This is a genomic window from Streptomyces sp. NPDC057682 (assembly GCF_042799575.1).
Lineage (GTDB): Bacteria > Actinomycetota > Actinomycetes > Streptomycetales > Streptomycetaceae > Streptomyces.
Map to the genome: position 1 here is coordinate 228,666 of NZ_JBHVIN010000006.1, position 110,797 is coordinate 339,462.

At 72.2% G+C, this 110,797-nt stretch carries 106 protein-coding genes, 2 pseudogenes and 1 riboswitch (2 of these 109 only partly in view); of the genes and pseudogenes, 55 read left to right on the forward strand and 53 right to left on the reverse strand.

Features of this window, described 5'->3' with window-relative positions:
* From ACFVDM_RS13090 to ACFVDM_RS13105, 4 genes are all read right to left on the reverse strand, one after another.
* Positions 1 to 1,175 carry the 5' portion of an urease subunit alpha gene (locus ACFVDM_RS13090; protein WP_383637349.1) on the reverse strand. It extends 547 nt beyond the left edge of the window, so the window shows 1,175 of its 1,722 coding nt (coding positions 1-1,175); the start codon lies at positions 1,173 to 1,175; its stop codon lies beyond the left edge, outside the window.
* Positions 1,168 to 1,479: an urease subunit beta gene (locus ACFVDM_RS13095; RefSeq protein ID WP_383637352.1), complete on the reverse strand. Its 312-nt coding sequence runs from the start codon at positions 1,477 to 1,479 to the stop codon at positions 1,168 to 1,170. The genes ACFVDM_RS13090 and ACFVDM_RS13095 overlap by 8 nt, the downstream gene beginning before the upstream one ends.
* Before the next feature lie 13 nt (positions 1,480 to 1,492).
* Positions 1,493 to 1,795 carry an urease subunit gamma gene (locus tag ACFVDM_RS13100; protein WP_383637355.1) on the reverse strand — a complete coding sequence of 101 codons (303 nt, stop codon included), beginning with the start codon at positions 1,793 to 1,795 and terminating at the stop codon, positions 1,493 to 1,495.
* A gap of 137 nt (positions 1,796 to 1,932) precedes the next feature.
* The gene (locus tag ACFVDM_RS13105) at positions 1,933 to 2,565 is read right to left on the reverse strand and encodes a TetR/AcrR family transcriptional regulator (protein WP_383637358.1); all 633 of its coding nucleotides are present in this window, start codon (positions 2,563 to 2,565) and stop codon (positions 1,933 to 1,935) included.
* Positions 2,566 to 2,674: 109 nt separating this feature from the next.
* Between ACFVDM_RS13105 and ACFVDM_RS13110 the strand changes: the two genes are divergently transcribed.
* Positions 2,675 to 3,667, forward strand: a complete 993-nt coding sequence (locus ACFVDM_RS13110) for an ABC transporter permease (protein WP_383637361.1) — start codon at positions 2,675 to 2,677, stop codon at positions 3,665 to 3,667.
* A gap of 70 nt (positions 3,668 to 3,737) precedes the next feature.
* On the opposite strand, the gene ACFVDM_RS13115 is transcribed toward ACFVDM_RS13110, so the two are convergent.
* On the reverse strand, positions 3,738 to 4,022 hold the full coding sequence (locus ACFVDM_RS13115) for a type II toxin-antitoxin system Phd/YefM family antitoxin (RefSeq protein WP_383637365.1): 285 nt from the start codon (positions 4,020 to 4,022) through the stop codon (positions 3,738 to 3,740).
* A 96-nt stretch (positions 4,023 to 4,118) separates the two neighbouring features.
* Between ACFVDM_RS13115 and ACFVDM_RS13120 the strand changes: the two genes are divergently transcribed.
* The 3 genes from ACFVDM_RS13120 to ACFVDM_RS13130 all read left to right on the forward strand — a co-directional run bounded on the left by ACFVDM_RS13120 (position 4,119) and on the right by ACFVDM_RS13130 (position 6,049).
* The gene (locus tag ACFVDM_RS13120) at positions 4,119 to 4,754 is read left to right on the forward strand and encodes an ATP-dependent Clp protease proteolytic subunit (protein WP_383637368.1); all 636 of its coding nucleotides are present in this window, start codon (positions 4,119 to 4,121) and stop codon (positions 4,752 to 4,754) included.
* Positions 4,755 to 4,761: 7 nt separating this feature from the next.
* The gene (locus ACFVDM_RS13125) at positions 4,762 to 5,070 is read left to right on the forward strand and encodes a hypothetical protein (RefSeq protein ID WP_383637372.1); all 309 of its coding nucleotides are present in this window, start codon (positions 4,762 to 4,764) and stop codon (positions 5,068 to 5,070) included.
* A 305-nt stretch (positions 5,071 to 5,375) separates the two neighbouring features.
* Positions 5,376 to 5,572: riboswitch (cyclic di-AMP (ydaO/yuaA leader) on the forward strand.
* 3 nt (positions 5,573 to 5,575) lie between these two features.
* Positions 5,576 to 6,049 (forward strand): C40 family peptidase, encoded by a 474-nt coding sequence (locus ACFVDM_RS13130; protein ID WP_383637374.1) that lies wholly within the window; start codon positions 5,576 to 5,578, stop codon positions 6,047 to 6,049.
* 33 nt (positions 6,050 to 6,082) lie between these two features.
* Here ACFVDM_RS13130 and ACFVDM_RS13135 read toward each other — a convergent pair whose 3' ends face one another.
* Positions 6,083 to 6,718 carry a LysE family translocator gene (locus ACFVDM_RS13135; protein ID WP_383637377.1) on the reverse strand — a complete coding sequence of 212 codons (636 nt, stop codon included), beginning with the start codon at positions 6,716 to 6,718 and terminating at the stop codon, positions 6,083 to 6,085.
* Positions 6,719 to 6,791: 73 nt separating this feature from the next.
* On the opposite strand from ACFVDM_RS13135, the gene ACFVDM_RS13140 reads away from it, so the two are divergent.
* A complete protein-coding gene (locus ACFVDM_RS13140) occupies positions 6,792 to 7,712 on the forward strand; it encodes a LysR family transcriptional regulator (protein WP_383637380.1) in 921 nt (306 codons plus the stop codon).
* 24 nt (positions 7,713 to 7,736) lie between these two features.
* On the opposite strand, the gene ACFVDM_RS13145 is transcribed toward ACFVDM_RS13140, so the two are convergent.
* Positions 7,737 to 8,171: an ATP-binding protein gene (locus tag ACFVDM_RS13145; RefSeq protein WP_383637383.1), complete on the reverse strand. Its 435-nt coding sequence runs from the start codon at positions 8,169 to 8,171 to the stop codon at positions 7,737 to 7,739.
* A gap of 208 nt (positions 8,172 to 8,379) precedes the next feature.
* Here ACFVDM_RS13145 and ACFVDM_RS13150 point away from each other — a divergent pair, with 208 nt between their 5' ends.
* Together ACFVDM_RS13150 and ACFVDM_RS13155 are read left to right on the forward strand one after the other, a co-directional pair.
* A complete protein-coding gene (locus ACFVDM_RS13150) occupies positions 8,380 to 9,240 on the forward strand; it encodes a helix-turn-helix domain-containing protein (protein ID WP_383637386.1) in 861 nt (286 codons plus the stop codon).
* Between the two features lie 24 nt (positions 9,241 to 9,264).
* Complete coding sequence (locus ACFVDM_RS13155) at positions 9,265 to 9,480, forward strand: DUF397 domain-containing protein (RefSeq protein WP_383637389.1); 216 nt, start codon at positions 9,265 to 9,267, stop codon at positions 9,478 to 9,480.
* Positions 9,481 to 9,505: 25 nt separating this feature from the next.
* Here ACFVDM_RS13155 and ACFVDM_RS13160 read toward each other — a convergent pair whose 3' ends face one another.
* The gene (locus ACFVDM_RS13160) at positions 9,506 to 10,648 is read right to left on the reverse strand and encodes an 8-amino-7-oxononanoate synthase (RefSeq protein WP_383637392.1); all 1,143 of its coding nucleotides are present in this window, start codon (positions 10,646 to 10,648) and stop codon (positions 9,506 to 9,508) included.
* 143 nt (positions 10,649 to 10,791) lie between these two features.
* Between ACFVDM_RS13160 and bioB the strand changes: the two genes are divergently transcribed.
* The 4 genes from bioB (at position 10,792) to ACFVDM_RS13180 (ending at position 14,807) form a co-directional block, all read left to right on the forward strand.
* Positions 10,792 to 11,973 (forward strand): biotin synthase BioB, encoded by a 1,182-nt coding sequence (bioB, locus tag ACFVDM_RS13165; protein ID WP_383637395.1) that lies wholly within the window; start codon positions 10,792 to 10,794, stop codon positions 11,971 to 11,973.
* The gene (locus ACFVDM_RS13170) at positions 11,966 to 13,270 is read left to right on the forward strand and encodes an adenosylmethionine--8-amino-7-oxononanoate transaminase (RefSeq protein WP_383637398.1); all 1,305 of its coding nucleotides are present in this window, start codon (positions 11,966 to 11,968) and stop codon (positions 13,268 to 13,270) included. Before bioB ends, ACFVDM_RS13170 begins: the two co-directional genes overlap by 8 nt.
* 1 nt (position 13,271) lies before the next feature.
* Positions 13,272 to 13,961, forward strand: a complete 690-nt coding sequence (gene bioD, locus ACFVDM_RS13175) for a dethiobiotin synthase (protein ID WP_383637401.1) — start codon at positions 13,272 to 13,274, stop codon at positions 13,959 to 13,961.
* Between the two features lie 147 nt (positions 13,962 to 14,108).
* Positions 14,109 to 14,807 carry a class I SAM-dependent methyltransferase gene (locus tag ACFVDM_RS13180; protein WP_383637404.1) on the forward strand — a complete coding sequence of 233 codons (699 nt, stop codon included), beginning with the start codon at positions 14,109 to 14,111 and terminating at the stop codon, positions 14,805 to 14,807.
* 40 nt (positions 14,808 to 14,847) lie between these two features.
* Here the strand turns inward: ACFVDM_RS13180 and ACFVDM_RS13185 are convergent, their stop codons facing one another.
* Positions 14,848 to 15,219 (reverse strand): fic family toxin-antitoxin system, toxin component, encoded by a 372-nt coding sequence (locus ACFVDM_RS13185; protein WP_383637407.1) that lies wholly within the window; start codon positions 15,217 to 15,219, stop codon positions 14,848 to 14,850.
* Positions 15,216 to 15,443: an antitoxin gene (locus tag ACFVDM_RS13190; protein ID WP_383637410.1), complete on the reverse strand. Its 228-nt coding sequence runs from the start codon at positions 15,441 to 15,443 to the stop codon at positions 15,216 to 15,218. The genes ACFVDM_RS13185 and ACFVDM_RS13190 overlap by 4 nt, the downstream gene beginning before the upstream one ends.
* A gap of 186 nt (positions 15,444 to 15,629) precedes the next feature.
* On the opposite strand from ACFVDM_RS13190, the gene ACFVDM_RS13195 reads away from it, so the two are divergent.
* From ACFVDM_RS13195 to mug, 7 genes are all read left to right on the forward strand, one after another.
* On the forward strand, positions 15,630 to 16,958 hold the full coding sequence (locus ACFVDM_RS13195; protein WP_383637413.1) for a cytochrome P450: 1,329 nt from the start codon (positions 15,630 to 15,632) through the stop codon (positions 16,956 to 16,958).
* A 42-nt stretch (positions 16,959 to 17,000) separates the two neighbouring features.
* On the forward strand, positions 17,001 to 17,420 hold the full coding sequence (locus ACFVDM_RS13200; protein WP_383637416.1) for a GNAT family N-acetyltransferase: 420 nt from the start codon (positions 17,001 to 17,003) through the stop codon (positions 17,418 to 17,420).
* Between the two features lie 223 nt (positions 17,421 to 17,643).
* The gene (locus ACFVDM_RS13205; protein WP_383637419.1) at positions 17,644 to 18,981 is read left to right on the forward strand and encodes a hemolysin family protein; all 1,338 of its coding nucleotides are present in this window, start codon (positions 17,644 to 17,646) and stop codon (positions 18,979 to 18,981) included.
* Positions 18,978 to 19,997 (forward strand): hemolysin family protein, encoded by a 1,020-nt coding sequence (locus ACFVDM_RS13210; protein WP_383637422.1) that lies wholly within the window; start codon positions 18,978 to 18,980, stop codon positions 19,995 to 19,997. The genes ACFVDM_RS13205 and ACFVDM_RS13210 overlap by 4 nt, the downstream gene beginning before the upstream one ends.
* A 148-nt stretch (positions 19,998 to 20,145) precedes the next feature.
* Positions 20,146 to 20,988 carry a GDSL-type esterase/lipase family protein gene (locus ACFVDM_RS13215; RefSeq protein WP_383637425.1) on the forward strand — a complete coding sequence of 281 codons (843 nt, stop codon included), beginning with the start codon at positions 20,146 to 20,148 and terminating at the stop codon, positions 20,986 to 20,988.
* 250 nt (positions 20,989 to 21,238) lie between these two features.
* Entirely contained in the window at positions 21,239 to 22,681 is a 1,443-nt protein-coding gene (purB, locus tag ACFVDM_RS13220) for an adenylosuccinate lyase (protein ID WP_383637428.1), read from the forward strand.
* A 19-nt stretch (positions 22,682 to 22,700) separates the two neighbouring features.
* Positions 22,701 to 23,327: a G/U mismatch-specific DNA glycosylase gene (mug, locus tag ACFVDM_RS13225; RefSeq protein ID WP_383637431.1), complete on the forward strand. Its 627-nt coding sequence runs from the start codon at positions 22,701 to 22,703 to the stop codon at positions 23,325 to 23,327.
* A 276-nt stretch (positions 23,328 to 23,603) separates the two neighbouring features.
* On the opposite strand, the gene ACFVDM_RS13230 is transcribed toward mug, so the two are convergent.
* Positions 23,604 to 24,041, reverse strand: coding sequence for a hypothetical protein (locus ACFVDM_RS13230; RefSeq protein ID WP_383637434.1), 438 nt, complete (start codon positions 24,039 to 24,041; stop codon positions 23,604 to 23,606).
* Positions 24,042 to 24,476: 435 nt separating this feature from the next.
* Here ACFVDM_RS13230 and ACFVDM_RS13235 point away from each other — a divergent pair, with 435 nt between their 5' ends.
* The 3 genes from ACFVDM_RS13235 to ACFVDM_RS13245 all read left to right on the forward strand — a co-directional run bounded on the left by ACFVDM_RS13235 (position 24,477) and on the right by ACFVDM_RS13245 (position 27,474).
* A complete protein-coding gene (locus tag ACFVDM_RS13235; RefSeq protein ID WP_383637437.1) occupies positions 24,477 to 25,025 on the forward strand; it encodes a DUF1062 domain-containing protein in 549 nt (182 codons plus the stop codon).
* 361 nt (positions 25,026 to 25,386) lie between these two features.
* Entirely contained in the window at positions 25,387 to 26,544 is a 1,158-nt protein-coding gene (locus tag ACFVDM_RS13240) for a serine hydrolase domain-containing protein (protein ID WP_383637440.1), read from the forward strand.
* A gap of 234 nt (positions 26,545 to 26,778) precedes the next feature.
* Positions 26,779 to 27,474 (forward strand): hypothetical protein, encoded by a 696-nt coding sequence (locus ACFVDM_RS13245; RefSeq protein ID WP_383637442.1) that lies wholly within the window; start codon positions 26,779 to 26,781, stop codon positions 27,472 to 27,474.
* Here the strand turns inward: ACFVDM_RS13245 and ACFVDM_RS13250 are convergent.
* Positions 27,471 to 28,211 carry an ABC transporter permease gene (locus ACFVDM_RS13250; protein WP_383637445.1) on the reverse strand — a complete coding sequence of 247 codons (741 nt, stop codon included), beginning with the start codon at positions 28,209 to 28,211 and terminating at the stop codon, positions 27,471 to 27,473. The two genes, ACFVDM_RS13245 and ACFVDM_RS13250, sit on opposite strands and share 4 nt — an antisense overlap.
* Positions 28,212 to 28,213: 2 nt before the next feature.
* Positions 28,214 to 29,152, reverse strand: coding sequence for an ABC transporter ATP-binding protein (locus ACFVDM_RS13255; RefSeq protein WP_383637447.1), 939 nt, complete (start codon positions 29,150 to 29,152; stop codon positions 28,214 to 28,216).
* Between the two features lie 107 nt (positions 29,153 to 29,259).
* Here ACFVDM_RS13255 and ACFVDM_RS13260 point away from each other — a divergent pair, with 107 nt between their 5' ends.
* The 3 genes from ACFVDM_RS13260 (at position 29,260) to ACFVDM_RS13270 (ending at position 32,347) form a co-directional block, all read left to right on the forward strand.
* Entirely contained in the window at positions 29,260 to 30,435 is a 1,176-nt protein-coding gene (locus ACFVDM_RS13260; protein WP_383637450.1) for a sensor histidine kinase, read from the forward strand.
* A 4-nt stretch (positions 30,436 to 30,439) separates the two neighbouring features.
* Positions 30,440 to 31,090 (forward strand): response regulator, encoded by a 651-nt coding sequence (locus ACFVDM_RS13265; protein ID WP_383637452.1) that lies wholly within the window; start codon positions 30,440 to 30,442, stop codon positions 31,088 to 31,090.
* Between the two features lie 99 nt (positions 31,091 to 31,189).
* On the forward strand, positions 31,190 to 32,347 hold the full coding sequence (locus ACFVDM_RS13270) for an ROK family protein (protein ID WP_383637455.1): 1,158 nt from the start codon (positions 31,190 to 31,192) through the stop codon (positions 32,345 to 32,347).
* Between the two features lie 46 nt (positions 32,348 to 32,393).
* On the opposite strand, the gene ACFVDM_RS13275 is transcribed toward ACFVDM_RS13270, so the two are convergent.
* Together ACFVDM_RS13275 and ACFVDM_RS13280 are read right to left on the reverse strand one after the other, a co-directional pair.
* Positions 32,394 to 33,161 carry a GntR family transcriptional regulator gene (locus ACFVDM_RS13275; RefSeq protein WP_383637458.1) on the reverse strand — a complete coding sequence of 256 codons (768 nt, stop codon included), beginning with the start codon at positions 33,159 to 33,161 and terminating at the stop codon, positions 32,394 to 32,396.
* Positions 33,162 to 33,510: 349 nt separating this feature from the next.
* On the reverse strand, positions 33,511 to 34,395 hold the full coding sequence (locus ACFVDM_RS13280; protein ID WP_383637461.1) for an RNA polymerase sigma-70 factor: 885 nt from the start codon (positions 34,393 to 34,395) through the stop codon (positions 33,511 to 33,513).
* A gap of 151 nt (positions 34,396 to 34,546) precedes the next feature.
* Here ACFVDM_RS13280 and ACFVDM_RS13285 point away from each other — a divergent pair, with 151 nt between their 5' ends.
* Positions 34,547 to 35,374, forward strand: coding sequence for an alpha/beta fold hydrolase (locus ACFVDM_RS13285; RefSeq protein ID WP_383637464.1), 828 nt, complete (start codon positions 34,547 to 34,549; stop codon positions 35,372 to 35,374).
* 57 nt (positions 35,375 to 35,431) lie between these two features.
* On the opposite strand, the pseudogene ACFVDM_RS13290 reads toward ACFVDM_RS13285, so the two are convergent.
* Positions 35,432 to 36,325 (reverse strand): annotated as a pseudogene (locus ACFVDM_RS13290) (DMT family transporter); the annotation flags it as partial.
* 2 nt (positions 36,326 to 36,327) lie between these two features.
* On the opposite strand from ACFVDM_RS13290, the gene ACFVDM_RS13295 reads away from it, so the two are divergent.
* The 5 genes from ACFVDM_RS13295 to ACFVDM_RS13315 all read left to right on the forward strand — a co-directional run bounded on the left by ACFVDM_RS13295 (position 36,328) and on the right by ACFVDM_RS13315 (position 45,281).
* Entirely contained in the window at positions 36,328 to 37,782 is a 1,455-nt protein-coding gene (locus ACFVDM_RS13295) for a PLP-dependent aminotransferase family protein (protein WP_383637466.1), read from the forward strand.
* Between the two features lie 119 nt (positions 37,783 to 37,901).
* Positions 37,902 to 39,482, forward strand: coding sequence for an alkaline phosphatase D family protein (locus tag ACFVDM_RS13300; protein ID WP_383637469.1), 1,581 nt, complete (start codon positions 37,902 to 37,904; stop codon positions 39,480 to 39,482).
* A 103-nt stretch (positions 39,483 to 39,585) separates the two neighbouring features.
* On the forward strand, positions 39,586 to 40,959 hold the full coding sequence (locus ACFVDM_RS13305) for an SWIM zinc finger family protein (protein WP_383637473.1): 1,374 nt from the start codon (positions 39,586 to 39,588) through the stop codon (positions 40,957 to 40,959).
* Positions 40,956 to 43,634, forward strand: a complete 2,679-nt coding sequence (locus tag ACFVDM_RS13310; RefSeq protein WP_383637476.1) for a DUF6493 family protein — start codon at positions 40,956 to 40,958, stop codon at positions 43,632 to 43,634. Before ACFVDM_RS13305 ends, ACFVDM_RS13310 begins: the two co-directional genes overlap by 4 nt.
* Positions 43,635 to 43,856: 222 nt before the next feature.
* The gene (locus ACFVDM_RS13315) at positions 43,857 to 45,281 is read left to right on the forward strand and encodes a GNAT family N-acetyltransferase (RefSeq protein ID WP_383638022.1); all 1,425 of its coding nucleotides are present in this window, start codon (positions 43,857 to 43,859) and stop codon (positions 45,279 to 45,281) included.
* Between the two features lie 128 nt (positions 45,282 to 45,409).
* Here ACFVDM_RS13315 and ACFVDM_RS13320 read toward each other — a convergent pair whose 3' ends face one another.
* Positions 45,410 to 46,639, reverse strand: coding sequence for a trans-sulfuration enzyme family protein (locus ACFVDM_RS13320; protein ID WP_383637479.1), 1,230 nt, complete (start codon positions 46,637 to 46,639; stop codon positions 45,410 to 45,412).
* Positions 46,640 to 46,698: 59 nt separating this feature from the next.
* On the opposite strand from ACFVDM_RS13320, the gene ACFVDM_RS13325 reads away from it, so the two are divergent.
* Together ACFVDM_RS13325 and ACFVDM_RS13330 are read left to right on the forward strand one after the other, a co-directional pair.
* Positions 46,699 to 47,205: an Lrp/AsnC family transcriptional regulator gene (locus tag ACFVDM_RS13325; RefSeq protein WP_383637482.1), complete on the forward strand. Its 507-nt coding sequence runs from the start codon at positions 46,699 to 46,701 to the stop codon at positions 47,203 to 47,205.
* 72 nt (positions 47,206 to 47,277) lie between these two features.
* Complete coding sequence (locus tag ACFVDM_RS13330) at positions 47,278 to 48,963, forward strand: DUF885 domain-containing protein (protein WP_383637485.1); 1,686 nt, start codon at positions 47,278 to 47,280, stop codon at positions 48,961 to 48,963.
* A 217-nt stretch (positions 48,964 to 49,180) separates the two neighbouring features.
* Here ACFVDM_RS13330 and ACFVDM_RS13335 read toward each other — a convergent pair whose 3' ends face one another.
* A complete protein-coding gene (locus ACFVDM_RS13335; protein WP_383637488.1) occupies positions 49,181 to 49,669 on the reverse strand; it encodes a rhodanese-like domain-containing protein in 489 nt (162 codons plus the stop codon).
* Positions 49,670 to 49,762: 93 nt separating this feature from the next.
* Here ACFVDM_RS13335 and ACFVDM_RS13340 point away from each other — a divergent pair, with 93 nt between their 5' ends.
* Complete coding sequence (locus tag ACFVDM_RS13340; protein WP_383637491.1) at positions 49,763 to 50,209, forward strand: Lrp/AsnC family transcriptional regulator; 447 nt, start codon at positions 49,763 to 49,765, stop codon at positions 50,207 to 50,209.
* Here the strand turns inward: ACFVDM_RS13340 and ACFVDM_RS13345 are convergent.
* From ACFVDM_RS13345 to ACFVDM_RS13365, 5 genes are all read right to left on the reverse strand, one after another.
* Positions 50,199 to 53,375, reverse strand: a complete 3,177-nt coding sequence (locus ACFVDM_RS13345) for an AAA family ATPase (RefSeq protein WP_383637494.1) — start codon at positions 53,373 to 53,375, stop codon at positions 50,199 to 50,201. The two genes, ACFVDM_RS13340 and ACFVDM_RS13345, sit on opposite strands and share 11 nt — an antisense overlap.
* Positions 53,372 to 54,538 (reverse strand): exonuclease SbcCD subunit D, encoded by a 1,167-nt coding sequence (locus ACFVDM_RS13350; protein ID WP_383637497.1) that lies wholly within the window; start codon positions 54,536 to 54,538, stop codon positions 53,372 to 53,374. The genes ACFVDM_RS13345 and ACFVDM_RS13350 overlap by 4 nt, the downstream gene beginning before the upstream one ends.
* Positions 54,539 to 54,830: 292 nt before the next feature.
* Complete coding sequence (locus ACFVDM_RS13355; protein ID WP_383637500.1) at positions 54,831 to 56,507, reverse strand: sigma-70 family RNA polymerase sigma factor; 1,677 nt, start codon at positions 56,505 to 56,507, stop codon at positions 54,831 to 54,833.
* 201 nt (positions 56,508 to 56,708) lie between these two features.
* The gene (locus ACFVDM_RS13360) at positions 56,709 to 56,924 is read right to left on the reverse strand and encodes an e9imm peptide (RefSeq protein ID WP_383638025.1); all 216 of its coding nucleotides are present in this window, start codon (positions 56,922 to 56,924) and stop codon (positions 56,709 to 56,711) included.
* A gap of 68 nt (positions 56,925 to 56,992) precedes the next feature.
* Positions 56,993 to 57,619: a YigZ family protein gene (locus tag ACFVDM_RS13365; RefSeq protein WP_383637503.1), complete on the reverse strand. Its 627-nt coding sequence runs from the start codon at positions 57,617 to 57,619 to the stop codon at positions 56,993 to 56,995.
* 59 nt (positions 57,620 to 57,678) lie between these two features.
* On the opposite strand from ACFVDM_RS13365, the gene ACFVDM_RS13370 reads away from it, so the two are divergent.
* From ACFVDM_RS13370 to ACFVDM_RS13380, 3 genes are all read left to right on the forward strand, one after another.
* Positions 57,679 to 58,089 (forward strand): CoA-binding protein, encoded by a 411-nt coding sequence (locus ACFVDM_RS13370; RefSeq protein ID WP_383637505.1) that lies wholly within the window; start codon positions 57,679 to 57,681, stop codon positions 58,087 to 58,089.
* A 65-nt stretch (positions 58,090 to 58,154) separates the two neighbouring features.
* Positions 58,155 to 58,982 carry an aminoglycoside N(3)-acetyltransferase gene (locus ACFVDM_RS13375; RefSeq protein WP_383637508.1) on the forward strand — a complete coding sequence of 276 codons (828 nt, stop codon included), beginning with the start codon at positions 58,155 to 58,157 and terminating at the stop codon, positions 58,980 to 58,982.
* A 106-nt stretch (positions 58,983 to 59,088) separates the two neighbouring features.
* Complete coding sequence (locus ACFVDM_RS13380; RefSeq protein ID WP_383637511.1) at positions 59,089 to 59,952, forward strand: alpha/beta fold hydrolase; 864 nt, start codon at positions 59,089 to 59,091, stop codon at positions 59,950 to 59,952.
* Between the two features lie 56 nt (positions 59,953 to 60,008).
* Here ACFVDM_RS13380 and fxsT read toward each other — a convergent pair whose 3' ends face one another.
* The 5 genes from fxsT to ACFVDM_RS13405 form a co-directional block, all read right to left on the reverse strand.
* Positions 60,009 to 63,968, reverse strand: coding sequence for an FxSxx-COOH system tetratricopeptide repeat protein (gene fxsT / locus ACFVDM_RS13385; protein ID WP_383637513.1), 3,960 nt, complete (start codon positions 63,966 to 63,968; stop codon positions 60,009 to 60,011).
* Positions 63,965 to 65,323, reverse strand: a complete 1,359-nt coding sequence (locus tag ACFVDM_RS13390) for a TIR-like protein FxsC (RefSeq protein ID WP_383637516.1) — start codon at positions 65,321 to 65,323, stop codon at positions 63,965 to 63,967. Before ACFVDM_RS13390 ends, fxsT begins: the two co-directional genes overlap by 4 nt.
* A 127-nt stretch (positions 65,324 to 65,450) precedes the next feature.
* Positions 65,451 to 67,883: an FxsB family cyclophane-forming radical SAM/SPASM peptide maturase gene (locus tag ACFVDM_RS13395; protein ID WP_383637519.1), complete on the reverse strand. Its 2,433-nt coding sequence runs from the start codon at positions 67,881 to 67,883 to the stop codon at positions 65,451 to 65,453.
* Positions 67,884 to 68,395: 512 nt separating this feature from the next.
* Positions 68,396 to 68,950, reverse strand: a complete 555-nt coding sequence (locus ACFVDM_RS13400; RefSeq protein ID WP_383637522.1) for a YbaK/EbsC family protein — start codon at positions 68,948 to 68,950, stop codon at positions 68,396 to 68,398.
* Between the two features lie 74 nt (positions 68,951 to 69,024).
* On the reverse strand, positions 69,025 to 69,597 hold the full coding sequence (locus ACFVDM_RS13405) for a helix-turn-helix domain-containing protein (protein WP_383637525.1): 573 nt from the start codon (positions 69,595 to 69,597) through the stop codon (positions 69,025 to 69,027).
* Positions 69,598 to 69,721: 124 nt separating this feature from the next.
* Between ACFVDM_RS13405 and ACFVDM_RS13410 the strand changes: the two genes are divergently transcribed.
* Positions 69,722 to 70,588 carry an EamA family transporter gene (locus tag ACFVDM_RS13410; protein ID WP_383637527.1) on the forward strand — a complete coding sequence of 289 codons (867 nt, stop codon included), beginning with the start codon at positions 69,722 to 69,724 and terminating at the stop codon, positions 70,586 to 70,588.
* Positions 70,589 to 70,603: 15 nt separating this feature from the next.
* On the opposite strand, the gene ACFVDM_RS13415 is transcribed toward ACFVDM_RS13410, so the two are convergent.
* Positions 70,604 to 71,341: an acyltransferase gene (locus ACFVDM_RS13415; RefSeq protein ID WP_383637529.1), complete on the reverse strand. Its 738-nt coding sequence runs from the start codon at positions 71,339 to 71,341 to the stop codon at positions 70,604 to 70,606.
* Between the two features lie 169 nt (positions 71,342 to 71,510).
* Between ACFVDM_RS13415 and ACFVDM_RS13420 the strand changes: the two genes are divergently transcribed.
* Entirely contained in the window at positions 71,511 to 72,041 is a 531-nt protein-coding gene (locus ACFVDM_RS13420; RefSeq protein WP_383637531.1) for a gamma carbonic anhydrase family protein, read from the forward strand.
* Between the two features lie 53 nt (positions 72,042 to 72,094).
* Here ACFVDM_RS13420 and ACFVDM_RS13425 read toward each other — a convergent pair whose 3' ends face one another.
* Complete coding sequence (locus ACFVDM_RS13425) at positions 72,095 to 72,754, reverse strand: DedA family protein (protein ID WP_383637534.1); 660 nt, start codon at positions 72,752 to 72,754, stop codon at positions 72,095 to 72,097.
* A 153-nt stretch (positions 72,755 to 72,907) separates the two neighbouring features.
* Positions 72,908 to 73,345, reverse strand: coding sequence for a DUF4442 domain-containing protein (locus tag ACFVDM_RS13430; RefSeq protein WP_383638028.1), 438 nt, complete (start codon positions 73,343 to 73,345; stop codon positions 72,908 to 72,910).
* Between the two features lie 153 nt (positions 73,346 to 73,498).
* Between ACFVDM_RS13430 and ACFVDM_RS13435 the strand changes: the two genes are divergently transcribed.
* Positions 73,499 to 74,596 (forward strand): hypothetical protein, encoded by a 1,098-nt coding sequence (locus tag ACFVDM_RS13435; RefSeq protein WP_383637537.1) that lies wholly within the window; start codon positions 73,499 to 73,501, stop codon positions 74,594 to 74,596.
* Positions 74,597 to 74,666: 70 nt separating this feature from the next.
* On the forward strand, positions 74,667 to 75,974 hold the full coding sequence (locus ACFVDM_RS13440) for an MFS transporter (protein ID WP_383637540.1): 1,308 nt from the start codon (positions 74,667 to 74,669) through the stop codon (positions 75,972 to 75,974).
* Here ACFVDM_RS13440 and ACFVDM_RS13445 read toward each other — a convergent pair.
* The 3 genes from ACFVDM_RS13445 to ACFVDM_RS13455 all read right to left on the reverse strand — a co-directional run bounded on the left by ACFVDM_RS13445 (position 75,936) and on the right by ACFVDM_RS13455 (position 79,196).
* Positions 75,936 to 76,781, reverse strand: a complete 846-nt coding sequence (locus tag ACFVDM_RS13445) for a spermidine synthase (protein ID WP_383637543.1) — start codon at positions 76,779 to 76,781, stop codon at positions 75,936 to 75,938. The genes ACFVDM_RS13440 and ACFVDM_RS13445 overlap by 39 nt on opposite strands.
* A gap of 115 nt (positions 76,782 to 76,896) precedes the next feature.
* A complete protein-coding gene (gene tuf, locus ACFVDM_RS13450) occupies positions 76,897 to 78,066 on the reverse strand; it encodes an elongation factor Tu (protein ID WP_383637546.1) in 1,170 nt (389 codons plus the stop codon).
* Between the two features lie 338 nt (positions 78,067 to 78,404).
* Entirely contained in the window at positions 78,405 to 79,196 is a 792-nt protein-coding gene (locus ACFVDM_RS13455) for a DNA alkylation repair protein (RefSeq protein WP_383637549.1), read from the reverse strand.
* 49 nt (positions 79,197 to 79,245) lie between these two features.
* On the opposite strand from ACFVDM_RS13455, the gene ACFVDM_RS13460 reads away from it, so the two are divergent.
* The 4 genes from ACFVDM_RS13460 to ACFVDM_RS13475 all read left to right on the forward strand — a co-directional run bounded on the left by ACFVDM_RS13460 (position 79,246) and on the right by ACFVDM_RS13475 (position 82,488).
* Positions 79,246 to 79,959, forward strand: coding sequence for a TVP38/TMEM64 family protein (locus ACFVDM_RS13460; RefSeq protein WP_383637552.1), 714 nt, complete (start codon positions 79,246 to 79,248; stop codon positions 79,957 to 79,959).
* A gap of 196 nt (positions 79,960 to 80,155) precedes the next feature.
* Positions 80,156 to 81,028: an undecaprenyl-diphosphate phosphatase gene (locus ACFVDM_RS13465; RefSeq protein WP_383637555.1), complete on the forward strand. Its 873-nt coding sequence runs from the start codon at positions 80,156 to 80,158 to the stop codon at positions 81,026 to 81,028.
* 47 nt (positions 81,029 to 81,075) lie between these two features.
* On the forward strand, positions 81,076 to 81,942 hold the full coding sequence (locus ACFVDM_RS13470; protein WP_383637558.1) for a phosphotransferase family protein: 867 nt from the start codon (positions 81,076 to 81,078) through the stop codon (positions 81,940 to 81,942).
* A 42-nt stretch (positions 81,943 to 81,984) separates the two neighbouring features.
* Positions 81,985 to 82,488, forward strand: coding sequence for a DUF1877 domain-containing protein (locus ACFVDM_RS13475; protein ID WP_383637561.1), 504 nt, complete (start codon positions 81,985 to 81,987; stop codon positions 82,486 to 82,488).
* Between the two features lie 46 nt (positions 82,489 to 82,534).
* Here the strand turns inward: ACFVDM_RS13475 and ACFVDM_RS13480 are convergent, their stop codons facing one another.
* Together ACFVDM_RS13480 and ACFVDM_RS13485 are read right to left on the reverse strand one after the other, a co-directional pair.
* Positions 82,535 to 83,098: a nitroreductase family protein gene (locus tag ACFVDM_RS13480; protein ID WP_383637564.1), complete on the reverse strand. Its 564-nt coding sequence runs from the start codon at positions 83,096 to 83,098 to the stop codon at positions 82,535 to 82,537.
* Between the two features lie 67 nt (positions 83,099 to 83,165).
* Entirely contained in the window at positions 83,166 to 83,603 is a 438-nt protein-coding gene (locus ACFVDM_RS13485; RefSeq protein WP_383637567.1) for a glutaredoxin domain-containing protein, read from the reverse strand.
* Between the two features lie 151 nt (positions 83,604 to 83,754).
* Here ACFVDM_RS13485 and ACFVDM_RS13490 point away from each other — a divergent pair, with 151 nt between their 5' ends.
* Entirely contained in the window at positions 83,755 to 84,741 is a 987-nt protein-coding gene (locus tag ACFVDM_RS13490) for a phosphotransferase family protein (protein WP_383637570.1), read from the forward strand.
* Between the two features lie 231 nt (positions 84,742 to 84,972).
* On the opposite strand, the gene ACFVDM_RS13495 is transcribed toward ACFVDM_RS13490, so the two are convergent.
* Positions 84,973 to 85,344, reverse strand: coding sequence for a hypothetical protein (locus ACFVDM_RS13495; protein WP_383637573.1), 372 nt, complete (start codon positions 85,342 to 85,344; stop codon positions 84,973 to 84,975).
* Between the two features lie 171 nt (positions 85,345 to 85,515).
* Here ACFVDM_RS13495 and ACFVDM_RS13500 point away from each other — a divergent pair, with 171 nt between their 5' ends.
* The 3 genes from ACFVDM_RS13500 (at position 85,516) to lnt (ending at position 88,765) form a co-directional block, all read left to right on the forward strand.
* Positions 85,516 to 86,382, forward strand: a complete 867-nt coding sequence (locus ACFVDM_RS13500) for a universal stress protein (RefSeq protein ID WP_383637576.1) — start codon at positions 85,516 to 85,518, stop codon at positions 86,380 to 86,382.
* Positions 86,383 to 86,520: 138 nt separating this feature from the next.
* Entirely contained in the window at positions 86,521 to 87,024 is a 504-nt protein-coding gene (locus tag ACFVDM_RS13505; protein ID WP_383637579.1) for a nuclear transport factor 2 family protein, read from the forward strand.
* A 106-nt stretch (positions 87,025 to 87,130) separates the two neighbouring features.
* The gene (gene lnt / locus ACFVDM_RS13510) at positions 87,131 to 88,765 is read left to right on the forward strand and encodes an apolipoprotein N-acyltransferase (protein ID WP_383637582.1); all 1,635 of its coding nucleotides are present in this window, start codon (positions 87,131 to 87,133) and stop codon (positions 88,763 to 88,765) included.
* A gap of 51 nt (positions 88,766 to 88,816) precedes the next feature.
* Here the strand turns inward: lnt and ACFVDM_RS13515 are convergent, their stop codons facing one another.
* From ACFVDM_RS13515 to ACFVDM_RS13525, 3 genes are all read right to left on the reverse strand, one after another.
* Positions 88,817 to 89,170 carry a hypothetical protein gene (locus ACFVDM_RS13515; protein ID WP_383637585.1) on the reverse strand — a complete coding sequence of 118 codons (354 nt, stop codon included), beginning with the start codon at positions 89,168 to 89,170 and terminating at the stop codon, positions 88,817 to 88,819.
* Positions 89,171 to 89,264: 94 nt separating this feature from the next.
* Complete coding sequence (locus ACFVDM_RS13520; protein WP_383637588.1) at positions 89,265 to 90,164, reverse strand: Gfo/Idh/MocA family protein; 900 nt, start codon at positions 90,162 to 90,164, stop codon at positions 89,265 to 89,267.
* 19 nt (positions 90,165 to 90,183) lie between these two features.
* Positions 90,184 to 91,419, reverse strand: coding sequence for an FAD-dependent monooxygenase (locus ACFVDM_RS13525; protein ID WP_383637591.1), 1,236 nt, complete (start codon positions 91,417 to 91,419; stop codon positions 90,184 to 90,186).
* A gap of 83 nt (positions 91,420 to 91,502) precedes the next feature.
* On the opposite strand from ACFVDM_RS13525, the gene ACFVDM_RS13530 reads away from it, so the two are divergent.
* Positions 91,503 to 92,114, forward strand: coding sequence for a TetR/AcrR family transcriptional regulator (locus tag ACFVDM_RS13530; protein WP_383637594.1), 612 nt, complete (start codon positions 91,503 to 91,505; stop codon positions 92,112 to 92,114).
* Positions 92,115 to 92,217: 103 nt separating this feature from the next.
* Entirely contained in the window at positions 92,218 to 92,661 is a 444-nt protein-coding gene (locus tag ACFVDM_RS13535) for a hypothetical protein (RefSeq protein ID WP_383637597.1), read from the forward strand.
* Between the two features lie 44 nt (positions 92,662 to 92,705).
* Here ACFVDM_RS13535 and ACFVDM_RS13540 read toward each other — a convergent pair whose 3' ends face one another.
* From ACFVDM_RS13540 to ACFVDM_RS13575, 8 genes are all read right to left on the reverse strand, one after another.
* The gene (locus tag ACFVDM_RS13540) at positions 92,706 to 93,191 is read right to left on the reverse strand and encodes a hypothetical protein (RefSeq protein WP_383637600.1); all 486 of its coding nucleotides are present in this window, start codon (positions 93,189 to 93,191) and stop codon (positions 92,706 to 92,708) included.
* A 173-nt stretch (positions 93,192 to 93,364) separates the two neighbouring features.
* Positions 93,365 to 94,048 carry a uracil-DNA glycosylase gene (locus tag ACFVDM_RS13545; RefSeq protein WP_383637603.1) on the reverse strand — a complete coding sequence of 228 codons (684 nt, stop codon included), beginning with the start codon at positions 94,046 to 94,048 and terminating at the stop codon, positions 93,365 to 93,367.
* 101 nt (positions 94,049 to 94,149) lie between these two features.
* Positions 94,150 to 95,730, reverse strand: coding sequence for an ABC transporter substrate-binding protein (locus ACFVDM_RS13550; RefSeq protein WP_383637605.1), 1,581 nt, complete (start codon positions 95,728 to 95,730; stop codon positions 94,150 to 94,152).
* 118 nt (positions 95,731 to 95,848) lie between these two features.
* Complete coding sequence (locus ACFVDM_RS13555; protein ID WP_383637609.1) at positions 95,849 to 96,604, reverse strand: SDR family oxidoreductase; 756 nt, start codon at positions 96,602 to 96,604, stop codon at positions 95,849 to 95,851.
* Positions 96,605 to 96,624: 20 nt separating this feature from the next.
* Positions 96,625 to 97,386, reverse strand: coding sequence for a 3-oxoacyl-ACP reductase FabG (gene fabG, locus ACFVDM_RS13560; protein WP_383637613.1), 762 nt, complete (start codon positions 97,384 to 97,386; stop codon positions 96,625 to 96,627).
* A 215-nt stretch (positions 97,387 to 97,601) separates the two neighbouring features.
* Positions 97,602 to 97,985 carry a DUF3037 domain-containing protein gene (locus ACFVDM_RS13565; RefSeq protein WP_383637617.1) on the reverse strand — a complete coding sequence of 128 codons (384 nt, stop codon included), beginning with the start codon at positions 97,983 to 97,985 and terminating at the stop codon, positions 97,602 to 97,604.
* Positions 97,982 to 98,833: a HipA family kinase gene (locus tag ACFVDM_RS13570; protein WP_383637620.1), complete on the reverse strand. Its 852-nt coding sequence runs from the start codon at positions 98,831 to 98,833 to the stop codon at positions 97,982 to 97,984. The genes ACFVDM_RS13565 and ACFVDM_RS13570 overlap by 4 nt, the downstream gene beginning before the upstream one ends.
* Before the next feature lie 322 nt (positions 98,834 to 99,155).
* Positions 99,156 to 99,620, reverse strand: a complete 465-nt coding sequence (locus tag ACFVDM_RS13575) for a hypothetical protein (protein ID WP_383637623.1) — start codon at positions 99,618 to 99,620, stop codon at positions 99,156 to 99,158.
* Between the two features lie 86 nt (positions 99,621 to 99,706).
* Between ACFVDM_RS13575 and ACFVDM_RS13580 the strand changes: the two genes are divergently transcribed.
* Entirely contained in the window at positions 99,707 to 100,360 is a 654-nt protein-coding gene (locus tag ACFVDM_RS13580) for a response regulator transcription factor (protein ID WP_383637626.1), read from the forward strand.
* The gene (locus tag ACFVDM_RS13585; protein WP_383637629.1) at positions 100,357 to 101,601 is read left to right on the forward strand and encodes a sensor histidine kinase; all 1,245 of its coding nucleotides are present in this window, start codon (positions 100,357 to 100,359) and stop codon (positions 101,599 to 101,601) included. Before ACFVDM_RS13580 ends, ACFVDM_RS13585 begins: the two co-directional genes overlap by 4 nt.
* A gap of 308 nt (positions 101,602 to 101,909) precedes the next feature.
* On the opposite strand, the pseudogene ACFVDM_RS13590 reads toward ACFVDM_RS13585, so the two are convergent.
* The 4 genes and pseudogenes from ACFVDM_RS13590 to ACFVDM_RS13605 form a co-directional block, all read right to left on the reverse strand.
* Positions 101,910 to 103,102, reverse strand: a pseudogene (locus tag ACFVDM_RS13590) (ABC transporter permease).
* Complete coding sequence (locus ACFVDM_RS13595) at positions 103,099 to 103,809, reverse strand: ABC transporter ATP-binding protein (RefSeq protein ID WP_383637632.1); 711 nt, start codon at positions 103,807 to 103,809, stop codon at positions 103,099 to 103,101. Before ACFVDM_RS13595 ends, ACFVDM_RS13590 begins: the two are co-directional and overlap by 4 nt.
* Positions 103,806 to 104,855 (reverse strand): peptidoglycan-binding protein, encoded by a 1,050-nt coding sequence (locus ACFVDM_RS13600; RefSeq protein WP_383637635.1) that lies wholly within the window; start codon positions 104,853 to 104,855, stop codon positions 103,806 to 103,808. The genes ACFVDM_RS13595 and ACFVDM_RS13600 overlap by 4 nt, the downstream gene beginning before the upstream one ends.
* Before the next feature lie 243 nt (positions 104,856 to 105,098).
* A complete protein-coding gene (locus tag ACFVDM_RS13605) occupies positions 105,099 to 105,464 on the reverse strand; it encodes a VOC family protein (protein WP_383637638.1) in 366 nt (121 codons plus the stop codon).
* A 92-nt stretch (positions 105,465 to 105,556) separates the two neighbouring features.
* Between ACFVDM_RS13605 and ACFVDM_RS13610 the strand changes: the two genes are divergently transcribed.
* Positions 105,557 to 106,522, forward strand: coding sequence for a helix-turn-helix transcriptional regulator (locus tag ACFVDM_RS13610; RefSeq protein ID WP_383637641.1), 966 nt, complete (start codon positions 105,557 to 105,559; stop codon positions 106,520 to 106,522).
* Positions 106,523 to 106,561: 39 nt separating this feature from the next.
* On the opposite strand, the gene ACFVDM_RS13615 is transcribed toward ACFVDM_RS13610, so the two are convergent.
* Complete coding sequence (locus tag ACFVDM_RS13615) at positions 106,562 to 107,209, reverse strand: hypothetical protein (RefSeq protein ID WP_383637644.1); 648 nt, start codon at positions 107,207 to 107,209, stop codon at positions 106,562 to 106,564.
* 234 nt (positions 107,210 to 107,443) lie between these two features.
* Between ACFVDM_RS13615 and ACFVDM_RS13620 the strand changes: the two genes are divergently transcribed.
* The gene (locus tag ACFVDM_RS13620; protein ID WP_383637647.1) at positions 107,444 to 108,595 is read left to right on the forward strand and encodes a hypothetical protein; all 1,152 of its coding nucleotides are present in this window, start codon (positions 107,444 to 107,446) and stop codon (positions 108,593 to 108,595) included.
* Positions 108,592 to 110,797: the 5' portion of a hypothetical protein gene (locus tag ACFVDM_RS13625; protein ID WP_383637650.1), read on the forward strand. The gene runs 362 nt beyond the window's last position; only the first 2,206 of its 2,568 coding nucleotides appear in the window; its start codon is at positions 108,592 to 108,594; the stop codon falls past the right edge of the window. Before ACFVDM_RS13620 ends, ACFVDM_RS13625 begins: the two co-directional genes overlap by 4 nt.

Sequence of the window (110,797 nt, forward strand, 5' to 3'; positions counted from 1 at the left end):
CGGCGGCGCTTCATCACATGGGCGGTCTGCCAGGTCCGCAGCACGACCTCGCCGATCCGGCCCATGGCCTGCGAGTCCGAGGAGATGATCGAGATCGCGCCGAGGTCGTGCAGGATGTCCTCGGCCGCGATCGTCGAGGGCCGGATCCGCGATTCGGCGAACGCCAGATCCTCCGGTACGGCGGGGTTGAGGTGGTGACAGACCATCAGCATGTCGAGGTGTTCCTCGATGGTGTTGACGGTGTGCGGCCGGGTCGGGTTGGTGGAGCTGGGCAGGACGTGGGGCTCCGAGACGACGCGGATGATGTCGGGGGCGTGCCCGCCACCCGCACCCTCGGTGTGGTACGCGTGGACGGTCCGGCCCGCGATCGCGGCGAGGGTGTCCGAGACGAACCCCGCCTCGTTGAGGGTGTCGGTGTGCAGGGCGAGTTGGGCCCCGCTCTCCTCGCAGACACCGAGGCAGGCGTCGATCACGGCGGGCGTCGCGCCCCAGTCCTCATGAATCTTGAACCCGAGCGCTCCGGCGCGGAGTTGGGAGCACATCGCCTCCCGGGACATCGTGTTCCCCTTGCCGAGCAGACCGATGTTCACGGGGCAGCCGTCCAGCGCCTCGAACATCCGGGCGAGATGCCAGGGACCGGGAGTGATCGTGGTGGCCCTGGTCCCCTCGGCCGGGCCGGTCCCGCCACCGACGAGCGTGGTGATCCCACTGGCCAGCGCCTCGTCGACGAGGGTCGGGGAGATGAAGTGCACATGCGCGTCGATGGCCCCGGCGGTGAGCAGCTTGCCGTTGCCCGCGATGATCTCGGTCTCCGGTCCGATCACCAGGCCGGGGTGGACGCCGTCCATGGTGTCGGGGTTGCCGGCCTTGCCGAGGGCGGTGATCCGGCCGTCGCGTATGCCGATGTCGGCCTTGACCACGCCCCAGTGGTCGATGACGACGGCGCCGGTGACGACGGTGTCCGGGGCGCCCTCGGCGCGGGTGGTGCGGGCCTGTCCCATGGATTCGCGGATCACCTTGCCGCCGCCGAACACGGCCTCGTTCCCGGCGCGGCCGGGTCCGCCGCAGCGGTCCTCCTCGATCTCGACGAGCAGACAGGTGTCGGCCAGCCGGATGCGGTCGCCGGTGGTGGGGCCGTAGAGATCGGCGTACACGGGGCGCGGGAGCTCAGCCATCGAGGGGTCCTCCGGTCTCGCCGCGCAGGCCGGGGACGACGCGGCGTCCGGCCAGGGGGACGAGTTCGATGTCGACGGGGATGCCGGGCTCGAAGCGGACGGCGGTGCCGGCGGCGATGTCCAGCCGCAGTCCGCGGGCGGCCGCCCGGTCGAAGTCGAGGCCGGGGTTGGCCTCGGCGAAGTGGTAGTGCGAGCCGACCTGGACGGGCCGGTCGGCGGCGTTGAGAACGGTGAGCCGGGTGACCGGCAGTCCCTCGTTGAGGGGCACGTCGCCGTCCGCGTAAAGGATCTCTCCGGGGATCATCGGCCGCGCCCCGTCAGACGATGGGGTCGTGGACGGTGACGAGCTTGGTGCCGTCGGGGAAGGTCGCCTCGACCTGCACGTCGTGGATCATCTCGGCGATGCCGTCCATGACGTCGTCACGGGTGAGTACGGTGCGGCCGGACGCCATCAGTTCGGAGACCGTGCGCCCGTCGCGGGCGCCCTCCAGCAGATGCGCGGTGATGAGGGCGACGGCCTCGGGGTGGTTGAGCCGCAGTCCGCGCGCGCGGCGCCGGTCCGCCACGTCGGCGGCCACGTGGATGAGCAGTCGTTCCTGTTCGTGCGGGGTCAGTCGCATGCGTCCACCTCACAGTCGTCCGCCCGGTGCCGTCCCTGGGCACGGCGCGGCACCGGACGGCCCCGGCAGGTCGGTCGGGGCGTCCGGTCGCCGCGTGGCGAGGTAGTGCACGCTAGAGCCGAAGTTTTTCCGGCGCGTTAACGGGCGGGTGGGAGATCCATCGACATCAGTCCGCGCAGACCGTTCTCCAGGACCTCGGGGGCGGTGTCGCCGAACATCGCGAGCTGGGTGATGAATCCCTGGGCGGTGGCGATCAGCGTCCGGGCGATGTGCTCGTCGGGCACGTCGGCGCCGAGCATCCCGTTCGCCCGGTAGAGCGCGACCAGGTCCGCCCACGACGCCCGCAGTCCGTCGAATCCCTCGCGGAGCGTGGCCGCCAGCCGTTCGCTGCGCAGCACCTCGGACCACACCTGGACGATCAGCCCGGCGAACGCCCGGTGGTCCAGTCCGGCGCGCTCCTCCTCCGCCCCCTCGCCGAACAGGGTGCGGACCACGCGGCCGATCAGCACGTCGGGGGTGGGCGGCGGCGAGGCGTCCGCGGCCCGTTCGAAGGCGTCCCGGACACCGCTCAGCGCCTGCCCGGCGATGGCGGCGATCAGGTCCTCCTTGCCGGTGAAGTAGCGGTAGACGGCCCCGGCCGACAGCCCGACCTCCTTCAGGACGTCCTGCATGGAGGTCCCGTGGAACCCGTCCCGGGCGAAGCAGCGGGCGGCGCCTTCGAGGATCTGCCGGCGGCGGGCGTCGAGGTGCGCCTGGGATACACGAGCCATGCCCTCAATCTAAAACGAACATTCATTCTTGACAACCGGACGCACCGGCGGGACAGTGGCGTCACCCAGTAAAACGAATAATCATTCTCTTTGAATCGAGGCACCTGTCATGACCGCCTCCCCGAACCGCCGCCTGATCGCGGTCGTCCTCCTCGTCCCCGTGCTGGTGGCGCTCGCCCTCTGGGCGTTCACCTGGCCCGCGGCGCGGACGGCACCGAGGGACCTCCCGCTCGGCGTCGCCGGACCCGCCCCGGCCGCCGCACAGCTGGAGGCACGTCTCGCCCAGCACGACGGCGCCTTCGAGATCCACCGGTACGCCTCCGCGGACGAGGCCCGGGAGGCCGTCGAGCACCGGGCCGTATACGGCGCGGTGGTCGCCACGGAGCACGGCCCCGAGCTGCTGACCGCCTCCGCCGCGAGCCCCGTGGTGGCCCAGCTGTTGCGCGAGGCGGTGACCGCGTCCGCGCCCGGGGGCACCGAGGTGCCGGTCACCGATGTGGTCGCCGCCCCGGCGGCCGACCCGCGCGGCAGCGTACTCGGCTCCGGCATCCTCCCGCTGGCGATCGCCGGTGTGGCCGCGGGGGCCGTGGTGACCCTGCTGGGCCTGCGCGGCGGGCGGGCGGCCACCGCCCTGCTCGGTGTGGCCGCGCTCGTGGGCGTCGTGGCCGCCGCCGTCACCGACAGCTGGCTCGGGGCGCTGACCGGGAACTGGTGGGCCGAGGCCGGGGCACTCGGCCTGACCGTGCTCGCCATCGGAGCGGCAATCGCGGGGTTCGCCGCGCTGATCGGCCCGGCGGGCATCGGCATCGGGGCGCTGCTGATGGTGCTCCTGGGCAATCCGTTCTCGGGCGTGACGAGCGCTCCCGAACTGCTCCCCCGGCCGGTCGGCACGATCGGCCAGTGGCTGCCCCCGGGTGCGGGCGGTTCCCTGCTGCGCTCGGTCGCCTACTTCGACGGGCACGCCGCGTCGGGGGCGGTCCTGACCCTGGCCCTGTGGTCGGTGTGCGGACTGGCCGCGGTACTCATCGGCGGCCGGCTGCGCCGCCCGGCCGCGCCCGCGCCGGAAGCGGCCCCCGCGCGCGAGGCCGCGCTCGCCGGCTGACACCCGCACCACCCCCGGAGGCCGTGCCCCCGCCATGACGGCAGGGGCACGGCCTCCTCGGCGTTACGACTCACTCCCCGGGGTGCTGGTGCCCCCTGTGCTCCGCGGCGATCCCGAAGCGCCGCCGTTCGCCCGCAGCGGACGAGGCGGAGCCGATCGAGGAGACCGAGCTGATCACCTGCTCCCGCTCGGCCGCCTCCTCGTTCTCCAGTCGCTCCAGGTCAGCGGCCGACACCAGGGCCACGAGCGGCTTGCCGTGCCGGGTCACGACCACGCGCTCGCCGCCGTAGACGACTCGGTTGATCAGTTCGGCGAGTTCAGCCCGTGCTTGCGTCACCGGAATCTCGTAGGCCATGCTCCCATCATAACCTTCTGTACGTCCTGTACATTTTTTACGGAAGCGTGTGCGGGCTCCCTCCTGGGCGCCCGCGCACCGGAGGAGAGGCCCGCCATGCACCGCCCGACCGCCCGTTACGTCCTTCCCGAGTTCACCGAGCGCACCTCGCAGGGGACCCGCACCCTCGATCCGTACTCCAAGCTGCTGTCCGAACGGATCGTCTTCCTGGGCACCGCCGTCGACGACACGGCGGCCAACGACCTGGTGGCGCAGTTCATGTACCTGGAGCACGACGCGCCGGACCGGCCCATCTCGCTCTACATCAACTCCCCGGGCGGCTCGTTCTGGGCGATGACGGCCATCTACGACACGATGGCGTACCTAACCTGCGAGGTGGAGACCTACTGCCTCGGCCGGGCCGAGGCGGGTGCGGCGATACTGCTCGCGGCCGGGGCCCCGGGACGGCGGTTCGCGCTGCCGGGGGCGCGCGTGGTGGTGCGTCAGCCCGAACTGCCCGAGCCCTTGCGGGGACAGCCCTCGGACCTGGAGATCGAGGCACGCGAGCTGGACCGGATGCGCGGACTGACGACCGATCTGCTGGCCCGTCACACCGGGCGCGAGGCCGCACGGATCACCGAGGACACCGAGCGGGATCTCGTCCTGGACGCCGCGGCGGCGAGGGAGTACGGGATCGTCGACCACCTGGTGGAGAACCGCGGCCTGCCGGGGGCCCGGCGCACCGAGTGGTGAAGGGCCGATGCAGCCACCGGAGTTCACGCCGCTGCCCGCCCTGACCCGGGCCGAGGGCGAGTTCCTGGACCGCTATCTGCAGGTGCTCGACCAGGTCGGCCGGATCAACCCGGTCCACGGGCACGACACCTACGGGGCCCTGCGTGCCGCCCAGGCGCTCGCCTCCCACGCGGTCGCACTGCGGGACGCCCTGACGCTCATGCACGAGCGCGGTGAGACGCTGATCCACACCGGCACCCTCACCCGCGCCCTGCGCGTCCTGGACGGCGAGCGACGCGCCGCACGCGTCACCATGCCCCCGGCCCCGCCGAGTTGACCGGCCTTCCGATGGCGACACGCCCGACGGCGTGAGCGAATTTCCTCGCTCGTTCGGCGTAGGCGTTCCCTCGCGGGAGGGACAGGCCGATTTGCGCTTTCCCGACGACCCATGGGTGAGATACGCCCTTTTGTCGCTGGTGCGCCCTCGGTCGGTGACGGTCAGCGGTTCCCTGAATCACCCTCTGTCCACCCGAACGGGTCAGTGGTGATGAGCCTCACATATGACCGTTTCACCGCGGAAAACCGGCGCGAGGTGAGTCAAGATCCCTGGGACGACAAGCCCCCGCCACCGCGGCGGGGCGGTCCGGGCGGACGCCGAGTCCTGCCGCCGCCCGGATGCCTGGTCGACAGGAGTGGATCGGCAGGAGTGGAGGACCCGAGCACAACGGGTCGGCCGGGAGTCCCGGCCGACCCTCGGGGTGAAGCCGCAGCCGCGGCCGGGCAACTTCGCCAGCCCGAACCCGACAGGTCATCCTTCACAGGCGGCTGACGAAGGGTTGCGCATGACTGCGCAGGTTCATGTCCCGTCTCTGCTCGTCCGGGCCACCACGGCCTCGGCCCTCACTCTCGCCGCCGTGGGCGGCACCCTGATCGTTCCCGGCGCCGCGGGCGATGCCCAGGCCGCCACCCACTCGGTGAAGGCGCTGAACGTCGCCGCGTCGAAGAAGGGCGCCCCGTACCGCTGGGGCGCCACCGGACCGAGCCGCTTCGACTGCTCCGGGCTGACGCTCTACTCGTTCAAGAAGGCCGGCAAGAAGCTCCCGCGCACGGCCCAGCAGCAGTACAACTCGACCCGGCGCATCTCATTCTCCCAGCGGCAACGCGGTGACCTGGTCTTCTTCCACGCGGGCCGCAGCGTCTACCACGTGGGCATCTACGCGGGCAGCGGAAAGATCTGGCATTCGCCCAAGACCGGTGCCGTGGTCCGGCTGGAGAAGATCTGGACGAGGAACGTCTCCTACGGACGGGTCCGCTGAGCCCGGCCCGCCGCCCGGGACCGTCTCCCCGGGTCAGCGCAGCAACGGCCCGGTCACCAGGACCAGCCCGAGGGCGGTGAGTGCCGCCCCGCTGCCGCCCTCGATGGCACGGGCGGTGCGCGGCCGGCGCAGCCACCGCCCGAGTCGGTCGACGAGCAGCGCCACGGCCGGGAACCACACCAGCGCCAGCAGCACGACGATCGCGGCGAGGAGCAGCGTCCTGGGCAGGGGCGCGGCCCCCGCCGGGACGAACTGCGGCAGCAGGCTCAGGAAGAGCACGGGCGCCTTGGGATTGAGCGCGTTGGTGAGGAAGCCCTGCCGCAGGGCACGTCCGGTCCCCCGGGCCGGGGCCTCCTCCGGTGCCGTCGCCGCGTCCCGCACCGGGCGCCGCAGGATCGCGTACAGGGCGCTCACGCCCAGCCAGAGCACGTACGCGCCGCCGACGAGCTGGACGGTGCGGAACAGGACCGGCACCGCCACCAGCACGGCGGCCAGCCCGGCGACGGCCAGCGCGGTGTGGACGAGCAGGCCCCCCGCGACCCCGAGGGCGGAGGCCACCCCGGCCGTCCGGGAGGCGAGCGCGTTGCGCACGACGACGGTGAAGTCGGCGCCGGGGAGCGCGACCATGGCGGCGGCCACGCCGATGAAGGCGGTCAGTTGTGCGTCCATGACCCCCACCCTGGCCCCCGGGAGCCTTTAGCGTGTACTAGCAATCTTCTGGGTCTGCCATAAGGAACGCTTCATGTACGACCCGACGCGGCTCGCGGCGCTCGTGGCGGTGGCCGAGGCCGGTTCGATCACGCGCGCCGCCGCCCGGCTGGGGTACACCGCGCCCGCGCTCTCCCAGCAGCTGGCCAAGCTGGAGCGGGAGGCCGGGGCGGTTCTGCTGGTGCGCCACCACCGGGGTGCCCGGCTGACGGCGGCGGGCGAACTGCTGGCGGGGCGCGCACGCCGGGTCCTGGACGAGATGGACCAGGCCCGTCACGAACTGGCGCGGCTGGCCGGCCTCTCCGGCGGGCGGCTGCGGGTCGGGACCTTCACGACGGCGGGCATCCATCTGCTGCCACCGGTCCTGAGCGCCTTCCGCCGGGCCCATCCGGACGTCGAGCTGGTGGTGACCGACTACGAGCCGCCGGAGGGGGTGGCCGCGGTGGCGGCGGGCGAGGTGGACCTGGCGCTGACCCATGCGTACGAACCGGCCGCGGTGCCGGGACCGGCCCCGTCGGGGGTGCTGACGGAACCGCTGCTGGTCGAGGAGCTGGTCCTGGTCACGGCGGTCGGGCAGGCTCTGGCCGGCGGCAGCGGGCGGCTCCCGGTGACGGAGCTGGCGGGCCGGCCGCTGATCAGCAGCGCCCCGGCGCATCCGCCGCGCCGCGGGGTGGAGCGCGCACTCGCCGAGGCGGGGGCGCTGCCCGCGGTGGTCTGCGAGTCTCCGGGCTACGCCCTGGTCTGCGCCCTGGTCAGCGCGGGCATCGGCATGGCGGTCGTCCCCGAGATGGTCGCCGCGATGTCCCCGGCGCCGCTGTCCGTGCGGCGGCTGGAGCCGGCCGCGTACCGCAGAACGATCTCGGTGGCACACCGCGGCGAGCGTTCCAGCGCGGCCGCGGCGACGCTGCGGTCCCTGCTGCGCAGCGGCTTCGGGCGCGGGGCCCCCGCGCCCTGACGGCCGGACGCGGCCCGTCCGCTCTCACAGCCGGACGGCGGGAACCTCCCAGGGCAGCGCGACCCAGACGGTCTTGCCGCCCTCGGGGGTCGGGGTGACCGTCAGCCGGCCTCCGTACTCCTTGGCCAGCGCGCGGATGATCACCATGCCGCGGCCGTTGTCCTGGCGGACGGCGGCGGGAAGACGCTGGGGCCAGCGCGGGTGACTGTCCGTCACTCCGAGGCGGAGTTCCTCCTCGCGCTCCAGCCGGATGTCGACGGTGAACGTGGGCGACTGGCCGAAGGTGTGCTGGACGGCGTTGGTGGTGAGCTCCGAGACGATCAGCCGGACCGTCTCGGCCGTGTCGGTGCCGTCGGGCAGCCCCCATTCCGCCAGCACCCGGGCCACATACCTCCGGGCGGCCGAGACCGAGACCGGCTCGCTCGGGAGGGTGACGCTTGCTTCCTGATGATCTGCCATGGCGAGCCCGCCCCTTTCCACCCGGCAGCGACCCCGCGATCGATGAACCGGGTTGTGCTTCGCGCCAGAGTGCCACTGATGCTGCCCTCTGTAACGGCGATCCACCAAGATATGCATATATCTGTCGCTCGAAGCGGTGAAATCTGCCCCGGATGCCCCGAACCCGCGCCACACTGTCGGCTCGGCAGCCAGTGGGAGGGAGAGCCGGATGCAGCACGGCCCCGCGGTGCGACGCCGCAAACTCGGGGAGGAGTTGCGGAGTCTGCGCCATGCGTCGGGACTCACCAGCCGGGACGCGGCGCGGCTGCTCGGTTGGCACCAGTCGAAGATCAGCCGCATCGAGACGGGCGTCAGCGGGGTACGGCCCGCCGATGTGTCCCGGCTGCTGGACGCCTACGGCACGGACGACCCCAAGTTGCGGGAGGTGTTGAAGGCGCTCGCGGGATCGGCGGGGGGCGGGGGCGCCGGCTGGTGGCACGCGTACCGCGGGCTGATCCCGCCGCAGTACCGCGACTTCATCAGCCTGGAGTCGCAGGCCCGGACGGCGCGCACGTTGGAGACCTCCGTGGTGCCGGGGCTGCTGCAGACCGCCGACTACGCCCGCGCGGTCACCCGCGCCTCCCTCGACGGGATACCGCCCGGCCACGTCGACTCGCTGGTGGAGGTGCGGCTGGCCCGTCAGGGGGTACTGCGCAGCGATCCGCCGCTGCGGCTGAGCGCGGTGCTCGACGAGGCGGTGCTGCGGCGGGAGGTGGGCGGGCCCCGGGTGATGAGGGAGCAATTGCGCCATCTCGCGCGCGTCGCCCAACTCCCGCACGTACAGCTTCAATTGCTTCCGTTCGCGGTCGGAGGCTATGTGGGCATCACCGGGCCTTTCGTTATCTTCTCTTTTCCGAACAGTTCTGATCTAGATGTGGTCGTTCTTGACCATCTGACGAGTAGCCTCTATCTGGAGCGGAAAGAAGACCTTGAGGCGTACAGCTCGGCCTTCCGCACCCTGCAGGCGCACGCGCTGTCGCCGGAGCACTCGTTGGACCTGATCGCCTCCATCGACCGCGACGGTCGGTGACCCCCACAGCCCGAGAGGGACGACATGTCTGATTGCCCTGCACAGCACGCGTTGCGATGGCGCCGCAGCAGCCGCAGCACGGGAATGAACAACTGCGTGGAGACCGCCCCGTTCGGCCCGAGGCGCCTGGCCGTCCGCGACTCCAAGGACACCGGCGGGCCGCATCTGCGGTTCTCGGCGGAGGCCTGGACCACTTTCGTCACCGCGTTGGGCGGGGGGCCGCACACGACGGTCCGCTGACGCGGGACTGGTGACGGCGGTCCGCTCAGCCGGCCGGGGCCGTCCGGCGCACCGTCTCCACCGCACGCGCGATCTGCTCCCCCGTCAGATCGGCACGCGCGGTGAGGCGCAGCCGGGAGATCCCGTCGGGCACGGACGGCGGCCGGAAGCAGCCGACCGCCACACCGGCGGCACGGCAGTCGGCCGCCCACCGGACGGCCGAGTCCGCCGAGGGCGCGCGCACCGACACCACCGCCGCGTCCGGGCGGACCGCCGTGAGCCCGGCCGCCGTCAGCCCGTCGAACAGGGCGGCGGCGACCGCGCCGGCCCGCACGGCGCGTTCCGGTTCCCGGCGCAGCAGTCGCAGCGCGCCGAGCGCGGCTCCGGCGGCGGCGGGGGCGAGCCCGGTGTCGAAGATGAACGTCCGGGCGGTGTTGACCAGATGGGCGATGACCCGGGCCGGGCCGAGCACCGCACCGCCCTGGCTGCCCAGGGACTTGGACAGCGTGACGGTGGTGGCGACGTCCTCCCGGCCGGCCAGACCCGCGGCGGCGGGGGCGCCCCGTCCACCCGGGCCGAGTACTCCGAGGCCGTGGGCGTCGTCGACCATGAGGGCGGCGCCCTCCGCGCGGCAGACCCCGGCCAGCTCCGCCAGCGGCGCGGCGTCGCCGTCGACCGAGAACACCGAGTCGGTGACCACCAGCGCCCGTCCGCCGTGCGCCCGCAGCGTCTTGTGCACGGCCTCGGGATCGGCGTGCGGGACCACGGCCGTCTCGGCCCGCGCGAGCCGGCAGCCGTCGACGATCGAGGCGTGGTTGCCCGCGTCCGACACGATGAGGGAGTCGCGCCCGGTCAGCGCGGTGAGCGCGGCGAGGTTGGCCGCGTAGCCCGAGGACAGCACCAGGGCGGCCTCGAAACCGCAGAAGGCGGCCAGTTCCTCCTCCAGTGCGGCGTGCAGCGTCGTCGAGCCGGTGACCAGCCGCGAGCCGGTGGCGCCACCGCCCCAGCGCAGCGCCGCGTCGGCCGCCGCACCCGTCACCTCGGGATGACGGGTCAGTCCGAGGTAGTCGTTGCTCGCCAGGTCCAGCAGGTCCGTTTCGGCGGGGCGGGGCCGCAGCGTGCGGACGAGTCCGGCGTCCGCGCGGCGGCGCGCCGCCTCGTCGGTCCAGTCGAACGGGGTGGAGGACATGGGCGGGTCCCTTTTGTAGGCAGCTCACAGACCCTAACCGGGGACGTGCCCGGACATGGTGTGGCCATGCACACACCCGCATCGGGCTCTGTTGTCCGGTTCCTCCTTGGCTCCGGGCGGTGCCGTACGCCAGGATCGTCGCCATGGACCTCCTGAACACGCTGGTGGACAAGGGGCTGCGGCGCGAGCTGCCGACCCGTGAAGAAGCGCTCGCCGTACTGGCGACCCCGGACGACGAACTGCTCGATGTGGTGGCCGCGGCCGGAAAGGTGCGCCGCCAGTGGTTCGGGCGGCGGGTGAAGCTCAACTACCTGGTCAATCTGAAGTCCGGGCTCTGTCCCGAGGACTGCTCGTACTGCTCCCAGCGGCTGGGCTCGACGGCCGGGATCCTCAAGTACACCTGGCTGAAGCCGGACGAGGCGTCGAAGGCGGCCGCTGCGGGCGTCGCCGGCGGCGCCAAGCGCGTCTGCCTGGTCGCCAGCGGCCGGGGCCCGACCGACCGTGACGTCGACCGGGTCTCGGAGACCATCGGGGCCATCAAGGAGCAGAACGAGGGCGTCGAGGTGTGCGCCTGCCTCGGGCTGCTCTCCGACGGCCAGGCCGAGCGGCTGCGGTCGGCGGGCGCCGACGCGTACAACCACAACCTCAACACGTCCGAGGGGACGTACGGGGAGATCACGACGACGCACACCTACCAGGACCGGGTGGACACCGTCCACCAGGCGCAGGCCGCCGGGCTCTCGGCCTGCTCGGGGCTGATCGCCGGCATGGGCGAGAGCGACGCCGATCTCGTGGACGTCGTCTTCTCGCTGCGCGCGCTCGACCCCGACTCGGTGCCGGTCAACTTCCTGATCCCGTTCGAGGGCACGCCGCTCGCCAAGGAGTGGAACCTGACGCCGCAGCGCTGTCTGCGGATCCTCGCGATGGTGCGGTTCGTCTGCCCCGACGTGGAGGTGCGGCTGGCCGGGGGCCGCGAGGTGCATCTGCGCTCGATGCAGCCGCTCGCCCTGCATCTGGTCAACTCGATCTTCCTGGGCGACTACCTGACCAGTGAGGGCCAGGCGGGCCAGGCCGATCTCGACATGATCGCGGACGCCGGCTTCGAGGTGGAGGGGGCGGGCACCACGACGCTCCCCGCGCACCGCGCCGACGCGGCGGCGGGGTGCGGCGGGCACTCCGGCGGCGGCTGCGCGCCGTGCGGGGACGCGGCGCCGGCCGGCGAGGAGACCGCTGCCCCGGACCGGTCCGAGGTACCCGGGGCCCGCACCGATCTGGTGGCGGTCCGGCGCCGCGGCGCGGGTACGGACCTCGCTCCCAATGCCTGAGCCGCTCTCCCCCGCCGCGCTGCGGGAGCTGGACCGCTCCCATGTGTGGCATCCGTACGGTCCGATGCCCGGACGGCAGGAGCCGCTCGTCGTGGAGTCCGCGTCCGGGGTACGGCTCCGGCTCGCGGAGCCCGCGCACGGGCGGCACGACCTGATCGACGGCATGTCGTCCTGGTGGTCGGCCGTGCACGGCTACAACCATCCCGCGCTCAACGAGGCGGCACGCGGTCAGCTGGACCGGATGAGTCATGTGATGTTCGGCGGGCTCACCCACGAGCCCGCCGTGCGGCTGGCCGCCCAGCTCGTCGAGATCACCCCGGAGCCGCTGCGCCACGTCTTCCTCGCCGACTCCGGTTCGGTCTCCGTCGAGGTGGCCGTCAAGATGTGCCTCCAGTACTGGCGCTCGGCCGGCCGGCCGGCCAAGAGGCGGCTGCTGACCTGGCGCGGCGGCTACCACGGGGACACCTGGCAGCCGATGTCGGTGTGCGATCCCGAGGGCGGGATGCACGAGTTGTGGTCCGGGGCGCTGCCCCGGCAGATCTTCGCCGACGAGCCCCCGGCGGGCTTCGACGCGGAACCGGATCCCGCGTACGAGGCGCATCTGCGGGAGCTGATCGCGCGTCATGCCCATGAGGTGGCGGCGGTGATCGTGGAGCCGGTGGTCCAGGGCGCGGGCGGGATGCGGTTCCACTCCCCCGCCTATCTGAGGGTGCTGCGCGAGGCGTGCGACGCCCACGGGGTGCTGCTGGTGTTCGACGAGATCGCGACGGGCTTCGGGCGGACGGGCACGCTGTTCGCCGCCGGGCACGTCGGGGTCTCCCCCGATGTGATGTGTGTCGGCAAGGCGCTGACCGGCGGCTATCTGACGATGGCGGCGACCCTGTGCACGAGCGAGGTGGCCGAGGGCATCTCGCGCGGCGAGGTGCCGGTCCTGGCGCACGGTCCGACGTTCATGGGGAACCCGCTCGCGGCGGCGGTCGCCTGTGCGTCCATCGATCTGCTGCTCGGCCAGGACTGGGAGCGGGAGGTCAAGCGCATCGGTGCCGGTCTGCGCGACGGTCTGGCACCGGCGGCCGGGCTGCCCGGGGTGCGCGACGTCCGGGTGCTGGGCGCCATCGGCGTCGTCCAGCTCGACCACGAGGTGGACATGGAGGCCGCCACGCGGGCGGCGGTGCGGGAGGGCGTGTGGCTGCGGCCGTTCCGCGATCTCGTGTACACCATGCCGCCCTATGTGACGGGCGACGACGACCTCGCGACGATCGGCCGCGCCGTGTGCGCCGCGGCCCGGGAGGGCTGAGATGAACCTGCTCGTGGTGACGGGCACCGGCACCGAGATCGGCAAGACGATCGTGACGGCCGCCGTGGCGGCCGCCTCGGCGGGCCGCCGGGTGGCGGTGCTCAAACCGGCCCAGACAGGCCTGGCACCGGGTGAGCCAGGAGACGCGGCCGAGGTGGCGCGGCTGGCCGGTGCCCATGTCACGCCGGTCGAACTGGCCCGTTTCCCCGAGCCGTTGGCCCCCGCCACGGCGGCCCGGCGGGCCGCGATGCGTCCGGTCCGCCCGTACGAGGTGGCCGAGGCGGCCGGGAAACTGGCGACCGATCACGATCTGGTGCTGATCGAGGGGGCGGGCGGGCTGCTGGTGCGGTTCGACGACGAGGGCGCCACGCTCGCGGACGCCGCCCGGCTGCTGAAGGCGCCCGTGCTGGTGGTGGCCCCGGCCGGCCTCGGCACCCTCAACTCCACGGCGCTGACGGCGGAGGCGCTGCGGGCACGGGCGCTGGACTGCGCCGGTGTGGTCATCGGCAGCATGCCCGGGGCGCCCGGTCTGGCGGAGCGCTGCAATGTGGCCGACCTCCCGGTGGCCGCAGGAGCGCCGCTGCTGGGCGCGGTGCCGGCCGGTGCGGGCGCGCTGGCCCCGGCGGACTTCCGTGACCGGGCCCCGAGTTGGCTGGACGCGCGGCTGGGCGGGAGCCGCGTCCCGGGGTAGGACGGGAGCGGGGGGTGCGCGGCGCAGGACGCGGCCGTCCGGACGGGGCAGAATCGAGGTAGCCGAACCTTTCCGGCCGTACGGGGCGCGCGGCGCGCACCACGCCGCCCGGCCCGCGCCGACCGGTGCCCGTCGAGGAGGTCCGTCATGCGACTGCGCAGCACGAAGATTCCGAAGGACGCGGTGCACCATCCCGTGTTCGCCCGCTGCTACGCCCGGCTGAGCGTGGCGGCGGAGTCCGCCGCGGGCCTGGCCGCCCTCCGCTCCGAGCTGCTGAGCGGGCTGTCCGGGCGGGTGATCGAGATCGGGGCGGGCAACGGTCTGAACTTCGCGCACTACCCGCCGGCCGTCGCGGAGGTGGTGGCCATCGAACCGGAACGCACTCTGCGGCAGTTGGCGGTCCGGGCCGCGCTGCGCTCCGGTGTGCCGGTGGACGTGGTGCCGGGCACGGCGGAGGCGCTTCCGGTGAAGAGCGAGGCCTTCGACGGAGCGGTCGCGTCCCTGGTGCTGTGCACCGTGCGGCAGGTGCGGCAGTCGCTCGCGGAGATCCGGCGGGTGCTGCGGCCGGGTGGTGAACTGCGGTTCTTCGAGCACGTACGGGCCGAGGGCCGGGCCATGGCGGCGACGCAGCGGGCCCTGGACCGGACGGTATGGCCGCTCCTGGCAGGGGGCTGCCACACCTCACGGGACACGCTCGCCGCCATCGAGGAGGCGGGGTTCGAGATGGTGTCCTACCGGCGCGTCCGTCTCCCCGAGCACGGCGTGCGGCTCCCCACGTCCTCGTGCGTCCTGGGCGTGGCCCGGCGGTCGCCCGTGGTGGACCGGGGACGGACGGGTCTCGGCTGAACCGCGGTGCCGCGTACGGCCGGGTCCGCGCCGTTCCCGTTCACAGACTCCACTGGCGCAGTTCGTCGGCGATGGCCCGCACGTCCGCCTTGCCCTCCTTCACCAGCAGCGCCAGATCACGCACCTGTTCCGGGGAGGTGACGACCTTCAGTCCCGAGGCGACGAGATAGGCGTAGGCGACGGCGGAGGCGAACATCGCGTTCGAACGCTCCAGCGCGGGGACGTGCAGCAGCAGTTGCAGCAGGGAGGCGGCCCTGGAGTGCGGGTCGCTGTAGACCGGGCTGCCGAAGATCTCCGCCTCGTGGCGTGCGACCGCGGCGACCAGTGCGCCCCAGTCCGTCACCTGCGGATCGCCCGGCGTGTTGTGTTCGGCGACCATGAGCAGCCAGGAGAGGTGGATCCGCAGGTTCAACGGGTGCCTTTGCGCTCCGGGCCGAACTCCTCGGCGAACACCGATTCGTACTGCTTCATGAAGTCGGCCGCGGCCTCGACGAAGGTGTGGCCCACCTCGCCCGCGTCCCGCATGACCAGTTCCTCTATGTAGCGGTTCACGCTCATCCCCCTCTGGAGCGCGCGTTGCCGCGCGGCCTCGGCGGTGGCCTCGTCCACTCGAACGTTCAGCTGCGTCTTGGGCACCTCCTCACGCTAGCGCGCGTGCGCTAGCACCGGCAAGGGGAACCGGGTGCGCGCGACGGATCCCGGACCCGGTCCACCCGGGCGCCGGAAACCTGGTCATAATTCCTGGCCTGGCAGCCGAGGTGGGCGCGTCAGGCGATGTTCGGCGGCAGCGGTCCGCCATCCGACCCGTTCCCGCGACGACTCATGGGGTGCACATTGAGTACGACGTTCCGTTCCCGCATCACCGCCCGGCTCGGGCGCACCTATCTGGCCAGGATTCAGCGGCACGGGCTCGGCTCCTCCACGGTCAGGCTGCTGCCCGAGGACCTGCTCATGCTGCTGCGCCGGGACGGGCTCGATCCTGTGCGCCGGGTGGCCGCCACCCGGGCGAAGGCGCCGGTGAGCCGGGTCTCGCTGCCCTTCGGCATGGATGCCTGGGTGGTCACCGGGTACGAGGAGTCGAAGGCCGTGCTCGGCTCCGCCGACGGGTTCAGCACCGATTTCGCGCATCTCGCGGGCAACGCCGGGATAGGCGCCGAACAGAGCCCCGGCGGCCTCGGGTTCAGCGACCCGCCGGTGCACACCCGGCTGCGCCGCATCCTCACCCCGGAGTTCACGATGCGCCGGCTCCGCCGGCTGACGCCCCGGATCGAGGCGATCGTCGAGGAGCGGCTGGACGCGATGGCGGCGGCCCCGGGCCCGGTCGACCTGGTGCACGCGTTCGCGCTGCCCGTGCCCTCGCTGACCATCTGCGAGCTTCTCGGCGTGCCCTACGGGGACCGGGAGGACTTCCAGCGGCTGGCCATGGACCGCTTCGACCTGTTCGGCGGGACGAGCGCCCCGTTCGGCGCCATGTCGGCGTCGCTCGACTACTTCCGCGGGGTCGTGCGGGCCCAGCGGCGCAGCCCCGGCGACGGCCTGCTCGGCATGATCGTGCGGGAGCACGGGGACAGCGTCGACGACGAGGAGCTCGCGGGGCTGGCCGACGGGGTGCTCACCGGCGGTTTCGAGACGACGGCCAGCACGATCGCCCTGGGCTCCCTGGTCCTGCTGCGGAACCCGGAGGTCGCGGAGCGGCTGCGCTCGGACGAGACGGCCGCAGCGCCGTTCGTGGAGGAGGTCCTGCGCTACGTCTCGGCGGTCCAGACGGCCTTCCCCCGGTTCGCCCGGCGGGACATCGAGATAGCCGGGGTGACCATCCCGGCCGGTGACATGGTGCTCTGCTCGCTGAGCGGCGCCAACCGCGATCCCTCGTACGTCACGGACGACGGGGGTTTCGATCCGGGACGCACCACACCGGCCGGCCATCTCGCCTTCGGCCACGGCATCCACCGCTGCATCGGCGCCGAACTGGCCCGGATGGAGCTGCGCGTGGCCTTCCCCGCGCTGGCCCGGCGCTTTCCCGCGATGCGGCTCGCGGTCCGGCCGCAGGACCTGGCCTTCCGGAAGCTGTCGATCGTGTACGGCGTCGAGTCGCTGCCCGTCCTCCCGGGAAGGTCTGCGGGCGGTGTCCCGCGCGCGACCGCATCCTGAAATCCTTCGCCCCGCGCGGAGGGCGTCTGCTTGGCTCACCGTATGAACACTCTCCGCATCCGCCCCGCCGCCCCCTCCGACATCGACGCCGTCCTGCGCTTCTGGCGCGAGGCGGCGGAGGGCACGAGTGTCAGCGACGACCACGACGGGGTGTCCCGGCTGATCGACCGCGATCCCGAGGCACTGCTGCTGGCCGAGCGCGACGGTGTGCTCGTGGGCAGCGTCATAGCGGGCTTCGACGGGTGGCGCTGTTCGGTGTACCGCCTCGCCGTGCATCCGGGATTCCGGCGGCAGGGGATCGCCACCGCGCTGCTGGAGGCGGTGGAGAAGCGTTTCGCCGCGCTCGGCGGACGTCGGGTCGACGCCATGGTCCTGGAGGCCAACGAGCGGGCGCACCACACCTGGGCGGCGAGCGGCTACGAGCGCCAGGACCAGTGGCGGCGCTGGGTGAAGTCGCTCTAGACACGGCGGCCGCATCCCGGCCCGGCGCGGGCGTGGGGCGCACGCACTCGGCGTGCGCCCACGCCCACCAAGGGACTTTGCCGATCCTTTACTATGGATGCTCCACTGCCGATCCTTTCGAAAGGTGTGAGCGTCCGCCGATGGGCGAGCCTCCGAGTAGCCGATATCGCCGACACCGCGCGATCCTCCTGCCCCTGCCCGATCATGGGACGGAGGTGAACCGATGACCGAAGTGCTTCTGCTGCTCGTGGCGGTCCTGCTCTCCCTGGCCTGTGGCGCCTTCGTCGCGGCCGAGTTCTCGCTGACCACGGTCGAACGCGGACAGCTGGAGCGGGCCGTGGAGCGGGGGGAACGGGGCGCGGCCGGCGCCATGAAGGCCGTACGCAGCCTGACGTTCCAGCTCTCCGGCGCCCAGCTGGGCATCACCGTCACCAATCTGGTCGTCGGCATGCTCTCCGAGCCGTCGATCGCGAAGCTCATCCGGGGCCCCGTCGAGTCCGTCGGGTTCTCCCCGGGCGTGGCCTCCTCCCTGGCCCTGGTCATCGGGACGGCCCTGTCCACGGTCTTCCTGATGGTCGTCGGTGAGCTGGTCCCGAAGAACTGGGCGATCTCCTCGCCCCTCGCCGTCGCCAAGGCGGTGGCCACCCCCCAGCGGGCCTTCACCGCGGTGTTCCGGCCCTTCATCAGCCACCTCAACAACACGGCCAACCGGATCGTGCGCCGTTTCGGGCTGGAACCGGCCGAGGAGCTGGCCTCGGCCCGCAGCCCGCAGGAGCTGGTCGCCCTGGCCCGCCACTCCGCCAAGGAGGGCGCGCTGGAGGCCGACACCGCGGAGCTGTTCGTCCGCACCCTCAATCTGGCCGAGCTGACCGCGGAGAACGTGATGACCCCCCGCGTCCAGGTCACCGCCCTGGACGTCCGGGCCACCGCCGAGGACGTCGCCAACGCGACCCGCGCGACGGGGCTGTCCCGCTTCCCGGTGTACCGCGGCAGCCTGGACACCGTCGTCGGCGTCGCCCACATCAAGGACGTCCTGGCGATCCCCGCCGAGCGCCGTCCCCGCACCCGCGTCTCCGAGATGCTGCGCGAACCGCTGCTCGTTCCGGAGACCCTGACCGTCGACCGGCTGCTGGACCGGCTGTCCGGAAAGCTCGCGATGGCGGTCGTCATCGACGAGTACGGCGGCACGGCGGGCGTCGTGACCCTGGAGGACATCGTCGAGGAGGTCGTCGGCGAAGTGCGCGACGAACACGATCCGCACGAGACGCCGGATCTCGCCCCGGCGGGCGAGGACGCGGACGGCAGGACGCTGTGGTCGGCGGACGGCGCCGCCCGCACCGACCAGCTGGAGGCGATCGGACTGCGGGTGCCGGACGGCCCCTACGAGACCCTGGCCGGGCTGGTCGCCACGGCGGTGGGCCGCATTCCCGCCGTGGGCGACACCATCGAGCTGGCCGGCTGGCGCGTGGACGTGGTGGACGCCTCCGGGCGCCGCGCCGCACGCGCGCTGCTGCACGCCCCGCTGCCGGGCGACGACGAGGCCGCGGAGGACGAGCGATGACCGCCGTACAGCTGTTCATCGGCCTGCTGACCCTCGTCGTGAACGCCTTCTTCGTGGGTGCGGAGTTCGCGCTCATCTCGGTCCGGCGCAGCCAGATCGAACCGCAGGCCGAGGAGGGCAACCGTCGGGCCCGGAGCGTGATCTGGGGTCTGGAGCACGTGTCGGCCCTGCTCGCCGCGGCCCAGCTCGGAATCACCCTGTGCACCCTGGTGCTCGGTATCGTCGCCGAGCCCGCCATCGCGCATCTGCTGGAGCCGGTCTTCGACGCCGTGGGCGTGCCCCACGGACTGGTCCACCCGATCTCGTTCGTGATCGCCCTGACGGTGGCCACGTATCTGCACATGCTGCTGGGCGAGATGGTGCCGAAGAACATCGCACTGGCCGAGCCGGTGCGGACCGCGCTCGTCCTCGGGCCGCCCCTGGTCACGCTGGCCCGGACCCTGAAGCCGGTGATCTTCGCGATCAACGCCTTCGCCAACACCCTGCTGAAGCTGTTGCGCGTGGAGACCAAGGACGAGGTGTCGGCCACGTTCTCCGACGACGAGCTGGCCCGTCTGGTCAAGGACGCGGGCGACGCGGGCCTGGTCGACGACCGCGCCGCCGAGCGGCTGCACCACGCGCTGGAACTGGGCCGCAGGCCGGTGCGGGACGTGGTGCTGCCGGTGGACCGGGTCATGTACACCAGGGTGGGTACGACCCCCGAGGAGCTGGAGCGGCTGTCGTCGCAGACCGGCTTCTCCCGTTTCCCGGTGATGGACAGCGAGCAGCGCATCCTGGGCTACCTCCATGTGAAGGACGCCCTCGACGTCACCCCCCGGGACGAACCGTTCCCGGTGACGGCGATGCGGCCCATCGCCAGGGTCCGGGCGGCGACCCCGCTGGACGACGTCCTGACGGCCCTCCGGCGCAGCCGCACGCATCTGGCAGCGGTCCTGGACGAGGACGACCGGCTGGCCGGCATGGTGACCATGGAGGACGTCCTGAGGGAGCTGGTGGGACGGCCGCAGACGCGCTGACCGCCTCCGGATCCGGTGGGGAACCGTGTTCCCCACCGGATCCGTTCCGGGCGCCGGTCGGCGCCGGGCCCCACCGGCAGCGGTCCACCGACCGCCCGGTACGGGCCGCGACGCAGCCGGGCGCCCCCGCGATACGATCGGCGGCGCCATGGAATTGAATGCCGAATACACCAGTCTCGTCGCGGTCGGCGACTCGTTCACCGAGGGCATGTCGGACCTGCTGCCCGACGGTTCGTACCGGGGCTGGGCCGATGTCCTCGCCACCCGCCTCGCGGCCCGCACCCCCGGCTTCCGCTACGCGAATCTCGCGGTACGCGGCAAGCTCATCGGCCAGATCGTGGACGAGCAGGTCGACGCCGCGGCCGCGCTGCGCCCGGACGTGGTGACGCTGGTCGGCGGCCTCAACGACACCCTCCGCCCCAAGTGCGACATGGGCATGGTCCGGGGACGGCTGGAGGAGGCCGTGGAACGCCTGGCGCCCTCGTGCAAGAAGCTGGTGCTGATGCGCAGCCCGGGACGCAACGGTCCGGTGCTGGAACGGTTCCGGCCGCGCATGGAGGACCTGTTCTCCCTGGTGGACGATCTGGCGGCCCGGCACGGCGCGGAGGTCGTCGATCTCTACGGCGCTCCGGCGCTGGCCGACCCCAGGATGTGGGACGTCGACCGGCTCCACCTCACCGCCGAGGGCCACCGCCGGGTCGCCGAAGCCGTCTGGCAGCAGCTCGGGCTCCCGGAGGAGAGCGACTGGCGCACACCACTGCCTCCGTCGGCCCCGCCCCGCTGGACCGCCCGACGCGTGGAGGACGTGCGATTCGCCCGCCGCCACCTCTTCCCGTGGATCGGACGCCGTCTGACCGGCCGCTCCTCGGGCGACGGCCGCGCCGGTGCCCAGTTCAGCACCGAACTCGGACGCGCCTTCTGGGTGACACCGGCCGACGCGGGAAACCCGGGTCCCGTGTCCGGGTGGCGCCGGGCGGATGCGGACGCCTGAGGGCTGTCCCGTCGTCCCTGGAGGGCGTGCGACAACAGCCACGGCACCTCGCCGCGTCGTCGGGGCGCCCGAATACATCGGGACAGCCCTCGGGCCCGCGGTCCGGGCCGTCGAACCGCCCGCACGCGGACGCGCGCCCCGGCGTCCGCCGTCCAGCAGGTGAGACGCTTGCCCGCGCCGCTCTGACCTGGGCCTTACGGCCCCCGTCCGCGCCACGGAGCACCCGGGCCGCCAGGTAAGCTCTGGACACGTGACTGCTGTGTCTGCGAAGCCTCGCATCCCCAATGTTCTTGCCGGCCGCTACGCCTCCACGGAGCTGGCCGTCCTCTGGTCCCCCGAGCACAAGGTGAAGCTGGAACGCCGGCTCTGGCTGGCGGTGCTGCGCGCCCAGAAGGACCTCGGGATCGAGGTGCCGGACGCCGCCCTCGCCGACTACGAGCGCGTGCTCGACCAGGTCGACCTCGCCTCGATCGCCGAGCGCGAGAAGGTGACCCGGCACGACGTCAAGGCCCGCATCGAGGAGTTCAACGCCCTCGCCGGCCACGAGCAGGTCCACAAGGGCATGACGTCCCGCGACCTGACGGAGAACGTCGAGCAGCTCCAGATCCGGCTGTCCCTGGAACTCATGCGCGACCGCACCGTCGCCGTCCTGGCACGGCTGGGCCGGCTCGCGGGCGAGTACGGCGAGCTGGTCATGGCCGGCCGCTCCCACAACGTCGCCGCGCAGGCCACCACGCTGGGCAAGCGTTTCGCCACGGCGGCCGACGAGCTGCTGGTCGCCCACGGGCGGCTGGAGGACCTGCTGGACCGCTACCCGCTCCGCGGGATCAAGGGCCCGGTCGGCACGGCCCAGGACATGCTCGACCTGCTCGGCGGCGACGCCGCGAAGCTCGCGGAGCTGGAACAGCGCATCGCGCGGCACCTGGGCTTCGCCCACGCCTTCACCTCCGTCGGCCAGGTCTACCCGCGCTCCCTCGACTACGACGTGGTGACGGCCCTGGTGCAGCTGGCCGCCGCACCGTCCTCGGTCGCCAAGACCATCCGCCTGATGGCGGGCCACGAGCTGGTCACCGAAGGCTTCAAGCCGGGCCAGGTCGGCTCGTCCGCGATGCCGCACAAGATGAACACCCGCTCCTGCGAGCGCGTGAACGGCCTGATGGTCATCCTGCGGGGCTACGCCTCGATGACCGGCGAACTCGCGGGTGACCAGTGGAACGAGGGCGACGTGTCCTGCTCCGTGGTCCGCCGCGTCGCACTGCCCGACGCGTTCTTCGCCTTCGACGGCCTGCTGGAGACCTTCCTGACCGTCCTCGACGAGTTCGGCGCCTTCCCGGCCGTCGTCGCCCGCGAGCTGGACCGCTACCTGCCGTTCCTCGCCACCACCAAGGTGCTCATGGGCGCCGTCCGTGCGGGCGTCGGCCGCGAGGTCGCCCACGAGGCCATCAAGGAGAACGCCGTCGCCTCCGCGCTGGCCATGCGAGAGCAGGGCACGGAGCGCAACGAGCTGCTCGACAAGCTGGCCGCCGACGAGCGCATTCCGCTCGACCGCGCCCAGCTCGACGCGCTGATGGCGGACAAGCTCTCGTTCACCGGTGCGGCCGGCGACCAGGTCACCACCCTCGTCGCCCGCATCGAGGAGATCACCAAGCAGCACCCCGAGGCCGCCGGCTACACGCCGGGGTCGATCCTCTGATCCGCCGCGCCTCCGGCCGATGACACCCGAGGAACTCCGGGCCGCCCGTGACCGCATCGTCCCCGATGTGGTCACGGGCGGTCTGCGCGTCCTGTTCTGCGGCATCAACCCGAGCCTCACCACGGCTGTCACGGGTCACCACTTCGCCTTCCCCGGCAACCGGTTCTGGCCCGTCCTCCACCGGTCCGGCTTCACTCCGAGGCAGCTGAAACCCAGCGAGCAGTCGGAGCTCCTGCACTACGGTCTCGGCATCACCAACGTCGTCGCGCGTGCCACCGCCCGAGCCGACGAACTCTCCGCCGAGGAGTTCCGCACCGGTGGCCGCATCCTCACGGCGAAGGTGGAGAAGCTCCGCCCCCGCCTGCTGGCCGTCGTCGGAATCACGGCCTACCGGACGGCCTTCGGCGAACGAAAGGCGCGCGTCGGACCGCAGGATCGCACCATCGGCGACGCCCGGGTCTGGGTCCTGCCCAATCCCAGCGGCCTGAACGCCCACTGGACCGTTGACTCCATGGCCGAGGAGTACGCCCGCCTGCGCGCGACCCTCGCGGACCCCGATGCGGATGGCGCCGCCGAGGGCCACACCGAGGACACGCTCTCGGGCCACCCGGGAACCACGCACCGACCGTCCCCGGAACACGGCTGAGCGGCACACCGACCAGGTCGGCACGACCACTCGCAGGGCCACGCGGCCCGACGCCCGCTCGGCCTTCCAGAACTTGGCCCGCCAACACTTCGACCTGACGGCTCCTTCGACCGGCCGATCGCTTCGACCTGCCGTCCCGTGAGCCCGCCAACTTTCTGCCCGCCCGATCCGGCTGCGGCGTCGCCGGCCCACCGGACCGTTCCCCGAACCGTCAGCCACACCCCGCCGGGCTGCCACGGATCCTGCCGCGCACCGGCCCGGATTGCTCCGAGCGCCTCAGGGCGGGTCGATCTCGGTCACCACGACGCCCAACTCGCAACCGAGTCCGTCCTCCTCCAGGTACAGCGCGAGAGCGATCCAGCGGCTCTCCTGACGCCAGAGCCGCAGATACTCGCACCCCGCCACGGTCTCCGCCCATGGATCGGGGATCTCCTCACCTGCCATCATCCGTTCCTGCGCACTCCAGAGGCTGACCCTCTGCGGGTCGCCCCAGCGTGCCTCCAGCAACGTGATCAGTGCTCCGTGCTCGGCCAGGCACTGCGCACGATGGTCGAGCCGCGCGGCTTCGTCGTCGTCCCAGTGATCGACGTCGGCGTGCAGGAACGCCGTGTGGTAGCCGGGCCCGCTGACGCCCGAACCCGATCGAACGCGCTCCGCGGGGAACTCTCGGGTGCGCATCCCGTCGATGAGGCGGAGGTGATGTGCGGTCGTCATGCCGTCAGTAAACCGTCCCGCACTGACAATGGAGCACCCACCCTCCCCTTTTGATGCTCTATGCGCCTGTCTGCCACCACCCGGCACGACTCCTGAACACCTGACGGGTTCCACGACCGCGGACCGCCTGGGCACGCGACCGCAGGCGCACAGCAGGTTCGGCCGACGATCCGGGAGTTGACACCTGGAACCGGACAACGGGGACCTGGTGCCCCCATCGGATGGCGGGGCCCAGGCCACCAGGCCCCGGTGCCCCGAAATTACGGTGACTGCCCACCGTGCACGCCACTACATTGCTCCCGAACTCGTCGTCCAGCCAAAGGCGTGCCGTTGTACACCCTGTGAGACCTCCCAAGCGCTGACTCGTCGCGCGTCGCATCCGTGCGCCGTGCCCCTTTCTGCTGCGGATTTCTCACTGGAAACCGGTGTACCTCCATGCTCAACACCTGGGTCGTCATGCCCACCTGCCTCCCGCTCGTCGCCCGCCGCTGCCACACCTGCGGCTCCGACCGCTTCCGGCCCGACGGCAAGTTCCGCGTCAACGCGAACCACAAGCTCCTCGACGTCTGGATCCTCGTCCTCTGCACGCGATGCGGGGAGACCGCGAAGCTCACCGTCCTGGAGCGCACCCACATACGTTCCATACAGCCCGAGTTCCTGGACCGCCTCCACCACAACGACACAGCCCTGACCGGTGAACTCCTCCAGGTCCCCCTCATCCAGCACCGCAATCGCCTCACGCTCGACTGGGGCACCAACTGGCGGCTCGACACGGGCGCATCGGAGCACCTGAACCGCACCGTCATCGAAGTCGCCGTGCGCTTCACCGCACGGATCCCCGTCCGTCCGACCCGCCTCATCGCCCAGGGCTGCGCCCTTTCACGCGCAGAGGTCGAGCGCCTGATGGCCCGAGGACGCGTCGACTCGACCATCCGGCTGAACAGCAGAGCCGCCGACGACTTCACGTTCACCCTCAGGCGCTGAGCCCTTCCAGCGGGGCCGGCCCGTCCCGAGTGTTCCCCTCGCGTCCCCCGGGTCCGGCCCCGCTGCCTTCTCTCCCCCTCCCCACCCACCCCATCCCACTCATCACGCCCCTTTCCCACCGTTCCCCCCGCTCCTCCTCTGCGCGACAGCACTGGCGCCGCGCGCTTCGCCATCCGACAGAGCCGATCTCCGCGGTGGGGGTACCTCCACCGCCGCCCGGAGGACAACAGGGCGCCACAGCAGGGGGACACCCTGCTGGGCCCAGCCCCTCCCTCACTGCTGCCATGGACTCCATCGCCGAGCGAGCCCGCACATGGGCCCCGCACCAGCCACGCCTCTCCACAGGGAGAACGAGTCCACCATGCCCCGGTTAGCACGTGTCCGCCGAAATACCCTTGCCCTCACCGTCGTGGCCTCCGCCCTCTTCACGGCCTCTGCGGCTCCGCCCGTAGCCGCATCCCCCCGCCCGGCCGACCCGCTCCGGAACGAGGTGGACGCCGTCCACCGCACAGGGGTCGTCGGCGTGTCCGCCGAGGTCGCCTCCCGCGACGGGTGGCACATCGCACGAGCCGGCACCTCGGCGAAAGGAAGTAACTCCCCCATGCCCCGGAACGGCCGGTTCCGGGTCGGCAGCGTCACCAAGACCTTCACCGCCACGGTGATCCTGCAACTCGTCGGCGAAGGACGCATCGCCCTGGACGACACCGTCGAGCACTGGCTACCCGGCGCCGTTCACGGGAACGGCAACGACGGCCGCCTCATCACCGTGCGCCAACTCCTCCAGCACACCAGCGGCGTCCCCGACGCCCTGCCCGACATCCCCGCCCTCACCGATCCGGCCGGCTACCGCGCACAACGCTTCCGCACGTACACGCCTCCCGAGTTGGTGGCCCTGGCCATGCGACGCCCCCCTACGTTCCCGCCGGGCGAGGGCTGGGCGTACTCCAACACCAACTACGTCCTGGCGGCAATGATCATCGAGAGGGTCACCGGCCGGCCCTGGGACCACGAAGTAGCCGAACGAATCATTCGCCCCTTGGGCATGCACGGCACCAGCATCCCCGGCACCTCCGCCTCCGTATCGGGCCCTCATGCCCGCAGCTACTCCACCTTCGGCGACGCCACGGGCCCCACCATCGACGTGACCACGCTCAACACGACCATGGCCACCGGCTCGGGCTCGATCATCAGCACAACCCATGATCTCTCGCGCTTCTACTCCGCTCTTCTCAACGGCCGCTTGATGGCATCGGCCCAGTTCGACGACATGACGACCACCGTGCCCGCGCCGGCGCTCGGAGTTCGCTACGGACTCGGCATCGGTTCGATCCCGCTCTCGTGCGGCGGCGCCTACTTCGGCCATCCCGGCGAACTCCTCGGATACCGCACCTGGATCGGCATCACCCCCGACGGTTCCCGGACCGCCGTCGTGTACGCCACCAGCGAGGGCGGCAAGGACACCCAGGCCGCGATGAGCACCCTCGTTGACCGGGAGTTGTGCCGCGCCCCTGACATGTAAGGCTTCTCCGGACGAAGAACCGGCCGATTCGGTGCGGACCACTCAATGCGGTCCACGGTAGCTAGCGTGCGTCCGCATCCCCTCCGTCGTGGATGAAACGCGCGGGCTCCGCGCCGAACGACGCCGTTCTTGGAGCCCCCTGCCGACGGGCCGACCAGGCGTCCGTCACCGAACAGGACAGCACCGGATGTCGTCGGGGAGCGACCGGTCGAACGGATGGGGAACACTCGCCGCATGATCGTGATGCAACCAGTCGTGGAGGCCTACAGCCCCGAAGGCTTCGACCTGTGGCCCACAGCCGTGGCCGGTCCCTCCGGCTTTCTGCCACTCCACAGTGCGCTCTCGTCCGCCGAGGTCGGTTCCGCGGTGATGTGCATCGCCAAGTGCAACGACATCGACCCCGATGGTGACCGCCCCCCTCGCCCGGCCGACCCTCTCGGCTCCTTTCTCCACGGGCTCCTCACTTTCGACACCCCCTTCGCCTCCGGCGGCTTGGAAGTCACTGATCCGTCCTCGGGCCATGCCTTCCTGCCCGGCTGCTGCGACGGGCTGGAGGACTGGCGTGATTGGTACCGTCTCATCGAGGACGGCCACACGCTCACGTTCGGCCATGAACCCGTCTCACCCGTCGCCGAGCACGTCGGCGCCACCGTCCGGCTCACCGCCAACACCGACCAGCCCAACAGTCCCGTCATCGAACTGCTCGCCACCGACCTCCGCGCTCTGCTCGCCGGCGTCGAGCAGAGCCTTCTCGGCTTCCTCGACCGTGCGGCAGCTTGGGCCCTCGTCCACCTGCCCAACCTCGACGTCCCCGTCACGACCGCCCTGGCCCGCGCCATGGACGTTCCCTGGCCACCAGCACCACCGAGTATCCAGGCGGGAGCCCTCATCCGGGCGGAGCCCTCATCTGCTCAGCGCCATCGAAGCTAGACGTCCCTCCGTCGTATCGCCCACCACCCGCCGAGGAGAGCAGCGGCGGCCCACCCGGCCGTGACAGCCAGCCCCGTCCAAGGCCCCAGACTGCTGCTCCCCGCCTCCTGGTGGAGCACCAACTGGCCCGCGCGGTCCGGCAGATAGTCGGCCACCCCGCCCGCCACATCACCCACGACGAACGAGACGATCAGGACGAAGGGGATCAGCAGGCCGAGCACGGCGACGGCGCTCCGGAGAATGACGGTCAGGCCGGCGGCGAAGAGCGCCATCAGTGCCAGGTATATGCCGCTGCCGAAGGCCGCCCGCAGTACTCCGGGCTCTCCGAGACCGATGGCATGATCGCCCATGAACAGCTGGCCGACCAAAAAGCTACTGAAGCCGGTCAGGAGCCCCACGGCCAGCGCCGTACTCCCGATGAGGGACATCTTGATGGCGAAAAGCAGGGTACGGCGTGGGACAGCAGCCAGTGAGATCCGGATACCGTCGTTGACGTATTCCGTGGAGACCGCCGTCGCGCCGAAGCTGATGGCCGCAATCTGGGCGAAGTTCAACGCGTAGAAGGCACCGAACACGAGATCGGCACCGTCCTTCTCCGCCTCGGCCTTCCCGATGGTGGCGGCGGCCAGGATGGTGATGGCCAGGGTGGCGAGGAGTATCGCGGCCAGGGACCCGGTGACGGATCGTACCGATCTCATCTTGATCCACTCGGAACGCAGGATCGCGGTGGTGGTCATGATCAGACCTCCTGACTGTAAGGGATGGCGGACGGAGCCGAGGCGAACTCCGTGGTGTCAGAGGTGAGATCGAGATAGGCCTGCTCAAGCGTGGTCTGCTCGTCGACGAGCTGGAGCAAGGGGATTCCTTCCGATGCCGCAAGCGTCCCGATCTCCTCCGCCCTCGCCCCGTCGACGGTCCAGAGCTCGCCTTCACCCTGCTGGGCGCGGAATCCCCGGCGTGCGAGCGTTTCGCCGAACCGCACCGGTTCGGTCGTACTCACCCTCACCCGTGGCCGGCTGCGGGAGTCCAGGAATTCCTGCATCGGAAGGTCCACGAGGAGGCGCCCTCTGCCCAGAACGATCAAGTGGTCGGCGAACGAGGAGGTCTCGTTCATCAGATGACTGGATACGAGAACGGTCCGCCCCTGCCGCGCGAGTCGCCTCATCAACTCCCGGATCCAGATGATGCCTTCCGGGTCCAGACCGTTCGACGGCTCGTCGAGCATGACGACATCGGGGTCGCCGAGAAGAGCCGCGGCTATGCCCAGGCGCTGGCGCATGCCGAGTGAGAACGTCTTGATCCGTCGGTTCCCGACGTCACCGAGGCCCGCCTCCTCCAGCACGGTCTCGACGCGCGATTCCCCTATCCCGTTGCTCGTCGCCAGCGCCAGGAGGTGGTTGCGCGCGGTACGGGAGCCATGAGCGGCCTGAGCGTCGAGAAGTGCTCCGACTCGACGCAGCGGGTGGCCGAGGCCGGCGTACGGCTGCCCGCCGATCGTGGCCGTTCCCGCGGTGGGGCGAATCAGGCCGAGCACCAAGCGCATGGTGGTCGATTTCCCTGCCCCGTTCGGTCCCAGAAACCCGGTGACGCGTCCCGGCCGCACGCTGAACGTGAGTCGGTCCACGGCTCGGGTCCCGCCGTAGTCCTTGGTGAGTTCGTGGACTTCGATGCTGGTCATGTCCCCAGCCTCGCCGCCGCGCCCCGGGCCGGTCCTCCCCCATCGGGGTAGATCATCTCCCTCGCTCGGGGGAGTCGCCGGGTGGATCGCGCTGGCACGATGGCGGCATGCTCAGCTTCTTCCGCCGACTGGCATCGCCCGTCACCTACACCCGGTGGCTGCACCTGCTCCTGCCCGGGACCGTCGTCAGCGTGTGGCTGTACATCTCGACGGACATGCCATGGGTGCCCGTCGCACTGGCCGCGGGCGTCGGCCTGGTACCGGGCATGCGGCTCGCAGAGGGCGTCCAGGCACAGTTGCTGCTCACGCCTCGCGAGCGCGGTGATCCCGAGGCATCCATCTCCGTCGCCTCGTCGTCCTCCTGGTCCGAGCGCTGGCGCACCGCCCTCTGGCTGGAGGTGCGCCTGGTCTGTGCCGGGGTGGCCGGGATGAGCACCGTGTGGCTGCTGGCCACGACGGTCGACCTCATCAGGTCGTCGGCCGGATTCGCGACCAGTGACGCCTGGCTCGTACCCGGGCTCGGCGCGCAGTGGTGGTCGGCGGTCCTGGTGCCCGTTCCCCTCGTGGTGCTGCTCGCCGTGGTCGTGGTCTGCGGTGACGTGATCACGGCTGCCGCCCGATGGCTGCTCGGGCCTACGCCTGTGCAGCGGCTGACCGCGTTGGAGGCGCGGACGGAACAGCTTCTCGAGCGCAATCGGATCGCGCGCGAGTTGCACGACTCGATCGGACACGCCCTGACGGTCGCGGTGGTCCAGGCCGGAGCGGCGCGCGCCGCAAGCGACCCCGTCTTCACCGAGCGCGCGCTGGCGGCGATCGAGGAAACGGGGCGCAACGCGCTGGACGACCTGGAACGAGTACTGAGGGTATTGCGCGAAACGGACGCACCGCCGGGTCAGCGACCGTCGCTGAGCGAGGCCGATCGCCTGTTGGACTCGGCACGCGGCTCCGGCGCCGATGTGGACGCCCATGTGTCCGGTCCGCTGGACCAGGTGCCCGCACCGGTGTCCCGTGAGGGCTATCGCATTCTTCAGGAGGCGCTGACCAATGTGCTGCGGCATTCCGGATCGGTTCCGGTGAAGGTCCGTATCGCCGTGGCGGAGGGCAAACTCGACCTGAAGGTGACCAATCCTCTGATATCCGGCACCGTCGTCGTACCCGAGGGCGGGAGTGGCCTGCGCGGGATCAGAGAGCGGGCGTCTCTCCTGGGAGGCAGTGCCAGAACGGGGCCGTACAAGGGGGAATGGATGGTGCACGCGAGCCTTCCGCTCGACCGCATAGGGTGAGCCGATGCCGGTAACCGTACTTCTGGTCGACGACGAGCCATTGGTCCGCGCGGGGCTCCGCGCGGTGCTGGACGCCCAGCCCGACATCGAGGTCGTGGGCGAGGCGGGTGACGGCGCGGCGGTGGTGCCCCTCGTACGTCAGCTGCGCCCTGCCGTGGTGGCCATGGACGTCCGGATGCCGCTCATGGACGGCATAGAGGCGACGCGTGTCGTACTGCGCTCGGTGCCGGATCCGCCGAAGATCCTGGTGGTGACGACGTTCGAGAACGACGAGTACGTCTATGAGGCGCTGCGTGCGGGGGCGGACGGCTTTCTGCTCAAGCGGGCCCGGCCGGCCGAGATCGTGCATGCCGTGCGGCTGGTGGCGGAGGGGGAGTCACTGCTGTTCCCCGCGGCCGTCCGGCAGCTGGCTGCGGAGTACGGCACGAACAGGGCCAGGAAGGCCATGGAGCGGGCTTCACTGACCGATCGGGAGGCGGCTGTGTTGAGGCTCATGTCCCGCGGTCTGTCCAACGCGGAGATCGCCGCGCATCTGGTGGTGAGTGTGGAAACGGTGAAGACCCATGTCAGCGCGGTTCTCGCCAAGTTGGGGGCCAGGGATCGCACCCAGGCGGTGATCGCTGCCTTCGAGTCCGGATTCGTCTCGCCGAGCTGATACCGGGCGTTCCGGGGCGGCATCGGCGCCCGCGGTCGCCACGCCCCTGAGCAGCGAGTACCATCCGCCTGACATGCGCACGAGCTGGGAGGACACACCGTGGGCCGGCTGACCGGTGGGGACCCGTCGTTGCTGCGTCGGATCAATTCCGCGGTGGTGCTGCATGCCCTCCGAGGTGCGGGTTCTCCGACACTCACGGATCTGACGCGAATCACGGGCCTGTCCCGGCCGACGGTCGAAGGTGTCATGGAGGGTCTCTTCGAGGCCGGGCTCGTCGTCGAGTCGGCGCCCGACGGGGCGGAGGCGCGTCGGCAGGGACGGCCGGCCCGCCGGTTCCGGTTCCGGGCCGAGGCGGGGCATCTACTGGGGATCGAGATCGGTCCTCACCGGGTGTCGGCGCTGCTGTCGGGCCTGGACGGCCGGATCATCGGGGCCGGTTCGCGTGAGGTGTCGGAGACGGCGAGCGCGGACGACCGGCTCGACAAGGTACGGGCCGTCGTCGCGGACGTCCTGCGGCGGACGGGCGTGGCGCGCAGCAGCCTGCGAGCCGTCGGTGTGGGCAGTCCCGGCATCGTGGAGGCCGATGGCACGGTGCGGCTCGGCACAGCGCTGCCGGGCTGGACGGGGCTGGCGCTCGGTGAACGTCTCGGCCGCTCGTTCCGCTGTCCCGTCCTCGTCGAGAACGATGCGAACGCGGCGGCCGTGGCGGAGCACTGGAAGGGCGCGGGCAGGGAGTCCGACGACATCGTGTTCGTGCTGGCCGGCCTGAGCCCCGGAGCCGGTTCGCTGATCGGGGGGCGGTTGCACCGCGGGTTCGGTGGTGCGGCCGGTGAGATCGGTGCGCTGCACCTGCTGGGCCGTGAGGTGACGCCGGAGCGGTTGCTGTCCACGACGGACACCCCCCTGGATCCGCTGGACGAGCAGGCGGTCGCGGCGGTGTTCGCGAAGGCGCGGCACGGTGACGAGCGGGCGCAGGCCGCTGTCGAGCGTTTCATCCAGCGGCTGGTCCACGATGTGGCGGCACTGGCTCTGGCGCTCGATCCCGAGCTGGTGGTCGTGGGGGGCTGGGCAGCGGGCCTGGACGGCGTTCTGGACCCGCTGCGCAACGAGCTGGCGCGCTACTGCCTGCGCCCGCCGCGGGTGGCTCTGTCGCTCCTCGGGGAGGCCGCGGTGGCCACGGGCGCGCTGAGGCTGGCGCTCGACCACGTCGAGGAGGAGTTGTTCGCGGTGGAGGGAACGGTGACGGCCCGCCGCTGATGCGACGGGCCGCGGGATGCCCGCCCCGGCCGGGGCGGGCGGCGGGTCAGGACGCCTGGCGCGCGTCCTCGTGGTGGCTGATCTCCAGGGCACCGGAGTCGCCGAAGGTGAGGCGGCAGGTGTCGGCCCGGTAGGTGGCGACGGAGACGGCCGCCGTGCCGCCGGCGGCGAGGTAGCGGGTGGTGACGACGAGGACGGGGGCGCCGGGGAGCCGGTCGAGTTCCTTGGCGTCGTCGACACGAGCGGAGCCGAGTTCCACGGAACGGTCCTGGCCGTCGAGGCCCAGACGGTGCAGTTCGCGGACGACGTTGCGGGCACGGGCGGGGCCGGAGGGCGTCTCTATGGCCGAGAGCTCCGGAACGGAGGCGGAAGGCACGTACAGCAGCTCCGCCGCCACCGCCTGCCCCTGGGTGACACGGATGCGGCGCACGATGTGCACGGGCTCGTCGACACCGATGTCGAGCATGCCGGCCACGGCAGCCGGTGCCGCGGCGCTCTCGCAGTCGACTGCCTGCCAGGCCTCGCCGGCTCCGCCGCCGGTCCAGTCGTGCCGGGCCGTGGAGACCGCCACGCCCACGCGGGGCGGGGCGACCGTGGTGCCCACACCGCGGCGGCGCTGCAGTCTGCCCTCCAGTTCGAGCTGTTCCAGGGCCTGCCGGAGCGTAGCTCTGGCGACGCCGAACCGAGCGGCGAGCTCACGCTCGTTCGGGAGGATCTCCCCCACCGCAAAGTCCGAGTCGAGTGCCTCACTGAGCACGGTTTTGAGGTGCCAGTACTTCGGCTCCTGCACCGTTTCCAGCTGCGTGGTCCCCACCCTGTCCTCCGCAATCGCCCAGCGGCTTTTCCGCGACGTTATTTATTAAAGGTTCCTGTCTTAACGTTGAGACCATAGGACGACGCACCCCCTTGGTCAAGACCAATCCTCGGGCCGCGAAGCTGTGAATCGAAGGCCAGCCGCGCAGCGTTCACAGGACGTTCGCGGACCCGAGGTCCGTGCGCAGCACAAAGCCCCACGTCCGGGGCGGGTCGTGGTTGGCTACTGGGCACGCCTGGGGCGGGAGCGCGACAGGACTTCCGGAGGCCGCGTTCCTCGGCGGGAATCCGGCGGAGGGCGGGAAGGGGCCGGGCCGCCAGTGGCGGCCGGCGCCCCGCCGATACGTGGGCTAGTCGACGGCGAGCGTGGTCAGCTTGTCGGGGTTGCGGACGATATAGACGCACTGGACGACGCCGGCGCGCATCTCCACCTGGCACACGGAGTCCGGCCTTCCGCCGGAGAGGACCAGGGCGCCCGGCGCGCCGTTGAGTTCCACCAGGCGGATCTCCATGTCCGGGACCTGCCCGTGGGCGACCGCGAAGAGGAACCTGCCGACCTTGTCCGCGCTCTCCAGGACCCGGAGCGGCGCCTTGGACTTGCCGCCGCTGTCGCCGACGAGCCTCACGTCGGGTGCCAGCAGGGCCAGCAGCTCCTCGATGTCGCCTCCGGCCGCCGCGGCGAGGAAGCGCTCGGTGAGGTCGCGGCGCTGGACGGGATCGACGTCGTACCGGGGCTTGCGTTCCTCCACGTGACGCCGGGCGCGCCCCGCGAGCTGGCGCACGGCGGCCTCGCCCCGGTCGAGCGTGGCCGCGATCTCCGCGTACGGGAATCCGAAGGCCTCGCGCAGCACGAAGACGGCGCGTTCCAGCGGAGAGAGCGATTCGAGGACGACGAGCACGGCGACGGAGACGGACTCGGCCAGTACGGCCTGCTCCGCCGTGTCCGGAACGGTGGGTCCGAAGTCCGTGACCAGGGGTTCCGGGAGCCACGGCCCCACGTACGCCTCGCGCCGCGTGCCGATCTGGCGCAGCCGGTCGATGGCGAGACGAGTGACGATCCGGACGAGGAAGGCACGTGGTTCACGCACTTCCTCGCGGGAGGCGGCCGACCACCGGAGCCATGCCTCCTGGACCACGTCCTCGGCGTCGGCGATACGGCCGAGCATGCGATAGGCGACCCCGATCAGGACGGGCCGGTGCTCTTCGAAGACGTCGGTCACGGTTTCGGTCGTCACCGGACCATCCCAGCCGACGCGTCGCGCGGTGTCCAGTTCCCGTGACGCAGACCCCTTGAACTGCAAGCTACCTGGCGGTAATTGTTGTTGACAGTCCGTCTACCTCATCGGTCGGCGCATCGACGACGCGCCGCATTCCCCAGGAGTCCCCATGGCCACGGCCTCGTTCACCGTCGAGTCGCCCCGAGGACCGCGCACCGTGTCCGTGGCCTACGAGCGTGCGGGCTCCGGTGCACCTCTGCTCCTGCTGCACGGCATCGGCCACCACCTCCAGGCGTGGGACCCGGTCGTACCGGTCCTCGCCGTCGAGCGGGATGTCATAGCCGTCGACCTGCCCGGATTCGGGGCCTCGCCCGGCCTGCCCGACGACCTCCCGTACGATCTCGGCACCGTGGTCCCCGTCCTCGGCGCCTTCTGCGAGGCCATCGGGGTGCGCCGGCCGCATGTGGCGGGGAACTCGCTCGGCGGGCTGCTCGCCCTGGAACTGGGACGGGTCGGGCTCGCGCGTTCCGTGACGGCCCTGTCGCCCGCCGGCTTCTGGAACGAGAGCGAACGCCGGTACGCGTTCACCACACTGCGCGCCATGCGACGGGCCGCCTTGTCGATGCCGTTGCCCCTGATCGAGCGGCTGTCGCGCACCGCCGCCGGGCGTACCGTTCTCACCAGCACCATCTACGCCCGGCCCGGTCGCCGCTCCCCCGAGGCGGCGACGTCCGAGACCCTGGCCCTGCGCGGCGCGACCGGCTTCCACCGAACGCTCGCCGCCGGACGGAACACCCTGTTCCGCGACGACATACCGGGCCTACCGGTGACCATCGCCTGGGGCGGCCGCGACCGGCTGCTTCTGCGCCGCCAGGGCATCCGGGCCAAGCACACGCTTCCCGAGGCCCGCCTCGTCAGGCTTCCCGGCTGCGGCCACGTCCCGATGAACGACGACCCCGCCCTCGTCTCCCGGGTGATTCTCGACACGAGCCGCTGAATCCCCGGCCGGTCCGCCTCCGCGCCGCCGCAGCAGACCCGAGCCGATCGCCACTCCGAGCCCGACCAGACAGCTCCCGGCAGCCTGAGCGGGCCCGTACGTACCCGCTCCGACCAGGGGGGCCGTGACGGCGGCGGAGACGGGGATCAGCCCGGAGAAGAGCGTGGCCCGTTCGGCGCCGATCCGCTGGATCCCCCGGTACCAGCAGACGAAGCCGATGACCGTGACCACGGCGGCCTGCCACAGCAGCGCCACGGTCTCCTCGCCCGTGGGCACCCGCACGAACCCCGCCCCGTCGAGCACCACGCCGATGACGGCTGACTCCGCAGCGGCCAACGCGCACGCGGTGGCCGACAGGAGCCGGGGCCCCAGCGGGCGCAGCACGGGCACGGCGATCAGGGCGAACCCCACCTCACCGGCCAGCGCCCCGACGGACAGCAGAATGCCCGCGGTGTCCGTGCGCCCCCATCCCTGCACGGTGAAGGCACCGGCGGCGACCAGTGTGGCCGCGAGAAGGACGGTTCGCGTCGGCCGGCGCCCATCGCCGAGCGGCACGAGAACGGCCACGACGATCGGGGCGCAGCCGACGAATACTCCCGGAACTGCCGGCTCCGCCGAGCGTTCCGCGGTCAGGACGGCCAGGTTGAATCCGACCATTCCCACAGCGGCGAGCACGGCGAGCCGCGCCCACTGGCGGCCGGTGAGCGCGCGCAGCACCTGCATCGGCCCGGGTCCCTCGGGCGGCCTGAGCAGAGGGATGAGCAGGAGGGCGGCGAGGCCGTAGCGCAGGGTCTGTCCCCCGGCGTAGGGGTATGCGCCGAGCACGCTGTTGGCGGTGAAGGAGGCACCGACGAGGACGCAGGCGAAGGCGGCGAAGGCGGCGCCGCGCAGTGAGGTCGTATTCATGTGAATGACGCTAGGCATTCCGGCGGTCCGGATTAAGGTCCACATTCATGACGTCTTCGAGGACCAATTCAGAGCATGCCGGTGCCGCTGACGTGCACGAGTCCGTGTCGGCGGCCTGGGAGCTGCTGCTGCCGGCCGCGGCGGCACCGGCGCGTGGCCGGGGGCGCGCCCTGCAGTCCGCGCTGCGCGAGGCCGTACGTTCCGGCCGTCTGGTGCCGGGGACCCGGCTGCCGTCGAGCCGTGCGCTCGCCGCCGATCTGGGTGTGTCGCGCGGTCTGATCACGGAGGCCTACGAGCAGCTGACTGCGGAGAGCTATCTGCGCAGTGGCCGCGGGGCGGGCACCTGGGTGAGCGGGTCGGTGCGCGCGGCGGCGGACGGGGCCCGCGATCTCGCGCCTCGCGGACCGGGCACTCTCGTCGACTTCCGGCCGGGCACTCCGGATCTTTCGCTGTTTCCCCGCAGCGCCTGGGCCGCCACACACCGTTCGGTCATCAACCGGCTGCCGCACAGCGCCCTGGGATACCCGGACCCCCGCGGTCTGCCCGAGCTGCGCGTCGCGCTCGCCGCGCTGCTGACCCGACGCCGCGGGGTGGTGGCCGATCCGGAACGGCTGCTGGTCTGCTCGGGCGTCGCCCAGGCAACCACCCTGCTGGGGTTCGTGCTGCACGGGCGGGGACAGCGCACCGTCGGCGTCGAGGACCCCGGGAGCCCCGAGCACGCCGCGCTCTTCGCCTCCGCCGGGCTGGACACAGAACGGCTTCCCCTGGACGACGAAGGGCTGGAAATCGCATCGCTCGAAGCTTCGGGGGTGCGTGCCGTGGTGACGACGCAGGCCCATCAGTTCCCCACCGGAATCGCCTACTCCGCCGCCCGGCGCAGCCGGCTGCTCGACTGGGCCCGGGAGAACGACGCCGTGATCATGGAGGACGACTACGACGGGGACTTCCGCTACGACCGCGCCCCGGTCGGCGCGCTGCAGGGGCTCGATCCCGAGCATGTCGCGTACACGGGATCGGTGAGCAAGTCGCTCGCACCCGGACTGCGGCTGGGCTGGCTGCTGGCCCCGGCCTCGATGACGGACGAACTGGTGGACCGGAAGCGGACGATGGACCTCGGCAATCCGAGCCTGGACCAGGCGGTGCTCGCCGACTTCGTCGTCCGGGGCGACTACGACCGTCAGCTGCGGCGCTGCCAACGCGCCTACCGGGAACGTCGCGACGCCATGACGACGGCTCTGTCCACGTACTTCCCGGGCACCGCCGTCAGCGGAATCGCCGCCGGACTGCACATCATCGCGCGTCTTCCCGAGCGCTACGGGCCCGAGGCGGAGTTCCTGGCCCGCGCGGAGGGGGCCGGAATCGCCCTGCGTCCGCTGAGCGACTGCGGGACGGTGGCACCGGCGGACTGGTCGATCGCTCTGGTGCTGGGGTACGCGCATCTGGCGCCCGCCGAGATCGGACGCGGGCTACGGCTGCTGGCCAAGGCCCAGGACGGCTTCTGATATCGCTCCGGCGGTGCCGGGCCCGGGTGTTCACCTCGCGTTGGTGTGACGGTCTCCGGCGGGCGCGAGGGTGGGCCGGTCGGTCAGCAGATCCGTTCCGTCGCCCCGGAGGCCACTCGATGCCGTTCCGTCCGCGCGTTCCTTCCCCCGGCCGCCGCACCGTGCTGCGCGGCTCGCTGGCGGTCCCGGCCGCCCTCGCCGTCCCCGTCCTCGGTCCCGCGGCGCCCGCCTTCGCCCGGTCGGGCCGCCCGGACGCGGCGTGGGGCGTCCAGGTCGGCGATGTCACCTCGTCGACCGCCCTCGTGTGGGTGCGTTCCGACCGCCCGGCTCGGATGCTGGTGGAGACCTCCGCGACGGAGTCCTTCCGTCGTCCGCGCATCTGGCACGGTCCGCTGCTGGGCCCTGGCACGGACTTCACCGGGACGACCCCGCTGCACGGGCTGCCCGCGGGCGAGCAGGTCCACTACCGGGTGACCCTCGCCGATCCGGAGGACCCCCGGCGTACGGGCCGGCCCGTGTACGGCACGTTCCGGACGGCTCCGGCCCGGCGGCGGGACGGGGTGCGCTTCGTGTGGTCCGGTGACATCGCGGGGCAGGGCTGGGGCATCAACCCGGACATCGGCGGGTACCGGGTGTACGACGAGATGCGCCGTCTGGACCCGGACTTCTTCCTGTGCAGCGGCGACAACATCTACGCGGACGGGGTGATCGAGCCGAGTGTGACGCTTCCCGACGGGCGGGTCTGGCGGAACGTGACCACCGTGGAGAAGTCGAAGGTCGCCGAGACGCTGGCGGAGTACCGGGGGAACTTCCGGTACAACCTGCTCGACGACAACCTGCGCGCCTTCAACGCCCAGGTGCCGTCGGTGATCCAGTGGGACGACCACGAGGTGCGGAACAACTGGTATCCGGGCCAGATCCTCGATGACGTCCGGTACGCCGAGAAGAACGTGGACGTACTGGCGGCGCGTTCCATGCGGGCCTTCGGCGAGTACTTCCCCGTGTCGACCCTGCGCCGTTCGAACGGTGAGGGCCGTGTGCACCGAGTGGTTCCGCACGGTCCGCTGCTGGACCTGTTCGTGCTGGACATGCGTACGTTCCGCAACGCCAACTCACCCGGGCGGCAGGCCGACGACACCACCGGAATCCTCGGCGCGGAGCAGCTGAAGTGGCTGAAGCGTGCGCTGTCGAAGTCCCGTGCCGTCTGGAAGGTGATCGCCGCCGACATGCCGCTCGGGCTGGTCGTCGCCGACGGCGCGACGGACTTCGAGGCGGTGTCGCAGGGCGATCCCGGCGCTCCGCTCGGCCGCGAACTCCAGATCGCCGAACTGCTCCGCCACATCAAGCACCAGCGGATCACCGGAACGGTGTGGCTCACAGCCGATGTGCACTACACCTCCGCCCAGCACTACCGGCCGGAGCGGGCGGCCTTCCAGGACTTCGCCCCCTTCTGGGAGTTCGTCACGGGCCCACTGGCCGCGGGCCAGTTCCCGGCCAACGCGCTCGACCGGACCTTTGGCCCGGACCAGGTCTTCGTCAAATCACCTGATCGAGCGAACGTCTCCCCGATGGAGACTCCTTCGCTGTTCGGCGAGATCGACATCGACGGCGTCAGCGGCGAGTTGACGGTCCGCCTTCGTGAGCAGGGCGGATCCGTTCTGTTCACCAAGGTTCTCCAGCCCGGCCGGGTGGGTCAGTGACGCCGTCGGGAACCTGACGGACGAGAAGCGCGAGGTGTGCCGGTGCGCGTTTCGGCACACCTCGCCCGGCCCGATTGTCAGTGGCGGGTCCTACGGTTTTTTCATGACCCGATCCGTACAGGCGCTGGCCTACTCCCGTCCCTCCGCACTGCTGTCCTCGCAGGCGGGGCAGTCGCTCGGCCTGGAGACCGCGGGCGGCCTCACACCGCGCGGCGCCGAACCGCACCCCCGCTTCTTCGAAGGCTTTCTCGCCTCGCCGCACATCGCCGCGCGCGGTCTGCTGGCCGTGGCCGACGTGGCGTCCGCCCGGTACTACCAACGGAGTCTGCACGCGTCGTTGGACCCCGTGGTGACGGGCAACGGTGACCGGTTGCGCTTCGAGTCCTTCTCCGGCTGCTGCGGTGTCTACGCACGCCTCGACGTACTCAGCGAGGGCCTGGAGGGCGTCGAGACCGGGCACGGCACCACGAACGTGGATGTGAACAACCCCCTGCGGGAGGCGCTGTCCCGGACGGCCGGTGACGATCCGCTGCATCTGCGGGTGGGTCCGGAGGAACTGGCGGTCACGACGGCCCGTGAGCGGGTGGTGGAGAAGAAGATCCCGCTCCCCGACCGGTGGCTGCGGGGATTCGCGGAGGCCCAGGTGGCGTCCGCTGCGTTCGATCTGCGGGCTGAGCTCCCGGCGGCCGAAGCAGTCCGGTTCCTGCGCCCGCTCTCCCGCGCGTCCGGCGCCGCGTCGCGCGCTGTGCAGTGGGTGGTTCCGGCGGGCCGCGCGCTGCGGCCCACGTCGCGACCGGCGCCCGGGGCCGTCTGTCTCCCGGGACCGCAGCGCCTGGCAGCCCTGCAGCGCGTCCTTCGGTATGCGACGGCACTACGGGTGTACGGGCCTCCGGCCGACGGGGTCCCGGCCTCCAGCGCCTGGGAGGTGGTCCTGCCGGGCATGCGGCTGACGCTGACCCTGTCGCCCGAGGTGTCGCGCGGATTCTCCGGGGAGGGCGGTGTCCTGGAAGCTCTCGCCACGGACGACGCCGCAGCCGACGCCGAACTCGTCTCGGTGCTGCTGGCCTGGGAACCGCGTATCGAGCCGGCGGAGCTGGCGGAGCGGTCGGGCCTTCCGGTGGAGCGCGTACGGGCGGCGCTGACGCGGCTCGGGACCGCCGGCCGGGTCGGCTACGACCTCGCGGACGCGGCGTACTTCCACCGCGAGCTGCCGTACGACGCCGATCGCGCCGAGCGCCACAATCCGAGGCTGGTCGCCGCCCGTGTGCTGGCCCGGTCGGGCGCGGTCACGCTCGACGGCGATCTGGCCGCCGTGGCCTCCGCAGACCGCCGCTACCAGGTCCGTGAGCACAACGGCGCGCTGAGCTGCACCTGCCCGTGGTGGGCGGACTACCGGGGCCGGCGAGGTCCCTGCAAGCACGCCCTGGCCGTCCGCATGGTCCGCCGGGGCGCCGTTCCTGCGGGAGGCACACGATGAGCGAGCTGCTCACCGCGGTCCACGAGGGCCGCCTGGACGACATCCCCGCCCTCCTCGCCCCCCTGGGCAAGGCGGAACGCCGCGCGGTTCTGGACGAGTTGAAGGAGCTGCGCAAGGAGTCGCGCACCTGGCCGTGGGGCGAGCGCACGAGGACCCGGAAGGCGATCCTGATCGCCGGCGCCGGTTGTCACGGCGGGGCCGCGGGATGCGCCACGTGGATCGGAGCACGGGAGATGCGTGACTGGGTGCACTCCCCCTACCCGAGGCTGCTCGGCGTGCTGGCCGACCGCGATCCCGCATGGCTCGCGGATCTCGCCCGCCGTCTGAGTGCCCGCAGCATCGAGTCCGACGCGGAGTTCCGCCTGGTCGCCGAGCTGGTGCGGATGGCCGGCTGCCCCCTGCCCGTGTCGGACGGGCTGGTCCGGGGCTGGTCGGAGCGCGTCAACCAGACACGGTGGGGCCACCGCCGGTCGCGGCCCCTGGTGGACGTCCTGCGCGACGAGCCGCACCTCGCCGAGTTGGTGCCGCACCTGCTGGAGATGCCGGAGGTGCCCACCCAGGTGACGTGGACCAATACCCAGGACCCGACGGACGACTGGCCGACCTCACTGGCGGTGCTCACCAGGGAGGGCCTGCTCGACCGCGACCCGCTCGTGGACCGTTGCGTCACCCGTCTGCTCCGGGGCGGAAAGCCGTCGGACCTGCGGTTCTGTCTGCGTCTGTTGCAGGGGCTCGAACCCACGGCGGAGGAGGAGAGTGCCCGGATCACGGACTGGATGGCGATGGCGTCGGACGGCACGTCCGCCGTGGCGGGCCACGCCCTGTCCGTGCTCGCCCGGCTGGACGCCGAGGGCGGGGTCTCGGTGCGCCAGTGGGCCGAGGTCTCGGGTCCCGTCCTCTTCCGCTCCGAGAAAAAGCTGGTGCGGGCGCAGCTGGTCCTGCTGGGCAAGGTGCTGCGGCGCGCCCCGGAGGCGGCCGACGCACTGCTGCCGCTCGTCGCGGAGGTGTTCGGCCATCCGGACATCGCGGTCCAGGAGCAGGCCCTGAAGCTCGTGGCCCGCCATCTCTCCGCCACGGCACCCGCGGTGCGCGAGGAAGTCTCGGATCTGGCGGCGCAGTTGGGTCCGGTGCATCAGCCGGCGGCCCGCGCCGTCTTCGGTGAGACGCGGGACGGTGGTCCGCCGGTCGACGCCTACGAGGAGACCCTTCCGTCCGCACCGGTGGCGCGGCGCCTGGGGCCCGCCGTGTCCGGCGCGGCGGAGCTGGTGGAGGAGTACGTGTCCCTGGTCCGCACCCGTGCAGGGGAGGTGACCGCGTTCGAGCGGGTGCTGGACGGGCTGATCCGCTGTGCTCATGACGACCGGAAGGGTCTGACCGACGCACTGCCGACCGCCCTCGCGGGACAGTGGTGGGCGGATCCGGCGATCCAACTGTCCCAGGAGGAGATCGACCGCCGGTTCTCGCGGAACCACGACGGATTGCAGGTCGTCGTGGCCGCCTTCCTCGGAAGGGTCTCCGCCACCGCGATCGACGAGGGCCGCAGCCGGTGGACGGCCACGGGCAGTTGCTGCCACGCGGCCCTCGAAGGAGTGCTCTACGCCCGGCTGTGGGAGGCAGCCGCCGCGATTCGGAAGGGTGATCTGCCCTTCCTCCTCGCCACGCCCACGTGGCACACCGGCTCCCTCGACCCGGCGGAGCTGGTCGAGCGCCTAACCGTCTACCGCGACCGGGGACTCGCACCGGGCCCGGCCGACTTCGGACAGGCGCTGCTGAGGGTGCGCCGCACCGGCGAGGGGCGCGCGGCGGACGCGGCAGCCGCTCTCGGCACGCGGGAGGGGGACCGGCTGGCCGCCTGGATCCGTGCGGACGAGCCGGTGGCCCCCGTCCTGAGACGTCCTGTCGAAGTGGAGCCGCGGTCGGAGCGCGGCTGGCTCCAGCGGTCGGTGGTGAGCACGCGCCGCCTCCTCCTGGCCACGAAGGAGCGCCTGGTCATCCAGCAGGAGTTCCCGCGCACCTTCCACTGGCTCGGACGCCCGCACTCCCCGAGACAGCAGCGGTGCTACCACTGGGGCGACAGGTCGCCGCAGTGGATCGCGACCTTGCCCGAGGACGCCGACACGCTGGCGGCCTGGCTGCTCCCCTCGCTCACCGATGTCGAGGAACAGCGGGGCATGGCCTGGCCCCTGCCCGATCTCGCCGAGTCCGAGGGGCCGTCCGGGCACGCCGTCCATCTGGCGCTGGCCTACGGACTCGGGGCGCGATTCGCCGAGGACCGGCTGTCGGCGGTCGACGCGCTGCTGGTCATGGCTGCCCGGGGCAGGCTGGACGCGGAGTTGCTCTCCGGCCAGTTGGGGGACCTCATGGGGCGGGAGCTGGTGAAGCCGGCGAGGCTGGCGGACTCCGCCCGTACGGCGGCGTCGACGGGCGCCTGCCGGACGGTGCTCTCGGTGCTGGTCCCGGTGCTCCCCGCGCTGCTCGGACGGGAGAAGGCGCCGCGGGGGCTGAGCGATCTGCTCGCGGTGGCCGCCGAATGCGTGGAGCGGAGCGGGCCGCCGAAGGCCGGGCCGATACCCGGCCTCGCCGCCACGGCGGCGCGCGGCGGCTCGACCCAGCTGGTGCGGCAGGCGGCACGGCTGGAAGCGGCATGCGGGGAAGGACAGGACGCCACCCCGTAGGAAGGTCCCCACGTGGGGCAACGGAGCGGGTGTCCCGGCAGGGAACGATCCGGCCGGGACACCCGGGGACGAGCGCCTTCACTCGTCCGGAACGCCGGGAGAAGGCCACATGACAACCAACGGGAACCAGACGATAGGCCACCAGACCCACACTTAACCGATCGGTCACAGAGCGTTCGTGATCAGGCAACACCGTTCCCGCACAGTGAGGTCATGACTGATATGACACCCGCGCAGCATGCCCGCCGACCCCATCACTGGCGGCGGGACCTGATCGAGCTGGCCGCTCTGTTCACCGCCGTCGCCGTCGCCGACGCGATCGCGAACCTGATCGGGCACCAGCCGGACGGCCCGTATCTGCTGATCGCCTCGGCGGTGGCCCTGACGGCCACGGCCGCGTTCCACACCTGGTGGGCCCGGCGCCACAGTCACGCCCCTCCGCCGGACACCGGGGACGCAGCGGGTCGAAGCACGCCCCCCGGCGCGGTTGCGACCGGAGCGGTGCACGGCCAGGGGGTGAGCGGCACGGCGGAGGACACGGACCGCGAGCCGGGCGGGACCGTGCTGTGGCGGATGCGGACCACGGTCCGGGACGCGCCGGGCAGTCTGGCGGCGCTGTGCATGGAGTTGGCACGTCACCATGTCGACATTCTGACCCTCCAGACGCATCCGCTGGCGGAGGGCACTGTGGACGAGTTCCTGCTGCGAGCCCCCGTCGCCCTTCCTGCCGCACGACTGACCCGGGCCGTCTCCGAGGCCGGGGGCAGTTCGACCTGGATCGAGCGGGCCGATGCCCACGATCTGGTGGACGCCCCGACCCGGGTGCTCGGCCTGGCCACCCGGACGGCGCTGGACGCCGCGGAACTCCCCCTCGCGCTGAGGCAGTTGCTGGGCAGGTGCACCATCCACTCGCTGCCGGCGGTAACGATCGGCGGACGGGCCACCGGGGCGACGGCACCCGTCGAAGGTGTCCTGGAGGAGACGGTGATGCGGCTGCGCGATCCCTCGGGCGGCGTCATCACCGTGGAGCGCCCCTATCTCCCGTTCACTCCGACGGAGTTCGCGAGGGCGCGCGCCCTGGTCGAACTCGACGCCCGGCTCGGCCCGCGGGTCCCGCGCGGGAAGCACGTGCTCACCCTGCCCGAGGGCAACGCGATCACCGTCCGCCGCGCGGACCGGAGCGATCTCGAAGCGGCGCGGGCCATGCACGACCGCTGCTCCGAGCAGACCCTGCGCCTGAGGTACCACGGCCCCGTCGGCGACGCCGACCGCTACCTCGACCACCTGCTGAGCCCGCGCTTCGGCCGTACGCTCGCCGCGCAGACCGCGTCGGGTCGGACCGTGGCCCTCGGCCACCTTCTCTGGGACGGGGACGAGACCGAGGTCGCGCTGCTCGTCGAGGACGACTGGCAGCGGCGGGGCATCGGCTCCGAGCTGCTGGCCCGGCTGGTGGCGCTCGCCGCCGAAGCGGGCTGCGAGAGCGTCTACGCGGTCACACAGGCGTCGAACACGGGCATGGTCGCCGCGATGCGCGCGCTCTCGCTGCCCCTGGACTACCAGATAGAGGAGGGCACCCTGGTGATCACCGCCCGGCTCGGTGCGACGCCGGCGCACACGCTGACCCCGTACGAGCAGGCCGAGCGCTGACAGCGGCGGCATCGGCACCGGGTTCCCGGCCCGGCCGCCGATGCCGCCCACCGGTGCCGGGCCGCCGATGCCGCCCACCGATGCCGCCCAGCGGGGGCGGCATCGGCCGGTCGACCGGCAGCCCGGCGCTACCGCCCGGTCGCGCCACCCGCACCCGCCGGAACCGGTGCGGCGTCCTCGCTGCGGCGGGTGGGCGGCACCTCGCCGCCGAGGGCCTGGCAGAGGTCGCTCCACAGGTCCTCGACGTCTTCGAGGCCGACCGAGAGGCGAAGGAGCCGGTCGCCGACTCCGGCGGCGTGCCGGTCGCTCTCGTCCACGATGCGGTGGCTGATGGATGCGGGGTGCTGAATGAGGGTGTCCACGCTGCCGAGACTGACGGCGGGGGTGACGAGCCGCACCGCGGCGGTCACCCGGTGCGGGTCGCCGTACACCTCGAAGGACACCATGGCCCCACCGATCTCCGGATAGTGGACGCGGGCGACGCGCGGGTCGGCGGAGAGGCGCCGGGCGAGTTCGGCGGCGCTCGCCGAGGCGGCGCGGACCCGTACCGGGAGGGTGGAGAGACCGCGGAGCAGCAGGTATCCCGCCATGGGGTGGAGGACACCTCCGGTGGCGAAGCGCACCTGCCGGAGGCGGGCGGCGAACTCCTCGTCGCAGGCGACGACTCCGCCCATCACGTCGCCGTGGCCGCCGAGGTACTTCGTCGCGCTGTGCAGCACGATGCGCGCCCCGTGCTCGACGGGCCGCTGGAGGACGGGGGTCGCAAAGGTGTTGTCGACGAGCAGCGGGACCGAACCGCAGGAGTGGGCGACGGCGCGGATGTCGACTTCGGCGAGCGTCGGGTTGGCCGGCGTCTCGACGATGACCAGTCCGGTGTCGGGGCGCAGGGCATCGGTGATCCCGGCCGGGTCGGTCCAGGTGACCTCGGTGCCGAGCAGACCGGCGCCCAGCAGGTGGTCGCTGCAGCCGTACAGGGGTCGTACGGCCACGACATGGCGCAGCCCCTCGGCGGCACGGGCGAGGAGGACGGCGGTGAGCGCGGCCATTCCGCTGGCGAAGGCGACGGCGCTCTCGGTCCCTTCGAGGCGGGCGAGCGCCGTCTCGAAGCGGGCGTTCGTCGGATTGTCGAGGCGGGAGTAGACGGGCGGGCCGTCGGGGCGGGCGCCGGTGGCGGCGAAGGCGTCGATGCGTTCGGCCTCGCCCCGGGAGTCGTGGGAGGGGTAGGTGGTGGACAGATCGATGGGCGGGGCGTGCAGGCCGAGGGCCGCGAGGTCGTCGCGGCCGGCGTGCACGGCTTCGGTGGCCTGCGCCCTGAGCGGGGGTGTCGGCGAGGGCGCGAACGAGGCTTCGGTGTCCATGGCCCGAGCGTGAACACCGCACGGGATGTTCGGGAGAAACTCCGTGCTACGTTCGGCCGATGACCGATTCCGTCGCCCTGGACACGGTGGATCTGCATATTCTGCGGCTGCTGCAGAACGATGCCCGGACCACCTATCGCGAACTCGCGGCCGAGGTCGGGGTCGCTCCGTCGACCTGTCTGGACCGGGTGGCGCGGCTGCGCCGCTCGGGCGTCATCCTCGGCCATCAGCTGCGGCTCGACCCGTCCCGGCTCGGGCGCGGTCTGGAGGCGCTGCTGTCCGTCCAGGTGCGACCGCACCGGCGGGAGCTGATCGGGCCGTTCGTCGAACGGATCAGGGCGCTGCCCGAGTCACGGGCGCTGTTCCATCTGACCGGCCCCGACGACTATCTGGTCCATGTCGCGGTGACCGGGACCGCCGATCTCCAGCGTCTGGTGCTGGACGAGTTCACCTCGCGCCGGGAGGTGGCCCGGGTCGAGACACGGTTGATCTTCCAGCAGTGGGACTGCGGACCGCTGCTGCCGCCTGCGGCCGGAACGGCCGAGTCCCGGACGGGTTCGGGCTGAGTCCCGGCCGAGTCAGGCCCATGGGGCCGATTGATAGTGACTCGGGGGCCGTCCGTGTACGAGGATGTCCACATGTCAGACTCCTCCAGCAGCGCGCTGCCCCGCCAGGTCGCCGACGCCTACGTCGACGCGTTCATCGAACTCGACCCGATCTCCGGCACCTATCTGGGTGTCGCGGAGAGCTCGCGCCGCCTTCCCGACTTCTCCCCGGCCGGCCAGGAAGCCCTGGCCGAGCTGGCCCGTACCACGCTCGCACGGCTCGACCGGGCGGAGGAGCTGCCGGGTGCCGCCGATGACGCCGAGCGCCGTTGCGCCCGGCTGCTGCGTGAGCGGCTGACGGCGGAACTGGCCGTGCACGAGGCCGACGAGGCGCTGCGCGCCGTGTCGAACCTGCACTCCCCCGCGCATTCGGTGCGTGATGTCTTCACGGTGACGCCCACCGAGTCGGACGAGGACTGGGCGGCCGTGGAGGAACGGCTGCGCGCCGTGCCGGACGCTCTGGCGGGGTACCGCGCGTGCCTCGCGCTGGGTCTGGAGCGCAAGCTGCTCGGCGGTCCGCGTGCGACGGCCACGTTCATCGGTCAGCTCGACGAGTGGATCGGGGAGGGTGGGAACGGCTTCTTCCAGGAGTTCACGGCCCCGGGCCCGGAGGCGCTGCGCGCCGGTCTGGACGAGGGGGCCGCGCTGGCCACCGCCTCGCTGGTCGAGCTGCGCGACTGGATGCGCGACGTGTACGCGCCGGCCGTCGAGGGCGAGCCGGACACGGTGGGACGCGAGCGGTACGCGCGCTGGTCGCGGTATTTCAACGGTACGGATCTGGATCTGGACGAGGCGTACGCGTACGGCTGGTCGGAGTACCACCGGCTGCTGGCGGAGATGCGTGCCGAGGCGGAGAAGGTGCTGCCGGGTTCCGGTCCGTGGGAGGCGCTGGCCCATCTCGATGTGCACGGCAAGCACATCGAGGGCGTCGACGAGGTCCAGGTCTGGCTGCAGAACCTGATGGACGAGGCGATCGAGGCCCTGGACGGCACGCACTTCGAACTCGCCGAGCGGGTGCGCCGGGTGGAGTCCCGTATCGCGCCTCCCGGCGGCGCCGCGGCCCCGTACTACACGGGTCCGTCCGAGGACTTCTCGCGTCCGGGGCGTACCTGGCTGCCGACCATGGGCGAGACCCGGTTCCCGGTGTACGACCTGGTCTCGACCTGGTACCACGAGGGGGTTCCGGGTCATCATCTCCAGCTCGCGCAGTGGGTCCACGTCGCGGACAGCCTGTCGCGCTACCAGGCCTCGATCGGCATCGTCAGCGCCAACGCCGAGGGCTGGGCCCTGTACGCGGAGCGGCTGATGGACGAGCTGGGCTTCCTCCCGGACGCCGAGCGGCGTCTCGGTTATCTGGACGCGCAGATGATGCGCGCCTGCCGGGTGATCGTCGACATCGGCATGCACGCCGAACTGGAGATCCCGGCCGACTCGCCGTTCCACCCGGGCGAGCGGTGGACGCCGGCGCTGGCGCAGGAGTTCTTCGGCAACCACAGCGGCCGTCCGGCGGACTTCGTGGAGAGCGAGCTGACCCGCTATCTCTCGATGCCGGGTCAGGCCATCGGCTACAAGCTGGGTGAGCGGGCCTGGCTGCTGGGCCGGGAGAACGCCCGCGCCGCGCACGGGGACTCCTTCGACCTGAAGGCCTGGCACATGGCCGCGCTGTCCCAGGGGCCGCTGGGTCTGGACGATCTGGTCGACGAGCTGTCGAAGCTCTGACGACCGGCCGAGGCGGGTCCGGACAGCGTTCCGGGCCCGCTTCGGCATGTTGCGGGGCGTGTCCGCCCGGGGCGGGGACTGCCCGCCCGGAGCGGGGCGCCACGCCCGTCGCCGGCCCCGACCGGGCTGCGCGGGTCGGCACCCGAGCACCCGCCGCATCCGGCACGTCCGCCGCTTCCGGGCTCCGCACGGGCGGCGGGGCGCCCCGGTGGCCGTCTCAGCAGCCGCAGTCGGCGTCGGTGGCCGGGGCGGTCAGCGGGTCGGGGGTACGCCGTTCGGTCCCCTGCCAGGTCTCGTAGGCGAAGCCTTCGCGTGCCCAGTACTCGAAACCGCCGAGCATCTCCTTGACCTGGTAGCCGAGTTCGGCGAGGGCGAGCGCGGCGCGGGTGGCACCGTTGCATCCCGGGCCCCAGCAGTAGGTGACCACCGGCACGGCGGGGTCGAGCAGTCCCGGGGCCTGCTCGGCGATGAGCGCGGTCGGCAGGTGCAGGGCGCCGGGGACGTGACCCTGGTCCCAGGCCGCGGTCGAACGGGAGTCCAGGAGGACGAAGCCGGGGTCGCCGTCGGTCTCCATCGCGGCGGCGACGTCGGAAACATCGGCGTGGAAGGCGAGCGAGGCACCGAAGTAGGCGGCGGCCGCGGCGGGGGACGCGGGCGGGACACGGAGAACGGGGTTGCCGCCGAGGGCGGTGAGCTGCGAGGTCATGCAAGAAATCTACGAGCGGAGCACCGGTGCCGGGAAGCGGTGATCCACGGTGCCGGGCTTGATCCGCCGGGGATTTCCCTGTTTGCTCGCACCATGACCGACTATTCCCCGGACGCCACCGACTGGCGCATTCTGGACGTCCTGCAACGGGACGGGCGCGCCTCGTTCGCGGAACTGGCGCGGGCGGTGGCGATGTCGTCCAGCGCCGTGACCGAGCGGGTGCGCAGGCTGGAGGAGGCGGGGATCATCAGCGGCTACGCGGCCGTGGTCGACCCCGAACGGCTCGGGCTGCCGATCCTCGCTCTCGTACGCCTGCGATATCCCCACGGCAATTACAAGCCGTTCCACGATCTCATCGATACGACGCCGGAGATCGTGGAGGCCCATCACGTCACCGGCGACGACTGTTTCGTCCTCAAGGTGACGGCCCGCTCCATGAGCCATCTGGAGACGGTCTCCGGCAGGATCGCGTCGCTCGGTTCCGTCACGACCAGCGTCGTGTACTCCTCGCCCCTTCCGCGCCGGGCGATCAGTCGCTGACCACGTCCACGGCCCGGTGCCGTACGGAGGAGCCGTGCCGTTCCTTCACGACTTCGAGCTGGGCGGGGATGCGGCGGCGCAGATCGGCGACATGGCTGACGATGCCGACGCTGCGGTCGCGTTCGCGCAGGGAGTCCAGCACGTCGAGCACCTCGTCGAGCGTCTGCTCGTCGAGGCTGCCGAACCCCTCGTCGATGAAGAGGGTGTCCAGCCGTACGCCACCGGCCTCGTCGGTGACCACATCGGCGAGGCCGAGCGCCAGGGCGAGCGACGCGAAGAACGTCTCGCCGCCGGAGAGCGTGGCCGTGTCGCGTTCGCGTCCCGTCCAGGCGTCGATGACGTGCAGCCCCAGACCGGCCCTGCGGCCACCGGTGCGGGCGTCGGAGTGGACCAGCTGGTAGCGGCCGGACGACATCCGCCGGAGCCGCGCGGTGGCGGCCTCGGCGACCTGTTCGAGCCGGGCGGCCAGGACGTACGACTCCAGACGCATCTTGCGTTCGTTGTCCGCCGAGGTGCCCGCGGTGAGTCCGGCGAGCCGTGCGACGCGTTCGTACTCCTCGCGCACCGGGCCCAGGCCGCGCACCTCGTGCTCCGTCAGGGCGGACAGCCTGTCGAGTTCGGCGCAGCGTTCGCGGGCCGAGGCGAGGGCCGTCGAGGCCTCCCGCAACAGGCGTTCGGCCGTGTCGTGGGCGCGTTGCGCGGTATCGGGGTCGGCCGGTTCCCGTTCGGCGGCGGCCCGGGTCAGGGGCTCGGCGAGCCGGTCGGCGACGGCGGCGGCCTCGGCCTGCCAGGCGTCGATGCGGTGCTGCAGTTCGCGTTGCGCGGCATCGTCGAGAAGGGTCTCGGCGGCGGCCTGCGGCGTGTCGAAGCCCGCCCGGAACGCGGCGTCCGCGAGCCGGTCGTCGGCCTCCTTCAGCCGTGTGGCGGCGCCCTCCTCCTCGCGCACCGCCCCCGCCGCGTCGGCGAGCAGCGCGACGCGCCGCTGCACCAGTGCGGCGTGCTCGGCGACGGTGGCCGACGCTCCCCGCGCCTCGGCCAGCACCTCGGCCAGGGAGGCCTGTTCCCGGTCGAGCGCTTCGCGCCGTGACGTCCGGGCGGCGGCCCGGCGTTCCGCCTGCTGCCTTTCCTCGGCCCGCCGGGCCTGCTCGCGCTCGGCGGCCGCCAGCGCCTCCCGGGCGGCGTGGGTCCCGGCGGCGGTCCGGTGCGCCCGCGCGTGCTCGCGGGTGAGGGTGTCGACGAGCGCGGCGAGTTCGTCGACGGTGGGCTCCGGCGGAACGGCCGGAGTCGTCACGTCATGCCGCCCGGAGCCCGCCGGGGCACTGGAGTCGCGGCCGTCCGTCGCGCCGTCGGCCGTACTCTCCCCCTCGTCGGCGGACCGCGCCGCGACGCCCGGAACGTGTCCGTCCGCCTCCTCCTGGTCCGCCTCGGCACCCTCCAGGGCCTTGGCGCGTGCCGCCGCGTAGCGTTCGCGTACGGCGGAGAGGGCGTGTTCCGCGTCGGTGCGCTGCTGTTCGGCGCGGCGGTGGGCGGCCTCGGCGGCGTCCTCCGCCGCCTGGTCGACGTGTCCGTCCCCGGCACGGGCGGGCCGCGGATGGTCGGCGGAACCGCACACCGTGCAGGCCTCGCCCTCGACGAGATGCCGGGCGAGTTCCGCCGCGATGTCGCGCAGCCGTCGCTCGCGGAGGCCCAGCCACTCCTCACGGGCCTCCAGCGCGTGCTCGCGGGCGGCACCGAGCCGCTGCTCCGCCCCGGCGGTCTCGGTGGCGAGCGCGTCCCGATGACGGGCCGCGTCGAGGCGGCGGCGGGCCGGATCGAGACGGCCGGCCAGGAGTTCGGCGCGGGTGGCGGCCTCCTGGGCCTCCTCGATCCGGGCGTGGAGCGCGGTGCGGGTGGTCTCCCAGTCGGCGAGCCAGGTCCCGCTCTCGCGCAGCAGGTCGTCGTCCGCGCGGGCCTGGCGGTCCAGGGCGGCGCGTTCGTCGTCGATCTCGGTGCTCCGCCGTTCCGCGCGACGTGCCGCGTCGAGCCCGCCCAGTTCCTCGCGGAGCCGGCGTTCGAGCCCGGCCAGGTGGTCGGCGCCGGCGTCGGCCAGTCCTGCGGGCAGCATCCCGCGTGCGCGGTCGCGGGCGACGCTCGCGCGCCGGTACGCGCGGTCGGCCGCGTCCCGGAGTTCCAGGGCCGGCGCGACGAGGTCCGCCTTGCGGGCGCGGTCGAGCCGGGCACGGGCCTCGTCGTGCCGGGGCCGGCCGGCCTCCGAGGCGGCGGCGCGGCGGCCGGTCTCGGCGTGGCGGTCCTGGAGCGCGGCCAGTTCGCGTGCCTCGTCCAGCACGGCACGGGCGGCGGCCTGCCGGTGCTCGGTGGCCGTCAGGTGGGCGCGGGCCAGGTCGAGCCGTTCCCGGGCGGCGCTGCGGGCGGCCGCGGCCCAGCCGAGGACCGCGTCGGCGAGGCCGGGCTCGCCCGGCTGGACCTCGGGCACGGGGCACTCGCGTCCGGCCGGTCCGGCGGCCTGGGCAAGGCGCTGGGCGAGGGCGAGGATCTGTTCGTCCCCGGTCCTGACCCGTTGCTCGGCGGTCCGCCGGAGTTCGGCGAGCCGTTCCTCGACGGCCGCGAAGCGGCGGGTGTCGAAGAGCCGGCCGAGCAGTCTGCCGCGCGCCTCCGCGTCGGCCCGCAGAAAGCGGGCGAAGTCGCCCTGCGGCAGGAGCACCACCTGGCAGAACTGGTCCCTGCTCATCCCGATGAGCTGGGTGATCTCCTCGCCGATCTCCTGGTGGGAACGGCTGAGCGCCTGCCAGCCCCGCTCCGGGTCGTGGGCGCGCAGCCAGCTCTGGGCCTTCTCCGTGGTGTGGCCGCCGCCGCGCTTCTTGGGCCGGGGCTGGGCGGGCCTGCGGGTGACCTCCAGGCGCCGCCCGGCGACGGTGAGTTCGAGGCGTACCTCGGTGGGGAGACCGGCCGGGGCGTGGTCGCTGCGGAGCGTGGTGCCGGGGTTCTGGCGGGTGCCGGGCACCGCCCCGTACAGGGCGTAGCAGACGGCGTCGAGGACGGAGGTCTTCCCCGCGCCGGTGGGCCCGTGGAGCAGGAAGAGCCCGGCGGACGAGAGGGCGTCGAAGTCGATCTCCTGGGTGGCGCCGAAGGGGCCGAAGGCCGTGACGGTGAGCCGGTGCAGCCTCATCGGTTCACCTCGTTCACGGTGTCGTCGATGCGGACGTGGTCGAAGGCGCGGCGCAGGACGGTCCGCTCGTGCTCGTCGGTGCCGGATCCGCCACGGACATGGGCCACGAAGTCCTCCGCGATGCTCTGGTCGTCGCGTCCCCGAAGGCGCTGGGCGTACGAGGTGTGCGGGTCCTCCGGAGCGCGGTCCGGTTCCAGCACGAGGCTGAGGATGTGCGGGAACCGTTCGGTGAGGCGGGCCATCGGCTCGGCGGGGCGCACGGGATCGGTGAGGGTGGCCTCGACCCAGGACTGCTCGTGGCGGTCGAGGGCGGGGTCGTCGAGCAGGTCGTCGAGGCGGCCCCGGATCCGGGCGAGGCGGCGCGGGACGGGGCAGTCGACGCGCTCGGCGCCGATGCCGCCCGTGGCGTCGAGGTCGATCAGCCACATGGTCTTGCGGTGGTCGGCCTCGGAGAAGGAGTACGCGAGCGGCGAGCCGGAGTAGCGGACGCGCTCGGAGACGGTCTGGCTGCCGTGCAGATGGCCGAGGGCCGCGTAGTCGACCCCGGCGAAGACCCCGGCGGGGACGGCGGCCACGCCGCCGACGGTGATGTCGCGTTCGCTGTCGCTCGGTTCGCCGCCGGCGACGAAGGCATGGGCGAGGACGACGGACCGGGTGGTCGCGGGCCGACCGGCCAGGTCGGCGCGCACGCGGTCCATGGCCGCCGTCAGGACGGCTTCGTGCCCGCCCCGGTCCGTCCCGAAGACGTCCCTGACGAGGGCCGGCTCCAGATACGGCAGCCCGTAGAACGCCACGTCCCCGTGGGCGTCGGGGATGACGACCGGGGTGCCGCAGTGCTCGGGGTCGGTGCGCAGATGGATGCCGGCACGGCCGAGGAGCCCGGCGCCGACACCGAGTCGGCGCGCCGAGTCGTGGTTGCCGGAGATCATGACGGTGGGCACACCGGCGTCGGCCAGCCGGTGCAGGGCGTCGTCGAACAGTTCCACGGCGGACAGCGGCGGCACGGCCCTGTCGTACACATCACCCGCCACGAGCACCACGTCGACCCGGTGCTCCCGCACCGTCTCCACCAGGTGGTCGAGGTAGGTGGCCTGCGCCTCGTGCAGCGGGACGCGGTGGAACGACCGGCCCAGGTGCCAGTCGGACGTGTGCAAGATCCTCAAGAGCCGGCTCCGACCTGCGTGTTCCGCTTCCCCGTGCGCCGCGTGCGCGGCTGCGAGGGGCGCGCGGGCAGGGCGGTGGCGACGGTGCCCGTGCGGCCCGGGACGGTGTCCGCCCCGGGTGCGTGCTTCTGCCCCTGCTCCCTCACGCACCCCAGTGTCCCATCACCGTGGAGGCGTTCGACGCGAAGCGCGGAAGCCGACGAGACCCCGACACGCACATAAGGGGTCATACAGGGAATATCAACATGGAAGCGAAGAATGCGGCGCGAACTCCGGGGCCAGTGGTACGGATTCAGAACCCGGCGCCGAAGTCCTGGGTCCACCACGGGCCGCCGCTGCCCCGGTGGATCCCCACGCCGAGTTCCTTGAAGGAGCAGTTGAGGATGTTGGCGCGGTGGCCGGGACTGTTCATCCAGGAGTTCATCACGGCCTCGGGGGTCTGCTGTCCGGCGGCGATGTTCTCGCCGTACGTGGACCAGCGGTAGCCGGCCGCGGTGATGCGGTCGCCCGGGTCGGCGCCGTCGGGGTTGGTGTGCTCGAAGAAGCCGCGGGCCGCCATGTCGTCGGAGTGACGCTGGGCGGCGGTCGTGAGCTGGGCGTTCTCCGTGACGGGGCCGCATCCGGCTGCCGCGCGCTCCTTGTTGACGAGGGCCACGACCTGGGCCGCGGCGCCCGCCGGGGTGGGGCGCGGGGCGGGGGCGCTCGATGTGCGCGGGGCGGACGTCCGGGTCGGGGTGGCCGCCGGGCTGGACTTCTTCGCCTTGGGGCTCGGCGGCGGCGATGTGCGCTTCTTCGCGGACGGCGACGGTGAGGGGGAGGGCGAGGTGGTCGCCGAGGGGGACGCGGCGCCGGGGGTTCCGGAGGCCGCGAGGTCGGTGAGCGGGGCCGACGGCGTACCGGCCGCGCTCTCGACCTCGGTCGCGCCGTCGGAGCCGGGCACGAGGGAGGCGTACCAGAGGCCCCCGCCGGCTATGCAGACCACGGCGACCGCGCCACCGGCGGCGCGCCGCCTGAGCCGTCGCCGCCGGCGTATGTCGGCGCGGGAGGCCGCGCGCCCTCCCGGCCCGTGTGCGCCCCCGGAACGGTGCCGTCCGGGGGCGGCGGGTATCCCGGGCTCGCCGGCCCGCGCCCCGGGCACGGTGGCGTCGAAGGACTGCGCCACGGTGGCGGCCGCGGCGTCCGGGGCCGGCCACAGCGCGAGGAGGGCGGCGGGCAGGGGAACCAGAGCCAGCCCGGCCAGCAGGCCCTCGGCCGGCATCAGCCCGCTCCACAGCCCCGAGCACCGCAGGCACTCGCGGGCGTGCCGGGCTATGCGCTTGCGCCACAGGGCCGAGGGCCGCCCGTCCCACGACCCGAGGACGACGCGAAGTTCCTCGCAGCAGGGCCGGGCGTCGAGCGCCCTGACGACGACCCGGGCGGCCTCCAGCTGCGCCTTCATCCGCTGCACCCGCACGGCCGTGTGCTGCGGGGACAGCCGCATGGCCTCGGCGACCTCGGAGCGGTCGAGCCGGCCCGCGCACTCCAGCCACCACAGGGAGAGCAGCCCCTGGTCGTCCGGCTCCAGCCAGCGGGTCGCCCGCGCGGTCTCCTGGCGCTGCCACGACAACTGCAGACGCATCATCGTGAGATCGACGAAGTCGGCGCCGGGATCCGCGAACTCCCCGGCCTCCTCCAGCGCGCCCGGCGCGGACCGGCGGTCCTGCCAGTGCGAGCGGACCTGGTTCATCGCGATCGCCACCAGCCAGGAACGGAAGTTCTCCGGCGCCCTCAGCGTGTGCAGCCCGTCCAGCGCGCGCAGCATCGTCTCCTGCACCACGTCGTCCACGTCCGCCGAACCGTTCAGCGCCCGGCCCACGACGTTGTAGACCAGCGGAAGGTACGCCCCCGCCAGCGCGTCCTTCGCCCCCGGCTCCCCCCTGAGGGCGGCGGTCACCAGTGCCACCGGATCCACCGTGTGCTGCTGGGTCATATGAGAGGTTCCCTGTCGTGTACGCCGCTGATGATGCCCGATGACTGGGAGACCGGGGCGGGCGGCTGCGATAACAGTTCTTCCGTGACGGGTTTCCCAGAGGTGGGCGGGACGCTATCAAAAGGGCGCTCGGTTCAGCCGTGACCGATCAGTCACCTCCTCCGCATGGTCACGGAGAGGCACCATGCCCGACCGTGCGTGTCACAATGCGATCGCCCGGTAGGCCAGGGCCCGGTCGACGACCTCGTCGGCGGTGAGTTCGTGTTCCGGCGGCCAGTAGATGAGGTCGCTCACATATCCGGACGGACAGCCCAGCGCACGATCGAGCGCCTCCAGGCAGGCGTCCGCCTCGGCCTCGGTGGCGTGATCGACGTCCATGATCCGCCGCACGTGCGCGACCGCCTCCGCACGACTCATCCTCACGGCACTCACCAGCCCCTCCCCCGCCCTCACGCCAAGGAACGGCAACGCCCGGCGGGACGCACCTACGCGTCCCCGTACGCCTCCGCCCCCAGTTCCAGTTCCGCCTCGCCCGCCGTGACGTCCGCCAGCCAGCGGCGGAAGTCGTCGACGTCGCCGTCCGGGAGCCCGATCTCGATGGTCACGGCCTCGGCGTACCGGACGTCGCGGACGCTGCGGCCCGTCGCGCGCAGTTCGTTCTCCAGGCGGCCGGCGCGCTGGTGGCCGACGGTGACGGTCGCGATCCGGAACCGCCGGCGGGTGAGGGTGCCGATGACGTCCAGCGCCTCGCCGACCACTCCCCCGTACGCCCGGATCAGCCCGCCCGCACCGAGCTTCACGCCACCGTAGTAGCGGGTGACGACGGCGACGACGTAGCGCATCTCGCGTCGGGTGAGCATCTGGAGCATGGGCACCCCCGCGGTGCCCCCCGGCTCACCGTCGTCGCTCGCCTTCTGTACGGAGGCGTCGGCGCCGATCACGTACGCGAAGCAGTTGTGGGTGGCGGTCGGATGCTCCTTGCGGACGGCGGCGACGAAGTCCTGCGCCTCCTGCTCGGTGGCGGCGGGGGCAAGGGCGCAGAGGAAACGCGACCGGTTGATCTCGGTCTCGTGCACGCCCGCGCGGGCGACGGTGCGGTACTGGTCCTGCATCCGGCCAGCCTAAGCGCAGGCACGGGAATGGTCCGGAGCGGCCACCCGTTGTCCGGATCATGTACGCAGACAACGAGACGATCCGCAGGATTCTCCAGGAGACGGGCGACACCTGGGCCGTGGTGGGGCTCTCCGGCAACCGCTCGCGCGCGGCCTACGGCGTGGCCGAGGTGCTCCAGCGCTTCGGCAAGCGCGTCGTCCCCGTCCACCCGAAGGCCGAGCGGGTGCACGGCGAGGACGGCTACGCCTCCCTGGCCGACATCCCCTTCCCGGTCGACGTCGTGGACGTCTTCGTCAACAGCGAGCTGGCCGGCGCGGTGGCGGACGAAGCCGTGGCGATCGGGGCCTCGGCCGTCTGGTTCCAGCTCGGTGTGGTCGACGAGCAGGCGTACGAGCGGACGCGGGCCGCCGGACTCGACATGGTCATGGACCGGTGCCCTGCCATCGAGATCCCCGCCCTGAGCGGCTGACCGCCGCCCGGCGCGCACATGTGCGGACTGTCACACCGCCCTCGCGGCTGGGATGATGGCCCGCTGTGAGCACCCCCCGTACCGCGAACCCGCCGGCCGCGCCCCACCGCGCCGCCCCGCTGACCGCGCAGCTGACCGCGCTCGGTGTCGAGCGGGGCGGTGTGCTGATGGTGCACGCCTCGCTGCGCGCGGTGGGCCCGGTGGAGGGTGGGGCGGACACGGTCGTCCGCGCGGTGCGGGAGGCGCTGGGACCGGAGGGCACGCTGGTGGTCCCGTCCTTCACCCCGGAGAACTCCGACACCTCGCCGCACTTCCGCGCCCGCGTCCACGGCCTGGACGCCGAAGCGCGCGAGGCGGTGCGCGCGGCGATGCCCGCGTTCGACCCCGCGACGACACCGGCTCCCTCGATGGGCCGGCTCTCCGAGACGGTCCGCACCTCCCCCGGCGCCGCCCGCAGCGCCCACCCGCAGACCTCCTTCGCGGCCGTCGGCCCGCTGGCCCCCGCCGTACTCGACGGCCACCGCCCGGACTGCCACCTGGGCGAGGACTCCCCGCTCGCCCGCCTCGACGCCCTCCACGCCCAGGTCCTCCTCCTCGGCACCGGCTACGCCACCTGCACCGCCTTCCACCTCGCCGAGTACCGCACCCCGTCCCCGCCCCGCCGCACCTACCGCTGCGTCGTCCGCGACGGCGGCCGGCACCACTGGTGGACATACGAGGACGTGGCCCTGGACGACAGCGACTTCGCCGCCCTCGGGGCGGACTTCGAACGCTCCGGCGCAGACATCCGCACGGCCCCCGTCGGCTCCGCGACGGCCCGTCTGTTCCGTCTGCCGACGGCGGTGGCGTTCGCTAAGGGGTGGCTACCGGCGCACAGAGGGGCGCATTCCTGAGGACGGCGCGCGCCCGTCCGGCAACAGCCTGGACGGTGCACCTATGTCCAACTTCCCTTGTGGCACTCATACTTACCGCGTATCGGCCCCGAGGGGAAGGCACCGGATGGAACAGAGTATCCGCACCGAGGACGGCCGGAATCTGGCCGTCAAGCAATTCGGAGATCCACAGGGCAGGCCGGTCTTCCTGCTCCACGGCACCCCGGGCAGCAGGCTCGGACCGGCACCACGCGGATCCGTGCTCTACCGGCTGGGCATCCGTCTCATCGCCTACGACCGTCCCGGATACGGAGCGTCCGACCCGCTGCCCGGCCGGTCGGTGGCCCATGTCGCGTCGGACGTCGAGAGGATCGCCGACGCCCTGGGCATCGAGGCGTTCGCCGTGGTCGGGCGCTCGGGCGGTGCGCCGCACGCGCTCGCCTGCGCCGCGCTGCTGAAGGGGCGTGTGCTGCGCACGGCGGGCCTGGTGGGGCTCGCTCCCCGCGACGCCCAGGGACTCGACTGGTTCGAGGGCATGATCCAGTCCAACGTCCGCGAGTACAACAACGCCTCGGCCGGCCGCAGCAGGCTGACCGCGGCGCTCGAACGCAGATCGGCGTCGATCCGGGCCGACCCGATGGGCTCGGTGGTCGACATGCACCGGGGGCTCTCGGCCGACGACCGCGGCATCGTCTCCGACACCGGGATCCGCGCCATGCTGGTGAGCAACTTCGCCGAGGGGCTGCGCAGTTCCGCGGACGGGTGGATCGACGACGTGATGTCGTTCAACAGTTCCTGGGGGTTCAGCCCCCAGGAGATCGCCTCGCCCGTCTTCCTGTGGCACGGCGAGAACGATGTCTTCGCCCCCGCCCAGCACACCCGCTGGCTCGGAGCACAGATCCCCGGGGCCGAGACCGTGGTCGAGCGCGGCGCCGCCCACTTCGGCGCGCTGCGCGTCCTCACCCGGGTGCTGGGCTGGGTCACCCGCTGAGCCGCCCGCGGCGGCCGGTCCCCGGATGTCCGAACCGGTCCGCCGCAGAGGTGGCGTCACACGGGCTGCGGCTCCAGGTCCCTGTTGACGCGCCGGCCGGTCCGGGCCGCCACCGCGATCGGGTGGTCCATGCCCAGATGCTCCACCGCCAGGGGCACCACCTCGGCCCGCTGCCTCTCGGCCTCGGCCTCCCGGTCCATGGCCCTCAGGGTGACCGCCAGATTGGAGCGGCAGACCAGCACATCGGGGTGCGCGGGTCCGTAGCGCTCCAGGAGCCCTTCCAGCGCCACCCGTTCCCAGTGCTCGGCCAGTTCCGGCCGGTTCAGGTCTCCGTAGGCGTTGGCGAGGTTGATCGCGGCGCACAGGGTAAACGGGTGCCGCGCTCCCAGGCTGTCCTCCAGCGCGGTCCTCACGGCTTCACCGGCCTCCGCAGCCGACTGCGCCGCGCCCATGCCCCGTAAGTAGATCGCGACGTTGTTCCGGCAGGCCAGCGTGAAGGGGTGGTCGTCGCCGAGCGTGGCCCGGTAGCCGTCGAGGGCCTGCTCGGCCAGATCGAGGGCGGCCTGCCGGTCGCCCACCGCGGAGAAGTCCGCCGCCAGGTTGAGCCCGCAGGCCAGCGCGTCGGGCACCCTGGTCCCGTACCGCTCGCGGTACCGGTTGTACGTCTCCTCCGTCAGCGGCTTCGCCTCGTGCGGACGGCCCGCCTTGCGCAGCGAGACGGCGAGGCTCTTGGCCGTGCGCAGCGCCTCCGGCACATCGGCGTTGAGCACCCGCTCGAAGGCCGCCTTCACCTCGCGGAGGATCTCGACCGAGGACTCGTACTCCCCGGTCTCCCTCAGGTCGCGTCCCAGATGCCCCTTGGTCGTCAGGGTGTACGGATGGCTCTCGCCCAGCAGCGTGCTGCGCCGCTGCACGGTGAGGTCGTCGAGCCTGCGGGCCGCCTCGCTGTCGCCCGTGAGCCGGTAGTCGATGGCGAGGTTGTGCGCGGCCACGAGCGTGCGCGGGTGGTTGTCGCCGAACGTCTCCCGCATCACGTGGTGGATCTTCCGGTCCCGAGCCAGCGCCTCGTCGAAGCGGCCGAGGGCCCGGAGGTCGGCGGCGAGGCTTCCGGTGGTGATGAGGAGGCTCGGGTGGTCCTTGCGCAGCAGGCGGGTCTGGCGGGCGAGGGTGTCCTCGTCCATCCGGCGGGCCTCGACGTACCGCCCTTGGGAACGCAGGGCGTTGGCCAGTTCGAAACGCAGGTTGAGGGTCTGCAGATCGTCCTCCCCCAGCTCCCGGGTCCAGGTCTCGTTGAGCTGGGTTCCCAGGACACGGGCGCTCTCCAGTTCGCCGCGCTTGAGGAGGTAGCGGACCCGGTCGACCATGAGCTGCCTGGCCTCCGCCTCGTCGCAGTCGGCGATCCCGGACGGTCCCAGATGCGGCCAGATCAGCTCGAAGGCCGGCCAGCTCTTGGGGTCGTTCACGGGATTGTCCTGGTCCGCGCCCTGAGCGGGCCTCGCTTCGGCGAGGATGCGGTGCACCTCGTGGACGGCGGTGTCCCGCTCCTCGGCCGTCATCCCCGCCCGGACCGCCGCCTGGACGAGCCGGTGGATCTGGATGCTGCTGTCCGCCGGGTCCACCTTGGCCAGGGCGAAACGGTTGAGTGCCTGGATGACCCGTCCCAGCATGTACCGCTCGCGCAGGTCGGAGTCGTACGGCAGCAGCGACCGGAACATCGAGTCGCTGCCGATCAGGGTCATCGAGATCGGTTCGGCGGAGAAGAAGGAACACAGCTCCAGCAGACGGACGGCCGCTTTGGACTCCTCGCGCAGCCGGGCGACGGAGATGTTCCAGGTGGCGCCGATCTGCAGGGCGTAGTCCTCGGGGGTGCCGAGGGAGAGCACCTTGGTGCTCTGCTCCCTGAGCTGACCGACGTACTCGTCGACGGGTGTCGCGGTCTCGGCCAGCCAGGCCGCTGCGACCTCCACGGCCAGCGGCAGGTCGCCGACGGCCTCCGCGACCCGGTCCGCGTCCCGGGCGGGAAGCTTCCGCACCCGTCGGCACAGGTGCTCCACGCTCTCCGCCCGGGTGAACACCTCGACCTCGACGGGCTCCACCCGGCCGGAGATCGGCTTGTTGCGGCAGGTGACGAGGATGTGTCCGTACAGGCCCGCGGCGAGGGGGCCGGTCTCGTCGGGGAACAGCTCCAGCGTCTTGTCCAGGTCCTCGACATTGTCGAAGATGAGCAGCCAGCGGGAGTACGGGACTCCGCTGCGCAGTGCCTCCAGCGCGGCCCTCGCCGCCTCGGCGACCACGTCCCCGGCACGCAGTTCCATGTGCTCGGCGAGTTCCGCGAGCGACGACATCACCCGGTCGGGCTGTTCGGCCTCGACCCACCACACCAGGTCGTAGTCGGCGCGGAAGCGGTGCGCGTACTCGCGTGCCACCTGTGTCTTGCCCACGCCTCCGAGACCGTAGAGGACCTGGGGCAGATGCTGGGCGGAGCGCGCGGTGTCGCGCAACTGGTCGCGCAGCCGGACCAGTACGGAGCTGCGTCCGGTGAACTCGGCGTGCCGGGGGCGCACGTTCCACACCCTGGGCACCGCCCCGGGAAAGCGCGGGCCGTCCGGCGCGGCCTCGACGGCCTCGACGGCCTCGGGCCGGTCCAGGGCGGTCAGCACGGCGGTGACCGCCTCGCGTTCGTCGAGCCGCGCCACATCGACCACGCCTCGGCTGTTCAGCGGCAGGGTCAGCCGTACGTCTCCGATCCGCACCGGAACGAGCTGGCGCCGGCTGCCCGAGGGGTCGAGCCCCAGGGCCGCCTCCCACAGGCTCCGGGCGCGCCGCGACCCCTGGTAGGCGGGCGAGACCACGGGCACGACCCGGTAGGCCCCGGCCGTCGCCCACTCGGCGTCGTTCCACGCCGTGTGCGAACTGCGTACGTCCACGGGCATGACGTGGAAGCCGGCACGGGTGAGGACGGACTCCAGCCAGTCCGCCCACATCTGGTCCTCGGCCACATGGGTGAGGACGATGTTGGACGGCGGCACCGGCCTGCGGCGGGTGTAGGCGGCCACATAGGCGAGCCGCTCCGCCTCGTCCATCGCGGGCAGGGCGGCCACCCGGCCCTCGGTGAGCACCGAGGTCAGGCGTTCGCACGCGGTCAGCATGGAGCTCGAGATGTTCGGGGCGTCACCGAACGTGGCGAGGATCTCCTCGTAGGCGTAGAACGGCCGGTACGGGATCTCCACCGTGCCCCAGTAGTCGGAGAGCTCCTCGTTGCTCATCCCGCTGGGGAAGCCGGGGAAGCTCTCGCGCGCCAGGGCCCGTCCGGCGTCGGCCTTCTCCTTCTCGCCGTCGTCGATCCGCATGGGGACGGGCAGGATGCGGATGTGCTTGTCGTGGAACCGCTCCTCGATGTCACGGGCCACGGCCGAGGCGCCTTCGATGCTCTGGTCGCTGAGGGTGAAGCAGACCACCAGCACCTGCGGCATCTGCACCGTGCAGATGTCCGCGATGTCGCTGAGACCGGTACGGCTGTCGATCAAGGTGAAGTCATAGTGTTTCCGCATGTCGTCACGCATGGCGTCGAAGAACTGGCCGCCTCCGTAACGTTCGTAGAAGTCGTCCCAGTCCATCCGGCCCACGGTCGAGGAATAGTCGCGGTTCCGGCGTCCGGCGGAGAGAAAGTCCAGACTTCCGCCGCCCGGGAACGCCCAGTTCAGAGACGTGGCGTGGGGCCTCACGCGGGCGTAGTCACGATGCCATTCGGGATCACGGGCCGCGGGCCTGCGCGCCTCTTCCTGGTATTCGGTGATGAGATTGATCAGTCCCGGTGTGGCGGCCAGATCGGAAAGATCGAGAAAGGGATGGAAGAATCGGTGCAGGCCCGGGGCTTCCAGATCCCAGTCGACGGCGAGCACGCGACAGCCGTTGGCCGCGAGGATCCAGGCGGTATTGGCCAATGCCATCGTGCGGCCGGTGCCGCCTTTGTACGAGTAAAAGGTGACGACGGTTCCGTCACGGTTCTCGGTCATCTGATGGGTCCTCCCCCCTCGGGGGCGTCACCGTCTCCGGGATCGCCCGTGTCCGGCCGCGTATCGCGGCCCGGTGGAGCGGAATTACTTGTTCCGTAGCCGACTCCGTCGAGGAGCAATCTGGGCATCGCGCCGGACGGGCCCTCGGGAGGGAACGTCTCGGCATGCGCCGCGTAATGCCGCTCGGCCGCCTTCACCGCTCCGGGGAGTTCCTGGCTGAAAGCCTCCAGTGTGGGGACCCCGCCACTGTGCGACCGATGACCGGACTCGTTCTCCGGGCCGTTGCCGAGCAGTTCCTCGGCAACGGCCCGCAGTTCGGCCTCTCGGCTCCCGGAGTCGGGGTCGTCCCGGTTCCACGGGACCATGACGCTGATCCACGGGCGTCCGTTCTCGCTCAGCCGCCTCAGCAGCTCCTGGCGTCGGGGCGAGTCCAGCGCCCACCGGTCGAGCAGGAGCAGTCCGGGCGACTGGGGGCGTTCGGTGCCCAGCAGCCGTTCGGCCTCCGCCTCGAACTCCCCCACCCGCACCTGGTAGTCGAGGTTGCGCACCAGATCGACGGCGTGGTCGGCCAGCGGCCGGGCGGAGTTCGGATGGTACGGATTCCAGTCGCGCTGGGCGGGTCCGTAGCAGTCGGGAGCACGCCCCGCAGGCAGTTCGGAGCGCGAACAGGCGAGGACCGAGATCTCCATCTGCCGGGCCCTGCCGGGCGGCCCGAAGGCGCTCGGCACCGCCGCGTAATCCTGCTGCGGATCACCCTCGGGCATCCGGCTCTGCTCGGCGACCCGCACAATGCGCTTGGCCAGCAGGTACACGGCTCTCTCGTACTGGTCGCGCAGGTACCGCAGCTTGATCAGCCCGTAGAACCCCTCGTCGGCGTACTCCTCGCCGAAGGCGGCATGGTTGAACTGGAGCCGCTCGGCCGGCTGCGGAAGCTGCCGCAGCGGTACGGGAACCCAGAGCGCCGGCACAATGCCGGACATCTGGCCCCCGTCGCTGCGAGCCGCCTGATAATGGACGGCACGGCTGGAGAAGGCGTACCACTCCCGCCCGCACTGCTCGCTCAGGAAATACCGGGGCGAGTACAGCGGAACGAAGACCTTGCAGTACGCCAACGCCTCGGAGAGGCGCTCCTGCCAGCCGTCCCCGGGTTGCATCTGCTGATCCAGAAAGCCTGCCGGAACCCCGGCGGGCAACGATGTCAGCTGAAGAACATGGGCACAGAGATCCCGATAAAATCTCTCGACCCAGAGATTCGGATCCTTGTCCTTCGGATCATTCCTGGGCGTATGCGCATAGCTGAGGAAGAAGTAGGGCCTTGGCTCGTCTCCCTGTGCTCCGGCAGCTTCAAGATCCAACGTCTCCCCCGGTCCACGTGTGGGAGCTCAGTCTAGGAAGCGAGGAATCTTCAACGGAACGGCAGGAACGCGCCTATTTACAGATCCGGCCGATCAATTGACGGCACAACCGCCCTTTCGCGGGGGATCATGGCGCGAGCTGCACGGCATGGGACGGGTGACGGGCGGTCCACGCGGCACGATGGCGGTCGGCCGCGGACCGCGCCTCCGTGAGAGCGGCGGCGGAGACCTCTTCCGCCTCCCACGTCTCGGCGGTGCGCCGCATTCCGGCCACGAAGCGCTCGCCCAGTGGTGTCAGCAGCCCCGACCCGGCCAGTACCCGCACCGCGTGCGTCGTCTGCTCGCGCCACTGCGCGAACCGGGCCTCGGCGGCCGGTGCGGCGGCACCCTTCGCGGTCCGCCGGCGCACGCGCCAGAAGTCGGTGACGGCGAGGTGGGCGTACGTCCCCTGGAGCAGACCGTCCAGCGGGCGCGGATCGGGGCGCCAGGGGGCGTAGAACAGCCGCGTTCCGTCCAGGGGCCGGTGCAGGTCGAAGCTGTCCAGCACCGCGCCCAGTTTGACGTGCTGGAACTCGTGGACGATCAACAGGGCCAGGAGGTCCGGGGTTTCCGGCCTGGCCGCGCCGATGGCGCCGAAGGCGTCGCGGGAGGCCGCGCTGACATCGCTGCCACCGGGCGCGTGGAGGGGGGTGACCGTGCGGAGGCCGGCTGCCACCCCGGGTGCGTAGTCCGGGAGTTCGTCCTGGATCAGCGTCCAGGCCTCGGCCAGGTCCTGCGCCCAGAGTTTGGCCTCGTCGGCCGGGAGCCGGTCCGCGACGGGCCACTGATGGCAGTCGCGCAGCGGGTCGGTGTCCTCCAGGGCGACGGTCCAGCCGGGGAGTTCGACGAGGCGCACCGGACGCCAGTGCGGAGTGCGTCCGTCGACCCCCGCTTCCCAGTCGATCCGCACATGTCTGCCGGCGGCACGCACCGAGAACCCCTCGGCGTCCACGGCCACTTCGGCCAGCACGGCCTCCGGGGGCACCAGCACCGTACCGAGGCCGGGAAGCCGCAGCAGCCCGTCGTGGACGGGCACGGCGAGGGTGTCGTCGCGCCGGGCGCGGAGCGCGGCGGAGGCGGCGATCTGGGCCAGACCGGAGGCGGCGGCGCCCCAGGGCTCCGTCCCGTCGAGCACGCGCAGCGCCCAGGGCCGCGTGTAGGGGTGCGCCAGTACGGCATCCAGCGCCTGGGGTGCCGCGGCGTCCAGGTCGACCAGCAGGTCCCATGCCTGCATGGCCGTACGGTCGTTGCGCGGTGCCCGCTCACCGACCGCGGCGAGCAGTTCGTGGTTGATCTCGGCCTGTGCCGCCGAGAGCCGGGTCACGGTCCCGGCGCCGCCGAATCCCGAGGCGAGTTCGTCGAGTGCGGCGGCGTCGAGCGGTTCCGGCGTGATCGCCGCGGGGGCGGCGGCTTCCCTGTCACGAATATTCATGATCATTTTCATCAGGTCGGGGCAGAAGACCGACGGATTCCGGAATCCGCTGCCGGTCCGGTAGCGGTGCGCGTAGAGGCCACCACCGCAGGACTCGACCACGGGGCAGGCGCGGCACTCATCGCTCAGGTGCTCCAGCCCCTGCTGCCGGGCCAGCATGCCCGGATGGGCGAGCACGTCGTCGAGTGTGTGGTCGACGACGTTCATTCCCGTCGCCGGGGCTGAGTCGTAGGCCGTCTTGAGGCTGTCCGCCTGCTCGAACGTCCCGTCCGTCTCGATGACGACGAGGTCGGCCGGTGCCAGGCCCAGCGACTCGGTGAGACTGCTCTCGCCGCGCAGGGTCCGCAGGACGGAATCGAAGATCCGCACCGGAACCGGCCGGCCGGCCGCGTCCCAGCGCCGGTAGACCGCGTCCAGCCAGTCCGCGTACGGCGTCGCGGAACCGTGCGGGCGGGGCGGGGGCACGTCCCAGGTGGCGTGCGGGAGCAGGAAGTCGATGCGGGGCGGGTCGAGGGCGACCAGGGCGTCGTAGACGGCGACCGGGTCGTTCTCGACGTCGATGGTGCAGAGCAGCCCGGCGAACAGGCGCCGGTATCCGGGCCGGTTGAGCAGTGCGACGGCGCGCAGCACCTGGGGGTGACTGCTGCGTCCGTCGGCGTAGCGGCGGTGCCGGTCGTTCGACGCCTTGTCACCGTCCAGCGACACACCGACCTTGATACCCAGCTCGACGAAGAGGTCGCAGAACGTTTCGCTGAGCAGCACGCCATTGGTGTGGATACGCAGGTCGAGCACGCTGATCCCGGCCAGCGCGCCGGTCAGTTCCTCGGCCGCCCACCGGATCCGGTCGGGGCCGGCGAGGAGGGGCTCCCCGCCGTGCAGCACCACGCGGACGACGGGAAGTCCGTGGGCCAGGGCGTGCTCCGCGATACGGCGCGCCGCCCCGGCCAGGATCTCCCTCGTCACCGCCCGGGGCCGGCCCCGCCAACTCGTGTCCGCGTGCTCGTACACGTAGCAGTGATCGCAGGCTAGGTCACAGCGGCTGTGCATCTTCAGCACGAATTGGCTCAAAGAAGCCGGTGGCCGGTCCATGGAAGGGGGGTGTCTCCGACCGTTCAGACTGAGGACTGGAAGGCTGCGATCACCAATGGACTCGTCCCGGCGTCGGTCGGCAACAGCCGACTGATCGATGCGGGTAGACCCCCGGCGCCCTGCACGGCAGCTCGCTGGGCGAGCGACACCCGAGGCGCGGCCTGGCTACGGGGAGAGACCCCCGGCCGGACGGCCGCCGAGACGAGTTCAGTTTCCATTTATCGTCCTTCAGCCTTCTTGTCGAGGGCAGCCACGAACCACGCATCGCCGTACGGACACATGAGTGGATGTCCCTAGCTTCCCTTATAAATAGGACATATAGGTACATTTCGCCACTCGGACATGCGTCAAGGGGGCTCGCACCACATCGCGAACGAATGCGCGGCCCATGAGTTTCGGCTCTCCCCGCAAAGAGCGCCCGAATGGCTGAGCGCGCGCACCAGCCTGCCCTAAACCGCACCCCCGGGTCATGCTGATGCGATAAACACATCAGGTTGCGGATCGAGTTTCGGTCACATCCCCAGTCCCTCGACCACCACGGCCCCCGGCAGCGCCGCCAGTGCCTTGCCCGGGAGGATGAGCTTTCCGCGGCGGCTTCCGCTGCCGACGAGGATCCAGTCCTCGTCGGCGACGGCGGGATCGACGAGGAGGGGCCAGGCGGCGGGGAGTCCCACGGGGGTGACGCCGCCGTACTCCATGCCGGTTTCCGCGATGGCGGTGTCCATGGGGGCGAACTGGACCTTGCGGGCGCCGAGGTGCTTGCGGGCGGCGCCGTTGACGTCGACGCGGGAGCGGGAGAGGACGAGGCAGGCGGCGAGGGTGGTCTCGCCGCCGCGCTTGGCGCGGACGACGATGCAGTTGGCCGAGCGGTCCAGGAGGTCGGCACCGTGGTGTTCGACGAAGACGGCCGTGTCGGCGATGGCGGGGTCCGTGTCCACATGGATGATCTGGTCGGCGGGCACACCGCCCCAGCCCTCGCGTACGGCCGCGGCGACCGGGGCGGTGAGGAGTCCGAGACGGTCGACGGCGGGGCTGGCGTCCTCGAAGGAGCCGATGGGTGCGCGCATGCGGCCCACGCTAACAGCCGCCCCCGGGAGGCCGGTTGGGCGTCTCGGCATCCGGGTCGGGCGAGGCCCTGGGGCTATCTGACCGGGGGGATCGACACCGCCATGGTCGCCTCCATGGGTTCCGTGCCGTCGTTGCGGTAGGCGTGCGGGTGGTGGGCCTCGAAGGTGGCGGAGGTGCCTGCGGGCACCGCGAAGGCGGCGTCGCCCACGACGAGGGTGAGTTCGCCCGCGGTGACGTGGATCAGCTCGACCGTACCCTCGGGGTGGGGGTCGGAGCGGCTGCCGTCGCCCGGCGCGAGGCGCCAGAACCACAGTTCCAGCGGGCCCCGGGCCTCCGTTCCCACGAGGAGCGTGGTGGAGCTGCCGGCCTCCGTGGACCAGAGGCGGACGGCCTGGGCCTCGGGGACCAGGCGGACCGGGGAGCCCTGTTCGTAGTCGAGCAGGGTCGTGATGCTGACCCCGAGCGCGTCGGCGAGCTTGACCGTGGTGCCGACGCTGGGATTGGTGCGGGCCTGTTCGATCTGGATAATCATTCCGCGGCTGACCCCGGCACGGGCCGCCAGGGCATCCAGGGTGAAGCCCCGCTCGCCGCGCCAGCGCTTGAGGTTGCGCGCGAGGGACTGGGTCAGCTGGTCGAGATCAGTCACGTTCCGTCCAATATTCTGGATGACGCAGTCCAATGCAGTGCACTACGGTGATGTGCACCCCATCGTTCCCACCGTTCACCGCATCGTTCCCGTCGTTCACCGCACTGTACTGCGAGGCGCCCCCATGACCGCACTGTTCGCCCTGGCCACGAGCCTCCTGTGGGGCCTGGCCGACTTCGGGGGCGGGCTGCTGACGCGGCGCACGCCCGCGCTCACCGTGGTGGTGGTCTCGCAGATCATCGCGGCCGTCGTCCTCGGGACGGTCGTGGTCGCGACCGGTGGCTGGAGCGAGGCGGGCGGGCGGCTCTGGTTCGCCGTCGCGGCCGGCGCGGTCGGCCCCGTCGCGATGCTGAGCTTCTACAAGGCGCTGGCGCTCGGCCCGATGGGGGTGGTCTCCCCGCTCGGTTCGCTGGGGGTCGCGGTGCCGGTCGGCGTGGGGCTGGTGGTCGGAGAGCGGCCGGGGCTGTTCCAGTGCGCCGGGGTGGCCGTGGCGGTGGCGGGCATCGTGATGGCCGGCGGACCGCAGTGGCGCGGGGCGCCGGTACAGCGGCAGGCCGTGCTGCTGACGCTGCTGGCGGCGTTCGGGTTCGGAGCCGTGATGGCGCTGATCGCGGAGGCCTCCACCACGGTGACGGGGCTGTTCCTCGCCCTCTTCGTCCAGCGGGTCACCAATGTCGCGGTGGGCGGCGCGGCCCTGTACGCCTCGGTGCGGCGGGGCGCCCGCGCGCTGCCCGAGGAGGGCGGGGCACGGGCGGTGACCGCGGCCCTGCCGGCCCTGGCCTTCGTGGGGCTCGCCGATGTCGCGGCCAACGGCACCTACGCGATGGCCGCCCAGCACGGACCGGTCACCGTCGCCGCGGTGCTGGCCTCGCTCTATCCCGTCGTCACGGCCCTCGCCGCACGCGGTGTCCTCGGCGAACGGCTGCGCGGGGTCCAGGCCGCCGGCGCGGGACTCGCTCTCCTGGGCACCGTACTGCTCGCCACCGGGTGACGGCCCGGACACGGCTCAGTCCTCGTCCAGTTCCGCCACGGCCAGCAACTGCTCGGGCGTGATCCCCTCCGGGATCGGCACCGGGGCGGGGGTCCTCAGGGGCGGCTGCCAGCCCCGCTCCTCGTCCCACCTGCGTACGACACGGGCCGGGGCCCCGGCCACCACCGCGTGGTCGGGCACCTCGCCGCGTACCACCGCACCGGCGGCGACGACCACGTTCCGCCCGAGCCGCGCGCCCGGGAGGATCACCGCGCCGGTCCCGATCCAGCAGCCGGGCCCGATGGACACCGGGTCCATCCGCGGCCACTGCTTGCCGACGGGCTGCGCCGGATCGTCGTAACTGTGGTTGGTCGAGGTGATGTAGACGTACGGTCCGCAGTACGTGTCCGGGCCGATCGTCACCGTCGTGTCCGCGACGACATGGCTGCCGCGCCCCAGCACCACGCCGTCGCCCAGCGTGAGGATGGCCTCGGGTCCGAGGTCCAGGTCGGGCATGAGGCCCGCCGTGAGGGTGACCTGTTCGCCGATGACGCAGTGCGCGCCCAGCTCGATCCACGGCTCGCCGAAGACGGTTCCCTGGGGGAAGGCCAGGCGGGTCCCCTCGCCGATGCGGCGGAAGCGGAGCCCTCCGGGGTGTGCCGCCGTGACCGCACCCGTCTCGCGCACCCAGCGCCAGCAGCGCTGGACCGCCGCGGCCGCGGTACGCCGCCGCCAGGCGGTCAGGGAGGAGAACGTGTTTCTGTTCTTCGGCACCCGCTCACGGTAGACGGCGGGTCCGCGGCCCATCACCGCGCCCACCTGTGATCTTCACCCCACCGTCCACCGGCGGAGCCCCCGTGTCGCTTACGGTCGTGCGGGGCGGGACCGCTCCGCCGGGTCCGCCGCGGGGCGGTGCCGGCACCGCGACGAGGAGGAACGCGCGATGGCGGACAAGGCGTTGATCACGGCCATGGGCGGCAAGGAACCGGTGATCGATCCGGACGCCTTCACCGCACCGACCTCGGTCGCCATCGGCGACGTCACCATGGCCGCCGGTTCCAGCCTCTGGTACCAGGCGGTGCTGCGCGCGGACTGCGGCCCCATCGTGATCGGGGCGGACTCCAACATCCAGGACAACTGCAGCGTGCACGTCGACCCCGGTTTCACCGTCACCGTCGGCGAGCGCGTCTCCGTCGGGCACAACGCGGTCCTGCACGGCTGCACCATCGAGGACGACGTCCTGATCGGCATGGGCGCCACCGTGCTCAACGGCGCGCACATCGGCGCGGGTTCGCTGGTCGCGGCGCAGGCCCTCGTCCCGCAGGGGATGACCGTCCCGCCGGGCTCGCTGGTGGCGGGGGTCCCCGCCAAGGTCAAGCGGCAGCTGACCGAGGAGGAGCTGGAGGGCGTCCGGTTCAACGCCGTCGGATACGTCGAGCTGGCCAAGGCGCACCGCGCGGCTCACGAGGGCTGAGCCCCGTCGGGCCGGGGAAGCCGGGGGCCGATTGTCCGGCCCCCGTTCCTCCGTCAGTCGGCGACCGGCAGCACGCCCGGCTCGGGCACCGGTTCGGCCGCGGAGTGGGCGGCCGCCTTCTTGGCCCGGTTCTTGATGATCAGCATCGAGGCGAGGCCGATGAGGACGGCGAGGCCGAGGCCCAGGTACGAGAAGCGCTTGAGCCAGGCCTCGGCGACCACGCCCACGTAGTAGATGACCGCCGTCGTGCCGCCGGCCCAGGCGATACCGCCCAGCACGTTGGCGACGAGGAACTTCCAGTAGGGCATGTGCAGCACACCGGCGAGCGGTCCGGCGAAGATGCGCAGCAGGGCGACGAAGCGTCCGAAGAAGACGGCCCACATGCCCCACTTCTGGAAGGAGCGCTCCGCCAGGGCGATCTGGCTCTCGCCGAAGTGCCGGGGGAACTTGCCGCCGAGCCAGGCCAGCAGGGGCCGGCCGCCCTTGCGCCCGATCGCGTAGCCGATCGAGTCGCCGATCACCGCGCCCGCCGTGGCGCAGGCACCCAGGATCCACGGGTTGATGCCGTCGTGTCCCGAGGCCAGGAGCGCCGCGCTGACCAGCACGATCTCGCCCGGCAGCGGAATGCCGAGGCTCTCCAGTCCGATGACGACGCCCACCAGGAGGTAGACGCTGATCGCGGGGACGGTCTCCAGCCACTCCTGGATGTGCAACGCCGGTTCCTCCGTAGTGATGTCCTGGGCGCCCGCCGGACAACTCCTCGGCGCACGGCGGGAAGCCTACCCGCCGCCCGTCGGCCCCGGACAGCGCGAAGGGCCGCCCCGTGCCCGCGAGGGCACCGGGCGGCCCCGGTGGGGCGGGCCGGGTCAGGAGTTCGGGCGCAGCGTCCAGACCACGGTCATCTCGCCGGTCACCGCTCCGTCCGCGCGGCTTATCTCGATCTTCACCGGGAATTCGGGCCGGGTGCCCGCGTCGAGTTCGGCCACGACCTCGGCGGCGGGGCGGCCCAGTGTGGCGGTCGCCGTGACCTCGCCCATGGCGAGCTTCTTGTAGCCGATCTCGGCGCTGACGGCGAGCGGGACGGCCCGGCCCAGCTGGTCGCCGAACGCGGCGATGACGATGGCGCCGCTCGCCGACTCGGCCAGCGTGAACATGGCGCCGGCGTGCGGCCCTCCGAGGTGGTTGTGGAAGTCGCCCTGGTCGGGCATGCGGATCACCGCGCGTTCGGCGGTGGTCTCCAGGAACTCCAGATTGAGGGTCCGGACCATGGGCACGGTCGCGGCGAGCATCTCGCCGGCAGTCATCTGTTCAGCGCTCATGAGCCAGATGTTACTCACGAGTAGTACGTTTTGGCCATGGCTTCACGGTCGCGTTCCGCGCCCGGCTCCCGTCCTTCACGGACCGCACACGGGGGCGGGCGTAGCACCCCGGCCGACGCCCCTCTATCGTTACTGGCCATGTGGCCAGGACAGCAGCCGCCCGGGGGCGAGCAGAACCCGCAGGACCAGAGTCAGAATCCGTACCAGCAGCCGGGGTACCAGCAGCCGAACCCGTACCAGCAGCCCGGGTACGGCTATCCGCAGCAGGGGCAGCCGGGCCAGCCCGGACAGCCGGGGCAGCCGGGCGGGTACCCGCAGGCGGGGCAGCCGGGCCAGCCCGGTTACGCCCAGCCGAATCCGTACCAGCAGCCGACCGTCCCGCAGTACGCGGTGCCCGGTCCGCCCGGCGCTCCGCAGCCCGGCAACGACAAGAAGAAGACCACCGTCATCGCCATCGTCGCGGCGACCGCGGTCGTCGTGGCCGCGGCGGTCACGGGCGTCGTCGTGCTCGGCAAGGACGACGACAAGGACGGCAAGAACGTGGCGGACCCCTCGAAGTCCTCCGCGCCGGCCAAGCCCTCCGAGTCCGCGTCCCCGTCCGAGGCGAACCCGCGCGGTGACGACGCCGACCCCAAGCCGGTCATCCCCGGCTGGAAGGTCGTGACCAACCCCAAGTGGGGCACGCAGTTCGACGTGCCCGGCGACTGGGAGGTCTCGTCCCCCGGTACGTTCTCGTACTTCGAGGACGACGCGAAGGGCGACGGCTCGCCGCTGATCGGGTTCTCCGCCCCGGCGGACCTCAAGGACAAGTGGTGCGTCGACGACCACGACAAGGACGGGGTCAAGGAGAACTACAGCCTCGCCGGCACCGGTACGCGCGGCGCGGAAGGCGCCACGGACGCCGCCGTGAACGCCCGGAACGAGGCGGGCACCTGGGCCTGGGCGGCGTACGCGCAGCACATGCCCAAGAAGACCATCAAGATCAGCAAGGCCAAGCAGTACACCACCAAGTCGGGTCTGACGGGCAGCCTGGTCACCGCCACCGCCCCGAACGTCACCAAGAAGAAGAAGTGCGACAGCGACGGCAAGACCATCGCGTTCACCTTCAAGAACAGCAACGGCGCGTTCTCGTCCTGGGTGCTGTACGCCGCCGCCGGCGTGCCGGACGAGCTTCCCGAGGACACCATCCAGAAGATCCTCAGCACCGTCCGGCTGGTGAAGATCACCGAGTCCTGACCGGGCGGAACGGACGCCTCGGAGGGAAACACGTTTGGCACGGCGGGGCCGCTGCGGCGATAGTCCCTGAGTGACCGACGCTCCCTCCTCCGCACCCCCGACGGACCGCCCCACCCCGGCGGGCCGCAACTACCGGCTGCTGACCGCCGCCGCGATCATCACGAGCCTGGGTACCCATGGCGCGCTGATCGCGGCGGCGTTCGCGGTTCTGCAGGCGGGCGGTGACGGAGGGGACGTCGGGCTGGTCGCCGCCGCACGGACCGTGCCGCTGGTCCTGTTCCTCCTCATCGGCGGGGCGGTGGCCGACCGGCTGCCGCGCCACCGGGTGATGGTCGCGGCCAACACGCTGAACTGCCTCTCCCAGGCCGTGTTCGCCTGGCTGGTGCTGGCCGGCGATCCGCAGCTGTGGCAGATGATGCTGCTCACCGCGCTGTGCGGCACCGGGCAGGCCTTCTTCAGCCCCGCCGCCGAGGGCATGCTGATGTCCAGCGTGGGCACGGAGTCGGCCGCCCGCGCCTTCGCCCTGTTCCGCATGGCGACCCAGGGCGCGACGATCGGTGGCGCGGCGCTCGGCGGCGCCATGATCGCCGCGATGGACCCCGGCTGGGTGCTGGCCGTGGACGCGGCGGCCTTCGCCGTGGCCGGTGCGCTGCGCGCCTTCCTCGACGTCAGCCACATCCCGGAGCGCGCACCGGGGTCGGGGCTGCTGGCCGATCTGCGCGACGGCTGGCAGGAGTTCGTCGGACGGCCCTGGCTCTGGGCCATCGTGGCGCAGTTCTCCGTGGTCGTCGCGGCCGTCGGGGCGGCCGAGGCGGTGTACGGGCCGCTGGTCGCCCGGGACGAACTGGGCGGCGCCCGCCCCTGGGGCTTCGCGCTCGCCGCCTTCGGCGTCGGCACACTGGCCGGAGGACTGCTGATGACGCGGTGGAGACCGCGCCGGATGCTGCTGGCCGGCACGCTCTGCGTCTTCCCGCTGGCGCTGCCGTCGGCGGGGCTGGCCGTGCCGCTGTCGGTGACGGGGCTGTGCGTGGTCATGTTCGTCAGCGGCACGGCCATCGAGGTCTTCGGCGTCTCGTGGATGACGGCCATGCACCAGGAGATCCCCGAGGAGAAGCTGTCCCGGGTCTCGGCCTACGACTGGTTCGGCTCGGTGGCCATGGTCCCGCTGGCCACCGCCCTCGCCGGTCCGGCCGAGTCCCTGATCGGCCGCAGCCGGGCCCTGTGGGGCTGCGCCGGGCTCATCGTCCTGGTGACCGCGCTGGTGCTGCTCGTGCCCGATGTACGGAACCTGACGCGCAGAACGTCCGCGACCGCGGCCCAGGGCGGGGACGTCCCCGCGTCAGCCGATGCCGAAGGCGCCGTCGGGCGGCTCGGGTGAGGCGACGGCGTCCTCGTCGCCGACCGGCCGGGCGCCCTTGAGGAACGGAGTCAGCGCGTCCCCGTGCGCGACCCTCGCCGGGAACGCGTCGGCCGCGCAGCGCCGGATCAGGGCGTCCGTGTCGACGGGCGCCCGGGACGCCACGAGCACCACGTTGCCGAAGCGCCGGCCGCGCAGCACGGCGGGTTCGGCGATCAGGGCCAGTTCGGGGAAGACGGTCGCGAAGGTGGCCAGCTGCGAGCGCAGGAAGGTGAACGGCGCCGCGTCGGCCAGGTTGGCGGTGTAGATCCCGTCGGGGCGCAGGGCACGGGCGGCGGCCCGCGCGTAGGGCACCGTGGTGAGGTGGGCGGGAACCCGCGAACCGCCGAAGACATCGGCCACGACCACGTCCACCGAGGCGGGCGCGGTCGCCTCCAGCCGGGCGCGGGCGTCCTCGGCGCGCACGGTGATGCCCGCCCCGTCGGGCAGCGGAAGGTGTTCGGTGACCAGGTCGAGCAGGGCTCGGTCCGCCTCGGCGACCTCCTGCCGCGAGCCCGGCCGGGTGGTGGCGGTGTAGCGGGGCAGGGTGAGCGCCCCGCCGCCGAGGTGCAGGACGTCGAGCGGTACGCCGGGCTCCGCCGCGCAGTCCAGCACATGGGCCAGCCGTCGCGCGTACTCGAACTCCAGGTGCTCGGGCGCGTCCAGGTCGACGTACGACTGAGGGGCACCGTCGACCGTGAGCAGCCAGGCGCGCTCCCGGTCCACGTCGGGGAGCAGTCTGGCGGTTCCGTGGTCCACGTCGCGGATCACCGGTATCGACTCGTTCACTCCCCCATTGTGAGGCGTGGAACGTACGGGTCCGGACCGCGTGCCGGCGACCGGACGCGGGTGCCGGGCCCGCCTCCCGTGGATGCGGGAGGCGGGCCCGGTGTGCCCGTGCCGGTCAGAGCACTTCGGTGACCGTACCGGCCCCGACGGTCCGCCCACCCTCGCGGATCGCGAAGCCGAGGCCGGACTCCAGGGGCACGTCCCGGCCCAGTTCGACGGTCATGGTGACCGTCTCACCGGGCCGCGCCACGGCCGCCCCGCCGAGGTCGACGTCACCGACGACGTCCGCGGTGCGGATGTAGAACTGCGGCCGGTACCCGGTGGTGACCGGGGTGGTGCGGCCGCCCTCGCTCCCCGACAGGACGTACACCTGCGCGGTGAAGCGCCGGCTCGGGGTGACGCTGCCGGGCGCCGCGACGACGTGGCCGCGCCGGACGCGGTCGCGCTCGACACCGCGCAGCAGCAGCGCGACGTTGTCGCCGGCCTCGGCGGACTCCATCGGCTTACCGAAGGTCTCCAGGCCGGTGACGACCGTCTCGATGTCCGGGCCTAGCACCGAGACGCGGTCGCCGACGCGCACCGTGCCGCGCTCCACGGCGCCGGTGACGACGGTGCCCCGGCCGGTGATGGTCAGGACGTTCTCCACGGAGAGCAGGAACGGCGCGTCGGTGTAGCGCACCGGCATCGGTACGTACGTGTCGACGGCGTCCAGCAACGCCTCGACCGCGTCGGTCCAGCGCGGGTCGCCCTCCAGCGCCCGCAGGCCCGACACCCGCACGACGGGGACGGCGTCGCCGCCGTAGCCGTGCGCGGTGAGCAGCTCGCGCACCTCCAGCTCGACCAGGTCGGTCAGCTCGGGGTCGCCCGCGTCGGCCTTGTTCAGCGCCACCACGATGTGGTCGACGCCCACTTGGCGGGCGAGCAGCACGTGCTCCGCGGTCTGCGGCATGATCCCGTCGAGCGCCGAGACGACGAGGATCGCCCCGTCGAGCTGGGCGGCGCCGGTGACCATGTTCTTGATGTAGTCGGCGTGGCCGGGCATGTCGACGTGGGCGTAGTGCCGGGTGCCCGTCTCGTACTCGACGTGCGCGATGTTGATGGTGATGCCGCGCTGCGCCTCCTCGGGCGCGCGGTCGATGCGGTCGAAGGGGACGAAGGTGCCGCTGCCGCGGTCGCTGAGGACCTTGGTGATGGCGGCGGTCAGGGTGGTCTTGCCGTGGTCGACGTGGCCCATGGTGCCGATGTTGAGGTGGGGCTTGGTGCGCACGTATGCCGTCTTGGGCATGGTTCATTCCTTGGGTGCGAAGCTGAGTGAGAGGACCCCGGGGCCGGCCGACCCTCCCCACGCGGGGTCCGCCGGACGATCGGGGGAGGGTCAGCTTCGGGCGCCGCCGAGGGGCGCGGCGACAGCGGTGCACGCTGCCGCGACATCTGCTGCGAGGGGGCTCACGGCAGCCTTCGGCGCGTCCGCGACTGCGGACTGCGCTGCGAGGAAGGCGTACCGGAACATGGCTCGATCATCGCGGAGCGGCCGCGGCCCGTCGAATGAATTTCGGCTCCCGCAGGGGAGTTGGAACCTGCGGGACTGGCGTGACAGGGGCGACAGGAGGGGCGCGCCGACGGTCAGAGGTGCTTGGTCGCCTCGCGCACCGACAGCGGTGCCAGCCGGTCGCGGTGGGCGTCGACGAAGTCCCGTACGGCCTCCGGGTCGGTCTTGGCGTACTCCCTCAGACTCCAGCCGATCGCCTTGCGGACGAAGAAGTCGGGGTGGCCGGCCCGGCGCAGGCAGTACGCGAAGAGCCGCCGGGCGTCGGTGGCCTCCTTGAAGCGGAGCTGGTGCAGCAGCGCGGTGCGGACGACCCAGAGGTCACCGTCCTCGATCCACGCGTCCATCGTCCGTGCCTGTTCCGGATCGGCGGCGACGAGGGGGCCCGCGACATGGGCGGCCAGGGCGTCGACCGTGTCCCACCACGGCACCGTGGAGACGAGATGCCGCAGCACCGGCACGAACGCCGACGAGCAGCGTCCGGCATGACGGCGCAGGTAGTCGACGGCGAAGTAGTGGTACTCCCGCTCGGGCAGCGCCCAGCAGCGCAGCGCCACGGCCACGCAGTCCGGCTCGTCGGGGCGCGGCGTGCCCGCGACGACGGTCCGGGACAACGCGCGGCGCTCGGGCATGGGGATGCCGAGGAACGGAGCCACATGTTTCAGGTACGCGGCGCTGGACCGGGCCCGCTCCGGGTCGGCGGCCGCCGGGTAGCACTCGGTCAGCCGGGCCAGCAGGGTGTCCGCGAGCGGGCTCGGGGGCGTCTCGGGTGGTACGGGCACGGCGGCGGAGGGCGGGGCAGCGTGGCCGTGGCCCCCGGCGGTGCCCGTACCGGACGTCGCCCCGTGCGTTTCGGCTCCCTGGTTCATCACGGGCACATTACGGCGATCACACGCGCGTGTCGGTTACTCTCCCCGAATGCTCGACCACGTCCCCGCCACCCGTCCCACCGGTGGCTTCGCCGTGCGCTGCACGCGAGTGCTGCTCTCGCCCTGGTCCCGGTTCTCCCTGCTCGTGGCGGTCCTGGTGGGCGCCGCTGCCACCATGCTGCTCCTCGAACCACAGCGTCTGCTGGTCTCGGGCCCGCCGGCCCGACTGAGCGACGGCGCGGCCGCGGTGGCGCTGTTCGCGCTGGCGTACGGCGTCTGCACGGTGGCCTTCGTGCCCAGGCCGGTGCTCAACATCGCGGCCGGAGCGCTCTTCGGTGCGCAGTCGGGACTGGCGGCCGCGCTGGCGGGCACGGTGCTGGGTGCGGGGATCTCGTTCATGCTCGGCCGGGTCCTGGGCCAGGACGCCCTGCGGACGCTGCTGCGCGGGCGCTGGATGCGGGCGGCGGACGGCCAGCTCAGCCGGCACGGCTTCCGGTCGATGCTCGCGCTGCGCCTCTTCCCCGGGGTTCCGTTCGCGGCGGCCAACTACTGCGCGGCGGTCTCCCGCATGGGCTATCCGCCGTTCCTGATCGCGACCGGTCTCGGTTCGATCCCGAACACCGCCGCGTATGTGATCGCGGGCAGCGAGGCGGCCTCCCCCACCTCGCCCGCCTTCCTCGCCGCGATGGGCTTCATCGTGGTCACGGGCGCGGGCGGCGCCGTGGTGGCGTGGCGGCGGCGCCACCGGCTGGGCGGGGAGTAGCCGGGCGGCGGCCGCATCGGTGCGGCTGCGCGGGGGCAGTCGTCACCGTGTTCATCCGGGGGCGATACGCTGCCCGCGACCGACCGACGATCTCCGGGCCCGGTGCGGCCCTGTCATCGCACGACCGCAATCCGCACGCAGCCGGCGGCACCCCGCCCCGGCCGATGCATGATCTCTCCGGGATGGCCCAAGCCCCATGAGCTGGTTCGAATCGTTCGTCCTCGGCCTCGTTCAAGGACTGACCGAGTTCCTTCCGATCTCCTCCAGCGCGCACCTGCGGCTCACCGCCGCGTTCGCCGGCTGGCACGACCCGGGTGCCGCCTTCACCGCGATCACCCAGATCGGCACGGAGGCCGCGGTCCTCATCTACTTCCGCAAGGACATCGTCCGGATCGTCTCCGCCTGGTTCCGGTCCCTGACGGACCGTTCGATGCGCGGTGACCACGACGCCCAGATGGGCTGGCTCGTCATCGTCGGCTCCATCCCGATCGGTGTCCTCGGCATCACGCTGAAGGACCAGATCGAGGGCCCGTTCCGCGATCTGCGGCTCATCGCGACCACCCTGATCGTGATGGGCATCGTCCTCGGGATCGCGGACCGTCTGGCGGCCCGCGACGAGACCGGCGGCAAGCACCGGGCGATCAAGGAACGCAAGTCCCTCCGGGAACTCGGCGTCAGGGACGGTCTGATCTACGGCTTCTGCCAGGCGATGGCCCTGATCCCCGGCGTCTCCCGCTCCGGCGCCACCATCAGCGGTGGTCTCCTGATGGGCTACACCCGCGAGGCGGCGGCCCGTTACTCCTTCCTCCTCGCCATCCCCGCCGTCCTCGCCTCGGGCGTCTTCGAGCTGAAGGACGCGGGCGAGGGCCATGTCTCCTGGCCGCCGACGATCTTCGCCACCCTCATCGCGTTCGGCGTCGGCTACGCGGTCATCGCGTGGTTCATGAAGTTCATCACCACCAAGAGCTTCATGCCCTTCGTCATCTACCGCATCGCCCTCGGCATCCTGCTCTTCGTCCTGGTCGGCGCGGGGGCCCTGAGCCCGCACGCGGGCGAGTCGGCCGGCTGATCCGTCTCCCCGTCCACCCCGGCGTCCGGCTGTGCCAGGATTCCGGGGTGGATACGACAGACGTCACGCGTGCGATCGCGGCAGCGGTATCGATCGCCTCATCACTCGGGCTGGCGGCCGACGACGCCGTCGTCCTCCACAACTCGAACAAGCTGGCACTGCGCCTGAGGCCGTGCGACGTCTTCGCCCGGGTCGCACCGGAGGGGCAGGAGGTCGCCGAGTTCGAAGTCCGGCTCGCCGGGCGGCTCGTCCGGGCGGGAAGCCCCATGTGCGCCCTGGAACCGCGCGTCGATCCCCGTGTGTACCGGCGCGACGGCTTCGCGGTGACGCTGTGGACCTACCACGAGCCCGTGGCGCCCCGTACCCCGCCGGCGGACTTCGCCGGGGCCCTGGAGCGGTTGCACGCCGGCATGCGTACGGTCGATGTGCCCGGCCCGGGTTTCAGGGACCGGATCACGGAGGCGGAGGCCGTGGTCGCTGACCCGGTGCGTTCACCGGAGCTGGCCGAGGGGGATCGCGCGTTCCTGAGCGGCCGGCTGGGCGAACTGCGGCGAGCGGTCGACGGATTCGGGGCGGCGGAGCAACTGCTCCACGGTGAGCCGCATCCGGGGAACATTCTGAACACGGAGAACGGGCCGCTGTTCATCGACCTGGAGACCTGCTGTCGCGGTCCCGTCGAGTTCGATCTCGCCCATGTCCCGGCGGCGGTGTGCGCGCACTACCCGGGCATCGACCAGGGGCTGCTGGACGTGTGCCGGCAGCTCGTGATCGCGATGGTGGCCGCGTGGCGCTGGGAGGCGGGCGACCAGTTCCCCGACGGGCGGCGGTTCGGGGTGGAGCTTCTGCGCGTGCTGCGCGCGGGTCCGCCGTGGCCGACGCTGGACGCGGTGACGGCGCGCCTGGACGGACCGTAATGCGGGTGCGTGGTCCGTCCTGGGCGGGCGACACTGAGGTGCATGGCCCTGACCCAGCAGTTGGCGCGCGTCCCGCCCGCATACCTCGACCGGTGCCGTGAAACGGCCGCGTCCGCGGCGGACGGGGATCCCGGGTGGGACCCGCCGGCCCAGGACACCGTCGATCTCGGCTGGGCGATCTGGGAACTGCTGGGCTTCTACCGGCGTGTGCGGCCGGATTCGCCGCACATCGGCGTCCTCGACCGCAGCATCAGGGGCGACCGCGACCCCGGGGTCCCCTACCTCGATCATCCCGAGGTCTACGACGGCATCGACGCACCTCCCGCGCTGCTGATGCCGCCGGCGGTGGCCGAGGTCGCTCGCGCGCTCGCCGGAATGGAGATCGACTCCCTGCTCGGACAGCTCCCGGCGTACCGGAGAGCGGGCGGATTCGCGGGGTTCACCTCCGACCCCGCCCCGTATCTGAGCGAGCACTTCGCCACGCTGCGGAGCTTCTACGACGTCGCCGCGTTGAAGGGCATGGCCGTGGTCGTCTGGGTGGACTGACCCTGCGGGGGGTCCCGGGCTTCGGGGGCGTCGGACCGGCCCGTCCTCATTCCTCGGACGTCCACGGCGCCGACCGCAGCTCGGCCGTACTGCGGCGGGTGCGCCGGGGTGACGGGCCCTCGGCGGCGGTGCCGATCGCGAGCATGGAGACGACGACCCAACCGGGGTTCGGGTCGAGTTCCTTGGTGAGGGCTTCCAGGTCGAACGCGCGGAACTGGTGGGAGGCGAGGTCCATGGCCTGGGCCTGGAGGGTGAGATGGGCGACGGCCTGGCCGAGGTCGTAGTCGGCGAACTCGGAGAAGACGAGCGGGGTGGCGTCGACATAGCGACGGGTCAGGGTGACGACGAGGAGGCTCGCGTCGCGCGCCCAGCGGGCGGAGCTCGGGGCGAGATGGGGAAGCAGACGGTCGTGGTCGGGTTCGCCGGGGCGGGCGGTGAAGAAGGCCCACGGCTGGGAGTTCCCGGCGGAGGGGGCCCAGCGGGCGGCTTCCAGGAGCCGGTCCAGGGTACGGTCGTCGACGACGGTCGACGGGTCGAACCGGGAGGGGCTGTAGCGGCCGGCGAGCAGGGGGTGTACGCCCTCGCCGGCCGGGTCCTGAGGTCGGGTCATGCTCGGCTGCAACCGGCAGGCCGGTGTGCGTATTCCGGTCGGGCGGCGGGCCCGGGGGCGGCGTGCGTCACGCGGAGGCGTCGAGTTGTCCGCGTACCCATGCGGGCGGCGGGTTGGTGTGCGGCCGGCCCGCCACGAACACCGTCGGCACCGTCTCGTCGCCGTCGTTGGCGGCCCGGACCTCCGCCGCGCCGGCCGGATCGCTCCAGATGTCGACCCAGTGCATCCGGCGGGCGCTCCGTCCCAGCCGCAGGCGCATGCGGATGCAGTAGGCGCAGCCGGGTCGCCAGAACACGACGGGCCGGCCGTCGGCGGCGCCCCGGCGCAACGCCTCGGCCGCGCCGGTCGAGGCCGGGAAGAAGAGGGGCGAGTGCACCAGGGCGATCACCAGGAACACCACGGCGACGGCCACGCCGCCGGCGGTGCTCCCGTCCGCGAACAGGGCGGCGGCCGGCGCCGCACCGACGAGCAGGTAGAGGACCGGCACACCCCAGACACGTCTCATGGTCACGCAGGCTACCGATGCTTCCGGGCTCCGGTCCCGGCGGGCGTGCCGCACCGGCGCGGGAACGGGCGCCGCGCACCCTCGACCCAATACCGACCACATGGTAAGTATCGTGTCGGCGGGGTGCGCGCCATCGACGAAGGGGTCCGGAGTGGAGAGCATCACCAAGAACAGGCAGTCGCCCGAGACGCTGCGCGCCATGGTCGAGCGGGCGTACGGCGCGGACCGGGCACCGGTCGGGGACGGGTGGTTCGGCGAGCTGGGGCACGGCTGGTTCAACGTCGCGTACCGGATCCGGCTCCGGGACGGGGCCGAGGTGGTGCTGAAGATAGCGCCGCCGCCCTCGGTGGAGGTGATGACCTACGAGCGCGGGGCCATGTCCATCGAACTGCGCACCCTGGACCTGCTGCGAACGCGTACGTCCGTACCGGTCCCCGCCGTGGACTTCGCGGACCGGAGCCGTGAACTGTGCGACGCGGACTACTTCTTCATGCCCTACGTGGATGCCGACAACCTCGGCGTCGTCGGCGACGGCCTGCCCGCCGCCGAGCGCGACGCCTGCATGGAGCAGCTCGGCGCCGTCAACCGGGAGATCAACTCGGTGCGCGGCGAGGGCTTCGGACCGCTGGCCGGACCCCCCGCCGCGTCCTGGCGGGAGGCGTTCACGGGCATGGTCGAGGACGTGCTGCGCGACGGCGAGCGCCGCGGCGTGGACATCGGGCGGTCCTACGACGAGGTCCGCTCCGTCCTGGCGGCGCACGCCGACAGCCTCGACGAGGTGAGCGAGCCCCGGCTCGTGGAGTGGGACCTGTGGGCCGGGAACGTGATGGTCCGGGACGGGAGGATCGTCTCCGTCATCGACCACGAACGCGCCTTCTACGGCGACCCGTTGATCGAGTCCGGGTTCACGGGGACGCAGATGTCCGCGTTCGGGGACCCGACGCCCTTCATGCGCGGATACGGCCACGGCCCGCTGACGGCCACCGAACAGGTGCGCCGCCGCCTGTACTGCGTCCATCTGCTGCTCGTCATGGTCATCGAGACGGTGTACCGGGGCCACACCACGAGCGAGCAGTACGACTGGGCGCGGGCCCGTCTCGACGAGGCGATGGCGCTGTTCGAGCCCGTGCGGCCGTAACGGCCACGCGCACGCCCGCCCACTCCGGCCCCACCGCCCGCCTCGGCTCCGAGCCGGTGGGACCGTTGCTCCGGCGGGCCTGCGCGCAGACCACCGCCGCGGTCGGGGTGTACGGCGTGTACGCGCTGACCAACGCCTGGTTCGTCGGCCACGGCGTGGGCGACACGGCGATGGCGGCCGCGAACCTGGCCGCCACGCTCCTGCTCGGCGCGGGGAGCCGCCGGCCACGCCCTACGCCTCCCCCTCTCCCCCGGCTCCGAACTGTTCGGCGCGCAGGGCCAGGTCCTGGAGGACGTCGGCCGACGTCACGTCCGTGCGGCCCGCGTCGTGCACCTGGGCCAGCGTCGCGAACGCCAGCGTGAACGCGCCGACGAGCTGCTCCACCGCTCCGCCGACCTCGCGGCCGACGAGGACGACCACGTCCTCGATGGTCGCCGTCTCGGGGATGGCGATCCGGGGCATCGTCTCGTTGAGGAGGGCGGTGACGACGGTCGAATCGGCGGCGCGCTCCTCGCGGCCGGGGTCCTCCTCCATGAGGCGGCGCATCTCGCCCGCCTCGGTGAGGATGCCGACCACGCGCTTCAGGACTTCGCTCTGCTCCATTCCGTGAGCATAGGTCCCGGTATGCCCGCCACCACGGACGATCGGCCTCCGGCCCGCCGTGCCCGGTCCTGCGACGGAACCCGTCGGGCCGTAGCGTACGGAAGGGGGCATTCGCCACCGTCGGGGGACGCACCACGGGTTCAGCGGACCCGGCAGGATTCAGGAGGCACCATGACCAGCACCGAGCGTCCCGTGATCGCCGCGGTCGACGGCTCGACGCACAGCCGCGACGCCCTGGACTGGGCGGCCCGCGAGGCTGACCGGCGGGGGCTGCCCCTGCAGATCGTCCATGTGCGGCTGCTGACCCGCCGCACGGACCAGGAGGCGCAGCAGCGCGAGGCCGACGAGCTGCTGGCGCGGTCCGTGCGCCAGGTGGGCGAGACCGTTCCGGGGCTGCGGCCCACCACGCTGGCGCCGCTGGACTTCCCGTCGGCCGCGCTGGTCTCGCTGAGCCGCGACGCCTCGCTCGTGGTGGTCGGCTCGCGCGGGCTCGGCGGTTTCCGTTCGCTGATGCTGGGGTCCAACAGCCTCGCGACGGCGTCGATGGCGAAGTGCCCCGTGGTCGTGGTGCACGGCGGGCAGCCGGACGACGGGGCGGCGGAGTCCGCTCCGGAGGTCTTTCCGGACATCGTCGCCGGGGTCGCGGCGGACGAGAGCAGCGAGGGGGTGCTGGAGTTCGCCTTCGAGACGGCGGCGGCCCGGCCGGGTGCGCGGCTGCGCATCGTGCACGGCTGGACGATGTTCTCCTCGATGCTGTCGGGCGGGCCGGTCTTCGACCGGGATGCGGCGGCGGACGCGGCGGAGCGGTCCCTCGCGGAGCTGACGGCGGGCTGGCGCGAGAAGTATCCGCAGGTGGAGGTCATGAAGGAGCCGGTGAACGGATCGGCTTCGCGCACCCTGGTGACGGCGTCGGCGACGGCGGCGCTGACGGTGATCGGCCGGCGCAAGGGCGGTGAGTCCCTGGGCCTCGGCCTCTCCCCGGTCGCCCAGACGACGCTGACGCACGCGCTGGGTCCGGTGGCCGTCGTCCCGTGCTGAGGCCCCGGCGCCCGCGGGCACGGCCGGTGCCTTCCGGCCACGGCCCGGCCGGTGCCCCGGCCGGGCCGTCGTCGCGGCCGGGACGGTTCCCCGCGCACGCCTCTTGGCCCCCGCGGCCCACGGCCCCACACTGAGCCGATGACGCAGCGTGTGGACCTCTCGACCGTGATGGACCGTCTCGCCATCGACGCGGTGGTCACCGGCTACGCGGTGGCCGTGGACGACGGGGCCTGGACGGACTACGTGGGCCTGTTCACCGCCGCGGGCCGCGCGGACTACCGTTCGGCGGGCGGCACCGAGGGCCCGGCCGCCGAGGTCGCGCGCTGGCTCGCGGAGACCATGCGGCTCTTCCCCGTGCGGCAGCACCTGATCGTCAACCGGCGGCTGGACCTCCAGGATCTGGGCGGCTATCCGGGGGACCGGGCCCGGGTGCAGGCCGACTACCTGAACCCGATGCGGCTCGTCGGCGGGCGGGCCGGGGACGACGGAGGGCGGGCGGTGGACGCGCCGACCGCGCCGAACTTCGTGGCCGGCGGACGGTACGTCTTCGAACTCGTCCGCACCGGCGAGGGCTGGCGGATCGAAGGGGTGACGGTCCACGAGAAGTGGCGGAGCCTGTCCGGAGATCTCTCCGGCGGCTGACCGGCCGGTCCGCGCCGGGCCGTCTCCGCTGCCCCACACTGGGGGAAGATCCGCGTGAACGGGTTCCGGACGATGTCTGCCCCCGGGCAGGACGAGGAGGCGCGGCATGCCGAGCGGAACCGGGGCACAACGGGGGTTCGTCCCGCTTCTCGGCTCACCCGTGGGCCGGGGGGCCCTCGCGGTCCTCGCCGGGGCGCTGCCCGCCCTGGCCTTCCCGGCGCCGGGCCTGTGGTGGTTCGCGTACGTGGCTCTGGTGCCGTTGCTGCTGCTGGTCCGGTCGGCCCGTACGGGGCGCCGCGCGGCGCTCGACGGCTGGCTCGGCGGGACGGGCTACATGCTGGCGGTGCACCACTGGCTGATGCCGAGCCTCCATGTGTTCATCGTGGTACTGGCCGCCCTGCTCGGGCTGTTGTGGGCGCCGTGGGGGCTGCTGGCCCGGCGGATGCTCCGTGGGCCGCTGTCGGCGGCTTCCGCCGCGGCGGCGGTGGTCGTGGTGCCGTGCGGCTGGCTGATGACCGAGACGGTGCGGTCCTGGGAGGGGCTCGGCGGGCCGTGGGGGCTGCTCGGGGCGAGCCAGTGGCAGGTCGCGCCGGCGTTGCGGCTGGCGTCCGTCGGCGGGGTGTGGCTGGTGACGCTGTGGGTGGTCGCGGTGAACACGGCGCTCGTCCTGCTGGTGGCGGCGCCGGCGCCGGCCCGCAGGGCGGCGCTCGGCTCCCTGGTGGTGGCCGCCTCGGCCGTGGGCGCGGTGGCCGCGTGGGCGCCCCGGCCCGAACCGTCGGGCACGGCCGCGGTCGCCGTCGTCCAGCCGGGGATCGTCGACGGCCCCGGGAGTGTGGAGCGCCGGTTCGCGCGCAGCGAGGCGCTGACGCGTTCGCTCGCGGGGCAGAACGTCGATCTGGTGGTGTGGGGCGAAAGCAGTGTCGGCGTCGACCTGGCACGCCACCCGGAGGTCACGGCACGGATCGCGGCGCTGTCGCGGCAGGTCGGCGCGGACGTCCTCGTGAACGTGGACGCCCGGCAGACCGACGCCTCGGGCCGTACCGGCATCTTCAAGAGCGCGGTGCTCGTGGGACCCCGGGGCCTGACCGGCGACCGCTACGACAAAATGCGGCTGGTGCCGTTCGGCGAGTACGTCCCGGCGCGTTCGGCGCTCGGCTGGGCCACGTCGATGGGCAGGGCGGCGGGCGAGGACCGGTTGCGCGGGACGGGCCCGGTGACCATGGCGCTGCCGGACGCCGGGGGACTGCGCATCGGCCCGCTGGTCTGCTTCGAGTCCGCGTTCCCCGACATGAGCCGGCGGCTGGCCCGGGACGGTGCGCGGATCCTCGTCGCCCAGTCGTCCACCTCGTCCTTCCAGCACAGCTGGGCGCCCCTCCAGCACGCCTCGCTCGCCGCCCTGCGCGCCGCCGAGAACGGCCGGCCGGCGGTGCACGCCACCCTCACGGGCGTCAGCGCGGTCTACGGCCCGCGCGGCGAGGAGATCGGCACCCGCCTCGGCACGGGCACCAGCGGGACCGGCGTCTACGCGGTGCCGCTCGCACGCGGCACGACGCTGTACGCGCGGCTGGGCGACTGGCCGCTGTACGGGGCGCTGGGCGTGCTGCTCGTGCTCTGCGCCGCCGAAGGAGTGCGGTACGCGCGACGGCGCGGCGGACCGGGGGCGGCCGCTCCGGGTCCGGTGCCGGCCCCGGAGCACTCCGGTGACGCCCGCGCGGAGGCCCCCGCCGAGACCGGTCCCTGACCGCACGGGCCGGACGCACGGACCGGCGGGCGCCGGAGGACCTGCCCGGAGTCAGCGGGATTCCGGGCCGTTCACCGTGACGATGTCGCCCAGGGCGTCGACCGTCAGCGCGACCCGTTCGACCCGGTGCGTGAGGCTCAGGACGAGCCAGACCGGAGCCCAGAGGAAGCAAGTGAGCATCGCGAGAACGGCGTGCAGGGGGTGCTGCACCGGGTGGCCCCGGACCATGACGGCCTGGGTCTCGGAGCGGGACTCCACCCGCCAGCCGGCCGCGACGCGCTGACTGACGGCCCAGTCGAGGATCAGGGCGCGCCGGAGGGCGTCGGGTGGCCGGCCGTCCGCCGAGTAGTAGCCCGGCGGTGGCTGGAGGGCACCCCAGCCCGGTGGCTCGCGGTGGCGTCTCACCAGGTCACCTCCTGGGGGCGGCGGTCGTTCCCCCCAGCGTGCCCGGGGCCCCCGTGTCACGCATCCGGAGCAGTGCCCGGCCGCGCGGGCGGCGTCAGGCGCAGTCGAGGTCGCGCAGGACGCGCTCGCACAGCTCGTGCGTGGCGAGGGCGTCCCGGGCGCTGAGCAGCGTGCCGGCCCGGACGGCGTCCAGGAACGACAGGACGCTCTGCTCGATGCCGCGCTGCCGGGCCACCGGCACCCAGTCACCGCGCCGCCGCAGGCTGGGCTGACCCTTGTGGTCGATGACCTCGGCGAGGTTCAGCACCTCGCGCTTGGAGTCCTGGCCGGACACCTCAAGCCGCTCCTCGGTGGAGCCGCTGAGCCGGTTCATCGCGCCGATTGCCGTGAAGCCGTCCCCGGACAACTGGAGCACCACGTGGTGCATCAGGCCGTCGCGGATCCGGGCCCGGACGACGGTGTGCTCGACGGGGCCGGGCGCCAGGAAGCGCAGGGTGTCGACGACGTGGATGAAGTCGTCGAGGACCATCGTCCTCGGTACCTCGGGCAGCCCGACCCGGTTCTTCTGCATGAGGATCAGTTCGCGGGGGTGCTCCGCGCACTGGGCGTAGCCGGGCGCCACCCGGCGGTTGAAGCCGACGGCCAGCGAGACACCGCGTGCCTCCGCGAGCTCCACCAGCCGTTCGGAGTCCGCGAGTTCGTACGCGAGCGGCTTGTCGACGTACGTGGGAACGCCCGCGTCGAGCAGCCGGGCGGTGATCTCGGGGTGGACGGCGGTCGGGGCGTGCACGAACGCCGCGTCCAGCCCCTGGGCGAGGAGCGCGTCGAGGTCGGTATGGCACTGGGCGGGCGGGATGCGGTGGGCGGCGGCGACCGCGGCCAGCGTGGCGGGGGTGCGGGTCTGGAGGTGCAGCTCGGTCCCCGGCAGGGTGGTGAGGACCGGCAGGTACGCCTTCTGCGCGATGTCCCCGAGCCCGATGCAGCCGACCTTCACAGGGTGTTCCTCTCGCTGTTCAGCGCCGCGTGTCGCGGGTCTCCTCCGGGGAGTGGCCCGTCGGCGCGTCGTTCGTCCGGGCAGCATACGCGGGACCGGGCGGCCGCCAGTCGGCGATGCCGTCGAAGGTCCGCAGCACCAGGCCCGGTCCGAGCCGGGAGACCGCGGACATCAGACGGTCCCGGACGGCGACGGCGGGGGCGGAGGTCAGGGCGACCAGCCGGGTCACCCGGGCGGCCCTGCGGACCACGGACGCGGTGCGGGGCAGCCGGTCGGCGGTGTACGCGGCGAGCCCCGCGCCCGTGTCGTTCCCCGGTGCCAGATGGTGGGCGAGCACGACGGCGTCCTCGATCGCCTGGTTGCCGCCCTGGCCGAGGGTGGGGGCCATGGCGTGCGCGGAGTCTCCGAGGAGGACCGTGCGGCCCCGGTGGTGGGCGGGCAGCGGGTCGGTCATGTGGTGGACGTCGTTGCGCAGGACGTCCTCGGTCCGGGCGGCGGCGACGATGTCCGGGACGGGGGTGTGCCAGTCGCCGAAGCGGCGCAGCAGCTCGGCCCGTTCGTCCTCGGCCCGCTCCCCCGGCGGGGCGACGGCCGCCGCGTACGCGTAGACGCGCCCGTCCTTCAGTGGCTGGGTGCCCCACAGGGCGCCGCGTCCCCAGGTCTCGTGCGGGGCGAAGGGCTCGGGCGGGGCCGGAACGACGAGGCGCCAGGTGGTGATGCCCGCGTACGAGGGTCCGGGGTGGTCCGGGAAGAGCGCCCGGCGCACGCCCGAGTGGATGCCGTCGGCTCCGACGACGAGGTCAGCCTCGACGGTTCCGTCCGGGGTGCCGACGACGGCCCGCCGCCCTCCGGGGGTGCCCGGATCGAGAAGACGGGCGGGGCAGCCGGTGCGCAGGGCGGCGCCGGGGAGTTCGGCGGCGATGCGGTCGACGAGGGTGGCCCGGTGGAGGAGCACGAGCGGGCCGCCGAACCGCTCGGCCGCCGCCGCGCTGTCCGTACGGGACAGCCAGCGCCCGTCCGGCCTGCGCATGCCGCCCTCGCCCTGCCAGGCGGCGAGTGCGCGGACGGGGTCGCCGAGCCCGATGACGTCGAGGGCCCGCTGGCCGTTGGGGGCGAGTCCGATGCCCGCGCCGACGGGCGCCGTCGAGGCCGCGCGTTCCAGGACGGTGACCCGCCATCCGGTGCGGTGGAGCGCCACCGCCGCCGTGAGGCCCCCGATCCCGGCACCGACGACCACCGCGTGCGGCGTGTCCATGGCTTCTCCCCACCCCCCGCAACTACACCTGTAGTGACACCGTCACGTTACTACAGCTGTAGTGACGCCGGTAGGTTGACCCCATGGCCCCACGCACCACCGGCTCCGCCCGTGCCGACCTGATCACCGACGCCGCCCTCGCGCTCCTCGCCGAGCGCGGCATGCGCGGGCTGACCCACCGGGCGGTGGACGAGCGCGCGGGACTCCCCCAGGGGTCGACGTCCAACTACGCCCGCACCCGGCAGTCGCTGCTGGAGGCGACCGTGCGGCGCCTGGCCGAACGCGAGGCGCGGGTGCTGGCCCCGGCCGAACTGCCGCTGCCCGCCGGACCGGCCCCGCAGGAACCCGCGCCCGACGCGCTGATCGACGCGCTGGCCCTGGCGCTGCACCGGTATCTGACCCGCCACCCCGAACTGCTCGTCTGCCGCTACGAACTGGCCCTGGAGGCCACGCGCCGCCCCGGACTGCGGGCGTTCTTCGACGAGACGGGCCGGCAGTTCCGCGAGCCGCTGGTGGCGCTGATGACGGCCGTCGGGTCCCCGGAGCCGGAACGGCACGCCCTGTCCTTGGTGGCCTGGTGCGAGGGGCTGATGTTCTCGTGCGCGGCCGGGTCCTTCCACCGGGAGGTCCCGGGCGAGGCGGAGCTGCGCACCGGCTTCCGTGAGCTGCTGCGCGGCATGCTCGGCGACGGCTGACCGCCCCGCCCGTCGGCTCCCCGTGGCGGCCGGGTCACTCGTGCGGGCCAATCGGGGCGCTCCGGCCCACCCGGCGCCCTGTCCGCCCCCCAGAGTGGATCAGGTGCAACGAACCCGAATCACCGTGAAAATCCTCGTCGGGGTGGCCGTCACGGCGCTCTCCGGCTGTGTGTCCGTGGAGCCCCGGCCGAGCCCGCCCGTGCCCTCGGAGACCGGCCGCCCGGCGCAGGACCTGGCACCGCAGATCGTCCGGCCGCCGGTCCGCGACGCCCTGGAGTCGGTCACCGACCCGAAACCCTCCGCCTCCCGAGCCGCCCCGCGCCGGGCGGCGCCCACGGAGGTGCGGCACGATCCACCGCGCCTGCCCCGGCAGCACCGCACCCGGCCGGTCCGCCCGCTGCCCCGGCGAGTGGCACCCCCCGTTCCCGCCCCGGCGCTCCCCCGGCCGGTCACCGCAGGCGATGTGTGCGCCCTCGGCCGGGGGTACGGCCACTGGCCCGCCGGCAGCCCGCAGTCACGGATCTGCGACGACACCTACGGCCATTAGGACCTGGACCGATGCCGGGCGCCGCGCCCGGGGGGCGTCGCGGGTCAGAATTCTCTCAGCCGCTGCTCCAGACGGCCGATGGCGGCCCGGACGCCACCCCCGTATCCGTCGTCCGTGCGGTCGTCGGCCAGGACGGCCGAGGCCGCGCGGGCCCGGTCCAGATGGAGCCGGGCGGCGGCCGGGTGCTGGAGCTTCATGTAGTCCGCGGCCAGGTTGACGTGGAGCGAGGGGCACAGGGCGCGTGCCGCCGGCGCGTCCCGGTGCGCCGGTGCGCCGGGTGCGGAAAGGGACTCCGCCGCGGTCAGCGCCCGCAGGTCCCAGGCCAGCTCGTCCCCCGGCTCGTCCTGCGTATCGGCCATGAAATGCGCGAGGGTGCACCGCTGCAGCGGCGCGCCGTCCTCGCCGATCTCGTCCCAGAGCGCGCCGAAGCGGTTGCGGGCCTCCTCCCGGTCACCGCCGTGGAGCAGCATGACCGCCTGACCGATCCTGGTCATGACGACGTCCTGCGACGTCTCCTGCCGCTCCGTCACTGCGCTCTCCCTCGCTCCTGTGCACGCCCGCCCGGCCCGGAGCCCGACCGCTCCGGACCGCATCGAAGGAGGTGCCGGCCCCCGGGGGGGGTCCGCCCCCGGGGGCCATCCTCCGCCCGTCACCGCCGGTTCGACGCTAGCCGCCGGTCCGGGCCCGCGCACTCGGGCCGGGCTCAGCCCAGGTCGGGGATCCGCCAGTCGATCGGCGGGTGGCCCTGCGCGGCGACCGCCTCGTTGATCTGCGTGAAGGGACGGGAGCCGAAGAACTTCTTCGCCGACAGCGGCGAGGGGTGGGCGCCCTTCACCACGACGTGGCGCTCCTCGTCGATGAGGGGGAGCTTCTTCTGCGCGTAATTGCCCCAGAGGACGAAGACCGCCGGGTCGGGGCGGGCGGCGACGGCGCGGATGACGGCGTCGGTGACCTTCTCCCAGCCCTTGCCCTTGTGGGAATTGGCCTCACCCGCGCGGACGGTCAGCACGGCGTTGAGCAGGAGCACGCCCTGCTCGGCCCACGGCATCAGATAGCCGTTGTCCGGGACCGGCAGCCCCAGCTCCTCCTTCATCTCCTTGTAGATGTTCCGCAGGGAGGGCGGCGTCTTGACGCCCGGCCGCACGGAGAAGCACAGGCCGTGCCCCTGGCCCTCGCCGTGATAGGGGTCCTGGCCGAGGACGAGGACCTTCACCCGGTCGTAGGGGGTCGCCTCCAGGGCGGCGAACACCTGCTCGCGGGGCGGATACACCGGCCCGTCGGCCCGCTCCTTCTCGACGAATTCGATGAGATCCCTGAAGTAGGGCTTCTCCAGCTCCTCGCCGAGGACACCGCGCCAGGACTCGGGCAGCGGGTAGGTGTCGGTCACGTCAACAACCTCCGGTGAACAATCGGTTCTTGACTCCAGAACCTACCGGGGACCACTGACAACGGGCGCCCGTGCCCCCGGGGCACGGGCGCCCGGGGCGGCTACCAGCTGGCCTTGCGGTACAGCTCCCACATCTGCATGACGGTCTGCGGGTCCAGGGCGCGCTCGCCGCCGCCGATGTCCTCGCCCGCGGCCACGTACAGCTTGCCCTGCCACAGCGGCAGCAGCCGGACGTCGTCCACGAGGATCTTCTGGGCCCGCTCGAACTGCTTGCTGACCGCTCCGCGGTCGCTCTCCTTACGGGACTGGGGCAGCAGCTCGTTGGTGATCTCGGTCTTCACGTACGGCGTGCCCGTGACGCTGTCCTTGCCCACGAACGGGGCGATGAAGTTGTCCGGGTCCGGGAAGTCGGGGAACCAGCCGCGCCCGAAGACCGGGAACTCCCCCTTGGTGAAGCCCTCCTGGAAGGTCTTCCAGGGCTTGCTCTTCAGGGTGATCCGGAACAGACCCGAGGACTCCAGCTGCCGCTTGAGCTCGGCGAACTCGGGAGCGGTCGAGGAACCGTAGCGGTCGGTCGTGTACCAGAAGGTCATGGCGACGGGCTCGGTGATGCCGGCCTTGCGGAGGATCTGCTCGGCCTTGTCCCGGCTCGGGTCGCCGAAGGTGTCGAAGAAGCTGGTCGTGTGGGTGGCGATGCCCTTGGGGACCATGGAGTAGAGCGGCTCGGCGGTGCCCTGGTAGACCTTGGCGACCAGCGCGTCCCGGTCCACCAGCTGGGCTATCGCGCGGCGCACGGCCGGGTTGCCGGCCGCCTTGTCCTGCGGGTTGAAGACCAGGAAGCGGATGTCGGCGCCGACCGTCTCGACGATCTGGAGGTCCTTGTTGGCGTCCTTGTTGTCCTCCAGGCTCACCACGTCCTCGGCGCGCAGACCCCGGTAGATCGCGTCGATCTCGTTCTTCCGGAGCGCCGAGATCACATCACCCGACTCCTTGTAGTACCGGATGGTCACCTGGTCGTTCTTGCGGTCGGCGAAGCCCTTGTAGTCGGGGTTCCTCTTCAGGACCGAGCGGTCGCCCTGCTGGTACGACTCCAGCAGGTACGGACCGGACCCGGTGACCTTGCCGTCGTTGCGGATCTTGTGCTTCCCGTACGCGCTGGGCGCGACCAGCGACATGGCCGGGGTGGCGAGGATGAACGGGAAGGTGGCGTCGGGCTTGGTGAGGTGGAAGACGACGACGTCGTCGCCCTTGGTCTCCACCTGGTCCAGCGAGCCGAGCATGCCGACCGGGCCGCCCTTGACCGCGATCGACCGGATCCGGTCGATGGAGTACTTCACGGCCTCGGCGTCCAGTTTGTCGCCGTTGGAGAACTTCAGACCCTTGCGCAGCTCGCAGCGGTAGGCCGTGCTCGTGTGGTCCGTGAACCTGCAGTTGTCGGCCGCGTCGGGCTCGGGGCTGGTGGCCCCGGTCGGGAAGCTCACCAGGGTCTGGAACACATTGCGCATCAGCTCCCAGGAACCGTCCCAGGCCGCCGCGGGATCGAGTGTGGACGGCTCACTGGTCGTCCCGACGGCCAGTTTCTGTTCCACGTCCGAGCTCCCGCCCGGGAGCAGGCCGCAACCGGCCAGCAACGACAGGGAAGCAAGGGCTGCAGCGGCCTGCAGACTGGCCCGGTAGAACACGTGCACGCTCCTCGATCAGCCATGGGTCGGCAGACCATACCGCAGCGCCCCGCCAGGTCAATCCGCAGGCCCGGCGGGGCACTTGAGTCAATCGGGGCCAAACCGGCCCAGGCCGATATCAGCCGACCCCGGCATTGAGGAAAATGCCGCCGTCGACCACGAGCGTCTGGCCGGTGATCCAGGCGGACTGGCTCGACGTGAGGAAGGCGGCGGCCCCGCCGATGTCCTCCGGGACACCGAGCCGGCCGAGCGGGTAGGCGGCGGCCGCCTCCGCCTCGCGGCCCTCGTACAGCGCCTGCGCGAACCTGGTCTTCACGACGGCCGGGGCGATCGAGTTGACCCGGACGACCGGCGCGAACTCGTGCGCCAGCTGGAGGGTCAGGTTGACCATGGCCGCCTTGCTCATGCCGTACGCGCCGATGAACGGCGAGGCGGAGACGCCCGCGACGGAGGCGATGTTGACGATCGCCCCGCCGTTCTCCTTCTGCCAGGCCTTCCAGGTCTGCTGGGCGAAGCCGAGCGCCGAGACCACGTTCGTCTCGAAGACCTTGCGGGCGACGTTGAGGTCGAGTTCGGCGATGGGGCCGAAGACCGGGTTCGTCCCGGCGTTGTTGACCAGGAAGTCGACCCGGCCGAACGCCTCCATCGTGCGCGCGACGGCCGCCGCCTGGTGCGCCTCGTCGTGCGCCTTGCCGGCCACACCGATGGCCCGGTCCGAGCCCAGTGCCTCGACGGCCTCCTTCAGCGCGTCCTCGTTGCGCCCGGTGAGGCACACCCGGTCGCCGCGGGCGACGAGCGCCTCCGCGATGCCGTAGCCGATGCCCCGGCTCGCCCCGGTGATCAGCGCGACCTTGCCGCTGTCCTGCACAGTCATGATGTCCGTTGCCCTTCGGGTCAGTTGAGCGGTCCGCCGGCGACGTACATGACCTGGCCGGAGACGAAACCGGCGGCGTCGCCGGTGAAGAAGGCGATCGCGTTGGCGATGTCGTCGGGGACGCCGACGCGCTGCACGGGGATCTGGGTGGCGGCGGCCGCCTGGAACTCCTCGAAGCCCATCCCGACGCGGGCCGCCGTCTGGGCGGTCATCTCGGTGACGATGAACCCGGGCGCCACGGCGTTGGCCGTGATGCCGAACTTGCCGAGCTCCTTGGCGAGGGTCTTGGTGAAGCCCTGGAGACCCGCCTTGACGGCGGAGTAGTTGGCCTGGCCGCGGTTGCCGAGGGCCGAGGAGGAGGACAGCGAGACGATACGGCCGAACTTGGCGTCGACCATGTGCTTCTGCACGGCCTTCGCCATCAGGAACGCGCCCTTGAGGTGCACGTTCATCACGATGTCCCAGTCGGACTCGCTCATCTTGAAGAGCAGGTTGTCGCGGAGCACGCCCGCGTTGTTGACGAGGATCGTCGGGGCGCCCAGCTCCTCGGCGACGCGCGCGACGGCGGCTTCCACCTGGGCGCTGTCCGACACGTCGCAGCCGACCGCGAGGGCGCGGCCCCCGGCTGCGGTGATCTTCTCGACGGTGTCCTTGCAGGCCGCCTCGTCGAGGTCGAGGACGGCGACGGCGCGGCCCTCGGCCGCCAGGCGTACCGCGGTGGCGGCACCGATGCCCCGTGCGGCTCCCGTCACGATGGCTACGCGCTGCTCGGTGGTGGACATGCTGCTTCTCCTCGCCCTTGGATCGCGGCTCAGCGGACGTCGGAACGTTCCCGGGAGAACGCGCCCGATAACTGAGCAACCGCTTAGTACCTTCAGCAGACGAGACGCTAGAAGCCCTGGCACCCGGTGTCAACGGCACACGGAGGCAGCGGCGCATGTCACACACCGACGGCGCCGCCCCCTCGTCGTACGGGGGCGGCGCCGTCGGGGCGGATTCAGCGCACCAGCAGATCGAGGAGGCGTTCGACCTCGGCCGCGGGGTCGGCGGTGAGGCCGCTGTGCACCGGGCCGGGCTGGATCACGGTGGAGCGCGGCGCGATCAGCCAGCGGAAGCGCCGGCCCGGTTCGTCACCGGCCGCCTGGCCCGCGTCCGCACCGCCCCGGCAGACACCCTCGACGGCGTGCAGCGCGGCCCGCACCCCGGTCACGTCGGCGCCGGGATCCAGGGCCCGCAGCTTGCCCTCGTCCAGGGCGGTGCGGGCGGCGACGAAGCCCTTGGCCCGGCAGTAGACCACCACACCGGCGTTGAAGAACTCCCCGCGCTCGACGCGCGGCACCACCCGGAGCAGGGCGTACTCGAAGACATCGCGTTCAGTCACGGCCGGGCGCCCTCTTCGCTGGTCCTGTCGTCGTGCCGGGGGGCGAGCCGTTCGGAGATCCAGCCCGGGGCCCGGGACGGCCCGTCGGCGGTGGGCGCGTCCATGATGATCCGCTCGTGAATCGTGCCCGCCCGCGCCAGCAGCGCGTCCACGTACGCCTCCCGGAGCGCGTCGGTCGAGTCGAATCCGGGCTCGTCGGCCAGCCACGCCTCGGGCACGTCCGCGGCGGCCTCGGCGAGCAGGTCCCGCGTGACCAGCGGCGCGAGCTCGGCGGCGGCCGACGCGATGTCCGGCCCGAACGGGGCCAGGGCGTGATCGGACGCGTTGTACGGCTTGGCGGCGGACGCCTTCGCCCCGGGCCAGTTGTGGTGCCAGATCATGGTGGCCCCGTGGTCGATGAGCCACAGGTCCCCGTGCCAGACCAGCATGTTCGGATTGCGCCAGGACCGGTCCACGTTGTTGATCAGCGCGTCGAACCAGACGACCCGCCCCGCCTCCCGCGGATCCACCTGATACGCGAGCGGGTCGAAGCCCAGCGAGCCCGGCAGGAAGTCCATCCCCAGGTTGAGCCCGCCACTGGCCCTCAGCAGCTCCTGCACCTCCTGGTCCGGCTCCGCCAGCCCGATCACCGGATCCAGCTCGATCCGCACCAGCTCCGGCACCCGCAGCCCCAGCCGCCGCCCGAGCTGCCCGCAGATCACCTCCGCGACCAGCGTCTTACGGCCCTGGCCCGCTCCGGTGAATTTCATGACGTACGTCCCGAAATTGTCGGCCTCGACGATCCCGGGCAGCGAGCCGCCCTCACGCAGAGGCGTGACGTAGCGGGTCGCTACGACCTCTTCCAGCACTGTTCCAGGCCACCCATCTCTTCAGCCTTACAATCCACGGACCACATCTCCGGAGTCGGACGGCAGGAATCACGGGTCGACGGCGCCGGGGAGACTTGGGGGAGTTTCGGCCGGCGAGCCGGTCTCGCCGCTCCCCGAGCAGACCGTCGATGGTGCCGCGCCCCTTGCTACCGGCTTCCGGCATGAAGTGAGCATAGTAACCGAGGGTGATCGCCGGGCAGCGCGACCCCACCACCAGAGGCTTCCACGTCCAGCCACGCCGATGGGGCCCGACTGCGACGCGCTGATCAGCTGATGCCCGATGGCGAGGTCACTGGCCGGTTCATCCACGTTTCGCAGATACTTGCTTGGCACCGCATTTCCTGTAAGCAGCGACGATCTCTTCGTTGGTGTTCTCCGGGCCGCTGTCGATGCCGATGTCGGCGGTTCCCGGCTGAGGGTCGGTGGCCACGATTCCTTGCCTGCGCAGGCATTCCGCAGTTTTTACCGCGGCGTCCTCCTCCGGTGACGCCTTGTCCTCGCCCTTGTTGGGCGCGTACTTCCGGCAGATCGCGTTGGCAACCTCGACCTTGGGGTCCTTGCCGCTGCCCGCACCGGCGGCCGCCTTGTCGGAGGAGTTGTCCGGGCCGGGCACGTCGACGCCCTGCTTCTCCATGCACGTGGAGTACTTCAGGAACTTGTCACGCTCGCTCGCGGACATGGTGCCGGAGTCCTGCGAGGAGGTGCCGCACCCGGCCAGACCGAGGACCACGACCGCGGACAGCGCGGCGAGTGAGTGTGTCTTCATGGGCACAGGGTGGAACGCGTCGGGTTTCCGGATGGTCACCGCCCGTGTTAACCGTCGCCCTACCGCTGGTCTGTGGCAATGGGATGATGCGGATTCTGGTGACCGAAGACGAGCGGTTCCTCGCGGATATGGTGGCAGAGGGACTGCGCAAGCAAGCGATGGCGGTCGACGTCGCCTACGACGGAGGCAGCGCGCTCGAACTCCTCGACGTGAACGACTACGACGTGCTCGTTCTGGACCGGGACCTCCCTGGGGTCCACGGCGACGACGTATGTCGCGAGCTGACCCGGCGCGGGGCGGGTGTCCGTATCCTGATGCTGACGGCCTCCGGCACCGTGCACGAACGAGTCGCCGGGCTGGGGCTGGGCGCCGACGACTATCTCCCCAAGCCGTTCTCGTACGAGGAACTCGTCGCGCGGGTCCGGGCGCTGGGCCGACGAGCCGTACCGCCGCTGCCGCCAGTGCTGGAACGCACCGGGATCACCCTGGACACAGGACTGCGCCAGGCCCACCGCGAGGGTCGCTACCTGCCTCTGTCGCTCAAGGAGTACGCCGTACTGGAGGTGCTGATGCGGGCGCGGGGAACGGTTGTCAGCGCCGAGGAACTCCTGGAGAAGGCCTGGGACGCCAACACCGATCCGTTCACCACCGTCGTCAAGGTGACCATGAGCAAGCTACGGGCCAAGCTCGGCGAGCCGCCGGTGATCGTCACTGTCCCGGGCAGCGGGTACCGCCTGTGAAGCACGGCCGCACCGCGCGGCGCACAGCCCTGAAGCTGCGGGGCTCGGTACGGGCCAGGATCACGCTGCTGTACGGCGGGGTCTCGACCGCGATCACCGCGTTCGTCCTGATCGCCGCACTTCGCCTTCAGCAGTACATCGTCGACAAGTCGGTACGAGGCCACCCCTCGGATCCGGGGGCAGGCACCGGCCCCTGTCCGCCGGAACTCCAGGGCACGCGCTGTCCCACCGCGCCCCTCCCCGCCACGCCCACCGCCCAGTCGGGCACGAAGGCAGTGGCGAACGGACGGGAGGGCTTCCACCAGACCCTCGTGGACACCCAGCGGCTCGTCATCCTGTTGGCCATCGCGGTCGTCGCGGTGCTGGCGTTCGCCGTGTGCTGGTGGCTGACCGGGCGGCTGCTGCGGCCCCTGCACCGCGTCACCGCCACGGCGCGCCGGCTTTCGCTCTCGACCCTGCACGAGCGCATCGCCCTGACAGGGCCGAGGGACGAGCTCAAGGACCTGGCCGACACCTTCGACGCCATGCTCGATCGGCTCGAACACGCCGTCGCCGGCCAGCGCCGCTTCGCTGCCAACGTCTCCCATGAACTGCGTACGCCCCTGGCCATTCAGCGAGCGGCCCTGGAGATCGGCCTCGCCGATTCCACGCCCGAACGGGTGGCCCTGATCAGGACCGAGCTGATCCGCACCACCGAGCGCTCGGAGCGTCTCATCGAGGGACTGCTCACCCTCGCGCAGGGCGAACAGGGTCTCGACACACAGGTGCCGGTGGACCTTGCCGCAGTGGCCGAGCAGGTCGTCCACGAGCACCGGGTGTTCGCCGATGCCCGCGACATCACCATCGACGTCGTGAACCGGCCCGTCATCGTCCTCGGCGACGAGGTCATGATCGCCCGGCTGGTCGCCAACCTCGTGCAGAACGCGATCCGTCACAACCACCCCGGGGGCCGGGTCGGTGTCGAAGTGTCGCCCGACCGCGGTGTCACGGTCTCCAACACCGGCCCGCGCGTTCCGCCGGATCACGTCGACGAGCTGTTCGAGCCGTTCCGGAGGCTGCACCGCGACCGCACCGGATCGGACGAGGGCGGGGGTCTCGGCCTCTCCATCGCCGCCGCGATCGTCAATGCACACGGCGGCACGGTCCGGGCCGTCGCGAATCATGGCGGCGGTCTGACGATCACGGTGAACCTGCCGGCGTTGGCCGCCATCAAGCAGGCAACGACTCGTACTGCTCACTGACGGTCCACTCGTGCGCTGAAGTTTTCCGTGACCGGGCCGACATCGGCGAGGCGGTGCATGTCGCCCGCGACGTGCGGGCGACCGCCGAAACCCGAGCACGGTTCTGATTTCGCCCGGTTCGATGTGTCAGGCAGGCAGGCAGGCAGGCAGGCAGGCAACGGATTGCACCGGCCCGGCGCCCGCCTGCGGCTGCCCGCCGTCAAGAGCAGGCCGGAAGGTCCCACACCGCGCATGCACGGTGTGGGACACCCAGCGGTATCGCGTGCGCCCCGGTCCAGTTCGCCCGGGGCTTCCCCGCTACCCTTCGGTCAAGTCGAGGCCAGGGCCTCGGTCGGGGTAAGGCGGGATGCGCGGCGCGCCGGGTAGAGGCCGGCCAGGGCACCGATGGCAAGCGTGGCCAGCGTGGCAACGACGATGGCACCGCCGGGGAGCGCGAACGGCCAGCCCCGGTCTGCGGCGTAGCCGAGGCAGACGGCGAGCCCGATGGCCACTCCGGCCGCGCCGCCGAGGGCCGACAGGGTCACCGACTCGGTGAGGAACTGGATCCTTATCTGGCCTCGGGTCGCGCCCAGCGACCGCCGCAGCCCGATCTCCTGACGCCGCTCCAGGACCGAGATCACCATGATGTTGGCGATGCCGACTCCGCCGGCCAGCATCGCGACCGCGCCGAGCCCCAGGAAGAGGGCATCGAACACGCGGTTCGCGGCCGCCTGCGTGGTGAGGGCGTCCGAGGGGCGGCTGATCCGCACCTCTTCGGGTGCTCCGGGTTGACCGTGAAGCCGAGTACGTCGTACACGGACTGGACGGTCGCATCGGTGGAGCGTTCGTAGAGCGTGGTGGCGTAGCCGTTGAAGCCGATGCTCTCGGCGTACGTCCAGCCGATCATCGCGGAACGGTCGATCTCGGGCGCGAGTTCGACCGTGTCGAGGATGCCGACGACCTGGACCCAGCGACCGGCGAGATAGACGTGTCGCCCGGCGCGGTCGATCCCGAGGCGATCGGCGGCGACCGAGCCAAGGACCACTGCGGGGTAGCGGCCGTTGGCCTCGTTGAGAAACGTGCCGGAGCGCACACTGCCGCTGAGGGCACCGAGCAGGTCGGTCCGGGCGGCCTGGACCGCGATGCCGTTGGTCACGGCCGAGTTGATCCGGTCGTTGCGGCGGACGGTGACGTCCCGGACCAGGCCGACCGAGGACACGCCGGTCACGCCCGGGATGCGGGAGACCCTTCCCTCGGCGCCCCCGGGCAACGTGGAGGTCTGCCCGAGCAGTGAGGTCCCGGGTGAGACGGTCAGCAGGTTCGTGCCGAGTCGGTCGATCTCCTTCATCAGCCCGGCCTTGCTGACAGTGCTGAGCCCCACCAGGCCGACCATGGCCGCGACGCCGATGGCGATGCCGAGCGCGGACAGCACCGCGCGCAACGGCCGCCCCCGCAGCCCGTCCAGGCCGACGACGGCGAAGTCCCTGGCGCGCAGCCGCACCGGTTCCGGTAGCTCGATCATGCCGGTACCCCCGTGTCCACGCGGATCTGACCGTCCCTGATCTCCAGTCGCCGCGGCAGCGCCGCCGCGACGTCCAGGTCGTGCGTGATGACCACGATGGCGGTGCCGTCGCGGTTGAGTTCGGTGAGCAGTTCCAGCACTCCGGCGCCGGCGCCGGAGTCGAGGTTGCCGGTCGGTTCGTCGGCGAGCAGCAGCGGCGGTCTCCCGACGACCGCGCGGGCGATCGCGACCCGCTGCCGCTCGCCTCCGGACAGTTGGTGCGGCAGGTGGTCCTCCCGGGCACCGAGGCCGACGCGTTCCAGTGCGGCGCGGGCCAGTTGTCGGCGCTCGCGGGTCGAAGTGCCGTGGTACAGCGCCCCGAGGGCGACGTTGTCGAGCGCGGTCAGGTGGGCGGTGAGGAAGAACTGCTGGAACACGAAGCCGATCCAGCGAGCCCGTACCGCGGCCAGCCGTTGGTCCGGCAGCCGGGCGACGTCGTGGCCCCTGATGAGGACTCGGCCCGTGGTGGGGGTGTCCAGGGTGCCCATGAGGTTCAGCAGGGTCGACTTGCCCGACCCGGACGGCCCGACAATCGCCACGAGTTCGCCGGCGTGAACGGTGAGTGACGTGCGGCGCAGCGCGCGCACTCGGCCGGGGTGCTCCTTGGTGGCGTCCCGCACCTCAAGAACCGGGGGCTTTCGTCCGTCCGCGGTAAGCACGTCGGTCATGATTTCGGCACCTGCACCCTCGTGCCGGCGGTCAGGGCGCCGGTCACCTGCACCTTGTCGCCGTCGAACGCGCCCAGCCGCACCGGCACGGAGCGGACCTTCCCGACGGCGTCGACGACGTTCACCGAGTAGTCGCCGTCGGCCGACGCCAGCAGCGCGTCGACCGGCACGGTCAGCACGTTCTTCAGTTCGCTGCCGGTGAACCCGACGGTGACGGGGGCGCCGGTCAGGGTGCCCACGTCCGCGGACGTGTGGAGCGTGACGGTGACCCGGAACACGGCATTCTCGGTTCCCGCGCCCGTCCGGGCACCGGACTCGGCGGACGAGGTGGCCACCGTGGAGACGGAACTGACGTACCCGGGCACGGTCTTCCCGCCGGGCAGGGCGATCCGCACAGGCGCGTTCTTCCTGGCGATGCTCTGCTGACTGACCGGCAGGTTCACCGTGACCAGCTTCTGCGTGCCGGTGGCCTCGTACACCGTGCCGCCCGCGCCGCCGCCGAGCGCAGCCCGGAGCGTCTTCACCTGGATCGGGCCCGGCTGGATCACCACGTCGTCAGGGGACAGGACCCCGGTCCGGGCCATCCCCTCAGCCTGCTGGAGATCCCGGACGGCTTGCGCGGTCGCCCGGGTAAACGTCTTGTCCACAGCGAGGCCGTCGCCGTAGCCGAGCGCCACCAGGTTCTTCTCCAGCTCCAGCACGTCGTAACCGTCCGACACGCCCGGCTCCAGGTCCCGCCAGAACGGCATCGAACCGTAGAACAGGGGGACGCGGTGACCGTTCACGCCGTACGCCTGCTGACCACGCCGGATCTCGACGCCGGGCTTCGGCAGCCAGGTGACCCGGCCACCACCGCCTGCCAGCACCGTGTAGCTCCCGGCATTCCCGAGCGTGCCGTCCGCCTCGGTGGTGCCGGCCAGATCGCCGCGGGTTACGGCCGCGGTCGGCAAGGGCGTACCGGTTTCCTCCACCGCTGCTTCGCCGTCGCGCAGCATGTACGCTCCGACGCCCGCGCCGCCGATCGCCAGGACTGCGGTTCCGGCCAACAGCGTGCGCCGCTTCCCACCGCGTTTGCTGCTCTGTGTCGGGGGATTCGCCTCGTTCGCGGGGGGCCCTACGGAAGATTCCAGCACCTCAGCCTCCAGACGGTCCTCATGGGGGACGGGTTGACGGAGATCAGACTGGTCCGGGGCCGGTTTCGGGCTGGTGACCGCACGCGTTAACCCGTGCGTTATTCCGGTCTCGGCCGGCGCGATCCCCGTCGTGCGCGCCGGCCGCGTGGGCGGCTGTCAGCCCCGCAGTGCGACGCGGATTCGGTTCCCGTCGGGATCGGCCGCGAGGAAGGTCGGTCCGAACCCCGCGTCGTGGGGCTCACACAGGATCGTGACGCCCTTGGCCTTCCACTGCTCGAAGACGGCGTGGACCTCGTCGGGCCCGCGGTCCGTGGCCAGGCACACCTCGCTGGTGCGGGGGACGTCCGGTGACAGGTCCTCGAACTTTCCGGACCACACAGCGAGATCGGCACCCGGCCCGAGGTCGAAGGTGATGTATCCCGGAGTCTCGAACGAGGGGCTCATGCCGAGAAGGTCGCCGTAGAAGCGTGCTGCGGCGGGGGCATCGTTCACATAGACGATGGACACGACGGATGTGGTCATGGTTCTTCCTTCTCGCAGGTGGTGGGTACGCATCCGCCAGCCTGACCGGGATATGCGCCGTATCGTGTCTCCATTCCTGAAAGGCTCGGCGCGTGACCCCGGACCGCTTCTTCTCCCTGATGCTGCTCCTGGCGTCGAGGAATGCCGTGACCACACGGGAACTCGCCTCGGCGCTCGGGGTGTCCCTCCGAACCGTCACCCGCGACCTGAACTGGCTCCGCGACGCCGGTCTGCCGGTGATCGCGCAGCGGGGCAGCCTCGGGGGCGTGACGATGCTGCCGGGGTCCGGACTCGACCTGACGCGGCTCACGCCCGGCGAGCGTGATCATCTCTCGCTCACCGGGCTGGACGAGCGACAACGTGCGGAGCTCGGCGGCTCGCTCGAAAGCCGGCGCGCGCTGTCCAAGGTCGCCGCCGCGCGGCCGCGTCGAGTGGACGAGTTGCTGCCGCTCACCGAGGTCGTGCACGTGGACAGCGGTCCCTGGCTCCGGGCGGGAATCGCGGGCACGACTCCGGCATCGCTGATCGGCCCGGTGCGGCGAGGGCGCCGCCTGCGGATCGAGTACACCGGCACACGTGAGTCGTGCTCCCGCGAGCTGGTCGTCGATCCCTACGGACTGCTCGCCAAGGCCGGCGTCTGGTACCTCGTCGCCGACTGCGCCCGGGTGCCACGGATGTACCGGCTCGAACGGATCACCACATGGAAGGAGGTCGGCCGGCCACGGCGGGTCCGCGAGAACCAGACCCTGGCCACCGTCGCCGCGGCGCTCGTCGAGCGGTGGGAACACCAGCACACCATCGAGGTCAGCGCCACCATCGACCGGACCCAGTTCGAGCGGGCGCGACGGATCCTGGGCCAACGGCTCGTGCGGGACGACCGCGAGGATTCCGTCACGGGCCACCGGGTCAGGATCCGCTTCCGGCGCCTGGAGGATGTGCGGACGCTCATGCCGTTCGGGAGCGCCGTCACGGTGCACGGCCCCGCCGAAGCCCGGTCTCATCTCCGCGACCTCGCCACCGACCTCGCCCGCCACTACGCACAGCCGCCAACGCCCTGACCCGGAACACCGGGGCCGCGCGTTCCGCCGTCGTCCCGTTCAGACCGTGTTCGGGCGCTCGTCGCCGGCCGGGGCCGGGGCCGTGGCGTACGGGACCGGTGTCCTTCCGCCGGAGCCGTGGTGCTCCGCGAGCAGCCGCTTGCGGGCGGTGGAGCGGCGGACGGCGACGATGATGACGACGGCGGCGCCGATGGAGATGCCGAGGACGGGCAGCGTGAGAGCCAGGGCCAGTTCGCCGGTGGAGGCGGTGATGGCTCCGGATGCGCCGATGGCGTAGTGCGAGTAGCCGTCGGAGGAGCAGGTGACTTCGTAGGTGCCGGTCTGCCGCACCGTGATGGCGAAGAGGGGATTCCAGGTCGCGTCGCTGGTCACGAAGGCGTCGATTCCGGGTTTGCCCAGGCTGGGGTCGCCGGGGCCGCTGATGCTGCATTTCTGCTCGCCCCCCGGGGAACCGTCCTTGATCCAGATCGACTTGTCGTGGTCGGGGTCGAGGCGGAGGGAGACGGTGCGGCCGTTGGTGAAGGCGTGGTCGGTGTCGACCGCGTTCATGGTGCCGGTGAGCCAGGACGCGCCGATGACGGCGCCCACGGCGGTCAGGGCGACGGCGATGACGGCGGCGACGGCGTACCAGAAACGGGCGGGGCGGAGGTGGTTCGCGGGTATCCGCGGCGGCGCGTAGGGCTGCATCAGCGCATGGTAGACGGGGCGTGGTGCGGTCCGGCCCGTCGGGCGGGGCTGTCGGTGCCCGCGGTGCAGGACGGGGGCGGGCGCGTCGAGTCCTCGTGGGCTGTCCGTGATCAATGTCATGAAAGGCATGACGCATGTCAGCCGGGGTCTCCTGGCCGTTGTCGGCCCCTCGGGCGGCGACGCAGGATCGGCGGCGGCTCGCCCGACCGACCCGATCACGGCAGGTGACACGGTTTGAACCTGGACACCCACCCCGCTGCCCTTCCGGCCCGTGCCCCAGGAGGTACGACCGGAGTCCGGCTCTACACCCGAGGGGGCATCCGTCCCGAGTGGCTGACGAGCGCCGTGCTGCCGGCGGTCAGGATGCTCGACGAGGAGCTGAACGCGCCGGTGCTGTATCTGCGGCGGGGGTGGCTGCACGGGCCGCATGTGGACCTGGTGGCCCGCCCGGCCGGGGGCGAGGGGGGCGCGGTGCTTCCCTGGGACGAGCTGGCACGGAAGCTGGACGCGGGATCGCCGGCGCCGGACGAGCTGCAGAGCGAGGAGGAATACCTCGCCCGCGCACGGGAGTTCGGCCGGCTGGAGCGGGTGGAACCGCCCTATCTGCCGATGCATCCGCACGGACGGATCGAGTGGCTGGACGCGGCCCGGACGGCCACCTGGCCGGAGCCGATGAACGCCCTGTGCGATCTGGTGCTGACCCGGATCAACCGGCCGCTGACGGCGGCGGTCGCCGAGGCCGCGTCGGGGGCGGGGACGCTCTCCGTGCGGGTGGCCGAGGCGATGACCGCGCTGGCCTCGGCCCACCACTCCGGCCTCGCGTTCGGGGTGTTCTCGCTGCGGAGCCACGCGGAGGCGTTCCTCGCCTGGGCGGCGCCCCGCAAGGACGTACGGCCGGTCTTCGCGCAGCGGCTCGCGGGGGACGCGCCGCTGATGCGGTCGCTGGTGCGGCAGGCGCTCGAGGACACCGGCGGTCCGGCGGCGGCGCGGTGGCGCCAGGCGTTCCAGTACGGCATGGGGGTGTTCGACTCGGCCGTCGCGCAGGGGGCGCTCACGCTGCGGACGCTGGAGGAGCGGGAGGGCGGCTTCGACAGGACGACCATGGGGCCGCCCGGTCGGGAGGACGTCAGCGGTCACCGGGGCAGCGACTTCCACACGGCCGTGAACGCGTCCGGGGCGATGGCCGGGACCACCGAGTGGTTCGCCTCGTACCGGCTGCTGATCAATCTGTTCTACCAGCAGCTCCTGCTGCTGGACGTGGCCCCGCTGCACCGTTACTACCTGTGCTACGCCATCGCGGAGACGGTGGACGAGGTGCTGGGCGAGTCCTGGAGCGACCGCCTGTCCCGGGCGGCGGCCGGCCGTGGCGCGGAGACCGTCGCATGAGGCCCCGGTGTACGGGCGAGGACGGCCCGGCCGGTGAGCCGCTGTGGATGCTGCGGGTCAACCCGCTGCCTCGGGTGCGCCTGGCGGACCCCGTGCTGGCCGCGCTGCTGGACGAGGTGTGTGCGGCGGAGAACGAGGTCGAGGCCGCCGCGGCGGAGTGTTCGGCGCAGTTGCACCGGCTGATCGGTGCCACCGCCGACGCCGGGGTGCGCGGGGCGCTGATCGCGCTGCGCCGGGACATCCACAACGACCGCGTGCCGCGCACGGAGGACGATCCGGTGCCGGCGACGGCGCGCTGGCGGGCGGCCAGGCTCGCGCGGGGCGGTCTGCGGGCGGCGCTGGAGTCGGAGTATCCGCAGGCCGCGGACCGGGAGCGGAAGCGGCTGGCGTGGCTCCTCGCGGACGACGACCTCAGGCGTGCGCTGGCCCTGGTCGCGCCGGAGGTGGCCGCGGGCGCCGACCGCTACCGGGCCGCCCTGGACGGCGGGGGGAAGCTCTCCGCCCGGCTGCGCAAGTCGGAGCGCGGACTCGTCCAGTACGTGACCCGGGCGATGATCCGTACGAGTCCGCTGTCCCGGTTCACCGCGGTGGGACTGGCCCTGCCCGGACCCGGGGGCGTCGCGCTCGGCGAGGTGACGCCGATCGGCGCGGTCCCGGTCGTGGGGCTCGACCGGATCATGCTGCACTACGTGCTCGGCGGGCTGCGTCACGAGGCGGCCCAGGACCGGCCGTTGGGCCCCGGGGACTGGGTGCAGCTGCCGCCGACCTCGGAGTTCGGGCCGGGGCGCGGGGAGTTGATGTTCCTGCGGTCCGACGGTGACACGATCCGCAGGCTGTCCGTCCCGGTCGCCGGGGCCGTGCGGCCGCTGGTCGACGCCGTGGCGCTGGGCGCCCGGCAGGTGTCCTCCGTCGCCGCCGAGGTGGCCGCGGCGCTGGGCTGTCCGGCCGGGGACGCGCTGACCGCCGTCCGCAGGGCCGTGGGCGCGGGCATCCTCTGCCTCAGCGACGGCCCGGAGGACGGCGCGCTGCCCTTCCGCACGATGCTGGACCGCCCCGGTCTGCCCGGCGCCCCTCTGCTGGCCGAGGTCAACCGGCTGCTCCCGGAGGTCGGGGCGGCCCCGGCCGGCGAGCGGGCGGATGTGCTCGCCCGGCTCCGCTCGACGCTCGCCGATCTCGCCCACCGCGCCGGCCGGCACGCACAGGTGCTCGTCGAGGAGGACTACGTCGTACCGTCCCCGACGGTGGACACCGCGCCCTGGACCGCCGCCCTGGACGACATGGCGGCGGCGGTGGAACTGCTCTCCGTCTTCGACCGGCTGCACGACATCCGTGCGGTGCTCTCCGCGATCTTCGTGGAGTGGTACGGGGCGGGGGCCGAGGTGCCGCTCGTGGCGCACGCCGAGCGGATCGCCGCCGAGGTGTACCGGCGGGGCGGCGCCCTGGACGGCGACATCCCGCAGGACGGCGGCCCGGCCGACGGTTCGCTGGGCCGGCTGCACGCGCTGCGGCGGGACGTCCTGGCCCGGATGCGCGACCTCCTCGGCTCCGCCGGGCCCGACGCGTCGGAGGCGGTACTGTCCGCGCGGGAGGCCCGCGAGCTGGTCGCCGCGCTGCCGGACCGTTTCCGGCAGGACCCGCTGGCGTACGGGGTGCTCGTGCAGCCCTGGCGGGACCGGCTGGTCCTCAATGACGCGTACGCCGGGCACGGCATGCTCTACGGCCGGTTCCTCGGCGCCGACGAGGAGTTGGGCGGACGGGCGCTGCCGTATCTGGCGGAACGGCTGCGGCGGATCTACGGGGCGGACGGCCGGCGGGTCGCGGAGGACCTCGGGCTGCACCGGCTGAACGTCAACGCGCACGTCCGGGTGCTGCCCGACGGCATCGACGCGGAGGGCTGGGCGTCGCTGCGGCTCGCCCACGACCCGGCGACCGACGCGCTGTGCGTACGCGACGCGGAGGGCCGCGATCTGCGGGTGCTGTCGCTGGGCAGCGGGCACCCCGAGTTCCTGCCGGTCCCGGCGCGGATCGCGGCGTGGCTGGTCAGCGGCGGCCGGCTGATGGAGGACTTCGTCGGCGACTGGCGGGCGACGGCGGGCGGAGCGGACACCGCCACCCGCGGCTGTCCCCGGATCCTGGTGGGCAGGGCGGTGCTGGCCCGGCGGCGCTGGTACGGCGGGGCCGAGTTCGCCGAGGCCGTGTCGG

Excerpts from the sequence above, each read along its gene's own strand:
- ACFVDM_RS13095 (WP_383637352.1), bottom strand. The coding sequence starts at position 1,479 with ATGATCCCCGGAGAGATCCTTTACGCGGACGGCGACGTGCCCCTCAAC.
- ACFVDM_RS13100 (WP_383637355.1), bottom strand. The coding sequence starts at position 1,795 with ATGCGACTGACCCCGCACGAACAGGAACGACTGCTCATCCACGTGGCC.
- ACFVDM_RS13105 (WP_383637358.1), bottom strand. The coding sequence starts at position 2,565 with ATGGCTCGTGTATCCCAGGCGCACCTCGACGCCCGCCGCCGGCAGATC.
- ACFVDM_RS13110 (WP_383637361.1), top strand. The coding sequence starts at position 2,675 with ATGACCGCCTCCCCGAACCGCCGCCTGATCGCGGTCGTCCTCCTCGTC.
- ACFVDM_RS13115 (WP_383637365.1), bottom strand. The coding sequence starts at position 4,022 with ATGGCCTACGAGATTCCGGTGACGCAAGCACGGGCTGAACTCGCCGAA.
- ACFVDM_RS13120 (WP_383637368.1), top strand. The coding sequence starts at position 4,119 with ATGCACCGCCCGACCGCCCGTTACGTCCTTCCCGAGTTCACCGAGCGC.
- ACFVDM_RS13125 (WP_383637372.1), top strand. The coding sequence starts at position 4,762 with ATGCAGCCACCGGAGTTCACGCCGCTGCCCGCCCTGACCCGGGCCGAG.
- ACFVDM_RS13130 (WP_383637374.1), top strand. The coding sequence starts at position 5,576 with ATGACTGCGCAGGTTCATGTCCCGTCTCTGCTCGTCCGGGCCACCACG.
- ACFVDM_RS13135 (WP_383637377.1), bottom strand. The coding sequence starts at position 6,718 with ATGGACGCACAACTGACCGCCTTCATCGGCGTGGCCGCCGCCATGGTC.
- ACFVDM_RS13140 (WP_383637380.1), top strand. The coding sequence starts at position 6,792 with ATGTACGACCCGACGCGGCTCGCGGCGCTCGTGGCGGTGGCCGAGGCC.
- ACFVDM_RS13145 (WP_383637383.1), bottom strand. The coding sequence starts at position 8,171 with ATGGCAGATCATCAGGAAGCAAGCGTCACCCTCCCGAGCGAGCCGGTC.
- ACFVDM_RS13150 (WP_383637386.1), top strand. The coding sequence starts at position 8,380 with ATGCAGCACGGCCCCGCGGTGCGACGCCGCAAACTCGGGGAGGAGTTG.
- ACFVDM_RS13155 (WP_383637389.1), top strand. The coding sequence starts at position 9,265 with ATGTCTGATTGCCCTGCACAGCACGCGTTGCGATGGCGCCGCAGCAGC.
- ACFVDM_RS13160 (WP_383637392.1), bottom strand. The coding sequence starts at position 10,648 with ATGTCCTCCACCCCGTTCGACTGGACCGACGAGGCGGCGCGCCGCCGC.
- bioB (WP_383637395.1), top strand. The coding sequence starts at position 10,792 with ATGGACCTCCTGAACACGCTGGTGGACAAGGGGCTGCGGCGCGAGCTG.
- ACFVDM_RS13170 (WP_383637398.1), top strand. The coding sequence starts at position 11,966 with ATGCCTGAGCCGCTCTCCCCCGCCGCGCTGCGGGAGCTGGACCGCTCC.
- bioD (WP_383637401.1), top strand. The coding sequence starts at position 13,272 with ATGAACCTGCTCGTGGTGACGGGCACCGGCACCGAGATCGGCAAGACG.
- ACFVDM_RS13180 (WP_383637404.1), top strand. The coding sequence starts at position 14,109 with ATGCGACTGCGCAGCACGAAGATTCCGAAGGACGCGGTGCACCATCCC.
- ACFVDM_RS13195 (WP_383637413.1), top strand. The coding sequence starts at position 15,630 with ATGGGGTGCACATTGAGTACGACGTTCCGTTCCCGCATCACCGCCCGG.
- ACFVDM_RS13200 (WP_383637416.1), top strand. The coding sequence starts at position 17,001 with ATGAACACTCTCCGCATCCGCCCCGCCGCCCCCTCCGACATCGACGCC.
- ACFVDM_RS13205 (WP_383637419.1), top strand. The coding sequence starts at position 17,644 with ATGACCGAAGTGCTTCTGCTGCTCGTGGCGGTCCTGCTCTCCCTGGCC.
- ACFVDM_RS13210 (WP_383637422.1), top strand. The coding sequence starts at position 18,978 with ATGACCGCCGTACAGCTGTTCATCGGCCTGCTGACCCTCGTCGTGAAC.
- ACFVDM_RS13215 (WP_383637425.1), top strand. The coding sequence starts at position 20,146 with ATGGAATTGAATGCCGAATACACCAGTCTCGTCGCGGTCGGCGACTCG.
- mug (WP_383637431.1), top strand. The coding sequence starts at position 22,701 with ATGACACCCGAGGAACTCCGGGCCGCCCGTGACCGCATCGTCCCCGAT.
- ACFVDM_RS13230 (WP_383637434.1), bottom strand. The coding sequence starts at position 24,041 with ATGACGACCGCACATCACCTCCGCCTCATCGACGGGATGCGCACCCGA.
- ACFVDM_RS13235 (WP_383637437.1), top strand. The coding sequence starts at position 24,477 with ATGCTCAACACCTGGGTCGTCATGCCCACCTGCCTCCCGCTCGTCGCC.
- ACFVDM_RS13240 (WP_383637440.1), top strand. The coding sequence starts at position 25,387 with ATGCCCCGGTTAGCACGTGTCCGCCGAAATACCCTTGCCCTCACCGTC.
- ACFVDM_RS13245 (WP_383637442.1), top strand. The coding sequence starts at position 26,779 with ATGATCGTGATGCAACCAGTCGTGGAGGCCTACAGCCCCGAAGGCTTC.
- ACFVDM_RS13250 (WP_383637445.1), bottom strand. The coding sequence starts at position 28,211 with ATGACCACCACCGCGATCCTGCGTTCCGAGTGGATCAAGATGAGATCG.
- ACFVDM_RS13255 (WP_383637447.1), bottom strand. The coding sequence starts at position 29,152 with ATGACCAGCATCGAAGTCCACGAACTCACCAAGGACTACGGCGGGACC.
- ACFVDM_RS13260 (WP_383637450.1), top strand. The coding sequence starts at position 29,260 with ATGCTCAGCTTCTTCCGCCGACTGGCATCGCCCGTCACCTACACCCGG.
- ACFVDM_RS13265 (WP_383637452.1), top strand. The coding sequence starts at position 30,440 with ATGCCGGTAACCGTACTTCTGGTCGACGACGAGCCATTGGTCCGCGCG.
- ACFVDM_RS13285 (WP_383637464.1), top strand. The coding sequence starts at position 34,547 with ATGGCCACGGCCTCGTTCACCGTCGAGTCGCCCCGAGGACCGCGCACC.
- ACFVDM_RS13295 (WP_383637466.1), top strand. The coding sequence starts at position 36,328 with ATGACGTCTTCGAGGACCAATTCAGAGCATGCCGGTGCCGCTGACGTG.
- ACFVDM_RS13300 (WP_383637469.1), top strand. The coding sequence starts at position 37,902 with ATGCCGTTCCGTCCGCGCGTTCCTTCCCCCGGCCGCCGCACCGTGCTG.
- ACFVDM_RS13305 (WP_383637473.1), top strand. The coding sequence starts at position 39,586 with ATGACCCGATCCGTACAGGCGCTGGCCTACTCCCGTCCCTCCGCACTG.
- ACFVDM_RS13310 (WP_383637476.1), top strand. The coding sequence starts at position 40,956 with ATGAGCGAGCTGCTCACCGCGGTCCACGAGGGCCGCCTGGACGACATC.
- ACFVDM_RS13315 (WP_383638022.1), top strand. The coding sequence starts at position 43,857 with ATGACACCCGCGCAGCATGCCCGCCGACCCCATCACTGGCGGCGGGAC.
- ACFVDM_RS13320 (WP_383637479.1), bottom strand. The coding sequence starts at position 46,639 with ATGGACACCGAAGCCTCGTTCGCGCCCTCGCCGACACCCCCGCTCAGG.
- ACFVDM_RS13325 (WP_383637482.1), top strand. The coding sequence starts at position 46,699 with ATGACCGATTCCGTCGCCCTGGACACGGTGGATCTGCATATTCTGCGG.
- ACFVDM_RS13330 (WP_383637485.1), top strand. The coding sequence starts at position 47,278 with ATGTCAGACTCCTCCAGCAGCGCGCTGCCCCGCCAGGTCGCCGACGCC.
- ACFVDM_RS13335 (WP_383637488.1), bottom strand. The coding sequence starts at position 49,669 with ATGACCTCGCAGCTCACCGCCCTCGGCGGCAACCCCGTTCTCCGTGTC.
- ACFVDM_RS13340 (WP_383637491.1), top strand. The coding sequence starts at position 49,763 with ATGACCGACTATTCCCCGGACGCCACCGACTGGCGCATTCTGGACGTC.
- ACFVDM_RS13345 (WP_383637494.1), bottom strand. The coding sequence starts at position 53,375 with ATGAGGCTGCACCGGCTCACCGTCACGGCCTTCGGCCCCTTCGGCGCC.
- ACFVDM_RS13355 (WP_383637500.1), bottom strand. The coding sequence starts at position 56,507 with ATGACCCAGCAGCACACGGTGGATCCGGTGGCACTGGTGACCGCCGCC.
- ACFVDM_RS13360 (WP_383638025.1), bottom strand. The coding sequence starts at position 56,924 with ATGAGTCGTGCGGAGGCGGTCGCGCACGTGCGGCGGATCATGGACGTC.
- ACFVDM_RS13365 (WP_383637503.1), bottom strand. The coding sequence starts at position 57,619 with ATGCAGGACCAGTACCGCACCGTCGCCCGCGCGGGCGTGCACGAGACC.
- ACFVDM_RS13370 (WP_383637505.1), top strand. The coding sequence starts at position 57,679 with ATGTACGCAGACAACGAGACGATCCGCAGGATTCTCCAGGAGACGGGC.
- ACFVDM_RS13380 (WP_383637511.1), top strand. The coding sequence starts at position 59,089 with ATGGAACAGAGTATCCGCACCGAGGACGGCCGGAATCTGGCCGTCAAG.
- fxsT (WP_383637513.1), bottom strand. The coding sequence starts at position 63,968 with ATGACCGAGAACCGTGACGGAACCGTCGTCACCTTTTACTCGTACAAA.
- ACFVDM_RS13395 (WP_383637519.1), bottom strand. The coding sequence starts at position 67,883 with ATGGACCGGCCACCGGCTTCTTTGAGCCAATTCGTGCTGAAGATGCAC.
- ACFVDM_RS13400 (WP_383637522.1), bottom strand. The coding sequence starts at position 68,950 with ATGCGCGCACCCATCGGCTCCTTCGAGGACGCCAGCCCCGCCGTCGAC.
- ACFVDM_RS13410 (WP_383637527.1), top strand. The coding sequence starts at position 69,722 with ATGACCGCACTGTTCGCCCTGGCCACGAGCCTCCTGTGGGGCCTGGCC.
- ACFVDM_RS13420 (WP_383637531.1), top strand. The coding sequence starts at position 71,511 with ATGGCGGACAAGGCGTTGATCACGGCCATGGGCGGCAAGGAACCGGTG.
- ACFVDM_RS13430 (WP_383638028.1), bottom strand. The coding sequence starts at position 73,345 with ATGACTGCCGGCGAGATGCTCGCCGCGACCGTGCCCATGGTCCGGACC.
- ACFVDM_RS13435 (WP_383637537.1), top strand. The coding sequence starts at position 73,499 with ATGTGGCCAGGACAGCAGCCGCCCGGGGGCGAGCAGAACCCGCAGGAC.
- tuf (WP_383637546.1), bottom strand. The coding sequence starts at position 78,066 with ATGCCCAAGACGGCATACGTGCGCACCAAGCCCCACCTCAACATCGGC.
- ACFVDM_RS13455 (WP_383637549.1), bottom strand. The coding sequence starts at position 79,196 with ATGAACCAGGGAGCCGAAACGCACGGGGCGACGTCCGGTACGGGCACC.
- ACFVDM_RS13460 (WP_383637552.1), top strand. The coding sequence starts at position 79,246 with ATGCTCGACCACGTCCCCGCCACCCGTCCCACCGGTGGCTTCGCCGTG.
- ACFVDM_RS13465 (WP_383637555.1), top strand. The coding sequence starts at position 80,156 with ATGAGCTGGTTCGAATCGTTCGTCCTCGGCCTCGTTCAAGGACTGACC.
- ACFVDM_RS13475 (WP_383637561.1), top strand. The coding sequence starts at position 81,985 with ATGGCCCTGACCCAGCAGTTGGCGCGCGTCCCGCCCGCATACCTCGAC.
- ACFVDM_RS13480 (WP_383637564.1), bottom strand. The coding sequence starts at position 83,098 with ATGACCCGACCTCAGGACCCGGCCGGCGAGGGCGTACACCCCCTGCTC.
- ACFVDM_RS13485 (WP_383637567.1), bottom strand. The coding sequence starts at position 83,603 with ATGAGACGTGTCTGGGGTGTGCCGGTCCTCTACCTGCTCGTCGGTGCG.
- ACFVDM_RS13495 (WP_383637573.1), bottom strand. The coding sequence starts at position 85,344 with ATGGAGCAGAGCGAAGTCCTGAAGCGCGTGGTCGGCATCCTCACCGAG.
- ACFVDM_RS13500 (WP_383637576.1), top strand. The coding sequence starts at position 85,516 with ATGACCAGCACCGAGCGTCCCGTGATCGCCGCGGTCGACGGCTCGACG.
- ACFVDM_RS13505 (WP_383637579.1), top strand. The coding sequence starts at position 86,521 with ATGACGCAGCGTGTGGACCTCTCGACCGTGATGGACCGTCTCGCCATC.
- lnt (WP_383637582.1), top strand. The coding sequence starts at position 87,131 with ATGCCGAGCGGAACCGGGGCACAACGGGGGTTCGTCCCGCTTCTCGGC.
- ACFVDM_RS13525 (WP_383637591.1), bottom strand. The coding sequence starts at position 91,419 with ATGGACACGCCGCACGCGGTGGTCGTCGGTGCCGGGATCGGGGGCCTC.
- ACFVDM_RS13530 (WP_383637594.1), top strand. The coding sequence starts at position 91,503 with ATGGCCCCACGCACCACCGGCTCCGCCCGTGCCGACCTGATCACCGAC.
- ACFVDM_RS13555 (WP_383637609.1), bottom strand. The coding sequence starts at position 96,604 with ATGACTGTGCAGGACAGCGGCAAGGTCGCGCTGATCACCGGGGCGAGC.
- fabG (WP_383637613.1), bottom strand. The coding sequence starts at position 97,386 with ATGTCCACCACCGAGCAGCGCGTAGCCATCGTGACGGGAGCCGCACGG.
- ACFVDM_RS13575 (WP_383637623.1), bottom strand. The coding sequence starts at position 99,620 with ATGAAGACACACTCACTCGCCGCGCTGTCCGCGGTCGTGGTCCTCGGT.
- ACFVDM_RS13580 (WP_383637626.1), top strand. The coding sequence starts at position 99,707 with ATGCGGATTCTGGTGACCGAAGACGAGCGGTTCCTCGCGGATATGGTG.
- ACFVDM_RS13595 (WP_383637632.1), bottom strand. The coding sequence starts at position 103,809 with ATGACCGACGTGCTTACCGCGGACGGACGAAAGCCCCCGGTTCTTGAG.
- ACFVDM_RS13605 (WP_383637638.1), bottom strand. The coding sequence starts at position 105,464 with ATGACCACATCCGTCGTGTCCATCGTCTATGTGAACGATGCCCCCGCC.
- ACFVDM_RS13615 (WP_383637644.1), bottom strand. The coding sequence starts at position 107,209 with ATGCAGCCCTACGCGCCGCCGCGGATACCCGCGAACCACCTCCGCCCC.